The 115,343-nt window shown below is 73.4% G+C and carries 96 protein-coding genes, 2 tRNA genes and 1 other RNA gene (2 of these 99 only partly in view); 40 read left to right on the forward strand and 59 right to left on the reverse strand.

Features of this window, described 5'->3' with window-relative positions; translation table 11 throughout:
- The 9 genes from V5O49_RS06005 to V5O49_RS06045 all read right to left on the reverse strand — a co-directional run.
- Positions 1-31, reverse strand: partial view of a glutamine amidotransferase gene (locus V5O49_RS06005; RefSeq protein WP_332901437.1) — the start only. It extends 704 nt beyond the left edge of the window; 31 of the gene's 735 nt are visible here — the first part of the coding sequence; its start codon is at positions 29-31; its stop codon lies off the left edge, out of view.
- A 62-nt stretch (positions 32-93) separates the two neighbouring features.
- Positions 94-903 carry an ABC transporter permease gene (locus V5O49_RS06010; protein WP_332901438.1) on the reverse strand — a complete coding sequence of 270 codons (810 nt, stop codon included), beginning with the start codon at positions 901-903 and terminating at the stop codon, positions 94-96.
- The gene (locus V5O49_RS06015) at positions 900-1,886 is read right to left on the reverse strand and encodes an ABC transporter ATP-binding protein (protein WP_332901439.1); all 987 of its coding nucleotides are present in this window, start codon (positions 1,884-1,886) and stop codon (positions 900-902) included. Before V5O49_RS06015 ends, V5O49_RS06010 begins: the two co-directional genes overlap by 4 nt.
- A gap of 28 nt (positions 1,887-1,914) precedes the next feature.
- Positions 1,915-2,697 carry a hypothetical protein gene (locus tag V5O49_RS06020; RefSeq protein WP_332901440.1) on the reverse strand — a complete coding sequence of 261 codons (783 nt, stop codon included), beginning with the start codon at positions 2,695-2,697 and terminating at the stop codon, positions 1,915-1,917.
- A gap of 5 nt (positions 2,698-2,702) precedes the next feature.
- The gene (locus tag V5O49_RS06025) at positions 2,703-3,473 is read right to left on the reverse strand and encodes a hypothetical protein (protein ID WP_332901441.1); all 771 of its coding nucleotides are present in this window, start codon (positions 3,471-3,473) and stop codon (positions 2,703-2,705) included.
- On the reverse strand, positions 3,470-4,474 hold the full coding sequence (locus V5O49_RS06030; protein WP_332901442.1) for an ABC transporter ATP-binding protein: 1,005 nt from the start codon (positions 4,472-4,474) through the stop codon (positions 3,470-3,472). The genes V5O49_RS06025 and V5O49_RS06030 overlap by 4 nt, the downstream gene beginning before the upstream one ends.
- On the reverse strand, positions 4,471-4,842 hold the full coding sequence (locus tag V5O49_RS06035; RefSeq protein WP_332901443.1) for a GntR family transcriptional regulator: 372 nt from the start codon (positions 4,840-4,842) through the stop codon (positions 4,471-4,473). Before V5O49_RS06035 ends, V5O49_RS06030 begins: the two co-directional genes overlap by 4 nt.
- 188 nt (positions 4,843-5,030) lie before the next feature.
- A complete protein-coding gene (locus V5O49_RS06040) occupies positions 5,031-5,651 on the reverse strand; it encodes a CueP family metal-binding protein (RefSeq protein ID WP_332901444.1) in 621 nt (206 codons plus the stop codon).
- Positions 5,652-5,748: 97 nt separating this feature from the next.
- Positions 5,749-6,210: a hypothetical protein gene (locus tag V5O49_RS06045; protein ID WP_332901445.1), complete on the reverse strand. Its 462-nt coding sequence runs from the start codon at positions 6,208-6,210 to the stop codon at positions 5,749-5,751.
- Between the two features lie 31 nt (positions 6,211-6,241).
- Here V5O49_RS06045 and V5O49_RS06050 point away from each other — a divergent pair, with 31 nt between their 5' ends.
- Entirely contained in the window at positions 6,242-6,844 is a 603-nt protein-coding gene (locus V5O49_RS06050) for a hypothetical protein (protein ID WP_332901446.1), read from the forward strand.
- Between the two features lie 22 nt (positions 6,845-6,866).
- On the opposite strand, the gene V5O49_RS06055 is transcribed toward V5O49_RS06050, so the two are convergent.
- The 6 genes from V5O49_RS06055 to V5O49_RS06080 form a co-directional block, all read right to left on the reverse strand.
- Positions 6,867-8,090, reverse strand: a complete 1,224-nt coding sequence (locus tag V5O49_RS06055) for a Fic family protein (RefSeq protein WP_332901447.1) — start codon at positions 8,088-8,090, stop codon at positions 6,867-6,869.
- Positions 8,091-8,176: 86 nt separating this feature from the next.
- Positions 8,177-9,289: an aspartate-semialdehyde dehydrogenase gene (locus V5O49_RS06060; RefSeq protein WP_332901448.1), complete on the reverse strand. Its 1,113-nt coding sequence runs from the start codon at positions 9,287-9,289 to the stop codon at positions 8,177-8,179.
- 5 nt (positions 9,290-9,294) lie between these two features.
- Complete coding sequence (locus tag V5O49_RS06065; protein ID WP_278235494.1) at positions 9,295-10,599, reverse strand: aspartate kinase; 1,305 nt, start codon at positions 10,597-10,599, stop codon at positions 9,295-9,297.
- A gap of 145 nt (positions 10,600-10,744) precedes the next feature.
- Positions 10,745-11,533 (reverse strand): TSUP family transporter, encoded by a 789-nt coding sequence (locus V5O49_RS06070; RefSeq protein ID WP_332901449.1) that lies wholly within the window; start codon positions 11,531-11,533, stop codon positions 10,745-10,747.
- Between the two features lie 48 nt (positions 11,534-11,581).
- Positions 11,582-13,906 (reverse strand): choice-of-anchor I family protein, encoded by a 2,325-nt coding sequence (locus tag V5O49_RS06075; protein WP_332901450.1) that lies wholly within the window; start codon positions 13,904-13,906, stop codon positions 11,582-11,584.
- 125 nt (positions 13,907-14,031) lie between these two features.
- The gene (locus V5O49_RS06080; RefSeq protein WP_332901451.1) at positions 14,032-14,610 is read right to left on the reverse strand and encodes a DUF5063 domain-containing protein; all 579 of its coding nucleotides are present in this window, start codon (positions 14,608-14,610) and stop codon (positions 14,032-14,034) included.
- A 237-nt stretch (positions 14,611-14,847) separates the two neighbouring features.
- Between V5O49_RS06080 and V5O49_RS06085 the strand changes: the two genes are divergently transcribed.
- Positions 14,848-15,945, forward strand: coding sequence for a 3-keto-alpha-glucoside-1,2-lyase-like domain-containing protein (locus tag V5O49_RS06085; RefSeq protein WP_332901452.1), 1,098 nt, complete (start codon positions 14,848-14,850; stop codon positions 15,943-15,945).
- A gap of 17 nt (positions 15,946-15,962) precedes the next feature.
- On the opposite strand, the gene recR is transcribed toward V5O49_RS06085, so the two are convergent.
- The gene (gene recR / locus V5O49_RS06090) at positions 15,963-16,562 is read right to left on the reverse strand and encodes a recombination mediator RecR (protein WP_278235499.1); all 600 of its coding nucleotides are present in this window, start codon (positions 16,560-16,562) and stop codon (positions 15,963-15,965) included.
- A gap of 48 nt (positions 16,563-16,610) precedes the next feature.
- Between recR and V5O49_RS06095 the strand changes: the two genes are divergently transcribed.
- The gene (locus tag V5O49_RS06095; protein WP_332901453.1) at positions 16,611-17,144 is read left to right on the forward strand and encodes an NUDIX hydrolase; all 534 of its coding nucleotides are present in this window, start codon (positions 16,611-16,613) and stop codon (positions 17,142-17,144) included.
- 16 nt (positions 17,145-17,160) lie between these two features.
- Here the strand turns inward: V5O49_RS06095 and V5O49_RS06100 are convergent, their stop codons facing one another.
- Both V5O49_RS06100 and V5O49_RS06105 read right to left on the reverse strand, forming a co-directional pair.
- The gene (locus V5O49_RS06100) at positions 17,161-17,991 is read right to left on the reverse strand and encodes a CPBP family intramembrane glutamic endopeptidase (RefSeq protein ID WP_332901454.1); all 831 of its coding nucleotides are present in this window, start codon (positions 17,989-17,991) and stop codon (positions 17,161-17,163) included.
- Positions 17,992-18,171: 180 nt separating this feature from the next.
- On the reverse strand, positions 18,172-19,692 hold the full coding sequence (locus V5O49_RS06105; RefSeq protein ID WP_332901455.1) for a serine hydrolase domain-containing protein: 1,521 nt from the start codon (positions 19,690-19,692) through the stop codon (positions 18,172-18,174).
- 90 nt (positions 19,693-19,782) lie between these two features.
- On the opposite strand from V5O49_RS06105, the gene V5O49_RS06110 reads away from it, so the two are divergent.
- On the forward strand, positions 19,783-20,385 hold the full coding sequence (locus tag V5O49_RS06110; RefSeq protein WP_332901456.1) for a sugar O-acetyltransferase: 603 nt from the start codon (positions 19,783-19,785) through the stop codon (positions 20,383-20,385).
- Here the strand turns inward: V5O49_RS06110 and V5O49_RS06115 are convergent.
- Both V5O49_RS06115 and V5O49_RS06120 read right to left on the reverse strand, forming a co-directional pair.
- Positions 20,361-20,795, reverse strand: a complete 435-nt coding sequence (locus V5O49_RS06115; protein WP_332901457.1) for an NUDIX hydrolase — start codon at positions 20,793-20,795, stop codon at positions 20,361-20,363. The two genes, V5O49_RS06110 and V5O49_RS06115, sit on opposite strands and share 25 nt — an antisense overlap.
- Complete coding sequence (locus V5O49_RS06120; RefSeq protein ID WP_332901458.1) at positions 20,792-23,608, reverse strand: DNA polymerase III subunit gamma and tau; 2,817 nt, start codon at positions 23,606-23,608, stop codon at positions 20,792-20,794. The genes V5O49_RS06115 and V5O49_RS06120 overlap by 4 nt, the downstream gene beginning before the upstream one ends.
- Before the next feature lie 111 nt (positions 23,609-23,719).
- Between V5O49_RS06120 and V5O49_RS06125 the strand changes: the two genes are divergently transcribed.
- On the forward strand, positions 23,720-24,427 hold the full coding sequence (locus V5O49_RS06125) for a rhamnogalacturonan acetylesterase (RefSeq protein ID WP_332901459.1): 708 nt from the start codon (positions 23,720-23,722) through the stop codon (positions 24,425-24,427).
- A gap of 13 nt (positions 24,428-24,440) precedes the next feature.
- Here the strand turns inward: V5O49_RS06125 and V5O49_RS06130 are convergent, their stop codons facing one another.
- Positions 24,441-25,304, reverse strand: coding sequence for a LysR family transcriptional regulator (locus tag V5O49_RS06130; protein ID WP_332901460.1), 864 nt, complete (start codon positions 25,302-25,304; stop codon positions 24,441-24,443).
- Positions 25,305-25,383: 79 nt separating this feature from the next.
- On the opposite strand from V5O49_RS06130, the gene V5O49_RS06135 reads away from it, so the two are divergent.
- Positions 25,384-26,313 (forward strand): EamA family transporter, encoded by a 930-nt coding sequence (locus V5O49_RS06135; protein WP_332901461.1) that lies wholly within the window; start codon positions 25,384-25,386, stop codon positions 26,311-26,313.
- Here V5O49_RS06135 and V5O49_RS06140 read toward each other — a convergent pair.
- The 5 genes from V5O49_RS06140 to ffs all read right to left on the reverse strand — a co-directional run bounded on the left by V5O49_RS06140 (position 26,300) and on the right by ffs (position 30,514).
- Positions 26,300-27,112, reverse strand: a complete 813-nt coding sequence (locus V5O49_RS06140; RefSeq protein WP_332901462.1) for a hypothetical protein — start codon at positions 27,110-27,112, stop codon at positions 26,300-26,302. The two genes, V5O49_RS06135 and V5O49_RS06140, sit on opposite strands and share 14 nt — an antisense overlap.
- 40 nt (positions 27,113-27,152) lie before the next feature.
- Positions 27,153-27,806 carry a methionine ABC transporter permease gene (locus V5O49_RS06145; RefSeq protein ID WP_278235509.1) on the reverse strand — a complete coding sequence of 218 codons (654 nt, stop codon included), beginning with the start codon at positions 27,804-27,806 and terminating at the stop codon, positions 27,153-27,155.
- A complete protein-coding gene (locus V5O49_RS06150) occupies positions 27,803-28,897 on the reverse strand; it encodes a methionine ABC transporter ATP-binding protein (RefSeq protein ID WP_332901463.1) in 1,095 nt (364 codons plus the stop codon). The genes V5O49_RS06145 and V5O49_RS06150 overlap by 4 nt, the downstream gene beginning before the upstream one ends.
- Before the next feature lie 233 nt (positions 28,898-29,130).
- Positions 29,131-30,018, reverse strand: coding sequence for a MetQ/NlpA family ABC transporter substrate-binding protein (locus V5O49_RS06155; RefSeq protein ID WP_332901464.1), 888 nt, complete (start codon positions 30,016-30,018; stop codon positions 29,131-29,133).
- A gap of 399 nt (positions 30,019-30,417) precedes the next feature.
- Positions 30,418-30,514, reverse strand: an RNA gene (ffs, locus tag V5O49_RS06160) — signal recognition particle sRNA small type.
- A 167-nt stretch (positions 30,515-30,681) separates the two neighbouring features.
- Here ffs and V5O49_RS06165 point away from each other — a divergent pair.
- A tRNA-Ser gene (locus tag V5O49_RS06165) sits at positions 30,682-30,766 on the forward strand.
- Positions 30,767-30,841: 75 nt separating this feature from the next.
- A complete protein-coding gene (locus V5O49_RS06170; RefSeq protein ID WP_332901465.1) occupies positions 30,842-32,641 on the forward strand; it encodes a glycoside hydrolase family 35 protein in 1,800 nt (599 codons plus the stop codon).
- 13 nt (positions 32,642-32,654) lie between these two features.
- Here the strand turns inward: V5O49_RS06170 and V5O49_RS06175 are convergent, their stop codons facing one another.
- Positions 32,655-33,950: a glycoside hydrolase family 6 protein gene (locus tag V5O49_RS06175; RefSeq protein ID WP_332901466.1), complete on the reverse strand. Its 1,296-nt coding sequence runs from the start codon at positions 33,948-33,950 to the stop codon at positions 32,655-32,657.
- Positions 33,951-34,185: 235 nt separating this feature from the next.
- Between V5O49_RS06175 and V5O49_RS06180 the strand changes: the two genes are divergently transcribed.
- A complete protein-coding gene (locus V5O49_RS06180) occupies positions 34,186-34,482 on the forward strand; it encodes a type II toxin-antitoxin system VapB family antitoxin (RefSeq protein ID WP_332901467.1) in 297 nt (98 codons plus the stop codon).
- Positions 34,483-34,519: 37 nt separating this feature from the next.
- A complete protein-coding gene (locus V5O49_RS06185) occupies positions 34,520-35,194 on the forward strand; it encodes a LytR C-terminal domain-containing protein (protein ID WP_332901468.1) in 675 nt (224 codons plus the stop codon).
- 60 nt (positions 35,195-35,254) lie between these two features.
- Here the strand turns inward: V5O49_RS06185 and V5O49_RS06190 are convergent, their stop codons facing one another.
- The 6 genes from V5O49_RS06190 to V5O49_RS06215 all read right to left on the reverse strand — a co-directional run bounded on the left by V5O49_RS06190 (position 35,255) and on the right by V5O49_RS06215 (position 43,133).
- The gene (locus V5O49_RS06190; RefSeq protein ID WP_332901469.1) at positions 35,255-36,580 is read right to left on the reverse strand and encodes a uracil-xanthine permease family protein; all 1,326 of its coding nucleotides are present in this window, start codon (positions 36,578-36,580) and stop codon (positions 35,255-35,257) included.
- 75 nt (positions 36,581-36,655) lie between these two features.
- On the reverse strand, positions 36,656-38,791 hold the full coding sequence (locus V5O49_RS06195) for a glycosyl hydrolase (protein ID WP_332901470.1): 2,136 nt from the start codon (positions 38,789-38,791) through the stop codon (positions 36,656-36,658).
- Positions 38,788-39,519 (reverse strand): HlyD family secretion protein, encoded by a 732-nt coding sequence (locus V5O49_RS06200; RefSeq protein ID WP_332901471.1) that lies wholly within the window; start codon positions 39,517-39,519, stop codon positions 38,788-38,790. The genes V5O49_RS06195 and V5O49_RS06200 overlap by 4 nt, the downstream gene beginning before the upstream one ends.
- Positions 39,516-41,267: a glycosyltransferase family 2 protein gene (locus tag V5O49_RS06205; protein WP_332901472.1), complete on the reverse strand. Its 1,752-nt coding sequence runs from the start codon at positions 41,265-41,267 to the stop codon at positions 39,516-39,518. Before V5O49_RS06205 ends, V5O49_RS06200 begins: the two co-directional genes overlap by 4 nt.
- Positions 41,268-41,583: 316 nt before the next feature.
- Entirely contained in the window at positions 41,584-42,507 is a 924-nt protein-coding gene (locus tag V5O49_RS06210; RefSeq protein ID WP_332901473.1) for an LLM class F420-dependent oxidoreductase, read from the reverse strand.
- Positions 42,508-42,515: 8 nt separating this feature from the next.
- A complete protein-coding gene (locus V5O49_RS06215) occupies positions 42,516-43,133 on the reverse strand; it encodes a mycothiol-dependent nitroreductase Rv2466c family protein (RefSeq protein ID WP_332901474.1) in 618 nt (205 codons plus the stop codon).
- Positions 43,134-43,371: 238 nt separating this feature from the next.
- On the opposite strand from V5O49_RS06215, the gene V5O49_RS06220 reads away from it, so the two are divergent.
- Entirely contained in the window at positions 43,372-43,602 is a 231-nt protein-coding gene (locus V5O49_RS06220; RefSeq protein WP_278235522.1) for a hypothetical protein, read from the forward strand.
- Between the two features lie 214 nt (positions 43,603-43,816).
- Here the strand turns inward: V5O49_RS06220 and V5O49_RS06225 are convergent, their stop codons facing one another.
- The 3 genes from V5O49_RS06225 to V5O49_RS06235 are packed head-to-tail and all read right to left on the reverse strand — an operon-like array spanning position 43,817 to position 46,951.
- On the reverse strand, positions 43,817-44,389 hold the full coding sequence (locus tag V5O49_RS06225; protein WP_332901475.1) for an ECF transporter S component: 573 nt from the start codon (positions 44,387-44,389) through the stop codon (positions 43,817-43,819).
- Positions 44,390-44,411: 22 nt separating this feature from the next.
- On the reverse strand, positions 44,412-45,176 hold the full coding sequence (locus V5O49_RS06230; RefSeq protein WP_332901476.1) for an energy-coupling factor transporter transmembrane component T: 765 nt from the start codon (positions 45,174-45,176) through the stop codon (positions 44,412-44,414).
- The gene (locus V5O49_RS06235) at positions 45,173-46,951 is read right to left on the reverse strand and encodes an ABC transporter ATP-binding protein (RefSeq protein WP_332901477.1); all 1,779 of its coding nucleotides are present in this window, start codon (positions 46,949-46,951) and stop codon (positions 45,173-45,175) included. The genes V5O49_RS06230 and V5O49_RS06235 overlap by 4 nt, the downstream gene beginning before the upstream one ends.
- A 126-nt stretch (positions 46,952-47,077) precedes the next feature.
- Between V5O49_RS06235 and V5O49_RS06240 the strand changes: the two genes are divergently transcribed.
- The 4 genes from V5O49_RS06240 to V5O49_RS06255 all read left to right on the forward strand — a co-directional run bounded on the left by V5O49_RS06240 (position 47,078) and on the right by V5O49_RS06255 (position 51,361).
- Complete coding sequence (locus tag V5O49_RS06240) at positions 47,078-49,078, forward strand: ABC1 kinase family protein (protein ID WP_332901478.1); 2,001 nt, start codon at positions 47,078-47,080, stop codon at positions 49,076-49,078.
- 40 nt (positions 49,079-49,118) lie between these two features.
- Positions 49,119-49,901, forward strand: coding sequence for a TetR/AcrR family transcriptional regulator (locus V5O49_RS06245; protein ID WP_332901479.1), 783 nt, complete (start codon positions 49,119-49,121; stop codon positions 49,899-49,901).
- Positions 49,902-49,911: 10 nt separating this feature from the next.
- The gene (pnuC, locus tag V5O49_RS06250) at positions 49,912-50,610 is read left to right on the forward strand and encodes a nicotinamide riboside transporter PnuC (RefSeq protein WP_332901480.1); all 699 of its coding nucleotides are present in this window, start codon (positions 49,912-49,914) and stop codon (positions 50,608-50,610) included.
- Positions 50,611-50,671: 61 nt separating this feature from the next.
- Positions 50,672-51,361: a GOLPH3/VPS74 family protein gene (locus V5O49_RS06255; RefSeq protein WP_332901481.1), complete on the forward strand. Its 690-nt coding sequence runs from the start codon at positions 50,672-50,674 to the stop codon at positions 51,359-51,361.
- 130 nt (positions 51,362-51,491) lie between these two features.
- Here the strand turns inward: V5O49_RS06255 and V5O49_RS06260 are convergent, their stop codons facing one another.
- The gene (locus tag V5O49_RS06260; RefSeq protein WP_332901482.1) at positions 51,492-52,751 is read right to left on the reverse strand and encodes an acyl-CoA dehydrogenase family protein; all 1,260 of its coding nucleotides are present in this window, start codon (positions 52,749-52,751) and stop codon (positions 51,492-51,494) included.
- A gap of 198 nt (positions 52,752-52,949) precedes the next feature.
- Between V5O49_RS06260 and V5O49_RS06265 the strand changes: the two genes are divergently transcribed.
- The 8 genes from V5O49_RS06265 to V5O49_RS06300 all read left to right on the forward strand — a co-directional run bounded on the left by V5O49_RS06265 (position 52,950) and on the right by V5O49_RS06300 (position 59,982).
- Positions 52,950-54,296 carry a glycosyltransferase 87 family protein gene (locus tag V5O49_RS06265; protein ID WP_332901483.1) on the forward strand — a complete coding sequence of 449 codons (1,347 nt, stop codon included), beginning with the start codon at positions 52,950-52,952 and terminating at the stop codon, positions 54,294-54,296.
- 96 nt (positions 54,297-54,392) lie between these two features.
- Entirely contained in the window at positions 54,393-55,517 is a 1,125-nt protein-coding gene (locus V5O49_RS06270; protein WP_332901484.1) for a glycosyltransferase family 4 protein, read from the forward strand.
- Between the two features lies 1 nt (position 55,518).
- A complete protein-coding gene (locus tag V5O49_RS06275; protein ID WP_332901485.1) occupies positions 55,519-56,796 on the forward strand; it encodes a glycosyltransferase in 1,278 nt (425 codons plus the stop codon).
- On the forward strand, positions 56,793-57,722 hold the full coding sequence (locus tag V5O49_RS06280) for an SGNH/GDSL hydrolase family protein (RefSeq protein ID WP_332901486.1): 930 nt from the start codon (positions 56,793-56,795) through the stop codon (positions 57,720-57,722). Before V5O49_RS06275 ends, V5O49_RS06280 begins: the two co-directional genes overlap by 4 nt.
- Before the next feature lie 83 nt (positions 57,723-57,805).
- Positions 57,806-58,285, forward strand: coding sequence for a hypothetical protein (locus V5O49_RS06285; protein WP_332901487.1), 480 nt, complete (start codon positions 57,806-57,808; stop codon positions 58,283-58,285).
- Positions 58,286-58,523: 238 nt separating this feature from the next.
- Positions 58,524-58,961 (forward strand): DUF7255 family protein, encoded by a 438-nt coding sequence (locus V5O49_RS06290; protein ID WP_332901488.1) that lies wholly within the window; start codon positions 58,524-58,526, stop codon positions 58,959-58,961.
- Positions 58,962-59,104: 143 nt separating this feature from the next.
- Positions 59,105-59,617, forward strand: coding sequence for a GNAT family N-acetyltransferase (locus V5O49_RS06295; protein WP_332901489.1), 513 nt, complete (start codon positions 59,105-59,107; stop codon positions 59,615-59,617).
- Between the two features lie 56 nt (positions 59,618-59,673).
- Positions 59,674-59,982, forward strand: a complete 309-nt coding sequence (locus V5O49_RS06300; RefSeq protein WP_278235537.1) for a type II toxin-antitoxin system TacA family antitoxin — start codon at positions 59,674-59,676, stop codon at positions 59,980-59,982.
- A gap of 216 nt (positions 59,983-60,198) precedes the next feature.
- On the opposite strand, the gene V5O49_RS06305 is transcribed toward V5O49_RS06300, so the two are convergent.
- A tRNA-Ser gene (locus V5O49_RS06305) sits at positions 60,199-60,284 on the reverse strand.
- 113 nt (positions 60,285-60,397) lie between these two features.
- A complete protein-coding gene (locus V5O49_RS06310; protein WP_332901490.1) occupies positions 60,398-61,255 on the reverse strand; it encodes an SDR family oxidoreductase in 858 nt (285 codons plus the stop codon).
- Positions 61,256-61,493: 238 nt separating this feature from the next.
- On the opposite strand from V5O49_RS06310, the gene V5O49_RS06315 reads away from it, so the two are divergent.
- The 3 genes from V5O49_RS06315 to V5O49_RS06325 are packed head-to-tail and all read left to right on the forward strand — an operon-like array spanning position 61,494 to position 64,540.
- Positions 61,494-62,111 carry a DUF4956 domain-containing protein gene (locus V5O49_RS06315; RefSeq protein ID WP_332901491.1) on the forward strand — a complete coding sequence of 206 codons (618 nt, stop codon included), beginning with the start codon at positions 61,494-61,496 and terminating at the stop codon, positions 62,109-62,111.
- Positions 62,108-62,878 (forward strand): polyphosphate polymerase domain-containing protein, encoded by a 771-nt coding sequence (locus V5O49_RS06320; protein WP_332901492.1) that lies wholly within the window; start codon positions 62,108-62,110, stop codon positions 62,876-62,878. Before V5O49_RS06315 ends, V5O49_RS06320 begins: the two co-directional genes overlap by 4 nt.
- A 24-nt stretch (positions 62,879-62,902) precedes the next feature.
- Positions 62,903-64,540, forward strand: a complete 1,638-nt coding sequence (locus V5O49_RS06325; protein WP_332901493.1) for a carbohydrate-binding domain-containing protein — start codon at positions 62,903-62,905, stop codon at positions 64,538-64,540.
- 73 nt (positions 64,541-64,613) lie between these two features.
- Here the strand turns inward: V5O49_RS06325 and V5O49_RS06330 are convergent, their stop codons facing one another.
- Positions 64,614-74,363: a calcium-binding protein gene (locus V5O49_RS06330; protein WP_332901494.1), complete on the reverse strand. Its 9,750-nt coding sequence runs from the start codon at positions 74,361-74,363 to the stop codon at positions 64,614-64,616.
- 209 nt (positions 74,364-74,572) lie between these two features.
- On the reverse strand, positions 74,573-78,289 hold the full coding sequence (locus V5O49_RS06335; RefSeq protein WP_332901495.1) for a fibronectin type III domain-containing protein: 3,717 nt from the start codon (positions 78,287-78,289) through the stop codon (positions 74,573-74,575).
- Positions 78,290-78,636: 347 nt separating this feature from the next.
- Between V5O49_RS06335 and V5O49_RS06340 the strand changes: the two genes are divergently transcribed.
- The 3 genes from V5O49_RS06340 to V5O49_RS06350 are packed head-to-tail and all read left to right on the forward strand — an operon-like array spanning position 78,637 to position 83,132.
- Positions 78,637-79,476, forward strand: coding sequence for a Sir2 family NAD-dependent protein deacetylase (locus V5O49_RS06340; protein ID WP_405001153.1), 840 nt, complete (start codon positions 78,637-78,639; stop codon positions 79,474-79,476).
- Positions 79,477-79,520: 44 nt separating this feature from the next.
- The gene (locus V5O49_RS06345; RefSeq protein ID WP_332901497.1) at positions 79,521-81,605 is read left to right on the forward strand and encodes an acyltransferase family protein; all 2,085 of its coding nucleotides are present in this window, start codon (positions 79,521-79,523) and stop codon (positions 81,603-81,605) included.
- A gap of 9 nt (positions 81,606-81,614) precedes the next feature.
- Positions 81,615-83,132: a phytoene desaturase family protein gene (locus V5O49_RS06350; protein ID WP_332901498.1), complete on the forward strand. Its 1,518-nt coding sequence runs from the start codon at positions 81,615-81,617 to the stop codon at positions 83,130-83,132.
- Positions 83,133-83,142: 10 nt separating this feature from the next.
- Here V5O49_RS06350 and V5O49_RS06355 read toward each other — a convergent pair whose 3' ends face one another.
- From V5O49_RS06355 to tadA, 4 genes are all read right to left on the reverse strand, one after another.
- On the reverse strand, positions 83,143-84,036 hold the full coding sequence (locus V5O49_RS06355) for a DUF4097 family beta strand repeat-containing protein (protein WP_332901499.1): 894 nt from the start codon (positions 84,034-84,036) through the stop codon (positions 83,143-83,145).
- On the reverse strand, positions 84,033-84,692 hold the full coding sequence (locus tag V5O49_RS06360) for a response regulator transcription factor (protein WP_332901500.1): 660 nt from the start codon (positions 84,690-84,692) through the stop codon (positions 84,033-84,035). Before V5O49_RS06360 ends, V5O49_RS06355 begins: the two co-directional genes overlap by 4 nt.
- A complete protein-coding gene (locus V5O49_RS06365; protein WP_332901501.1) occupies positions 84,680-86,035 on the reverse strand; it encodes a histidine kinase in 1,356 nt (451 codons plus the stop codon). The genes V5O49_RS06360 and V5O49_RS06365 overlap by 13 nt, the downstream gene beginning before the upstream one ends.
- 183 nt (positions 86,036-86,218) lie before the next feature.
- Positions 86,219-86,650, reverse strand: a complete 432-nt coding sequence (tadA, locus tag V5O49_RS06370; RefSeq protein ID WP_332901768.1) for a tRNA adenosine(34) deaminase TadA — start codon at positions 86,648-86,650, stop codon at positions 86,219-86,221.
- A 256-nt stretch (positions 86,651-86,906) separates the two neighbouring features.
- On the opposite strand from tadA, the gene V5O49_RS06375 reads away from it, so the two are divergent.
- On the forward strand, positions 86,907-88,622 hold the full coding sequence (locus tag V5O49_RS06375) for a hypothetical protein (protein WP_332901502.1): 1,716 nt from the start codon (positions 86,907-86,909) through the stop codon (positions 88,620-88,622).
- Between the two features lie 93 nt (positions 88,623-88,715).
- Positions 88,716-89,351 (forward strand): uracil phosphoribosyltransferase, encoded by a 636-nt coding sequence (upp, locus tag V5O49_RS06380; protein WP_332901503.1) that lies wholly within the window; start codon positions 88,716-88,718, stop codon positions 89,349-89,351.
- A gap of 36 nt (positions 89,352-89,387) precedes the next feature.
- Here upp and V5O49_RS06385 read toward each other — a convergent pair whose 3' ends face one another.
- Positions 89,388-93,473 carry a sigma-70 family RNA polymerase sigma factor gene (locus tag V5O49_RS06385; RefSeq protein ID WP_332901504.1) on the reverse strand — a complete coding sequence of 1,362 codons (4,086 nt, stop codon included), beginning with the start codon at positions 93,471-93,473 and terminating at the stop codon, positions 89,388-89,390.
- A 183-nt stretch (positions 93,474-93,656) separates the two neighbouring features.
- Here V5O49_RS06385 and V5O49_RS06390 point away from each other — a divergent pair, with 183 nt between their 5' ends.
- Positions 93,657-94,418 (forward strand): hypothetical protein, encoded by a 762-nt coding sequence (locus V5O49_RS06390; protein ID WP_332901505.1) that lies wholly within the window; start codon positions 93,657-93,659, stop codon positions 94,416-94,418.
- A gap of 99 nt (positions 94,419-94,517) precedes the next feature.
- On the opposite strand, the gene V5O49_RS06395 is transcribed toward V5O49_RS06390, so the two are convergent.
- The 7 genes from V5O49_RS06395 to V5O49_RS06425 form a co-directional block, all read right to left on the reverse strand.
- Positions 94,518-94,826 (reverse strand): DUF1540 domain-containing protein, encoded by a 309-nt coding sequence (locus V5O49_RS06395; protein WP_332901506.1) that lies wholly within the window; start codon positions 94,824-94,826, stop codon positions 94,518-94,520.
- A 163-nt stretch (positions 94,827-94,989) separates the two neighbouring features.
- Positions 94,990-95,457 carry a heat shock protein transcriptional repressor HspR gene (locus V5O49_RS06400; RefSeq protein ID WP_332901507.1) on the reverse strand — a complete coding sequence of 156 codons (468 nt, stop codon included), beginning with the start codon at positions 95,455-95,457 and terminating at the stop codon, positions 94,990-94,992.
- Between the two features lie 34 nt (positions 95,458-95,491).
- Positions 95,492-96,496, reverse strand: a complete 1,005-nt coding sequence (locus tag V5O49_RS06405) for a DnaJ C-terminal domain-containing protein (RefSeq protein ID WP_332901508.1) — start codon at positions 96,494-96,496, stop codon at positions 95,492-95,494.
- A 119-nt stretch (positions 96,497-96,615) separates the two neighbouring features.
- Positions 96,616-97,275, reverse strand: coding sequence for a nucleotide exchange factor GrpE (gene grpE / locus V5O49_RS06410; protein ID WP_332901509.1), 660 nt, complete (start codon positions 97,273-97,275; stop codon positions 96,616-96,618).
- Complete coding sequence (gene dnaK / locus V5O49_RS06415; RefSeq protein WP_332901510.1) at positions 97,272-99,161, reverse strand: molecular chaperone DnaK; 1,890 nt, start codon at positions 99,159-99,161, stop codon at positions 97,272-97,274. The genes grpE and dnaK overlap by 4 nt, the downstream gene beginning before the upstream one ends.
- Before the next feature lie 178 nt (positions 99,162-99,339).
- Positions 99,340-100,482: an MFS transporter gene (locus V5O49_RS06420; protein WP_332901511.1), complete on the reverse strand. Its 1,143-nt coding sequence runs from the start codon at positions 100,480-100,482 to the stop codon at positions 99,340-99,342.
- A 73-nt stretch (positions 100,483-100,555) separates the two neighbouring features.
- Positions 100,556-101,485, reverse strand: a complete 930-nt coding sequence (locus tag V5O49_RS06425; RefSeq protein ID WP_479686916.1) for a cold shock domain-containing protein — start codon at positions 101,483-101,485, stop codon at positions 100,556-100,558.
- 266 nt (positions 101,486-101,751) lie between these two features.
- Between V5O49_RS06425 and V5O49_RS06435 the strand changes: the two genes are divergently transcribed.
- The gene (locus V5O49_RS06435; RefSeq protein WP_332901512.1) at positions 101,752-102,822 is read left to right on the forward strand and encodes a fatty acid desaturase family protein; all 1,071 of its coding nucleotides are present in this window, start codon (positions 101,752-101,754) and stop codon (positions 102,820-102,822) included.
- A 53-nt stretch (positions 102,823-102,875) separates the two neighbouring features.
- Positions 102,876-103,976: an AI-2E family transporter gene (locus V5O49_RS06440; RefSeq protein WP_332901513.1), complete on the forward strand. Its 1,101-nt coding sequence runs from the start codon at positions 102,876-102,878 to the stop codon at positions 103,974-103,976.
- A 9-nt stretch (positions 103,977-103,985) separates the two neighbouring features.
- Here V5O49_RS06440 and V5O49_RS06445 read toward each other — a convergent pair whose 3' ends face one another.
- Positions 103,986-104,657: an O-methyltransferase gene (locus V5O49_RS06445; protein ID WP_332901514.1), complete on the reverse strand. Its 672-nt coding sequence runs from the start codon at positions 104,655-104,657 to the stop codon at positions 103,986-103,988.
- A 68-nt stretch (positions 104,658-104,725) separates the two neighbouring features.
- On the opposite strand from V5O49_RS06445, the gene V5O49_RS06450 reads away from it, so the two are divergent.
- Genes V5O49_RS06450 through V5O49_RS06465 form a run of 4 tightly spaced genes read left to right on the forward strand, consistent with a single transcriptional unit; the run spans position 104,726 to position 107,834 of the window.
- Entirely contained in the window at positions 104,726-105,301 is a 576-nt protein-coding gene (locus V5O49_RS06450; protein WP_332901515.1) for a 1-acyl-sn-glycerol-3-phosphate acyltransferase, read from the forward strand.
- Positions 105,302-105,306: 5 nt separating this feature from the next.
- Positions 105,307-105,858, forward strand: coding sequence for a GNAT family N-acetyltransferase (locus V5O49_RS06455; RefSeq protein WP_332901516.1), 552 nt, complete (start codon positions 105,307-105,309; stop codon positions 105,856-105,858).
- A 36-nt stretch (positions 105,859-105,894) separates the two neighbouring features.
- Positions 105,895-106,488, forward strand: coding sequence for an RNA polymerase sigma factor (locus V5O49_RS06460; RefSeq protein ID WP_332901517.1), 594 nt, complete (start codon positions 105,895-105,897; stop codon positions 106,486-106,488).
- Positions 106,485-107,834 carry a hypothetical protein gene (locus tag V5O49_RS06465; RefSeq protein WP_332901518.1) on the forward strand — a complete coding sequence of 450 codons (1,350 nt, stop codon included), beginning with the start codon at positions 106,485-106,487 and terminating at the stop codon, positions 107,832-107,834. The genes V5O49_RS06460 and V5O49_RS06465 overlap by 4 nt, the downstream gene beginning before the upstream one ends.
- A gap of 58 nt (positions 107,835-107,892) precedes the next feature.
- On the opposite strand, the gene V5O49_RS06470 is transcribed toward V5O49_RS06465, so the two are convergent.
- The gene (locus tag V5O49_RS06470; protein ID WP_332901519.1) at positions 107,893-108,810 is read right to left on the reverse strand and encodes a universal stress protein; all 918 of its coding nucleotides are present in this window, start codon (positions 108,808-108,810) and stop codon (positions 107,893-107,895) included.
- A gap of 125 nt (positions 108,811-108,935) precedes the next feature.
- Here V5O49_RS06470 and V5O49_RS06475 point away from each other — a divergent pair, with 125 nt between their 5' ends.
- Positions 108,936-110,561, forward strand: coding sequence for a sensor histidine kinase (locus tag V5O49_RS06475; protein ID WP_332901520.1), 1,626 nt, complete (start codon positions 108,936-108,938; stop codon positions 110,559-110,561).
- 26 nt (positions 110,562-110,587) lie between these two features.
- Here V5O49_RS06475 and V5O49_RS06480 read toward each other — a convergent pair whose 3' ends face one another.
- The 3 genes from V5O49_RS06480 to V5O49_RS06490 all read right to left on the reverse strand — a co-directional run bounded on the left by V5O49_RS06480 (position 110,588) and on the right by V5O49_RS06490 (position 114,038).
- Positions 110,588-111,232 carry a response regulator transcription factor gene (locus V5O49_RS06480; RefSeq protein WP_332901521.1) on the reverse strand — a complete coding sequence of 215 codons (645 nt, stop codon included), beginning with the start codon at positions 111,230-111,232 and terminating at the stop codon, positions 110,588-110,590.
- A 17-nt stretch (positions 111,233-111,249) separates the two neighbouring features.
- Positions 111,250-111,789: a hypothetical protein gene (locus tag V5O49_RS06485; RefSeq protein ID WP_332901522.1), complete on the reverse strand. Its 540-nt coding sequence runs from the start codon at positions 111,787-111,789 to the stop codon at positions 111,250-111,252.
- Between the two features lie 155 nt (positions 111,790-111,944).
- Positions 111,945-114,038 carry a hypothetical protein gene (locus V5O49_RS06490; RefSeq protein ID WP_332901523.1) on the reverse strand — a complete coding sequence of 698 codons (2,094 nt, stop codon included), beginning with the start codon at positions 114,036-114,038 and terminating at the stop codon, positions 111,945-111,947.
- A gap of 142 nt (positions 114,039-114,180) precedes the next feature.
- On the opposite strand from V5O49_RS06490, the gene V5O49_RS06495 reads away from it, so the two are divergent.
- A complete protein-coding gene (locus V5O49_RS06495; RefSeq protein WP_278235570.1) occupies positions 114,181-114,441 on the forward strand; it encodes a hypothetical protein in 261 nt (86 codons plus the stop codon).
- Positions 114,442-114,474: 33 nt separating this feature from the next.
- Here the strand turns inward: V5O49_RS06495 and V5O49_RS06500 are convergent, their stop codons facing one another.
- Positions 114,475-115,343 carry the 3' portion of a dipeptidase gene (locus V5O49_RS06500; protein ID WP_332901524.1) on the reverse strand. The gene runs 250 nt beyond the window's last position, so 869 of the gene's 1,119 nt are visible here — the last part of the coding sequence; its start codon lies off the right edge, out of view; it ends in the stop codon at positions 114,475-114,477.

Below are 115,343 nucleotides of genomic sequence, written 5' to 3' on the forward strand. Positions count from 1 at the left end.
GCCGCGTCGCCAGCAGCAGGAACGGCTTCATGACCCGAGGCTATGCCGCCGTGCGGCGGGCCGCGCGGGCGGGTCCGAGACCGCCCGCGCGGCTCACGTCCAGCGGAACAGGCGGATCGCCAGCGGCAGCAGCACCGCCGTCCACACGGCCATGACGACGAGCTGCAGCAGCGGGAACCCGCTCTCGAACCAGCCGATCGACAACGCCTGCGCGGCGGCACCCAGCGGGCTGAACTGGCCGATCTGCTGCAGCAGGTCCGGCATGACCGGTCCGGGCGTCCACACCCCCGCGAGCAGCAGCATCGGGAAGTAGATCGACATCGAGATGCCGTTCGCGGCCGACGCCCGGGGCGCCACCGCCGCGACGAGCATGCCGAGCGCGAGCATCACCGCCATCCCCAGCAGGAAGCCGAGCCCGACGACACCGAGCTGCTGCGGCGCGGGGACCCCGAAGGCCAGGGCCGCGACGAGCAGCGCCAGCCCGACACCGATGAGCGTGGTGATCGCGTTGATGACCAGGTGCGCCGCGACGATGCCCTGCGGTCGCATCGGCGTGGTGGACATCCGCCGCAGCACCCCCTTCTCGCGGTAGGTCGCGAGGGTGACCGGCATGACGGTGAGCGACGCGGTCCCGACGGCCATCGCGAGGATGGTGGGCACGTAGGTCGCGATCGGGGTGACGCCGTACCAGACCGAGTCCGGCGGGGCGTCCAGGATCGGCTCGCGCATGCCGGGGATGAGGAACCCCACCCCGAGCAGGATGAGCGTGGGGAAGACGACCCCGAAGAAGGGGGCGGCGAAGTCCCGGAACCACACCAGGAACTCGGTGGTCAGCAGACGCCGGAACCCGCGCCATCCGGCGCGGCTGCCGGTTCGGCGCGCCGAAGCGGCCGTCGTGGTCATGACCGGTCTCCTTCCGTGACGAGCGCGGGTTCCTCGTCCTGCTCGACGTAGGTCCGCCCGGTGACGGCGAGGAAGACGTCCTCGAGGGTCCGGGTGACGGTGCGCACGTCGTCGGGCACGAGGTCGGCCTCGGCCAGGGCGGGGACGACGGCGAAGAGGACCCGGGGCGTGCCGGTGACGGCGATCTCGCCGGGCACCCCGTCCATCTCCTCGACGCGGGTGACGTCGGGATGCGTCGCGGCGAGCCGGTCGAGCACCTCGCGGGCCGCGCCGACGACCTCGTCGGCGAAGCGCAGGACGACGGTCCGGTCACCCTCGAGGCCGTCGATCAGTCCGCGGGGCGTCCCCTCGGCCACGATGCGCCCGCCGTCGATGACCACGAGCCGGTCGCACAGCCGCTCGGCCTCGTCCATGAAGTGCGTGACCAGCAGGATGGTGACGCCGGTGTCGCGCACCCGGTCGATGAGGTCCCAGGTGTTGCGGCGGGCCTGCGGGTCGAGCCCGGTGGTGAGCTCGTCGAGGATGGCGACCTGCGGGTTGCCGACCAGGGCGAGCGCGATCGACAGCCGCTGCTTCTGTCCCCCGGAGAGGTTGCGGAACTGCTTGTCCGCGTGGTCGGTCAGGTCCAGCAGCGCGAGCAGCTCGTCGGGGTCGGCCGGGGCGGGGTAGAAACCGGCGAAGAGCCGGATGGCCTCACCCGCGGTGATCTTGTCGTGCAGCGTCGCCTCCTGGAGCTGCACGCCGAGCACGTCGCGGACGGCCGTGGGGTGCTTCTGGGTGTCGTGACCCAGCACGTGGGTGGTGCCGCCGTCGGCCCGGCGCATGCCGGCCAGGGTCTCGACGGCCGTGGTCTTGCCGGCCCCGTTGGGCCCCAGGATCCCGAAGATCTCCCCGGGGCTGACGGCGAAGGACACGTCGTCGACGGCGACCTTGTCGCCGTAGGTCTTGCGGAGGTGCCTGACCTCCACGACAGGTTCGGTCATCGGGCGCTCCTTCGGTCGGGCGAGCGGATCAGGGACGCAGCGGCGCGGAGCGCAGCACGAGGTGGGCGACGGCGTAGGCGAGCGCGGCGACGACCAGGGCGCCGCCGACGCCGAACAGCGCGCCGAGGGCGACGTCGTCGTACCCGCCGCGCCACGGGATGCCGGCGATGCCGGTCCGGGTGGCGATGTCGACGAGCGCGCAGGGAAGGAGGAGCGGTGCGACGAGGAGGGTCCCGCGCCAGGGCCCGAACCGTCGGAAGCCGGAGGCGATCGCGACGGCGACCAGGAGGTAGGTGACCATGACCAGGGACTCGGCGGCCACGGCGACGGCGATCCCGCCGGCCGTGTCGAGGGCGACCGTCCCGGTGTCGACCTGCCACGGGCGGTCGCCCTCGGCGTAGATCTGCTGCTCGACGAGCACGAGCACCACGGTCAGCACGCCGAACGCCAGGCCGACGACGACGGCGGCCCGGGTGGCGCCGTCGACCCATGCGCGGCGGGTTCCCCCGGCTCCGACGTGCACGGGCAGGGCGCCCGCGGTGACGACGATGCCGACGACGAAGGGAATCCACCGGGCCGGGCTGCCGGAGACGTCGTAGGTGAACCCGACGGCCTCGCCACCCCACTGCTCGACGACGAGCAGGACGCCGACGACGAGCAGGACCCAGAAGGCCCAGAACCAGAGCCCGACGATCGTGAGCACGCGGAGGAAGCGCCGCCGAGCGGCACGGACCCCGGGGTCGACGCGGCTGGGACGACGCCGGATGGGACGGCGCTGTGCGGTGTCAGGGGCCACGGTCGGTGCGGTCATGACGGTCACCTCGACGGCCGGATCGGGAGGCGGAACAGCATCGCGCGCAGCCAGCCGGCGGCCAGGGCGACGGCGACGGCGAGGGCCAGCAGGGTCACCACGACGGCGGACGCGCGCCCGAGACCGAGACCGACGTCGTCCGTCCAGGATGCGACGCGGCCGGCCACCTCCGCCACCGCAAGCAGCGCCGCGTTCGGCACGAGCAGCAGCGTGCCCCGCCAGGCGCCGTGGTGCAGGTAGCCGACGGCCACCGCGACGCCGACGAGGATGTACACCGCGATCGTCAGGGTGGCACCGACGAGCGTCAGGAGCAGGTCGCCGGCCTGCCCGCCGAAGATCAGGAAGTCCGGGGCTTGCCAGGGCCACCCGAGCTCGTCGAAGAGCCGGCGTTCCCCGAGCTGGGCGAGGGTGTAGGCCAGTCCGTAGAAGACGCCGCCTCCCGCCGTGGCGAGCAGCGCCCCGCGGAACAGCGCCCGGCGTGTGCCACCGGCGGCGACGTGGGTGGCGGTGATCGTGGCGCACATGATCAGCCCGAGGGCGAAGGCGAACCAGCGGGCGCTGTACCCGCCGGTCGCCAGGATCCCGACGTCCATCTGGTGGCCGGCCCGGTCGACGATCAGGGGCACGGTTACCGCGACGACGGCCAGCACGACCCAGAACCCGGAGCCGACGACGACGTTCGGGACGCCGAGCGACCTCGCGGCACGCCGGGTAGCGGCCGACTCGACGCGGCGGACCAGTGCGCCGCGGTCGACGAGGGCTGCCGTGCCGTTCATCGCCTTGCTCCCCTCGACGCGTCGGCGTCACGGCCGGCGACCGTCGCTCGGTGGGCGGCGGGGTCGGTGAGACGCACGAACAGGTCCTGCAGCGGCAGGTGACCCAGCTCGACGCCGGCCTCCCGGGCGGCGGCGCGGGTGCCGTCGTCGGGCGCCCCCTCGAGAGTGACCTGGACGGTGCCGCCGAGCTGCTGGCGGTGCAGGACCTTCCGGTCCCCGGCGAGGCGCTCGACCGCCGTCGTCGGCCCCGTGAGGCTGAAGCCGCGCCGGGCCATCTCCTCCGCGGTCTCGGCGAGGAGGACGCGGCCGCCGTCGAGCACGACGACGTCCTCGAACAGCCGCTCGACCTCCTCGACGAGGTGGCTGGACAGCAGGATGGTGCGCGGGTGGGCGGCGTAGTCCGCGAGGATCTCGTCGTAGAACGCGTACCGCGTCGGGGCGTCCATGCCGAGGTAGACCTCGTCGAAGATGGTCAGCGGTGCCCGGGACGCGAGGCCGAGGACAGCACCGACGGCGGACCGCTTGCCCCGCGACAGGGCGTTCGGCTTCTTGCGGGTGCTGATCTCGAATAGGTCCAGGAGCCGCTCGGCCGCCTCGGCGTCCCAGTGCGGGCGCAGGTCGGCGTAGTACTTCAGGGTCTCGCGCAGCTTCTCGTCGTCCTGGACGCCGCCGCCCTCGCTGACGAGCTGGACGTTGGAGGTGGCCCACGGGTTCTCCCAGGGGTCCTCCCACGCGGCGGGGTCGTCCCCGGCGCCGACGGCGACGCGGCCGCTGGTCGGGCGCCGGTAGGCGGCGAGCAGGGAGAGCATCGTGGTCTTGCCGGCGCCGTTGCGGCCGAGCACGCCGGTGATGGTGCCGGGCCGGATCGTCAGGCTCGCACCGTCGAGGGCCGTCGAGGCGTCCTCGCGGAAGGTGCCGCCGTCGCGGGTCACGCGGCGCTGCCGGCCGAACCGGACGACGACGTCGTCCAGCCGGGCGCCGAAGGGGGCGGGGGCCGTCATGACTCCTCCGTGGTGGTCGAGCGGCTGCGGATGTGGTCGACGATCTCGTCGTCGGAGATGCCGAGGACGGCGGCCTGCGCGAGCGCCGGGGCGAGCACGTCGTCGAAGTAGGCCGTGCGGTCGTGCTCGAGCAGTCGCTGCCGGGCACCCGGTGCGACGAACATGCCCAGGCCCCGTCGCTTGTAGAGCACGCCCTCGTCGACCAGGCCGGTGAAGGCCTTGGCTGCGGTGGCGGGGTTGATGCGGAACGTCGTGGCGAACTGGGTGGTGGACATGACCTGCTCGTCCTCCGCGAGCTCTCCCGCGAGGACCTGCGACCGGATCATCTGGGCGATCTGGACGTAGAGAGGTTCAGGCCCGTCGAACACGCGCCCTCCCCTCGTTCGTCGTGGTTCTGCGGTTCATTACTCAACTAATGAACCACAGAGGCAGATGTCCGTCAACACCTCTGCCGAGGTAGGCAAGCTCCTGGCGAGGTAGGCAACCTTGCCTACCCCGGCGGAAGGTTGCCTACCTCGCCGCAGAGTTGCCTACCTCGGCCGAACGGAGGCCGACGCTACGTCAGCTGCATCGTGGTGACGCAGGTCGCGTCGTCGGCACCGGCCGTGGACAGCGGGGAGCTGGCGCTCATCCCGTCGTGCTCGATCGTCACGGTGGCGTCGAGGTCGCGCGGGAGCCAGAGCCCGACGAAGCCGTTGTCGAACGTCGTCCGGGTCTCGTCGAGCACGACCTCACCGGTCGCGTCGTCGGTGACGAGCACGTCCACCTCGGCGTTCTGCAGCTCGCCGGTGCAGGTGGTCAGGCTGTGGAAGTAGCACTCGTGCGTCTGGTCGACGTAGGGCGCGATCGACACGTAGAAGTCCTCGCCCTCCAGGGAGACCGTGGTCTCCCCCTCGTCGGCCGTGGTCACGAGCAGCTCGTCGGGGCGGACCGAGACCATGAGGTCGGTCGGGCGCTCGGCGAGGGGCAGGGCGTCGAGCGTGTCGACGATCTCGCGGCCGTCGAGACCGTCGAGACCGGCGTCGGTGAGCGACGCGGACGAAGCGGTGTCGGCAGCGGCGGTCTCGTCGTCCGTCGACGGCGTGGGCTCGCCCGCGGAGCAGGCGGCCAGCGTCAGCGCGGCGAGGGAGGCGGTCAGGGTGAGCAGGGCCCGCTGGCGGGCACGGTGGAGCAGCATGGTCGGTTCTCTTTCGGGATCGGTGCGGGATCGAGGTGTCCGGAGGGGACGGCTCAGGGGCCGGCGTCGCTCGCGCGACGGGCCGGCCCGGCCGTTCTCACGTCCGGCTGATCCCGAGAGCCCGGAGATCCGGTGCGGGGAGGAGCCGCGGCACCGCACGACGGCTGGTGACGCGCGGCAGGTCGGACGGCAGGTCCCAGACGATGCGACGCGGCCCCGCCAGGACCAGGAGCACGACGACGAGCAGCATGAACGCGCAGATCATGGCGGCGTCGTGGTGCGGGGCGCCGCAGTCGACGCACGGGGCGACCGGTGCCACCTCCGAGCCGGCCGAGACCTCCGCCGCCGCGACGGCCGGTGCGACGGAGTCGGTCGGCGGGACCGGTGCCTGGACATGATGTCCGGCCGCTGCGACGGTGCCGTCGCCGGCCGGCGGTGCCGCCACGGCGAACCCGTGGCCCGTCACGAGCGCGAGGAAGCCGAGGACGACGGCGAGTGCGGCACGGTGGTGCCAGCGTCCGTCGCGGCTCCCGGGCCGCGCACCGTGCGCTCGCCTCACGGGTCCATGCTACGCGGGAGATGCTGGGGCGATGGACGTCGCGGACACCTGGTCGAGCCTGACCTTCGTCGTCGCGGGCATCTGGATCGTCGCCCGACGGCGGCGCCCCGGCGACGGCGACGGGCACGGCTCCGCGGCGCGCACCCGGGCCGCGCTCGGCGTCCTGGCGATCGGCATCGGCGTCGGGTCCGTGATCCAGCACGGTCCTGCGCCGTCGTGGAACCCGGTCGTCCACGACCCGCCCCTCCTGGGCGCGTACGCGCTGGTCGCCGCGGACGCGATCGCGGACCTCACGGGGCGCCGGATGCGCACCTGGTGGTGGCTGGCCCCGACGCTCTCCGACGCGGTCCTGGCCGCCGTCGACCCGTGGGCCTCCATCGTCGCGCAGGGGATCGCCTCGGGGGTCGCCGTGGTGCTGATCCTGCTGCGCGCGCTGGCCCGGCCGAAGCTGCGCGCTCGGCTCGTGAGCGCCGTCGTCGTCCTGGGGGCCGGAGCTCTGATCGGGTTCGTCGAGCCGTGGGGGCACACCGGGTGGCACCTGCTCGCGGCGGCGGCGATCGTCGTCGCGGCACCCGCCGTCGGGCGGCGGACCCCTGAACCCGGACAGCGGCGCGGGACCCCACGACCGGTCTGACGGCGGCTCCCTGCGCGGCACGTCAGCCACGCAGGACGTCCATCATGGCCACGTTGATGTAGAGCACCTCACGTCCCACCTTGAGATCGGCCAAGGCACCGGCATCGACCAGTCCGTGCAGCCATTTCGAGGCCGTGGGCCGCGAGACACCGCACCGCGCCATGACGTCCCGGACGCGGGCGTACGGCTGTTCCATGAGGACGGCCAGCAGGTCGCCGTTCGCCGATCCGACGGTCGTGCGGATGAGATCGAGCAGGGCCTCCTGCACCGACTGGATCCCGTCGACGACACGGGTGGTCCGCTCGGCGGTCTCGCGCACACCGTCGACGATGTACCGCACCCAGGGTTCCCACGCGCCGTCGGACGTGACGTCGCGCAGCAAGCGGTAGTACTCGTCCTTCGACTCGATGATGTACCGGGACAGGTACAGCACGGGGAGGTGCAACAGCCCCGCGTCGCAGAGCATGAGGACGTTCATGATGCGACCGGTTCGCCCATTGCCGTCGGTGAAGGGGTGTATCGCCTCGAACTGGTAGTGAGCGACCGCCATACGCACCAACGGGTCGAGGTCCGTGGGCGCGTTGAGGAACTCCGACCAGTCGTCGAGCAACCGTCCCAGCGCCGGACCGGACGGCGGGGTGTAGACACGCTTCCGGGTGGCCGGGTCGCCGATGAACACCTCTCCGCGCCGGAACCCTTCATCGTACCCCCGGATGTCCGCGCAGACCTCCGCCGCCGTGTTCGCGGTCAGCTGCCGCCGGCCAACCTGCTGGAATCCGGTGTGCAGGGCGCTGCGGTAGCGAAGCGCCTCACGTGTCGTCGGCGTCGCTCCGACGTCCGTGACGGCCGCTGTGAACAGCTCGTCCGTCGTCGTGACGATGTTCTCGATCTCCGAGCTGGCCTGCGCCTCGAGCAAGAGGATCGCGTTGATCAGCACTGTCGGATTCGGGAGGGCCAACGCCCTCGCGTCGAACCGCGCCAGGGCGTCGCGCGCCTCGATCGTCGCCTTGAGCACGGCGCGCGTCTCCAGGTCCACCTGTGGAGGCAACGTCGGGAGGTCGTCGTGCGGACGCTCGGCACTCCAGGTCATGGACCTACCGTAGACCGACGTGGCAAGAATCGCGCTGATTTTTGTCACGTCCGCGCGACGTGTCAACGAACTTGCCACGTAAGGTCCCGCGCGGCCCGGCCCCACGGCAGCACCGCCGTCGGACACGACAGAGCCCGGGGTGAGCGCAATGCTCACCCCGGGCTCCGCGTGCTACCTGACCGAGAAGTTGCCTACCTCGGCGGAAGGTTGCCTACCTCGGCGGAAGGTTGCCTACCTCGGCGTCAGGCCGTCACCGACTCGGCGTCCGTGGCGTCGTAGGTCGCCAGCTCGGCGATGTCGGCCGCCACGAGCTCGCCGATCTGGATCGCGTTGAGCGCGGCACCCTTGCGCAGGTTGTCGTTCGCGACGAACAGCACCAGCCCGCGACCGTCCGGGACGGACTGGTCGGTGCGGATGCGGCCCACGAACGACGGGTCGGCACCGGCCGCGCCCAGCGGGGTCGGGACGTCCGCCAGCTCGACGCCCGGGGCGTCCGCGAGCAGCTCGCGGGCGCGGTCCGGTGTGATCGCATCGCCGAACTCGGCGTGGATCGCCAGCGAGTGGCCGGTGAACACCGGCACGCGCACGCAGGTACCCGCGACGGCGAGGTCCGGCAGACCGAGGATCTTGCGGGACTCGTTGCGGAGCTTCTGCTCCTCGTCCGTCTCCTCGGACCCGTCGTCGACGATCGCGCCGGCCAGCGCCACGACGTCGAACGCGATCGGCGCCACGTACTTCTCCGGCGCCGGGAACTCCACCGCCGACCCGTCGTGGGTGAGCCCCTCGAGATCGCCGGACGTCGCGGCGCGCGCCTGGTCGGCGAGCTCCTTGACGCCGCCGAGCCCGGAGCCGGACACGGCCTGGTACGTGGCGACCCGCAGGCGCTCCAGCCCGGCCTCGGCGGCCAGGGGCTTGAGCACCGGCATCGCGGCCATCGTGGTGCAGTTCGGATTGGCGATGATGCCCTTGCCCGCCTCACTGATCGCCTCCGGGTTCACCTCGGAGACCACCAGGGGCACCTCGGGGTCGAGACGCCAGGCGGAGGAGTTGTCGATGACGACGGCGCCCGCCTCCGCGAACCGCGGCGCGTGCTCGCGCGACGTCCCGCCGCCTGCGGAGAACAGGGCGATGTCGATGTCCGCGAGGTCCTCGGTCGCCGTGGCGGCCGTGTCCTCGACGGTGACCTCGACGCCCTCGTAGGTGATCGTCGAGCCGGCCGACCGCGCCGAGGCGAACAGCCGCAGCTCCTTGATCGGGAAGGCGCGCTCGGCGAGCAGCTTGCGCATCACGGCGCCGACCTGACCGGTGGCGCCGACGACGGCGACGTTCACGCCCGTTGTGTTGATCTGGGCCATGCGGCTCACCGCCCCGTCCCGGCGTAGACCACGGCCTCGCCCTCGGCGGAGTCGAGCTCGAACGCGGTGTGGATGGCGCGCACGGCGTCGTCCAGGTTGTCGGCACGGGTGACCACCGAGATGCGGATCTCCGAGGTGGAGATCATCTCGATGTTGATGCCCGCGTCCCGCAGCGCGCCGAACAGGCGGGCGGAGATGCCCGGGTGCGACTTCATGCCGGCGCCCACGAGCGAGACCTTGCCGATCTCGTCGTCGACCTGCAGGTCGTCGAACTTCAGCTCGGACTTCACGGCGTTCAGCGCGGCCGTCGTCGACCGGATGTCGGCGTGCGGCAGCGTGAAGGAGATGTCGGTCAGACCGGTGTCCGCGGCGGACACGTTCTGGACGATCATGTCGATGTTCGTGCCGGCGGCAGCCACGACCTCGAAGATGCGGGCCGCCTGGCCCAGGGTGTCCGGCACGCCGACGATGGTGATCTTGGCCTCGCTGCGGTCGTGCGCGACGCCGGAGATGATCGGGTCTTCCATGGCTGCTTCCTCCTGCTCCTCGGAGCTGGCGTTCGGGTCGATGAGGTCTCCGTGGGTGCCCTTGACGAGCGTCCCGTTCTTGCCCGAGAACGAGCTGCGCACGTGCACCGGGACCTGGTAGCGGCGCGCGTACTCGACGGCGCGCAGCGCCAGCACCTTGGCGCCGGACGCGGCCAGCTCGAGCATCTCTTCGTAGGTGACCTTGTCGATCTTGCGAGCGCCCGGTGCGATGCGGGGGTCCGCGGTGAAGATGCCGTCGACGTCGGTGTAGATCTCGCAGACGTCGGCGTCGAGACCGGCGGCCAGCGCGACCGCCGTCGTGTCGGAGCCGCCGCGGCCGAGCGTGGTCACGTCGTTGCCGCTGCTGACGCCCTGGAAGCCCGCGACGATCGCGACCTGGCCCTTCTCGAGGGTCTGGCGGATGCGGTGCGGGACGACGTCGACGATCCGGGCCTTGCCGTGGACGGCGTCGGTGAGGAGACCGGCCTGCTGGCCGGTGAAGGACTTCGCCTTGACCCCGAGCTTGTCGATCGCCATGGCGAGGAGGGACATCGAGATCCGCTCACCGGCGGTGAGCAGGATGTCCATCTCGCGCTGCGGCGGACGGGGGCTGATGTCGGCGGCAAGATCGAGGAGCTCGTCGGTGGTGTCGCCCATGGCGCTCACCACGACCACCACGTCGTTGCCGGCGCGCTTGGCCTCGGCGATGCGCTTGGCCACGCGCTTGATGGAGCGGGCGTCCGACACGGACGACCCGCCGTACTTCTGCACGACCAGTGCCATGCATGCAACCTTTCTGTCGCCGGCCTCCGTCTCTTCCAACGGCCCGCCGGTTTCTTGTGTGTGCGCGCTCCATCGTAGCGACCCGGACCGGGGACCGGTGTGCCGGGCGTCACATCGGTGCCGATCGGCGCCCACGGGAGGGGCGCTACGCGGCGCCCGTAACGACGTCGTACCCGAGCGTGCAGATGAGGGCCCCGACCACGACGACGAAGACCGCGCGCACGAAGCGGCTGCCCTTCGACACTGCCATCCGTGCACCGATGTACCCGCCGACGAGGTTGGCCACACCCATCGCCAGCCCCAGGCCCCACACGACCGCGCCGGCCGGCACGAAGAAGATCAGCGCGCCCAGGTTCGTGGCGAAGTTCACGATCTTCGCCAGGGCCGACGCCGGCAGGAACGCGTACCCGAGGACGCTCACCAACGAGATCACCAGGAAGGTGCCGGTGCCCGGCCCGAGCAGGCCGTCGTAGGCGCCGATGACGAGGCCGATCCCGGCCGCCGTCCACCGGTGCCGGTTGCCCTCCCAGCGCAGGTCGTCGTACTGGCCGAGCTGCGGCTTGGCGATCGTGAAGACCGCGACGCCGATCAGGACCACCAGGATGATCGGCGTGAACAGCTCGGCCGGGATCTGCGTCGCCAGTGCCGCTCCCCCGACGGCGCCCGCCAGCGCCGCGGCCGCCATCGGCCCGGCCGTGGTCAGGTCCGGGCCGACGCGCCGGTAGTAGGTGATCGAGCTGACCGACGTTCCCATGATCGACCCGAGCTTGTTGGTCGCCAGCGCCTGCACGGGTGACATGCCCGGCACGAGCAGCAGCGCCGGGAGCTGGATGAGCCCGCCTCCGCCGACCACGGCGTCGACCCAGCCGGCGGCCAGTCCGGCCAGCACGAGCAGGGCGATGGTGGTGGGGTCGAGGTCGAGCACGATCGGCATCCTCGCACGCGCGGAGGCACCGGGGACGCCGAGCGGGTGAGGCCCGGCCTACTTCACGCGGACCGTGAGCTCCTTCGAGCTCGTGGCGCCGAGGTCGTTGGTGAAGACGACGCGGTAGGTGTAGCGGCCGGGCTCGCGGCCCTCGAGCGGCACCTGGACGTGCTGGGCCGAGGGCGTGGCGGCCTCGAGCTCGCCCGCGGCGATCTCGACGTCGTCCTCGTACAGCGTCCACGCCGTGGCGTTGGTGCCCCACCACAGGTCGGCGCTCACCGTGTAGGAGCCGTCCCGGTCGTGGTTGTCGTGGTTGAGCTTCGGCGTCGCCGGAGCGGCGTCGGTGACCCTGACCCGGTGGTCGCGGCAGTCGGTGACACCGGCAGCGTTCACCAGCTCGCAGGAGTAGGTGTAGGTGCCGTCCGCGCGACCCGTCAGGGCGAACTCCACGTGCTGGGCCGACGGCGAGGCGTCGACGAGGTTCCGGGTCGCGACGACCTCGCCGTCCTCCAGCAGGCGCACCTGCGTGGCGTTCTGGCCCCACCACAGGTCGACGCTCACCGTGTATGCACCGCCGCGGACGCCGTCGTGAGCGTTGTCGTCGGAGATGACGCCGCGGGCCGGGACCTCGGTGGGCGCCGGACCGTCGATCGCGTACAGCGTCGTGGAGCCGGACACCTCGTTGCCGACGGCGAGCATCGGCTCACCGGTCGGGGAGTCCTCGGCGGCGACGAACGCCAGACCCTCGGGACCGAGGTCGCCGGCGGCGGCCACGGCGTCGGCCGTGCTCGCGCCGGCGTCGACCAGGTCCTCCACCGAGACCGAGAAGTCGCGGTTGTTGACGTACTGCACGAGCTCCGCGCCGGCCGGGTCGGTCACGTCGTAGACCATGATCCCGCCGACACGCTCCAGGCCGACGAAGGCGTAGGTGCGCCCGTCGACGGCGCCGATGACGACGCTCTCCGGCTCGGGCCCCTTGTTGTCCGAGCGCGACTCGAACGAGGACTCGTCGTTGTTCGAGTTGAAGTACTCGGGCGCGACCTGCGCGGTGATCTGCTCGAAGTCGTCGCCGGAGTCGAAGACCTGCTCGCCGTCGGTGGTCCAGATGGAGAAGGACCGTGCGCCGAACGAGTACAGCTCGTCGTAGCACGCGCCGTCGGCCCGGAGCCCGGAGGCCAGCGACACGTCGAGGCGACCCAGGTCGGCGTCGTCGGTGCGGTCCGCGGCGGGGTGGTCGGCGCAGATCGGCGCGATGCCGTCCTCGCCGAGGTCCTTGAGGCGGGCCGGCTCCTCGTAGTCGCCGAACTCGCGGGCGTCGCCCTCGTTGGCGGTGACCAGGTAGGTCTCGCCGTCGACGGTGTAGGCGTCCATGCCGTCCGGCATGTACAGCCCCTTGACCGGGACGGTCCGGATGTCGATCACGCCCTCGCCGTCGGGGCCGTCCTCGTCGGACGGGTCGATGCCCTGGCCCTCCAGCGAGTGGTCCTTGGCGCCCAGCGGCCAGATCTCGGTGACCTCGGCGGCGTCCAGGTCGACGACGGCCACGGCGTTGTTCTCCTGCAGCGCGACATAGGCGGTGGCCGAGTCGCCGGGGACGGACACGTACTCGGGCTCGAGGTTGCGCGAGACCGGGTGGTCGATGCCGTCGATCCCCGCGAAGACGCGCACGCCCTCCGGGAGGGCGTCCTCGGCCTCGAACGCGTGGAAGTCGGCGAGGCGCACGGCGTCCTGCGCCGGCGCGGCGACCTCGGCGGGCAGGTCGACGACGGCGACGTCACCCTCGGGGTCCACGGTGTAGTCGTCGTTCGGCTCGCCCTCGTCGGCGACGACAGCGCGGGCACCGTCGGGCGTGACCGTGACCATGTCGGGCAGCGACCCGACGCGCACGGCGCCGAGAGCGGTCCCGTCACCGGCGGCGTCGAAGAAGACCAGCCAGCCGGCGTCGGTGGACGTCGGGGACTCCACCGCGACGACGCCGAGCCCGTCGCCGCGCACCGCGACGGAGTTGGCCACGGCCCCGGCCGGGACGGTGGAGCCGTCGGCGGACTCGACGCCGGTGGTCTGCACCGCGAAGAGCTTCGTCGGCACGGCCGGGTCGGCGACGTCGAGGACCGTCACCTCGCCGACGTGGGCGTTGACCGAGAACAGACGCTGCGAACCGGCGTGGAAGGCGACGATCTCGGCGGCCGACTCGTCGAACACGCCGGTCTCGTACGAGCCCAGCGGGCGCAGGTCGATCGCGGCGTCGTCGGCGGCGGTGCCGATCAGGTCGTCGACGACCGACGCCTGGGCGGGCAGCGCGAGCAGACCGCCGCACAGGGTGAGGCCGAGCGCTGCCGCGCCGGCACGGGTGAGCGAGGGACGGATGCCACGACGGGGCACGGGGATCCTCCGGGGTGAGGTGACGGGTCCCGCCGCACGCTAGGACGCCCCGGTAGCGCGTCCGCGCCGTCGCGGTGAACTCCCCGTGACCGGCAGACGACGCGGTGCTGCTGACGCGGTGCTGCTCAGGAGTGCAGGGCGTCGTACTCCGCCTCGGCGGCGACGTCGGCCTCGACGTCCAGGCGCAGGTGCGCGAGCACCGACTGCAGCAGCCGCAGCGCCGAGGAGGCGCGCTCGCCCCAGCTCGACAGGTAGGAGAACTGCCACCACCACAGCCCCTCGAGCTCGTGGCCGTCGTCGAAGTGCTGCAGCCCCTTGGCGATCTCCTCGGTGACGCAGGCCAGGTCGCCGGAGAGCGAGGCCTGCCCCAGCTCGGTGCCGAGCACCGGGTCGACGACCTCGACGTAGTCGTCGAAGCCGTCGAACATCTGCGCCAGCGCGACGCGCAGCGGGTCGACGTCGGTCTCCCGCCCGGCGTCCGGCTCGAACCGCTGCACGGGCACGACGTCGACGATGGCCGCCAACCGTGCGCCGGCGGCCAGCAGGTCCGAGGTGGCCAGGATCAGCAGGGACAGCTCGGCGCCGGGGAACCCTCCCCCGGCGACCTGCGACGTGGTGGACAGGAAGGTGCGCGCCTGGGTCGACATCTGGTCGGCGACCTCGCGGAGCTCGGAGTCTGCGGAGATCTCTGACACGGTGCTCATCCGTCCTGTGGTCCCTGCCGCCGGTCGGTCTGCGCCCGGCGGACCGTCGTCCTGCGCCCCAGTCTCCACCGTCGAGGCGGCGGGGCGCCAGGCGAGCGGCGGCGACGGGCCGGCCGAGCGGGCTCGGCCGCCCGTCGTTGCCCACGGGCCGGGGGCCGCCTAGTGTCGAGGGCGCCGTCGTCGAGGAGGATGCCTGTGCGAGTGCCCCGACCCCGACTCCTCTGCGCGGCGGGCCTGGTGTGTCTCGTGCTCCCGGGCTGCGGACCGCCCGGCACCGGTGCACCGGCGGACGGCCCGCCCGGCGACTCGCCCGCGTCAGCGACCTCGGCCGACACCGGGTACTCCGAGGCCGAGCGATCCGACCTGACGGGCGCGGCCAGGTCGTCCGCCGAGCGCAACGGGTACTCCGGGTCAGGTTTCGTCGACGGCATCCGGGCCGTCGGGGACGGCGTCTCGTTCACCGTCACCACCGACGAGGCGGGTCCGCAGCCGGTGAACCTGCGCTACGCCAACGGTCCCACCCCGTTCGACGGGACCAAGACCGTCTCGGTCTCCGTGAACGGCAGCGCGGCGGAGCAGTGGGAGCTGCCCAGCACCGGCGACCAGGAGAGCTGGGACGTCGCCACGCGCGACCTCGTGCTGGAGGCCGGGTCCAACACCATCACGGTGCAGCGCGGTGCGGGCGACGACGGCCATGTCGCCCTCGACGTGCTCTCCCTCGGCGAGGACCCGGACCTGTGCTCCCCGGCGGAGCCCGACCCGGGCTACACCGCGCTGTTCGACGGCACGCTCGCGAGCTTCGACGACTGGCGCCTCGCCGGCGCGGGCTCGTTCGGCCGCCGGGACGACTGCACCCTGGAGACCACGGGCGGTCTGGGACTGCTCTGGCACACCGACGAGCTGGAGGGTCCCTACAGCCTCCGGCTCGAGTGGAAGCTGGTCGACGACGACAACGGCGGGGTCTTCGTCGGGTTCCCCGACCCGGGCGACGACCCCTGGATCGCCGTCGACCAGGGCTACGAGATCCAGATCGACGCCAGCGACGAGGCCGACCGCACCACCGGTGCGGTCTACACGTTCCAGGGAGCCGACCCGGGGGCCGTGGCCGACGCGCTGAACCCTGTGCCCGCGTGGAACGAGTACGACATCCGCGTCGCGGACGGCACCGTCCGGGTGTTCCTCAACGGGACGCTGGTCAACGACTTCACGGGCACCGACCCGGCACGGGACCTGTCCTCCGGGTTCGTGGGCGTGCAGAACCACGGTCCGGGCGACCGGGTCTCCTACCGGAACATCCAGGTCGGGCCGCTCGAGGACCCGCCGGACTCCCCATGACGCCGGGTCCTGCTCGGTCAGCTGCCGACGACGCGACGCCCCTCGAACGCGCGACCAAGGGTGACCTCGTCCGCGTACTCCAGGTCTCCCCCGACCGGCAGCCCGGACGCGAGGCGCGACACCGTCACACCCATCGGCCCGATGAGCCGTGAGAGGTACGTCGCCGTCGCCTCGCCCTCCACGTTCGGGTCGGTGGCGATGATCACCTCGGTGACCGCGCCGTCGGCCAGCCGGGACATGAGCTCGCTGATCCGCAGGTCGTCGGGCCCGACGTTCTCCAGCGGATTGATGGCCCCGCCGAGCACGTGGTACTTGCCGCGGAACTCCCGCGTGCGCTCGATGGCGACGACGTCCTTGGGTTCCTCGACGACGCAGATCACCTCGTCGCTGCGACGCGGGTCGGCGCACACCCGGCACGTCGCCGACTCGGCGACGTTCCCGCAGGTCTCGCAGAACTGCACGCGGGCCTTGACCTCGGTCAGGGCGTCCACGAGCCGCCGCACGTCGGCGGCGTCCGTGGCGAGCAGATGGAACGCGATGCGCTGCGCGCTCTTGGGCCCGACACCGGGCAGCCGGCCGAGCTCGTCGATCAGGTCCTGGACCGCACCTTCGTACACGCGCTCAGCCTACGGCGCGGCGGGGACATCTCCGGCATGATGCGAGTCATGGACTCCGACCCGGCCGACGAGACCGTCGCGCTGTTCGACGACGCCGGCGCTCCGTGCGGCACCGCCCCGCGCCACCGCGTGCGGTCCGAGAACCTGCGCCACGCGGCCACCGCCGTCGTCGTCCGCAACAGCGTGGGCGAGGTCTACGTGCACCGCCGCACGGACACCAAGGACGTCTACCCCGGGCGCTACGACTTCTGCGCCGGCGGGGTGCTGCACGCCGGCGAGTCCCCGCTGCAGTCCGCGCGCCGCGAGGTCGCCGAGGAGCTCGGCGTCGAGGGCGTGCCGCTGCTGCGGCTCGGCGAGCGCGACTACGCCGACGCTCACACCCGGTACCGAGCGTTCCTGTTCACCTGCACCTGGGACGGACCCGTGCGCTGGCAGCCCGAGGAGATCGCCTGGGGCCGGTGGGTGTCTCCACGCCGGCTCGTCGAGATGGTCGACGAGCTCGCGTTCGTGCCCGACTCGGTCGCGGTGCTGGACCGCTGGCTCGACGCCCTGCGTGCCGCCGGCTCGCGCGGCGCGGTCTGACGGTCCCGGCGACCGCTCAGGCCGTGCGGTAGGCGCCGTTCCTCGCGGCGTCGAAGCCGAGGCGCCCCTTGGTGACGACGACGAGCACGACCGCACCGGCCACGAGCGTGGCGCCGATGGCGACGTCGACCGCGAGGTTGTCCGCACGCAGCACGAGGTGGTCCAGAGCGGGCGTGAAGCTCCCGTGCAGCAGGATGCACAGCAGCACGCTGCCGGTGCGGTTGTAGAGCCACGTGTAGTAGAAGGCGAAGACCATCGGACCGACGAACCCGAGCCCGTAGAGGGGCAGGTGCCACACTCCCCAGACCAGGGCGAGGAGGCAGGTCGCGGCCAGCGGGGCGAAGCGCTCCTGCAGCCGGGGCAACGCGAACCCGCGCCAGCCGGGCTCCTCGAACCCGCCGCCGATCGTGGCCACGGCCAGGAACGTCATGAGGTAGGCGGGCAGCCGGTCCCCGAGCAGGGCGAGGTCGATCTCCTGGCCGACGATCGCCAGCTCGACGTTGACGATCGCGAACAGCAGGGCGGGCAGGCCGAGCGCGTAGAGGTAGTAGCGCAGCGGCACGCGCCACCGGACGATCTGCCGGGCCCACGGGCCCAGCGGCGCCCCGATGCGGCGGGTGACGAGCAGGGCCGAGACCGCCGGGCCCAGCCCGCCCACCACGAACAGCACCTGGGCGACGGCCCCGCCGGCACCGACCACGACGGGCACCCACAGCGTCCAGGAGATCGCGTAGGCGAGCACCACGAAGGCGGCCACCGGGTGCGCCGCGGCCCAGCCGGTCAGCCCGCGCGGCCGGTCGTCGACGGTCCCGGCGGGCGGCCGGTGCTCGGCGTCCTGCGTCGACATGGTGCTCCCCCTCGGACGGGTGGGTCGTCACCGGGACTCGCCGTCCCCAGTGCTGGTCCTCCCAGCCAATCCCCGTGCTCACCCACGCCGGTAGGGGCCAACGGCCCCCGTCGTCGGGACTCCTGACACCCCAGCCGTCCGGACCGGGGCCCGCGGGGCGGGGACACCGTCCCCGTCAGGTCACACCCCGGCGCCCGCACCGAGCCCGGTGGCGCGCAGCAGATCGGTCCGGCCGAACGACACCGGCTGGTCGGCCGCCACCTCCACCCAGCGGCCCTCGCCGTCGCCGCCGAAGGCCAGCCGGACCTCGAGGACGAACGGCGTGCCGCGGCGGACCAGGCGCAGCGTCAGCTCGTGCGCCCCGGTCCAGGCGGCAGCCCCGGCCACGGCGACCTCCTCGCCGGGCTCGAGCCCGGCCCGCCCGGTCACCCAGCGCCCGGTGCCGCACCGCACGGTGCGCGCCGCACCACCGGCGTCGGCCTCCCAGGTCAGGGCGAGCTCGTCGTCGACACGGTCCACCGAGATCGCGTGCCAGTGCAGGAGCGGCCCGCCGGGGCTCGCGGCGTCGTGCCCGGACTCGGGCGTCAGCACGAACCGGGAACCCCGCACGAAGTCCTCGAGCACGACGTGCGCGCGCCCTTCCGGCACGGCGACCGCGAGGTCGTCCGGGGCGAACGACGTCGGACCGTCCCCGGCGTCGGACGCCCCGACGCCCGTCCCGGCGCCCGGCACCGGGCCGAACGCACCACCGAGCGTGTCCCAGATCGCGTCGAGCTCGGCGGCGGTGTCCGTCGTCCCGCTGGTCAGCACGACCACGGCGTCGTGCTCGGGCCAGACGACGGCGAACTGCCCGAAGGCGCCGTCGGCCCGGGAGGCGCCGTGCCGGCACCGCCAGAACTGGTAGCCGTACCCCTGCTCCCAGTCGGGCTTCTCGTCCGGGCCGTTGTCCACCTGGGCGGAGGTCATCTCGTCGACCCACGCGGCCGGGACGAGCTGCTGGTCGCCCCACCGGCCGCGCTGCAGCCAGAGCTGGCCGAGCGACGCGAGGTCCTCGGTGGTCAGGGACAGCCCGTACCCACCGACGTCGATGCCCTGCTCGCACTGCTCCCAGGTGGCGCCCGAGATGCCCAACGGGTCGAGCAGCCGCGGGGTCAACCAGTCCAGCAGCCGCTCCCCGGTGAGCCGGTGCAGGATCGCCGAGAGCAGGTAGGTCGCCCCGGTGTTGTAGACGAACCGGGTGCCCGGGGCGTGGACCACCGGGGACGCGAGGATGTCCCGCGCCCAGCTGTCGCCCGGGCGGTGGAGGTTGCGCAGCGTGAAGTTCATCGTGTCGGTGCCGTGCCCGCTGGTCATCGTCAGCAGGTGCCGCACCGTCATCGCCGCCAGGTGCTCGTCCGGGTCCGACGGCGCGTCGTCGGGCAGCAGGTCGACGACCCGGTCGTCGATGCTCAGCAGACCCTCGTCCACGGCCATCCCGACCGCGGTGGCGGTGACCGCCTTGGACACGGAGAACATCTGGTGCGGCTCGTCCGGGGCGAACGGGTCCCACCACGCCTCGGCGACCACGTGGCCGTGCCGCAGCACCATGAGGCTGTGCACGTCGCGAACCTGGTCGAGCGCGGCGACCAGCCGCCGCAGGGACTCCGGGTCGACGCCCTGGGACGCCGGGGTGGCACGGGGCAGGCGGTACGTCGTCGTCACGGACCCCACTCTGCCAGGCCGCGGGCGGGTCACGCTCCGGTCCCGGCACGCACCGCGCGTCGGTAGTCTCAGGACGTCGAAGGGAGCCCGATGGACCTCAGCGCGCAGCGCCGGCACCTCCGCACCGGGGCGATGTACGACGACACGACCGACGAGCTCGTGCAGGCCCGGGAACGCGCCGTGCTGGCCACGGACGCCTACAACGCCGCCTTCGGCCGACCGGTCGCCGAACGGCTCGCCCTGCTGCGCGAGCTCGTCGACCGGGCCGGCGAGAACGCCCACTTCGAGCCGACGTTCCGCTGCGAGTTCGGTGACGGCATCCGCCTCGGCGACAACTTCTACGCGAACTTCGACTGCGTGATGCTCGACGGCGGCGGCATCACGATCGGCGACGACGTGCTCCTCGGGCCGCGCGTCGGCATCTACACCTCGAACCACGCCCTGGACCCGCGCGAGCGGGCGGCCGGGGCGTGCTACGCCCGGCCGGTGCGGATCGGCGACGGCGTCTGGATCGGGGGCGGGGTCACGGTCAACCCCGGGGTGACGATCGGCGACGGTGCCGTGATCGGCTCGGGCAGCGTCGTCACGCGCGACGTGCCCGCCCGCACCGTCGCGGTCGGGAACCCCGCCCGTGTCGTGCGCGAGATCACCGCGGCCGACCGCACCGGCTACCTCGACGGCGTCCCGGGCTGATCCGCGCCGAAGCGGGCGATCAGCGCCCGCGACAACGGCGCCAGCGGGTACGGGGTCACCGGGTGCTCCGGGTCGATCCACCTCACCTCGGCCAGCTCCGCCAGCGGTTCCGGCTCGAAGCCCGGCGGCAGCTCGACCTCGAACGCGTGGGCGTCGACCACGTGGTCCGGCTCGTTCGCGGCGACCGCGTGGTGGTGGCCGAGCGCCCGCACCCGCGACGGGTCGACCTCCAGGCCGATCTCCTCGTGGCACTCGCGCACCAAGGCGTCCCGAGGGCTCTCCCCGGGCTCGATCTTGCCACCCACCTGGATGAACGTCTCCGTGTGCCGCTTGCGCACCACGAGCCACCGGCCGTCGCGCTGGACGACGACGGAGACGATGTACAGGGTGGTGGTCGCCGAGGCCGTCACGCGCCGTCCGTCGTCTCGTCGATGACCGTGCCGTCGAGCATCTTGACCACGAGCGGGACGCCGACCAGGCCCGACGACACCAGCTCCGGGTCGCTGTCCGAGGCGTCGTCGTAGCCGTCGGTGGCAGGTGGTGCCGTGTCAGGTGCCGACGCCGTCTCCTGCGGCGCCGAGCGCATCCGGTGCGGCCACGGGTCCGGTTCCGCCGCGGGAGCCGGGGCGTCCGCCGACGCCGTGGAGGGCGACGACGGCGCCGGAGAGGGGGGCGTCGACGGTGCGGGCGCGGCCGGGGACCCCGTGGCCTCCGACGGCGGCTGCGGCGGGGCGACCGTCGCGGTGACCGCGCGGACGGGCTCCGGGCGGGCCGGTGCGCGGCCGGGCGCGGCGGAGGCGGCGGACGCCGCGCTCTGCGAGGTCGCGGCCGAGGCCCCGGCGAGCCAGGCAGCGTCGGCCGCGTCGGCGGCCGCGGTGTCGGGCGCCGCGTCGGCCAGCGCGGTGTCGGGCGCTGCGTCGGGCGACGGCCCGGGCGCGGGCTCGAGCGCCGCGTCAGCCGGCGCGGTGTCGACGCGCTCGGCGACGGCCAGGCCGCCCTGTCCCGCCGAGGCGGCGGAGACCTGCGACGCCGCAGCGTGCCCGCCACCGTGCGGCCCGTGCGAGGCACCCCGCGACGGCTCCGGAGCGGACGGCCGGTCGGGCGGAGGCTCGCGACGCGGACCGGACGCGGACGTCGGCCCCGACGTCGGCGGGTCGGCCGGCCCGGGCGCCCCGACGGTCACCTCGATCTGGGCCCGCAGACCCAGCGTCTGGTAGACAGCCTCGGCGAACGCCTCGGTGTGCCGCGGCTGGGAGAAGTTCCGCGCCAGCCCCTCGGTCTGGAAGCTGAGCTGGAGCCGGTCCCCGGACAGCGCACCGATCTGGGCGTTCTGCTCGACCAGGGCCCGCGTCACGGGGCTGCCGAGGTTGGCGACGATCTCCTCCCACCGGCGGCGCAGGTCCTCCGCCGTCGGACCGCTCGCACTCGCCGGCTCCGGGGTGTGCCCGGTCGGCGACGCGGACGCCGGCGGTGCTGCGGGGCGCGGGTCCTGAGGTTCCGACGCCGGGGCCGCGGGCTCCACGGGTTCCGGCGCCGAGTCCTCGGGCGCTTCGACCGGAGGCTCCGCGGCCGGAGGCTCCTCGGCCGTGGGCTCCTGAACCGGAGGCTCCTCGGCCGTGGGCTCCGCGGCCGCGTGCTCTGCGGCGTCGGGCTCGGCGTCCGGGCCGACGGCGGGCGCTGCCGGCACCACGGCGTCCTCGACCGGCGCGTACGGCTCGGGTGCCGACGTCGGCTCGGCCTCGGTGTCCGCCTCGGCCCCGGCCTCCGGGGCGGGCTGGGACACGGCCACCGACGGCGGTGCGGGGTCGGACGCCGACGGTGCCGGCTCCGTCGTCGCCTGCGGTGCCGGCTCGGGCGGCGCGGCGGGGGTCTGCGCCGGCGGGGAGACCTCTGCCACCGGCCGACGACTCCGTGCCAGGGCGGCCCGGGCCGCGGCAGCGCCGGACAGCCCCGACGTCCCGGACGCGGCGGCTGCCGGCTCGGCGGCAGCCTGCTCCTCGGCACCGTCGGCGGGTGCCGCCGTCGTGCCCGGCGCCGCACCGACGGGGCCGGCCGCGACCGCCCCGCGCTCGAGCCGGTCGAGGCGGGCGGCGAGACCCTCCGTGCCGTCGTCGGCGCCCGGCAGCAGCAGGCGGGCGCACAGCAGCTCGAGGTGCAGCCGGGGCGAGGTGGCGCCGGTCATCTCGGTCAGGGCGGTGTTGACCAGGTCCGCGGCGCGGGAGAGCTCCGAGAAGCCGAGGTGGGCGGCCTGGTGGCGCATCCGCTCGAGCTGGTCCGCGGGCAGGTCGCGCAGCACGGCGTCGGCGGCCTCGCCGGAGACCGCGATGACGATGAGGTCGCGCAGCCGTTCCAGGACGTCCTCGACGAACCGGCGCGGCTCGTGACCCGTGGCGATGACGTGGTCGATCACGCGGAAGATCGAGGCGCCGTCACGGGCGGCGATCCCGTCCACGACGTCGTCCAGCAGCGTCGCGTGGGTGAAGCCGAGCAGGCTCACCGCGAGGTCGTACTCGACCGTGCCGGACGACCCGGCGATGAGCTGGTCCAGCACCGAGAGGGTGTCGCGCACCGATCCCCCGCCGGCCCGCGTGACCAGCGGCACCACCCCGGCGCCGAGCTCGATGCCCTCGGCCGCGCAGAGCTGCTCGAGGTACGGCCCGAGCACGTCCGGCGGGACCAGGCGGAACGGGTAGTGGTGGGTGCGCGAGCGGATCGTGCCGATGACCTTGTCCGGCTCCGTCGTCGCGAACACGAACTTGATGTGCTCCGGCGGCTCCTCGACGATCTTGAGCAGCGCGTTGAAGCCGTGCGAGGTCACCATGTGGGCCTCGTCGAGCACGAAGATCTTGTACCGGTCCCGGGCGGGGGCGAAGGTGGCGCGCTCGCGCAGGTCACGGGCGTCGTCGACGCCGTTGTGGCTGGCGGCGTCGATCTCGACGACGTCGAGGGAGCCGGGACCGCCGCGGGCCAGCTCCACGCACGAGGGGCACTCGCCGCACGGGGTGTCGAGCGGCTTCTCGGGGGTGTTGCGGTGGCAGTTGAGCGTGCGCGCCAGGATCCGCGCGGACGTCGTCTTGCCGCAACCGCGCGGCCCGGAGAAGAGGTAGGCGTGGTTGGCGCGACCGGTGCGCAGCGCCTGCCGCAGGGGCGCGGTGACGTGGTCCTGGCCGATCACCTCGGCGAACGTCTCGGGCCGGTAGCGGCGGTACAGAGCGGTGGTCACCCCTGCAACTCTAGACGTCGGGGCCGACAGGAACATCCCGCCCGGCGGGCGTTGACCGGGGGCGCGGGCGAGGCTACGGTTTAATCGATTCAACGCTGATCCGGAGGACCGATGACGATCCATCTCGCCGGCGACTCGACCGTCGCCCCCACCGACCACGGCGCCACCTCGGGCCACCCGGAGATCCCGCTGCTGGGCTGGGGGGACGAGCTCGTCCCGCTCGTCGCGGACGACGTGCACAACGCCGCGATCGGCGGGGCCACGACGAAGTCGTTCCGCGACGAGGGCCACTGGGCGCGCGTGATCGGCGCCGTGCGCCCCGGGGACACCGTGATCATCCAGTTCGGGCACAACGACCAGAAGGAGCCCGACGAGCTCGCCGCGGACGGCGGGTACCGGCGTCGGCTCGACGAGTTCGTCACCGAGGTGCGGGCGCTCGGGGCCCGACCGGTCCTCGCCACGAGCGTCGAGCGCCGGTGGTTCGCCGACGACGGTTCGCTGCGCTGGTCCCACGGCGCCTACCCGGCGACCGTGCGGGCCCTGGCCGCCGAGCGGGACGTCCCGCTCATCGAGCTGACGGTGTTCACGCGCTGGCTGTACACGTGGCTCGGGGTCGAGGCGTCGGCCGCGCTGTTCCCGCACGGCGCAGCCGCCGCGGCCGGTCTCGAGGTGCCGGACGCCATGCGACAGGACAACACCCACTTCACGACGGCCGGCGCGCGGTACGTGGCGCAGTACGTCGCCGAGGCGCTGGTCTCCCTCGACGGCGTGCACGACGCCGAGACGCCCGTGGGGCTGGAGATCGCCGCGCGGGGGTGACCCCCGGGCGACGTCAGGGCACGAGGTCCAGGAACGCCAGCGCCGCCGGGCTCGGGTTGAGGTCGTCGCACACGACGTACTGGACCCGCTGCGGGCCGCGCGTCACGCGGACGGCCGTCACGCCGTCGGCGCCCGCCACCAGCGGCTCGGACAGCATCGCCACGGCGAGGCCCTCGCGGACCAGTCCGAGGAGCAGGTCGGTGGTCGGCACCTCGAAGGCCACCTCGCGCCGCAGGCCGGCCGCGGAGAACGCCCGGTCGCTCTGCGCCCGGCCCGGCGACCCGGTCGGGAAGTCCGCGAAGGTCTCGTCAGCGAGCCGCGCGAGGCCGGTCCGCTGACGCCCCGCGAGCGGGTGGTCCGACGCGACGGCCGCCACCAGCCGCTCACGGACGAGCTCGCGGTGCCGGACGCCCGACGGCGGTTCCCCCTGAGCCAGCCCCAGCACCGCGACGTCGGTCTCGCCCGCCCGCACCGCGGCCACGAGCTCGACGCTGGAATCCACCCGCAGGGACACCCCGACCTGCGGGTGCGCCTCCCGGAAGCGCCGCAGGACCGTCGGGAGGTCGAACGCGGTCACCGACGGGATGATGCCGAGCCGCAGCGTGCCGCGGACCTGGCCGACAGCAGCGGCGGCGTCGGCGCCCGCCCGGTCCGCCGCCTCCAGCGCGCGTCGCGCCGACGGCAGGAACGCCTCCCCCGCCGCGGTGATCTCGACCCGGCGGCTCGTGCGGGCGAACAGCCGCACCCCGAGCTCGCGCTCCAGCGCGGCCACCTGGTGGCTCAGCGCGGACTGCACCACGAAGCACCGCTCGGCGGCCCGGGTGAAGCTGCCCGTCTCCGCGACGGCCAGGACGTAGCGCATCTGCTGGAGCTCCATCGATCAATCGTCATCCACGATCGATGGCATGACAAGCATGTGTTGGACTCATGAGTACGTGGCACCGCACCGTGGATCCATGACCACCACCGCTCCGGCGTCACCCGCGACGGCGCCTCCTCACCCTCCGGCCGCGGCGCACGTCAGCACGGTCGCCCTGACCGCGATCACACCGGTCGTGTGGGGCACCACCTACCTGGTGACCACCGAGCTGCTCCCTCCGGGGCACCCGCTGTTCGCCGCCGTCGCGCGCGCCCTGCCCGCCGGGCTGCTCGCCCTCGCGATCGCGCGGACGCTGCCGCGCGGATCCTGGTGGTGGCGGGCAGCGGTCCTCGGCGTGCTGAACATCGGGGCGTTCTTCCCGCTGCTCTTCGTCGCCGCCGAACGCCTGCCCGGCGGGGGCGCCGCGACGCTCGGCGCCGCCCAACCGCTGGTCGCGACCGTCCTGGCCGTCGTCGTCCTCGGCGACCGGTGGTCCGTGTGGCGCCTCGCCTGGGGCGTCGTCGGGGTGCTCGGGGTCGGGCTGGTGGTGCTCGGACCGGACGCCGCCCTCGACCCGGTCGGTCTCGCCGCGGGCGTCGGCGGCGCCGGCGTCATGGCGCTCGGCGTCACGCTGACCAAGAGGTGGGGCCCCCCGCCGGGCGTCGGGGCGACGGGGTTCGCCGGGTGGCTGCTCACCGCGGGCGGGCTGGCCCTGGTGCCGTTCGCGCTGCTCGAGGGCGGGGTGCCGGCGGGCATCGACGCCCCGGCGCTCGGCGGCTACCTCTGGCTCGGGATCGTCGGCGGACTCGTGGCGTACACGCTGTGGTTCTCCGGCATCCGCCGGCTCTCCGTCGTGGCGGTGGCGTTCCTCGGGCTCCTGTCCCCGCTGACCGCCGCCGTCCTCGGTGCCGGGGTGCTCGGGGAGTCGATGGGCCCGGCCCAGCTCGCCGGGTTCGGCCTGGCGATGCTGGCGCTGGTCGCGGGGCAGCTCGTCCCGCGTCGGCAGCGGGTCGTCAGTGCGTCGTGACGGGCCGCAGGTAGAGGTAGGGCCCGCAGCCGCCCTCACCCGGCTCGAGCAGGATGCGGTCGAAGCCGGAGTACCGCCACGCCGGCTCGTCGTCGGGCGCGATCCCGACGACGCAGTCCCGGGACTGTCGTACCCCGACCGCGGCGACGAGCTCCTCGGAGCCCTCCTCCACCGCGACGTCGACGAACTCCGGGAACGCGCCGCGCAGGGCCGCCTCCGCGGCCCGCGGGCCGGCTCCGTCCGGGAGCCCGTCCAGGACCTGGAGGACCGTCGCCTCGGCGTCCGGACCGAGGGAGGGCAGCGGTGTCGGGTCGGGGGGCACCCGTCCGTGCAGCTCGCTCGGGCAGCCGAACTCGTCCCGCGAGGCACGGCCGTCGTGGTCGTGCGCGTGCACGACGAAGCGCCAGCACGTCACCGCCATCCCCTCCGTGCGCCCGGCGTCGAACCACCCGCCCTCCATGCCCCCGACCCGGACCGGGATCGCCATCTCCACGACCGCACCGTCCGCGGTTCCGGAGTCCCCGCTCCAGCCCAGCAGGACCACCGTCCCCCGGGTCTCCTCCCGCGCCCGTGCCGCCAGGTTCTCGGCGTCGACCGGTGAGGATCCGCGTGGTTCGAGGATCTCCGCGATCTCGTCGGCGCGGTCGCGCCCCAGGTCCTGGGCGAGCCGATCACCGTTCTCCGGCACGTTGACGTGGTGGAGGATCAGGAACAACAGCACCGCGGCCAGCGCCACGACGATCGCGGCGCCGACGCCCACGACCTTGAGGAGACCGGCAAGGACGGAGCGGCTCGACATCGACACGCCACCAGATCCTGCCAGCCCGCACGTCTCGGCGTCAGCGCCGCAACGCCCGCCTCGCCAGGGAGTTCCCCAGCCACTGCACCAGCTGGACGATGACGATGATGATCACCACGACCAGCGCCGTCAGCGCCCAGTCGTACTGCCGGTAGCCGTACACGATGGCGAAGTCGCCCAGGCCACCGGCACCCAGGTACCCGGCGATCGCGGACATGTCGAGCACCCCGACGAACAGGAAGGTGTAGCCGAGGATCAGCGGGGACAGCGCCTCGGGGACGACGACGGTGCGCACGATCCGCAACGGCGAGGCGCCCATCGCCCGGGCCGCCTCGATGACGCCGGGGTCGATCGAGACGAGGTTCTGCTCCACCAGCCGCGCGAACACGAACGACGCCATGACGCACATCGCGAACGTGAACGCCCCGGTCCCGATCGTCGTCCCGACCACGGCGCGGGTCACGGGGCCCAGCGCCACGAGGAAGATGATGAACGGGATCGGTCGCACGACGTTGACGGCCACGTTCAGCACCGCGAACACGCCGCGGTGCTCCAGCAGGTTGCCGGGCCGCGTCAGGTAGAGCCCGAGGCCGAGCGCGAGCCCGCAGACACCGCCCACGGCCAGGGTGATGAGCACCATGAAGACGGTCTCGCCGAACGCCTGCCACAGCACGGGCACGAGGTCGGGGTTCATCGGTCGCTCCTGTCGGCGGCGGGTCGGGTGGCGGTGCCGTGATCGACGACGGTCGTGGCCGCCCGCAGGCCGTCCAACGAGGCCCGCACCGCGGCGTCGTCCCCGACGAGCTCGAGCGTGAGCGAGCCGTAGGGGCGCTCGGCGACCTCGGTGATGCCGCCGTAGACGATCGTGCCGTCCACACCGTGCTCGGCCAGGACCCGCGTGACCTGCGCGGACGACCCGGCCACCTCGTCGATCCGGACCGTGACGACCCGGCCGGGATGGCGCTCGCGCAGCCGGTCCAGCACGGCCGGCGACGGCACGTCCCGCAGCGCCGAGGCGACGAACCGGCGCGTGACCGGGTGCTGCGGTGCGCTGAACACCCGGTAGGCGTCGCCCAGCTCGACCACGCGACCGGCCTCCATGACGGCGACCCGGTGGCAGATCGAGCGCACGACCTCCATCTCGTGGGTGATCACCACGACCGTGATGCCGAGCTCGCGGTTGACGCGCTGCAGCAGGGCGAGCACGTCCGCCGTCGTCTCCGGGTCGAGCGCGCTGGTGGCCTCGTCCGCCAGCAGGACCCGGGGGCTGGTCGCCAGCGCCCGGGCGATGCCGACGCGCTGCTTCTGGCCGCCGGACAGCTGCGCGGGGTGGACGTGGGCCTTGTCGCCGATGCCGACGAAGTCGAGCAGCTCGCGCACCCGGGCGTCCCGGTCGGCGCGCGACCAGCCGGCGACCTCCAGCGGGTAGGCGACGTTCCCGGCGACGGTCCGGGAGGCCAGCAGGTTGAACTGCTGGAAGATCATGCCGATCCCGGCGCGGACAGGACGCAGCCGTGCCTCGCTCAGCCCCGTCAGATCGGTGCCGTCGACGACGACGGAACCCGCCGTCGTCGTCTCCAGGGCGTTGACCAGCCGCACGAGGGTGGACTTGCCGGCTCCGGAGTAGCCGATGACGCCGAAGATCTCGCCGGCGGCGACGTCGAGCGTGACGCCGTCGACGGCGCGGACGGGGGCGCCGCGTCGTCCGCGTCGCCGGCGACGGGGCCCGCGGGCGGCGGGGAACTCCTTGACCGCGTCGCGGAAGCTGATGATCGGCTCGCTCACGGCACTCCTTTCATGGACGAGGTAGGCACCTTCTCGCCGAGGTAGGCGAGGCTCCGGCGAGGTAGGCACCCCCGGGCCGAGGTAGGCGAGGCTCCGGCGAGGTAGGCAAGTTCCCGCGCAGGTAGGCAACCTCGCCGGGCAAGAAGTTGCCTACCTCGGCAGATCGTTGCCTACCTGGGCAGATCGTTGCCTACCTGGGCAGAAGGTTGCCTACCTCGGCGGGGGTGACGGGATCACTCGGCGGCGAGGTTGGTCTCGATGTCGTCGAGGATCGCCTGCAGGTCGGCCGGGTCGTTGTCCTTGATCACACCCGTGCCGCCGGAGGCCTCCAGGACCTGGGCCTCGATCTCGGGCGAGTGGTAGATGTCCACGAGCCGGGCCAGCGTCTCGTCCTCGGCGTCGGCGGACCGGGCCACCCAGACGTTGATGTACGGCTCGGCCGCCGCGGAGTCCGGGTCGTCGGTGAAGATCGCGTCGTCCTCGGCCAGGCCGGCGTCGCCCACGAAGTCGTTGTTGATGATCGAGGCGTCGACGTCCGCCAGGGCGATCGCGGTCTGCGCCGCGTCGACCGGGGTCACCGACACGCGGGACTCCTCGGCGACCACGTCGGCCGGCGTGGAGAACGAGTTCCCGCCCTCGCGCAGGGTGAGCAGCCCGGCGTCCTGCAGCACGAGCAGCGCCCGGGCCTGGTTCGTCTCGTCGTTGGGGATCGCGACCTGGCCGCCGTCCGGGATCTCCTCGAGGCTCGCGTGGGCGGTCGAGTACAGACCCAGCGGGTAGACGGCGGTGGCGCCGATCGGGGTGAGGTCGTCGCCGCGCGCCACGTTGTAGCCGGCGAGGAACTGCAGGTGCTGGAACTGGTTGAGGTCGAGGTCGCCGTCGGACAGCCCCTGGTTGGGGAGCTGGTAGTCGGAGAAGTTCACGATCTCGACCTCGATGCCCTCGGCCGCGGCGGCCTCGGCGAACGTGTCCCAGTAGGCCTCGCCGGCGGAGACGACGCCGATGCGGACGGGGTCCTCGGCGGTACCGCTCGCGGTCGCGGCGGCGTCGCCGGAGCAGGCGGCCAGGGCCAGGACGGAGACGGCGGCGCCGGTGGCGAGCAGGGTGGAGCGCAGGGTCATGGCAGGGGTCCTTCCGGGCGGGTGCGCACGGCGGCAGGTCTCGCCGTGGCGCAGGGAGCTGAGAGGTGGGGTGGCAGGTCGCGGCCATCAGCGCACGACGGGCCCGGGTGTCGTCAGCGGGGGACGACGGCGGGGTGCTGGTCGGTCAGCGACCGCACATTCGCGTGGCGGGCATCGCGGCGGCGCACATGACGCCGCGCAGGGTGGTCTGCGCGGTGCGGGGTGCGGCGGGAGCGATGCGGTGCATGCGAGGAGAAGACCATCCGGCGGGGCTCGGCACCAACTCCGCGGCCATGAAATCTTGCGATCCGGACGCAATATGTCTTACCTGGCGAGAAACGCCTGGTCAGCGGGGATGGAGTCGCCGCTCACATCGGGCCGACGCACCGGCCCGGGGCAGCAAAGGACCCCTCGCGCACCCGCCAGAGCTCACCTACCCTTGCTGCCTTCCGGCCCTGGGGGAGTTCAGCGAGATGACGCCGCACGAGGGGTCTGCACCCAGCCTAACCGAGACATGCCCTCACCTCGAAACCGTGCCGCCGGACCGCCGGAGGGGTCGCGCACCTCACACCGGCCCGATTCGGAGACTGGGCACTCCGTCCGCTATTCTGCTGGGGTTGCCCGGCGCCGATGTGCACATCGGACCGCCAGGCAGCGCCACGAGGAGGATTCGCCTAGCGGCCTATGGCGCACGCTTGGAAAGCGTGTTGGGTTCACGCCCTCGGGGGTTCGAATCCCCCATCCTCCGCCGGTCCGAGGGGTCCGCACCAACTGGGTGCGGGCCCCTCGCCGTTTCCCGGTCCGCGCATGGTTGAATCGGTTCATGCCACGCTTCGACATCGGCGACGAAGACTTCCTGCTCGACGGAGAGCGCCTGCAGATCGTCAGCGGCGCGCTGCACTACTTCCGGGTGCATCCCGACCAGTGGGCCGACCGGATCCGCTCCGCCCGGCTCATGGGGCTCGACACCATCGAGACGTACGTGGCGTGGAACCACCACTCCCCCGTACCCGGCGAGTTCCGCACCGACGGCCGCCGGGACCTCGCCCGCTTCCTCGACCTCGTCGCCGCCGAGGGGATGCACGCGATCGTGCGTCCCGGCCCGTACATCTGCGCCGAGTGGACCGGTGGCGGCCTGCCCGCCTGGCTGCTGGCGGACCCCGCCGTCGGCGTCCGGCGTGCCGAGCCGCGCTTCCTCGCGGCGATCGGCGACTACTACCGCGCCGTGGCCGAGATCGTCGCGCCGCGGCAGGTCACCCGGGGCGGCTCGGTGCTGATGATGCAGGTCGAGAACGAGTACGGCGCCTACGGCGACGACCCCGTCCCGGTGCGCCAGGAGTACCTGCGCACGCTGGCCGGGATGCTGCGCGACGCCGGGATCGAGGTCCCGCTGTTCACCTCCGACCAGGCCGACGACGAGCACCTGTCCCGCGGCAGCCTGCCCGAGCTGCACACGACGGCGAACTTCGGGTCCCGCAGCCCCGAGCGGCTCGCCCTGCTGCGCCGCCACCAACCCACCGGGCCCCTGATGTGCATGGAGTACTGGAACGGCTGGTTCGACTCGTGGGGTCTGCACCACCACACGACCGCGCCCGACGCGACGGCGCAAGACCTCGACGCCCTGCTCTCGGCCGGCGCGTCGGTGAACCTGTACATGGTCCACGGCGGCACGAACTTCGGTCTCACCTCCGGTGCCAACGACAAGGGCGTCTACCGCCCCATCACCACGTCCTACGACTACGACGCCCCGCTGGCCGAGCACGGTGCACCGACCGCGAAGTACCGGCTCCTGAAGGAGGTCGTCGCCCGGCACCGGGACGTGCCGCCCGAGTCGCCCGCCGCGGTTCCGCGCACCCCGCAGCTCGACGTGACGCTGGACCGGGCCGTCCCGCTCGACGACGTCGTCGGGCTGCTCGGTGACGCGCACCGGAGCGAGCACCCGCCGACCCACGACGACCTCGGGGCGTGGGACGGGTTCGTGCGCTACGCGACGCAGGTCCGCGCCGACGACGCCGTCGTCACCGTCCAGGAGGTCCGCGACCGCGCGCTCGTCGCGCTCGACGGCGAACCGGTCGGGCTGCTCGACCGGACGGCGGGCATCCACGCGGCCGCCCTGCCCGCCCGTGCCGGTGAGCTCACGCTCCTCGTCGAGGACCAGGGCCGTGTGAACTACGGCTCCCGGATCGGGGAGCCCAAGGGCATCCTCGGCCCGGTCCGCACGGCGACGCGTGAGCTCACCGGCTGGGACACCACGCCGCTGCGGTTCGACGACGACGGCGGCGTGCTCCGCACCGCGGTCACCGACGCCCTGCGCGCCGCGCCGCCCTCCGAGGTGACGCCGCCGGGCCGCCCGCTGGCCGGCCCCGCCCTCGCTCGCGGCACCTTCGCGAGCGAGGCCGGGGTCGACCACTTCCTGCGCCTCGACGGCTGGACCAAGGGCGTGGTGTGGGTCAACGGCTTCTGCCTGGGCCGGTACTGGCACGCCGGGCCGACGCGCACGCTCTACCTGCCCGGGCCGGTGGTCCGGGTCGAGAACGAGATCGTCGTGCTCGAGCTGCACGGGGCGACGACGCGCACCGTGCGGTGCGTGCCGGGCCCCGACCTCGGGCACACCGAGGAGTAGGACCCACCGGCCCTCAGAGGGCCGGGACCGCCAGGTCGATCAGCTCGTCGGCCTGCTCGACGAACCACTCGCCGGCCGGCGGGTCGACGATGCCCCGCTCCGGGTCGAGCGGGCCGCCGGTGCCCCGGAAGCACTGCCCGTCGGACTCGCCCGGCACCTTGATCCACAGATAGCCGGCCACGAGCGGGTCGCCGACGTCGAGCGTCGGACGTTCGCCGAGGCCGCGCTCCGGCGGGTTGCACCAGTCCTCCGGGTCGCTGTAGCTGTTCGGGGACGTCGACGGGTCCCAGGGACCCTGGCCGTTGCGCGAGGTGTCGACGACGAACGGCACGCTGGGCTCGACGTCGCCGAGGGCGGCGGCATAGCGGGAGTCGATGCCCTGGGTGTTCCGGTCCAGCGGCACCTCGTCGACGGGGCCGCTCGACCACTCGGCGTAGGGCGTCATGGCCGCTCCTTGCCAGTCCGTCGCGGGGCCCCCGTTCCAGTACTGGTTGCCGCAGTCGCCCAGCGCACCGCCGACTTTCGTGACCAGCGCGAGGCACGAGCTGATCCACCGGCCGTACGCCTCGGAGTTGACGGTGTACTGGTAGTTGGAGGCGTTGAGGAAGAAGCCGTCGGCCCGCTCGATCCCGGCCTTCAGCAGCCGGTCGGTGTTGTCGCCGACGTTGAGCCACCCGCTGTGGCCGGCGTCCAGGTAGACACGCGTGCCGGGCAGCTCGCCGAGGGTGTCGACGGCGTCGCCGAGCATCGCGAACCGCTCGTCCGCGGCGGTCTCGGGGTCGGCCTCCTCGGGCTGGCACCACTCCTGCGTGCCCTCGAACGTCGTGTACCAGGGGATGATGCCGAGCCCGTCGGGCTCGAGGATCACGACGGCCTGCTTGTTCCCGATCCCCTGCGCGAACCCGTCGATCCACGCCTCGTACTCGGCCGGGCTCGTCGCACCCCCGGCGGAGTACTGGGCGCAGTCCCGGAACGGCAGGTTGTACGCGACGAGCACGGGGATCTCGTCGGCGGCGTGGGCGTGCACGACGACGTCCTTGACGTCCTGCTTGATCTCGACCGGCGTGCCGCCGGTGAACCAGGTCGCCGTGGGGACCGCGGCGAGGGCGACGGCGTCGGCCCGCGCGTCCCCCACGAGTCCGAGCTCGGCGACGTGCTCGAGCGTCGAGCTCTCGGGGTTCACCCAGAGCCGCGGGTCGTCGGGGGGTGGCGGGTCGGCGAGGGCGGGTCCGACGGAGAGCGCCGCGACGGTCGTGGCGGCGAGAGCGGCCGCGGCCAGGGCCGCGCGGGTGCGGAGGTGGCGGGACATGGAGATCTCCTTTGATCCGGTTGCTGTCCGCGGACCGTTGTGAGAGCGCTCCCACAACGATCACGTCTCCCAGGTTCGACCGACGACACTCCTCCCGTCAACGGCAGAGCGCCCCTGGCGGCCGACAATCACCCGCGCGCGGACAAAACGGGCCGGTCGTATCGTGACGCCATCGTGACCATCCATTGACGTGTGCACCCGGACGGTGTCGTCGGCTGCGCCTACGATGACATCCATGATCTTCAAGGCCGTGGGCGACGGGCGCCCCTACCCCGACCACGGGCGCGAGGAATCCATGGACTGGTCGGACGTCCCTCCTCGGCAGGTGCGCCTGGACGAGCTGGTCACCACCAAGCGCACTCTGGACCTCGACGCCCTGCTCGCCGAGGACTCGACGTTCTTCGGCGACCTCTTCGCGCACGTCGTCGAGTACCGCGGCACCCTGTACCTGGAGGACGGCCTGCACCGGGCCGTCCGCGCCGCGCTGCAGCAGCGGCCCATCCTGCACGCCCGTGTCCTGACGGTGGGCTGACCCGCCCGATCCGGTGAATCTCAGGTAGTTTCTTCGCGTGACCACACCAGCCCAGGACCCGGCGCGCGTCACTCGTCGCCGCCGCAAGCACGAACGGCAGGCCGTCGTCTTCGGTCTCCTCATCGCCCTGCTGGTGGTCCTGGGCCTCGGAGCGCTCGCCGTCTACACCGACACGATCGAGGCGCCCTTCAGCGAGCCCATCCACACGCCGAGCGCCGCCGCGGCGACCATCGAGCCCGCGTGCCTGCCGGTGAACGAGAGGTGGCCGGACGGCGCCCCGCCGATGCAGTACAACAACGTCAACGTCCGCGTGTACAACGCGGCCGACATCAACTTCAACCTGGCCGGCGCCAACGCGGACGTGCTCACCGAGCGCGGCTTCAACGTCCGCGACACGGGTGACTTCACCTACGAGATCGAGGGCCGGTCCGAGATCCGCTACGGCGTCAAGGGGATCCGCGAGGCGTACACGCTCGCCGCGCAGTACGCGGACGTGCGCCTGGTGCTGGACGACCGTCCCGGGGAGTTCGTCGACCTGCTCGTCGGCCAGGAGTGGCGCGAGCCGCTGCCGGTCGAGGAGGTCCCGCTGGAGAACGGTGAGCCGATGGCCAACCTGCCCGGCTGCCTCCCGGCCGAGGAGATCGACCCCATCCCGCGCGAGTACGGGTACCAGCGGGGTCCGAACGCGGACGACAGCTCCGAGGAGGCCTGAGGGGCCCGAGCCTCGGGCCGACAGCGCTTCCGGCCGAGCCCGCCTCGGGCCGGTCGCGCCTCAGGACGACCGGTCTGCGGTCTCGTCCGTCTCCGCGGGCGGCGCGGCCGAGGCCGGCGACACCACGTCCGGCGTCGTCCCCCGCCACCGGCCGATCCACCGCATCCCGTGGTACAGGACGAGCGCCGCCGCTGTACCGAGGGCGATGCCCTCGAAGGCGAGGTCGCCGACCGCCCACGTGTAGTTCGCGATGGCGATGACCAGCGGGACCGCCGCCGTCGTCAGGTTCACCGGGTCGCCGAAGTCGACGCGGTTCTGCACCCAGATGCGGAAGCCCAGCACGCCGATCATCCCGTACAGGATGGTCGTCACCCCACCGAGCACCCCCGGCGGCACCGTGTTGATCACCTCGCCGAACTTCGGCGAGAACGACAGCAGCAGGGCGCCGATCCCGGCGACCCAGTAGGCGGCCGTCGAGTAGACGCGCGTGGCCGCCATGACCCCGATGTTCTCCGCGTACGTCGTCGTGCCGGACCCGCCACCGGTGCCGGCCAGGGTCGTGGCGACACCGTCCGCCAGCAGCGCCCGGCCCATCCGGTCGTCGAGGTTCTGGCCCGTCATCGCCGCGACCGACTTCACGTGGCCGACGTTCTCGGCGATCAGGACGAACACCACGGGGAGGAACAGGCCGAGCACGCCCGGCTCGAAGCTCGGGGCGGTGAACGTGGGGGCCCCGAACCAGCTCGCGTCCTGCACCGCGGTGAAGTCCACCTCGCCCCGCACCGCGGCGAAGGCGTACCCGACGAGGACGCCCACGAGGATCGCCAGCCGTCCGAGGATGCCGCGGAACAGCACCGAGACCAGCACGACCGCGACCAGGGTCACCACGGCCGTGGCCGGCGCGATCTGGAAGTTGCCCCAGGCGGCCGGTGCCAGGTTGAGCCCGATGAGGGCGACGATCACGCCGGTGACGATCGGTGGCATGACCAGGTCGATCCACCGCGACCCCGCCAGGTGGACGACCACACCGACGACCGCGAGCAGGACGCCCGTGACGAAGATGCCGCCGATAGCGGCCGCCTGCCCGTCCGAGGCCGTGGCGGCGCTGATCGGCGCGATGAACGCGAAGCTCGACCCCAGGTAGCTCGGCAGCCGGTTCCCGGTGATCAGCAGGAAGCCGATCGTCCCGATCGCGGAGAAGAACAGCGTCGTCGACGGCGGGAACCCGGTCAGCAGCGGCACGAGGAAGGTCGCCCCGAACATCGCGACGATGTGCTGCAGCCCCACCCCGATCGTCCGGGGCCAGGTGAGCCGTTCGCCCGGCGCGACGACCGCTCCCGGGGAGATGCTCGCGCCGTCGCCGTGCTTCGTCCAGCCCAGCTGCATGATGCTCCGTTCGTGAACCCTGGTGAAGACGCGCTCACCCTATCGGCGCAGCGCGGCCTCGGACCGCCGGCGGCCTCAGGCGGCCTGCTGATGCAGCCAGGCCAGCATCCAGGACCGGGTCGAGCCGTCGTCGACCCGCTCGGCCGGCAGCTCGCGTGCCACCTCGAGGGCCGACGCCGCATCGTCGGGCCCGAGCAGCCCGGCGTACATGAGCAGCTGGTCGCCGAACATCACGTCCCACGCCGACTCCTGCGCCCACAGGTCGTCGGTCCCCAGCGCCTCGGCCAGGTTGTCCCGCACGCGCTCCGGGTCGTCCCCGAGATAGGCCGACGCCCCGGTGACCGGCAGCACGACGATCCCGAGCGCGGCGCTCTGCTCGGCGGAGAACCAGGTCGCCCGCTCGCGCTTGCCGTCCCACACCAGCGAGGTCACGTCGGCCTCCAGACCCTCGGCGGCCGGGTCGGACCGGTCGAAGTCCGTCCAGTAGGCCCGGGCCGACGCCGCCTCCAGCGACAGCATCCACCGGGCCTGCGCCGTCAGGCCCCGGTCCTCCAGCCCGGCGGCCGCGCGAGCGTCCGCCCACAGCGCCAGCCCGTGCCACGCCGACACCGCTTCGGAGGCGGACTCCTGGTTGTTGCCGTCCCCGAACGGCGACGGGCCGGACGCCCAGGAGTGCCCCATGACGACGTCCAGGGTCCGCAGCGCCGGGATCGGCGGCCCGTCGTCGGCCGGCACGTCGGCCGCGGCGGCGACGTCGGCGGCGAGCAGGTCGACGACCGGGGCGACCTCCTCCGCGAGCGCCGCGTCGTCGGCGGCCAGCACGCCCGCCGCGTAGAGGAAGTAGCCGTAGTGGAAGTGGTGGTCGTTGCCCTCCTCCGAACCGAACGACGTGGCCTGCCCGACGACGGTCCGCAGCGTCGGCTCCCAGGTGAAGCAGCGTTCGGGACGCTCGGTGCAGCCGTCGGGGTCGGTCCACAGCCGCAGGTCCGTCAGCAGGCTCTGGCGCAGGTCGGCGGCGACGTCGTCCAGACCGAGGTCCCGGGCGAGGGTCCACAGGTTGGCGTCGCGCGCCAGCGCCTTGCCGCCGAAGTACGTGTCGGCCGGGCGGGTCTCGTCGAGCACGCGCTCGGCGTCGGCGGCGACCTGGTCGACGAGCTCCTCGCGGGCGGACCCGTCGATCCCGGACAGGTCCAGGCCGACCACCGGGTCGCGGGCCGTCGAGCGCCACGACAGCTCCGAGCCGAGGCAGACGTCGACCGTACCGAGCACGGTGGCGTACGTCCCGAGCCCGCAGGTGGCGTCGTCGGCCACGTCGCGCTGGTGCGGGAAGCGCACGACGACGGCCGGGCCGCCCGACGCCGTCGCGTACCCGACGGAGGTGGTCACGGCGTCCGGGTCCGTCGCGTAGCCGACGGTGGACGCCTCGACGGGATCCGAGGCCGCCTCCACCAGGTCCCCCAGCGTCTCGGCACCCTCGGCGGCGTCCGGGGCGACCAGCCAGGCGACCGACTCGCCCGCGTCGAGCTCCAGGGTCGTGCCGGCCTCGTCGAGCGCGGCGCCGACGTCGGTCCCCGCCACGCCCGTCAGCACGTGGTCACGTCCGTCGACGTCGGTCGTGGCGGTTCCCTCGGGCAGGCCTGCGCCCGCGTCGACGCCGAACGCCCGGCTCAGCCCCACGGGGTGCGCGGCCCGCGCGGTGTACCGCACGACCGGGGACCCGCGGGTCAGGTGCAGCGTGCCCCGGACGGACTCGTCGCCGGCCACCAGGTCGACCGACACCGTCGCGGCGTCGTACCCGGTCACGACGCCGGTCACGCCCTCCCCGAGGTCGATCTCGACCTGCGGGGCGTACGCCCCGGCGACCAGCGTGCCGTCGGCCCGGACCTCGGGCAGCCCGTAGGCGAACCCGGAGGCGGTGAGCCCGACGGCGAGCGGGAGCGGGAACACCGGCTGCGCCTCGTCGCCGAACACGAGGCCGGAGAACCACCGGTTCGTCGGCGGCGGCAGCCCCTCGGCCAGCCGCAGCGTGCCGGGCTCCCGCTCGACCGTCGGGAGCACCCCGGGGTCGACCGCCGGCGCCTCGGCACCCGCCACCGAGCCGGTGCGCGGGGCGGAACCGGACGAGGCGTCCGTCCCGGCAGGCTCCGCCGTCGTGCACCCGGCAGCGGCCATGCCCACGGCGAGCAGCAGGGCGATCGCGCGACGTGTCACAGACCGATCCTCTGCAGGAACCGCTGGAACGCCAGGTCGACGTCGGCCATCGCTCCCTCGTCGTGCAGCTCCACGCTCGCGACCACGGGCGTCCCGGGCAGGACCAGGCCGTCACCGGCCTGCTGCTCGAGCGTGGCGCTGTCGATGACGACGGTCGCCTCGGCGCGGTTGCGCGTGTTGGCGACCGAGATCGACTCCACCTCTCCCGGGACCTCGCGCTGGTCCGGCATCGTGATGCTCACCGGGGCGCCCGGGGCGATCCGGGCGAAGTCCGCCGGGTCGAGCAGGAGCTTGGCGTCCACCGTGGTGGACCCCTCGCGGTGCAGCCGGGCGATGACGTCACCCGCCTGGACGAACCCGCCGGGGGTCGAGCTGATCTCGGCGACCGTGCCGTCCGAGGGGGCGACGACGGTCATCTCGCCGGCGTCGGTGACCTCGTACGTCGTCGCCTTGCGCGAGACGACCCCGATCGACAGGTCGTGCGCGAGCAGCAGGCTGCGCATCGTGAAGACCGGGTCGCCCTCGTCGACGGCGTCGCCAGGTTCCACGTAGGACTCGACGATGGTGCCGGCGTAGTCGGTCCCGACGGCGACCTCCTCGGCCACGATCGTGGCCTGGGCCGAGGTGGCCTGGCTCTCGCGCCGGTTGAGCACCAGGGTGAGCGTCGCGCAGAGCGCGAGCACGAGCACGACGCCGACGGCCAGCTTGATCCGCGTGGTCCAGGTCATGCGGCACCTCCGACGGTGACGGTCCGGGTGGGAGAGTCGGCGGCCCGACGGGCGCGTCGACGGTGCGCGCGGCGGGCGCTGCGTCGGGCGCCCATCGCCTCGCGGTGCTCCTTGGCGGCCGTGACGAGGAAGCCGCCGAGGATGATCGTGTTGGTGAGGTTCCAGGCGAGGGACAGGTTCGGCACCGGGTCGCCCCAGTGCTTCCAGAACCCGACCGCGGAGGTCACCGCCAGGAACACGAAGCAGAGCGTCTGGGGGATGATCACCTCGAACGGGGAGGTGGCCCCGCCTGCGCGTCCGGTGACCGACCAGGCCTGCTGCTTGCCGGTCAGGGCGTTCCAGAACGCCTTGACGTAGATCGGCCACGACACGGCCGCCAGCAGCAGCACCTCCCACCGGAACGACCCGAGGGTGAAGAAGGCCAGGGCGATCTGCAGGCCGTAGAAGCCCAGGTAGTACAGCGCCCACGTGCCCACCGACACGTCGAGCTGCATCGGGGTCAGGTCCAGGTAGATCGTCAGCGGCGGCACGAGCAGGAGCAGCAGCGGCGCGATCCCGGACAGATAGTGGGTCGAGGTCACGAAGTACTGCAGCCGCTGGTCGACGGTGAGGTTGCGTCGCGGGGACAGCGGGTTGTGCTGCAGGAGGATCTCGAACCCGCCGGTGGCCCAGCGCAGCTGCTGCTTGGCGTAGGACACGATCGTCTCCGGGGTGTCCCCGACCGCGAGCGTCTGCGGGATGTAGATCGACCGCCACTCGCGCTCGTGCAGGTGGATCGACGTCCAGACGTCCTCGGACTTGGAGTCCGTGCACATGCCGCCGATGTCGTCGATGGCCTCGCGGCGGAAGACCACGTTCGTGCCGACGCAGAAGGCCGCGTTGAAGCGGTTCCGGCCCGGCTGGACGAAGCGGTAGAAGACCGCCTGCATGTAGCCGGCGCCGCGGGAGATGAGCGAGTTCATGTTCCCGTAGGTCTGCGGCGACTGGACGAACGCGACCTCGTCGCGGACGAAGAACGGCACCGTCTCGGTCAGCAGGTCCGTGCGGGGCACGAAGTCCGCATCGAGGATCACGAAGTAGTCGCCCTTGGCGATGCTCAGCGCGTGGTTGACGTTGCCGGCCTTCTGGCCGCCGCTGGACAGGCGCCGGATGTACCGGGCCCCGAGCGTGGCCGCGAGGTCGCGGACCTCGTCGTCCCGTCCGTCGTCGAGCACCCAGGTGCGGTGCTCGCCGTGCACCGCGACCGCGGCGCGGACGGTGCGGGCGATGGTGTCGACGTCCTCACCGCACGTGGTGATGAAGATGTCGACGGTCACCGGGCGGTCGTGCAGGAACATCCGCCACCGTGTCGGCTCGTCGGTGGCGCCGTCGCGCAGGATCTCCGGGGCGTCGAACAGCCGCTCCCGGGCCTGGTGGTAGGGGAAGTCGCGCGGGTCGTAGCCGGAGGAGAGCACCGTCCACATCGCCAGCAGGGCGAGCATGAGCAGCACGGACTCGGCGACGAGGACCAGCGAGTAGGGCAGCCAGTCGCCGCGGTGGTCGGGGTTGAGCAGGAAGACCGCGTACGCCACGGCGCCGAGGGTCGCCAGCAGCATGATGAGCATGAGCGACGGCGAGTGGGCGGCGGCGTTCGCGTCACGGCGGCGGGCCGCGGCGCGGGGGTCTCCCTGGATGGTCGTCGTCGGGGTGGCGGTGGGGCTGCCGGCCGGAGGCGGGAGCTCCGGGGCTCGAGGGTCCAGCGTGGTCATCCGGGTGTCCCTTCGGGAGGGGCGGTCATGACGTTGCTCGAAACGCCACGAGGTGGGCCCCCTCGTCGGGGACCCACCTCGTCGTCTGCTCATCACGCTAGAGCGGGTACGCGGACCTCGTCTCGGGGGAAAGCCGTTCCCCCGAACATCTCCACCAACCGGCAACACCCGAGCACACGCGGTGCAACGGCCCGTTCACACGGGCCGCCGTCGGACGCCCGCCGCCCGCACATCCGCTGTGGGCATGAAATCTGCAGCCTCGAACGGGGTCCGGGGTGCAGATTTCATGCCCACAGCGGGTGGGAGTGGCCTCGGGTCAGAGCTGCGGGGCGATCTCCCGCGCCACGAGCTCCAGGTGGTCGAGGTCCTGCTGGTCCAGGACCTGCAGGTACACCCGCTCGACACCCTGCTCGCGCAGGGACGCCAGCCGGTCGACGGCCTCGGGGACGCTGCCCGCGATGCCGTGCTCGCGCAGCTCGGCCGGCTCGCGCCCGATCGCGTCGGCACGGCGGGTGAACTCGGCCTCGTCCTTGCCGACGGCGAGCACCAGCGCCACCGACTGGGTCAGCGAGTCGGAGGCGCGCCCGGCGTCGGCCAGCGCCTTCTCGATGACCTGGATGCGGGGGCCGATGGCGTCGATCTCGGGGAAGGACTGGTTGTACTCGGTCGCGAACCGGGCCGCGATCCGCGGCGTGCGCTTCGGCCCGCCGCCGCCGACGATCAGCGGGATCTGCGCCTGGGCGGGCTTGGGCAGCGCCGGGGAGTCGGTGAGCGTGTAGTGCTCACCGGCGAAGTCGAAGGTCTCCCCGACCGGCGTGCCCCACAGGCCCGTGAGGATCTCGAGCTGCTCCTCGAGCAGGCCGAACCGCTTGTCCGGGAACGGGATCCCGTAGGCCGCGTGCTCGGCGGCGAACCACCCGGTGCCCAGGCCGAGCTCGACCCGCCCGCCGGACATCTGGTCCACCTGGGCGACCTGGATCGCGAGGATCCCGGGCAGGCGGAACGTCGCGGACGACACGAGGGTGCCGAGGCGCACCGTGGACGTCTCCCGGGCGATGCCGGCGAGCGTGGTCCAGGAGTCGGTGGGGCCGGGCAGGCCGTCCCCACCCATGGCGAGGTAGTGGTCGGACCGGAAGAAGGCGCTGAACCCGAGCTGCTCGGTCGCCTGCGCGACGGCGAGCTGGGTGTCGTACGAGGCGCCCTGCTGGGGTTCGGTGAAGATGCGCAGGTCGAGCGTCATGGTGCTCCTCAGGCGTGGACCGGGTGCTCGTCGCGGGACCGCTTGAGCTCGTAGAAGTGGGGGTTGCCGGCCATGGTGACGGCGGCGTCGAACAGGCGGGTCGCCTCCTCGCCGCGCGGCACGCGGGTCAGGACCGGGCCGAAGAACGCGACACCGTCGACGTGCAGCGTGGGGGTGCCGACCTCCTGGCCGACGGGGTCCATGCCGGCGTGGTGGGAGGCCGCCAGCGCCTCGTCGTACGCGTCGCTGGTGGCGGCGTCGGCCAGCTCGGCGGGCAGGCCGGCCTCGGCGAGGGACTCACGGATCACGACGTCGACGTCCTTGACGTCCTGGTCGTGCCAGCGGGTGCCGAAGGCCGTGTAGTACGCCGACAGGGCGTCGTGGCCGTGGTCGGTCTGCACCGCGGCGGCGACGCGGCCCTGCGCGCGGCCTGCCTCGACCAGCGCGCGGTACTCGGCGGGGATGTCCTTGTCCTTGTTGAGCAGGTACAGGCTCATCAGCTTGAACGTGAGGTCGACGTCGCGGTGCTGCGCCACCTCCAGCGCCCAGCGCGAGGTCACCCAGGCGAAGGGGCAGGTGGGGTCGATGTAGACGTCGACGACGGGCGTGGTGTCGGTGGAAGTCATCACCGGCACGATACCCGGGCACCCGAATCGGTTCGAGGGCATCGTGCGGCATCTCACGCCGCCGCTGCCGCCTCGGCGTCGTCCCGTCGCCACGTCGCAACCCCGTCGCGCGTCGCCCGTCGCCATGCCACCCCGTTGCGCGAGATCGACCCTCCCGGACCGAGATCGACGCACGGTGCGTCGATCTCGTCCGTACGGGTCGATCTCGCGGGTGCGGCGGGTGGGTAGGCTCGGCGTCGTGCTGTCGATCGTGCGCAACGTCCGCTGGGCGAGCGTCCTGACCGTCGTCGTGGCGGGGGCGTTCACCCTGGTCGCCCTCTTCGCCGCCCTGCGCGGACGACCGTGGGCCTGGGTCATCTTCGGGCTCTCCGCGGCCGTGCTGATCCGCGAGGTCCGGTACCTGCAGCGGGACCGACGGCGGCACGCCGGCTTCGACGCCCCCGACCGCCGCGACAACCCGCCGACGTAGGCAACTCTCCCGCGAGGTAGGCAACCTTCCGGCGAGGTAGGCCAAGCCGGGACGAGGAAGCACAGCGCGGTGAACCTCCCGGCCAGGCTGTTGCCTACCTCGGAAGGAACTTGCCTACCTGGGCAGAGAGTTGCCTATCTCGGCAGAAACTCGCCTACCTCGGCAGAGGATTGCCTACCTCGGCAGAGGATTGCCTACCTGGGCAGAGAGTTGCCTACCTCGGCAGGGCCTCGGACACCTCGCGGTCGGACGCCGGGGGGAGCCCACGGGCGACACCCGCCCGGGCGAGCCGCTTCGCGAGCAGCAGCCCGACCCCGGTGCACAGCACGAAGCTGCCCATCATCAGCACCACGAACGCCACCAGCACGGTCGTGCTCATGGTCTCCATGCCGAACGCCGCCCAGCCCGAGGCCACGTAGGCGGCGCCGAACACCAGGGCGTCGACGTAGAACAGCCACGGCCGCCACACCCGGTACCGGGTCACGAGGAACGCCAGCTCGACCGCGACGCCGGCCATGAGGCAGGTGACGATCGACCAGGCACCCACCGGGGAGGCGGAGCTGATGACCCCCGCCACGAACGTGGTCAGCACCGCGGCGCCCGGCCGGCGGACCAGCGCCAGGGCCAGCACCGGACCGATCACCCACAGCCCGACCAGCGGCGCGTAGGCGAGCGGGGCGGCGGCCGCCAGCGGGGCGCTGACGAAGTTCGCGGGGACGAGCAGCACGCCCACGGCCGCGCCGATGGCGGCGCAGGTCATGAGGTAGCGGGTGGTCAACGACGACATGGGGACTCCGGGGTCGGGACGGTCAGACGGAGGCGGCGAGCAGGACGCAGGCGGCGGCACCGGCCCACAGGACGGCGAGCAGGACGAGGTCGCGCGCACCGAAGGGCACGACGACGCGCTCGGTCCGGGTCGGGTGCGCGCCGAAACCGCGGGACTCCATCGCCAGGGAGACCCGTTCGGCGTGCCGGATGCCGCCGGCCAGCAGGGGGACGACGTACCCGGCCTGGCGCTGCACGGCGCCGACCGGCCCTCGTCCCGCGGTGACCCCGCGCACCCGGTGGGCGCCGCGGACGACCTCCAGCTCGTGGGAGAACCGCGGCACGAACCGCAGGGCCGCGAGCGCCGCGTACCCGACGCGGTATGGCAGCCGCAGCTGCTGGGTCATGGCCCGCACGAGGTCCGCGCCCGACGTCGTCAGCCCGCCGAGCAGCACGAGCAGCAGCAGCGCGGCGGTCCGCACGGCGGTGGCCAGACCCGTGGCCAGCGCGCCGGACCACACCTCGAGCGGCCCCACCCGGGCCAGCAGGGTGGTGTCGTCCACGGTCGCGGGGTCGGTCAGCAGACCGAACGAGACGGTCATGACCGCCACGAGCGCGACCGTGCCCAGCGCGACGGCGGCGAGCACGCGCGGACGCTGGTGACCCAGCAGCGCCAGGAGGGCGAAGGCGAGCAGTCCGACGAGCGCCGGGGTGAGCACGTCGCGGGTCGTGACGACGTAGATCATCACGGGGATCGGGCCGAGCACCTTGACCAGCGGGTTGACGGTGCGCAGGTCGAGCACGCTCATCGGCCCACCTCCGCCAGGGCGGGGGTGAGCGGCAGGTCCGCGAGCCGGGTCACGGCCCGCCAGGCGGGGTCGCGCAGGCCGCGGGTGGCGCGGGCCAGCGGCGGGGGTCGCAGCCCGGCTGCGGCGAGCAGGTCGGGCCGGCCGAGCACGACGTCGGGACGTCCGTCGGCCACGACGCGACCGTCCGCGAGCGCCACGACGCGGGTGGCGTGCTCGGCCACGAGCTGCATGTCGTGGGAGACCACGACGACGGTGGTGCCGTCGTCGTGCAGCGCGGTGAGCAGGTCGAGGAGCTCGACGGCGCGCTCGCGGTCCTGGCCGTAGGTGGGTTCGTCGAGGACGAGCACCTCGGGGCGGCAGACCAGCGCGGTGCCGACGGACAACCGGCGCTTCTGACCGCCGGAGAGCCAGAACGGGTGCCGGTCACGCAGAGCGGTCAGGCCGAGGCGGTCGAGGACCTGGTCGACCCGGTCGGCGACCTCGTCCGCGGGCAGGCCGCGGGCGCGGAGCCCGACGGCGAGCTCGTCGTCGACGCGGCCGGTGACGAACTGGTGCTCGGGGTTCTGGAACACGAAGCCGACGGCGGCGGTGAGGTCGCGCACGTCGGCGCGCCGGGGGTCGAGCCCGGCGACGCGGACGGTGCCGGCCACGTCGCGGCGCCGGGGACGCAGCACACCGGTGGCGAGCTGGGCCAGGGTGCTCTTGCCGGCGCCGTTGGCGCCGACGACGGCGAGGAGCTCGCCGCGGCCGACGGCGAGGGACACGTCGTCCAGGACGGTGCGTCCGCCGCGGCGCACGGTGAGGTGGTCGACGGTGAGCACGGTGTCGCGGACCGGCTCCGGTGCCGCGGCGGCGGTCGGGGGCACGACGGTCGCCGGGGCGGGCAGCCGCCCGGCGGTGTCGAGGCGCTCGAGCCCGGTGGCGAGCTCGTCGGGGGTCAGGGGCAGCGGGTCGAGCCGCACCCCGGCGGCGCGCAGCCGCAGGCCGGCGAGCGTCGCGGTGGGCAGCCACACGCCGAGGGCGGCCAGTCGCTCGGCCTGCCCGGTGAGCACCTCGCGCGCGGGGCCGTCGGCGGCCGGGCGGCCGGCGCCGTCGAGCACCACGACCCGGTCGGCGAACGCGGCGGCGACGTCGAGGTCGTGCTCGACGAGCAGCACGCCCCGGTCCCCCGCGGCGACGACGGAGCGCAGGACGGCGTACACCTCCTCGACGCCGGCGGGGTCGAGGTTGGCGGTGGGTTCGTCGAGGACGAGCATCCGGGCCCCGGCGGCGAGCGCGCAGGCGATCGCGAGCCGCTGTCGTCCGCCGCCGGACAGCACGGCGGGGTCGTCGCCGCGCCGCTCCCACAGCCCGACCTGCCGCAGCGCGGTCTCGGCCCGGGCGAGCACCTCGTCGGCGGGCCGGCACAGGTTCTCCGGGGCGAAGCAGACCTCGTCGAGCACGGAGCCGGTGACGACCTGGGCGTCGGGGTCCTGGAAGACCATCGCGACGTCCCCGGCGAGCTCGGGCGTCCGGGTCGTGGCGACGTCGCGGCCCGCGGTGGTCACGGTCCCGGTGACCTCGGCGGGCACGACGTGCGGCACGAGCCCGTTGGTGGCCAGCGCGAGGGTGGACTTCCCGCAGCCGGACGGCCCGAGGAGCAGCACGACCTCCCCGGGCGCGACGGCGAGGTCCACGGCGTCGGGCGCGGGCGCGCCGAGCGTGTGGCCGCCGTCGTCGTGCGGCACGTGGTGCCGCACGCGCAGGCCGCGCACGTCGAGCAGGGGGTGGGTCACCGGGTCAGGATAGGCAAGCCTCACCTGGTCTGGCGAGTCCCTGTCTCGCCCGCCGGACGACGCGACGCGGGTGGGCGGCGCCCGTTGAACGCGCCGAGCGGGCCCCGTTGCGCCACAGTGGTCGTCATGTCCTGGCTCTCGGGTCTGTTCGCCCTGGTCGTCACGCTCGCCTCCGGGCTGCTCCTGGCGGCCGCCGCACGCCGCACGCTCGACGCCCCCGTGGGCTGGATGCGCTCGATCGCCACGACGCTCGTCGTGTTCGGCCTCGGCTCCGCGCTGCTGGAGACGGGCACCGACGCGCTGGCGGTGGACATCACCAGCACCGGGTCGGCGCTCGGCCTGGGACTGCTGCTCCTGGTCGCCTGGGCCTGGATGTTCGCCGTCGCGCTCGGCGTGCTGCTCGTCCTCGAGGTCCTCGTGCCCACCGGGCGGCTGCCCACCCCGCTGCAGGCGCTGCGCGGCCTGCGCGAGGGGCGGCAGGAGTCCCGCCGGTACGCCCAGGTCGTGGCGATCCTCGTCCGGCGCGGCCTGGGCGGGTTCCTGCGCCGCGGGGCCGACGGCGAGACCGAGCGCTCGGCCGGCGCGCTCGCCGCGCACGCCCGGTCGTTGCGCCTGGCGCTGTCCGACGCCGGCGTGACCTACGTGAAGTTCGGCCAGATGCTCTCCAGCCGCCGCGACCTCGTGCCCGACGTCGTCGCCGACGAGCTCACCCAGCTGCAGGCCCGGGTGCCGCCCGAGTCCTGGGAGACGGTGCGTGCCGCCGTCGACGACGCCCTCGGCCGTCCCCTGGAGGAGGCGTTCGCGCGGTTCGACCGGACCCCGCTCGCCAGCGCCTCGGTGGGCCAGGTGCACACCGCACGGCTGCTCGACGGGCGGGAGGTCGTGGTCAAGGTGCTGCGACCCGGCGCCCGCGCCCAGGTCGAGGTGGACCTGCGCATCCTCGGCCGGCTCGCCCGGCGGCTGGAGCGGGACACCCAGTGGGCCCGCTCGCTGGGCGTCGTGGGACTGGTCGCCGGGTTCGCGGCGTCGCTGAGCGAGGAGCTCGACTACACCGTCGAGCTCGGCAACACGCTCAACCTCGACCGGGCGCTGGCCGCGACGTCCGGGGGTGTCGACCCCCGCGTCCAGCTGCCCGTCATGCACCCGGAGCTCTCCGGCCCGACGCTGCTCGTCATGGACCGCATGGAGGGGGTCCCGCTCGGCGAGGCCGCCGACGTGCTCGCCGAGCTCGACGCCGAGGAGCGTCGGCACATGGCGGACTCCCTGCTCGGCAGCGCGATGCGCCAGCTCGTGGTCACCGGCGTCTTCCACGCCGACCTGCACCCCGGCAACATCCTCGTGCGCCCGGACGGCACGCTCGGCCTGCTGGACCTGGGCGCCGTGGGCCGCATGGACGAGTCCGAGCGCATGGCGCTGGGCGCGTTCCTGCTCGCTGTCCAGGGCGACGACTCGATCGCGGCCCTCGACGCCCTGCGCGAGCTGCTCGACCAGCCCGGCCACCTGGACGCCCGCGACGTCGAGCGGCGGCTCGGCGCCATCATCGTCCGGTTCCGGCACGGCACGGGTCCGTCCGGCTCCGGCGACCTGTTCGGGACGATGATCTCCCTGTTCGCCGACGCCGGCATGACCGTCCCGCCCGGCCCCGCCTCGGCGCTGCGCACGATGGCCTCGCTGGAGGGGGCGCTCGCCCTGGTCGCGCCGGGCTACGACCTCGTCGCGGCGGCGCAGGAGATCGGCGCGCCGCTGCTGAAGTCCACGATGGGCCCCCGCGCCGTCCGGGACCGGGTGACCCGCCAGCTCGCGGGGATGGCGCCGTCGCTGCAGCGCCTGCCGCGACGCCTGACGCAGGTCGTCGAGGACCTCCAGGACGGGAACCTGACCGTCACCGTGCGCTCCTTCGCCCACCCCGAGGACCGCACGTTCCTCACCTCGCTGGTCCAGCAGCTCGTCACCGCGGTCATCGCCGCCGCCTCGCTGGTGGGCGCCGTCCTGATGATCGTCTCCCCCACGGGACCGATGCTCATGCCCGGCATCGACCTGTACTGGGTGCTCGGCGCGGGCCTGGCCTTCGTCGGCACGCTGCTCAGCGTCCGGGTCCTGGTCTTCGCGCTGCGCGCGCGGCGGTGAGAATCCCGCTCCCGGCGCCCGGCGGAGTAGCCTCCTGCCCATGACCGCCGCACGGACGCAAGCTCACGCCCAGGCCGTCGACGCCGCCATCGACCTGTTCTCCCGCCAGGGTTACGAGCGGACCACCGTCGAGGAGATCGCCGACGCCGCGCAGGTCAGCCGGGCCACGTTCTTCCGGCGGTTCCGGTCCAAGGAGGACGTGGTCTTCGCCGACCACGAGCTGCTGCTGGAGGAGGTCGTGGTGATGCTCGCCGCGACGCGTCCCGAGGCCCGGGCCAGCGAGGAGGCGAACAACCGCGACGCCGCGTGGGACCCCGCCGTGGACCCGTACCTGGAGGTGTGCCGGGCCGCGCGCCTGGTCTTCGACCACCACGTCGGTCAGCGCGAGACCTCCCTGGCCCGGCACCGGCTGCTGCAGCAGGTCCCGGCCCTGCGCGACCGAGAGCTCGTCACCACCCACCGCTACGAGCGGGCGTTCACCGCCTACCTGCGCGACACCCTGCCGGCCGAACGGTCGTCGTCGACGATGTCGATCGCCTTCGCCGCCTCGGTGGTCGCCGTCCACAACGCGGTGCTGCGCCGCTGGTTGCGCAACCCGTACCTGGACCTGCGACCCGACCTGGAGGAGGCGTTCGCGGACCTGCGCCGCGTCGCCGCCGCGCCGACGGAGGCGACCGCCGACCCGGCCGCGCTCGCCCCGTCGGAGGCTCCCCCGGAGCCGGACGGCCGCGGACCGGGCAGCAAGCGCGTGGTCGTGGCCGTCCTGGAGGAGGGCGCCGGGCCGGACGACGTCGCCCGCGCCGTCCGCGACGTGCTCGCCTGAGGGGGCTCCGATGATCGAGTGGTTGTTCGACGCCACCTTCACGATCGGCGACGAGCAGATCCTGTGGCGCGAGGTGATCGGCAACGCCTTCGGGCTCGCGTCGGCCCTCGGCGGGATGCGCCGCAAGGTGTGGGCGTGGCCGGTGGGCATCGTCGGCAACGTGCTGCTGCTGACCGTGTTCCTCGGGTCGGTGTTCGGCGACGCGAGCCGGGCCGACATGCTCGGCCAGGCCGGCCGGCAGGTGATGTTCATCGCCGTGTCCGTCTACGGCTGGATGCGGTGGCGCGAGACCCGGCGCCAGGACCTCGAGGTGCGCGCGGACGGCAAGGTGCCGTCGTCGGGCGCCGAGGGCGTGCACCCGCACTGGGCGACGTGGCCGCAGCGGGCGTTCCTCGTCGGGGCGATGGTCGTCGGCACGCTGGCGCTGACGCCGCTGTTCCGGGCGCTCGGCTCCTACGAGCCGGTGTGGGCCGACGCGTGGATCTTCATGGGCTCGTTGCTGGCCACCTACGGCATGGCTCGCGGCTGGGTGGAGTTCTGGCTGGTCTGGGTCGCCGTCGACCTGGTCGGGGTGCCGCTGCTGTGGTCGGCCGGCTACTTCGCGACGTCGCTGATGTACGTGTTCTACGGCGCGTTCACCCTGGTCGGCTTCTTCGTGTGGTGGCGGGTGCACCGCCGCGAGCAGTCGGCCGTGCCCGAACCCGGCTGACCGCCGGATCTCCGTCGCGCGAGGGAGGCGCCGCGTCCGGCCGGCGCGCGAGGATGGACGCATGCTCATCGCCGAGGACCTGCTGCTGCTCACCTACGACGACGACACCGGCACCCCCGACGCCTGGGTGACCAACCTGGACTACCGCCTCGGCGGTGCGCTGCTGCTCGAGCTCGCCCTGGCCGGTCGCGTGGACGTGGCCGGACCGGGCACGACGACGGCCGCGGGCTCGGCCGCGCGGGCCGGCACCGTCGTCGTGGTGGACCCCTCCCCCACGGGCCACCCGGTCCTGGACGGGGCGCTCGCCGTCGTCGGACGCCGGCCCCGCAAGCCCAAGGACCTCGTCGCGCCGCTGTCGAAGGGCGTGCGACGGTCCCTCCTGGACGGGCTGGCCGAGCAGCGGGTGCTGCGCCGCGAGGAGGGTCGCGTGCTGGGGATCTTCCCGCGCACGACGTGGCCGGCCGCGGACTCCTCGCACGAGCTGGCGCTGCGCGCCGAGTGCGAGGCGGTGCTGCTCGGGTCCCGGCAGCCCCGCCCGGAGACGGCCGGGCTGCTCGCGGTGGCGCAGGGGACGTCGCTGGTCAAGCGGCTCGTGCCGCGTGAGCATCGGCGCGACGCCGAGGCGCGCGCGAAGCAGCTCGTGAGGTCGTCCTGGGCGCACGAGGCCGTGAAGAAGGCCGTGGACGAGATCAACGCGGCGGTGATGACCGCGGTGATCATCCCGGCCGCGGTCGGGTCGAGCGGGACCTGAGCGCGGGACGACGGAGCGCCGTCCCACGTCGTGGTGGGACGGCGCTCGCCGGGTGTGCACCGCCTCGCCGGCTGGTGATCGGACCAGCAGGTGCACGGGCCGGCGTCGATCCACGCCGGGGTCCGGGGGGTCAGGCGAAGGAGGAGATCCCCGTGAGATCGCGGCCGATGATCAGTGCGTTCATCGACTCGGTGCCCTCGTAGGTGTGCAGCGCCTCGATGTCGGCGAAGTGCCGCGCCACGCGGTTGCCCAGCAGGATGCCGTTGCCGCCGAGCATGTCGCGGGCGATCGAGGCGACCTCGCGGGCGCCACGGGTGCAGGTGTACTTGGCCAGCGACGCCTGTTCGCCGGTCAGCTCGCCGGCCTCGGCGAGCTCGGTCAGCCGACCCACGAGCAGCTGCATCTGCGTCACGGTGGACAGCATCCGGGTCAGCCGCTCCTGGACCATCTGCCGGGCGGCCAGGGGCTTGCCGAACTGGACGCGCTGCGTGGAGTAGGCCAGCGCGGCCTCGTAGCAGGCGACGGCGTGCCCGACGGCGGACCACGCGACGGTCAGCCGCGTCGCGAACAGCACGGCGGAGGTCGCCTTGAACGAGGTGGCACCGGGCAGGGCGGCGTCGGCGGGCACGAACACGTCGTCGAGCTCGATGTGCGCCTGCCAGATGGCACGCAGCGACATCTTCCCCTCGATGGTGGTGCCGGTGTAGCCGGGGGCGTCCTGCGGGACGATGAAGCCGTGCACCTGGCCGTCGCCGTCCCCGGCGCCCTCGGCCGAGTCGACGAGGCGGGCCCACACCACGGTGATGTCGCCGCAGGAGCCGAACCCGATCCACTTCTTCTCGCCGTCGAGCACGTAGCCCTCGACGCCGTCGCGCACGGTGCGCCGCGCCGTCGTCTCCAGGGAGACCGAGTCGGAGCCGTGCGTGGGCTCGGTCAGGGCGAAGGCGCCGAGGATCTCGCCGCGCGCCATCGGCTCGGCGTACTGCTCGACCTGCTCGGGCGAGCCGTGCATGACGATGGAGCGCAGCGCCAGCCCGCCCTGCACGCCGCAGATCGTCGCGACGGAGCCGTCGCCGCGGGAGATCTCCATGCTGGCCAGCCCCTCGGCCATGAGGGAGACCGTCGGGCGGCCGGCGACGTCGACGCCGTCGCGGAGCAGGTCGTGCTCGGCGAGCTTCTTCACCAGGTCGAACGGCACCTCGGCGCGCTCCCAGTACCCGTCGATGACCGGCAGCACCTCGTCCTGGACGAACCGGCGGGCGCGGAGCTGGTGCTCGCGCACCTCCGGGGCGACGTCGGCGAAGGCGCGGGCGTAGTCGACGTCCGAGGGTGCCGAGAGGTCGTAGTCGGGCGCGGTGACGCCGATCTGGGTGGGTGCCGGGCGGCTCATGAGGATCTCGCTTTCCACGGGGGCGGCCGCGCCGCCGCAGAGGCTGGTGACGACGGCGTCGGCCTGCCTCCATCATGCGATGCGACCGAGTATCTCGTCAAGCGATACGCGGTATCACCCGAGAGCGAGTGAGCGGCGTGCGGCAGCACGGCGCGGCAGTTCGTCGTCGGAATCGCGAGGACCCCGTGATCTGACACGATGTGGCGCGTGCCTGCCGACCCGCCCGCCGACGTGACCGCCGACGCGGCGACTCCCCCGCCCCGCACCACCGACCGCGGCGGGCGACTTCTCGCCTCGCCCTGGCTGCTCGCGCTCGCCTTCGTCGTCGTGCACGCCCGGCTCGTCCACGAGGCGATCACCTGGCAGAACACGATCTTCGGCGACGTCACCCTCTACGAGTGGTGGGCCCGCCACGGCCTGGCGAACGGCGACTGGCCCGTCCTGGACTACGCGTGGGTCTACCCGGCCGGCGCGCTCGTCCCGGTCGGGCTGCCCGGGGTGTTCACGGACGACCTGCTCGGCTACGAGATCGCCTGGACGGCGATGATCGTGCTGCTCGACGCCGTCGCTACCGTGGTGCTCGTGCGCATGACGCCGCGCGGCGTCCTCGGCGCATGGTGGTGGCTGCTTTTCCTGCTCGCCCTCGGCCCGATCTTCCTCGGCCGGCTCGACGGCGTCGTCGCCCCGATGATCCTCGTGGCGCTGGTCGTGGCACGCCGCCACCCGCGCGTCGCCGTCGCCGTCGCCACGGCGGGCGCGTGGGTGAAGATCGCCCCGGGCGCCGTCGTCGTCGCGATCGCCGCCACCCGCCGCAGCCTGCGCGACTTGCTGCGCACCGTCGTCGTCCCCGGGGCCGCCGTGAGCGCCGTCGTCGTCGGGCTGGCCCTGGCCGGCGGTGCGGGCGTGCGCGCGCTGAGCGTCTTCGGCGAGCAGGGCAGCCGCACCCTGCAGGCCGAGTCCGTGGCCGCCACGTGGTTCTCCGTCGCCCGCTGGTGGGACCCCGGCGTGCGGATCGAGTACAACGACGAGATCTTCACCTTCGAGATCCTCGGCGACGCCGCCCGCGCCGTGGCGAACACCCTCGACTGGCTGCTGATCCTCGCCGTCCTGGCCGTCGCCGCGCTGACCTGGTGGGCCGCGCGGCGCCACCCGGAACGGGTGTACGAGATCGTGCTGCTCTCGTCCGCGGCGCAGCTCGTCGCCCTCATCGTGTTCAACAAGGTCGGCTCGCCGCAGTTCGTCGCCTGGCTCGGACCGGCCGTCGCGGTCGCCCTGGCGTCCCTGCCCGAGGGTCGGTCCCAGCAGGCGTGGTGGCCGCCGGCCCTCGGCATGATCCTCGTCGCCTACGCCACCTACCTCGTCTACCCGGTGGCCTACGGGCCGTTCCTCGGGGGCGAGACCTGGATCGTCGTCGTCGAGGCGCTGCGCAACCTCGCGCTCGTCGTGCTCCTGGCCGGCGCCGTCTGGCAGCTCGTGCGTCTCGGCCGACGGGACCCCGGGGCCCGGGTCGCGGCCCCGTCGCCCGGCGGCGCCCGGTCCGCGTAGTTCGCACCGAAGGTTTCCCGCCCGTTCCTCGGAGCGACCCCGACACGTCGCCGACCGCTCCCCCGCTGGTCACCCACGGCCGACAGAGTGCGGAGCGTGAGGGTAGCGATCGTCGCAGAGTCCTTCCTTCCGCAGGTCAACGGGGTGACGAACTCCGTCCTGCGGGTCCTCGAGCACCTCCGGCGCACCGGGCACGACGCGCTGGTCCTGGCTCCCGACACCGACGACGGCGAGATCCCGCCGTTCGTGCACGGCGCCCCCGTGGTCGAGGTGCCCTCCGTCGGCCTGCCAGGTTATCCCGACGTCCGTGTCGTCCTCGGCCAGCGCGCGCGGATCGAGCGCACGCTCGCCGCGTTCGAGCCCGACGTCGTGCACCTGGCCTCCCCGTTCACCCTCGGGTGGCGCGGCATGCAGGCGGCCGAGTCCCTGGGCGTGCCGACGGTGGCGATCTACCAGACCGAGGTCCCGAGCTACGCGGCCCGGTACGGGATGCGCCACCTCGAACCGCTGCTGTGGCGACGGGTGCGCAACCTCCACGAGCGCGCCACCGTCACGCTCGCGCCGTCGACCCCCACCATCGACCACCTGCGGGCGCGCGGCATCCCGCGTCTGCACCGCTGGGGCCGCGGCGTGGACACCGAGCTGTTCCGGCCCGGTGCCCGGGACGCCGTCTGGCGGCGCGAGGTCGGCGCCGGCCGGCCGCTGCTCGTCGGGTACGTCGGGCGGCTCGCCGCGGAGAAGCAGGTCGAGGCGCTGCGGGTGCTGCACGACCGTGAGGACGTCCGGCTCGTCGTCGTCGGCGAGGGACCCGAGCGGCCGCTGCTGGAGAGCATCCTGCCGGACGCCCACTTCACCGGGCTGCTGCGCGGCGAGGAGCTGGCGCGGGCGATGGCGAGCCTGGACGTGTTCGTCCACCCCGGCGAGCTGGAGACGTTCGGCCAGACGCTGCAGGAGGCGCACGCCTCCGGGGTGCCCGTCGTCGCGCCGGCCGCGGGCGGACCGATCGACGTCGTCTCCCACTCGCACACGGGCTGGCTCTACCCGCCGGGCGACCACGCCGCGCTGCGCGCGCACGTCGACGATCTGCTCGGCGACCACCGCAAGCGCCGCGCCTTCGGGGCGGCCGCTCGCGAACGGGCGTTGGGACGCACCTGGGCGAAGGTCTGCCACGAGCTCACCGAGCACTACGAGGCGGCGGTCCGGGTCCGTTCGGGGGTGTGAGATGCGGATCGTGCACGTGGCCAACGCCTACGCGCCGCGGTCCGGCGGGATCCGCACGGCGATGCACGCGCTGGCCGGCGAGTACCTCGCGCACGGTCACGAGCCGGTGCTCGTCGTCCCGGGGCCGACGGCGCAGGTCCGGTGGGCCGCGGGCGTGCGGGTCGTGCAGGTCCCGGCCCCGCGGGTGCCGGGTGTGCCGGGCTACCGGATGGTCACCCGCCCCGGGCTGGTGCGGACGGTCCTGGACGACCTGGCACCCGACCGGGTGGAGGTCTCCGACCGCGCCTCGCTGACCGGCGTCGGGCTGTGGGCGCGTGAGGCCGGGGTCCCGTCGCTGCTCATGCTGCACGAGCGTCTCGACGGCGTGCTGTCCTCCTTCTGGCCGGGCGCCGGGCGCGGCGCGCGTCCCGGGGCGGCGCGGGGTGCGGCCACGGCGCTCGCCGACGGGTGGAACCTGCGCACGCTGTCCCGGTTCGACCGGCTGGTGGCCACGACCGGGTTCGCGGCCGGCGAGGTGACGCGGCTCGTCGAGCAGCGCCCGACGACGGCGCTGCCGCCGCTGCACCGGGTGCCGCTGGGCGTCGACCTGGAGCGGTTCACCCCCGACCGGTACGACGGCGCGGTGTCACGCCGGCTGGCGCCGTCCGGCGAGGCGACGGTGCTGGTGATGAGCCGGCTGTCCACGGAGAAACGGGTCGACCTGGCCGTCGACGCCGTCGCACGGCTGGCCGCCGAGGGTGTCCGGGTGCGGCTCGTCGTCGCCGGCAGCGGACCGCGGCTGACCGCGCTGCGCGACCGGGCCGAGCGGCTCGGGATCGCACACCGGTTCTGCGGCTTCGTGCCGGACCGGGACGCGGTGGCAGCGATGCTGGCCAGCGCCGACGTCGTCCTCGCCCCCGGCCCGATCGAGACCTTCGGGCTCGCCGCACTCGAGGCCCTGGCGTGCGGCACCCCGGTGGTGTGCAGCGACACCAGCGCGCTGCCCGAGGTGGTCGGCGCGGCCGGGGCGTCGGCCGCACCCGAGCCGGACGCGCTGGCGCTGGCCCTGGCCGACGTGCTCTCCCGGCCGGTGGCCGAGCGCCGGGAGGCGGCGCGCGAGCGGGCCGAGCTGTTCCCCTGGGCGGCGACGGGGCGCGCGATGCTCGCCCTGCACGGCGCGGCACCCCCACTCGCTGCGCCCCCACCGGCTGCTCCCCCACCTGTTGTGGGCGTGAAATCTGCAGTGTCGACCCCGGTTCGGCCTGCAGATTTCATGCCCACAACCGGAGGTGTGCGATGAGCGCGGGACCCGTCGTCGTCGGCCTCGGCGACTCCATCACGGCCGGGGTCGGCGACGCCGTCACCGCCGACGCCCCCTACGGTCCCGGCTGGGCGGCGCACCTGGCCACGCTCGCCGGGGCGGCCCGTTTCACCAACGTGGCCCGGAACGGGGCGCGAGCCCATCTCGTCGTGGCCGAACAGCTCGACGCGGCGCTGGCCGTGCAGGCCGACGTCGCCACCCTCGTCGTGGGCGGCAACGACGCACTGCGGACCGAGTTCTCACCGGTCGACGTCGGCCGCCACCTGTCCACCTGCGTGCGGGCGCTGCGCGCCCGGGGCACCGCCGTCGTGCTCGCGACACTGCCGCCGATCGGCCTGTTCGAGCTGTTCCCCGGCCGGGCTCGGAAGGTCATGCGCGCGCGCATGGACGCCGTCAACGCCATGGTGCGCGCCACCGCGGCGCGCGACCAGGGCACCCGCGGGCCGTCCGTGGTGCTGTTCGACATCGCCGAGGCCGTCCGGCGCGCTGGGCTCGGGGCCTGGTACGTCGACCGGGTCCACCCCTCGCCGCTCGGGCACCGGCACATCGCCGCGGCGGGCTGCGCTGCCCTGCGGACGGCGCTGCCGGAGCTCACCGGACCCGCTAGCGTCGGTGGCGCTCAGGGTGCGCCGGTTACCGAGCGGGAGACATGCCGCGTGCTGCTCGACCGGCTCCCCGCACCTCCACCACCGCCGTCGGCCTGGCAACGGGCCGCCTGGCTGACGATCGCCGGCGTCCCCTGGGCGGTGCGGCGCGGGCACGACTTCCTGCCCGGGCTGATCCGCGCCGTGCTCGACGACCTGCGCGGTGGTGCCGTCGGTCCGGTGGACCTCGACCTCCCGGCGTTGTCCGACGTCGGGGCTCCCGGGACGGCGACGGCGGACGTGCTGCTGCCCGGCCATTGAGCTCGCCCTCGCTACGGTGTCGTCATGGTGACGCAGCGACAGGCGCGACGGACGACGGGCTGCCGGGCGAGGAGCACCCCGACGTGAGACCTCTGCTCGGTTGGACGCTCGCCGGTGCCGTCGGCCCCGCCGTCGGCTATGCGCTGCTCATCGTCATCACGACGGTCACCCAGGACCTGACCGATCTGCCGACGAGGCTCGACGCGCTGCCGATGGCACTCGGAGCTTTGTTCTACCTCGCTGCGCTCAGCGCCATGCCCGGTGCCGTCGCCGGCATCCTGACGGGCGTCGTGGACGCCGTGCTGCGAGCTCGTGTCGCCCGAGTCGAACGGTCAGAGCGGCGACGTCCCGCCCTCTCGTCCGCGACCGTGATCTGGCTCCTGGGGACCGGCTATGTCCTGCTGCTCATGGCGATCACGCCATCGACGTGGTCCCCCTGGCCCGCCGTGCTGACGAACATCGCGGTCGCGGCCGCCATCGGACTCGCACCGGCGGCCGTCGCGTTCGCTCTGTACCTGCGACTTCCGCACCAGGCGCCTGAAGCAACATCGGCAGAACGCTGAGCACGACCAGGACGTCGCCACATCGTTGCGCTGCGCTGGTGACGTCTCTACGTTCGTCGTGATGACGACGAACACGACGTCGTGAGGGGACGAACCCATGCCAGTAGGAGACTGTGAGAAAGCCTTCGCTGCGGCGGCCGCCGACGACGGAGTAATGCTCAGCCGGGCACGAGTGCCTTGGCTCAATCAACGGGGCCATCTCGGACTCCCGGCGAGAGCAGACGCGGCGAGCCGCGTCATGACTGAGATCTTCGAGGCGCTCTCAGGAGACCCCATCGCCCAAGCGGAGAAGCGACTCACGGCACTGCCCGGCGACTTCGTGCACGCGCCGACGGGCACGTTCGTCGAGATCGACGAGTCACAGCACTTCACCTCGCATCGCTTGACGACGCTCGACCTGTACCCCGCCGGTGCACCACTGGGGTTCGATCTCGAGCAGTACCGCGACCTCTGCGTCCGATGGGCGCCACGGTCGGACAGGTACTTCGCGTCGAAGGCAGCCGTCGCCTTCGGACCAGGCGGGCGCCAGCGACAGCGCGCGTATCACGACGCGCTCCGCGACCTCGCGACCCCACCGATGGGTCACCCGCCGGTCGTGCGCGTTCCCGCTCCCGACCGGGACGGTGTCGCGGCCTATGCACGGGTCCGTCAGCAGCTGCGTTCGCTGATCCGCTGAGGCGGCACCTCGGGCTGCGCCGCAGATCGCGCTTGCACGCGATCAGGCGCATCTCCACCTCTCGCCTGCACGCTTTCCTGTCACCGCCTCGCCGTAGGGTGGCGGCCGCTCGAGTCCTGGCGATCGGAAAGGCACCAACGACGATGCTCATCGCGCGGCCGTTCACCTCGGCAGCCATCAAGCTCCATCCGTTCGACTGCGGAGAACCGGAGCTCAACGAATGGCTCGCTCGCTACGCCGGCCAGAGCGAGAAGAAGGACAACGTCCGCACCACTCTGCTGCTCGACGAGGAAGCCCAGCGCGTCGCCGGCTACTTCTCCATGCGCACCTTCGAGCTGTCAGCGGCCGATGGCGAGTCAGCGATGGGACTCAGGCGTCGCTACCCGGTGCCGGCGATGCTCCTTGCGCGGCTCGCTGTCGACAACGACTACAAGGGTCAGGGCGTCGGCAAGCTGCTGCTCGTCGACGCCCTCCAACGGCTGCTAGCAGCGGCGGACAACGTCGGCTTCGAGGTCGTCGTCGTGCACGCGCTCCACGAGGACGCTGCCTGCTTCTACCTCAAGCACGGCTTTCGCCGGTTTCTGGACCACGAGCTCAGTCTGTTCCTCACGACGAAGGACCTGCGAGCGACGTTCGCTGCAGCGCAATCCAGTTGAACCGTACGCACCACGTGCGTACCGTGTAGGTACACCCCCAGCCACGAGGAGGCACCATGCCTACCGCCAACGCGCGGTCAGAGCGTCTGCACATGCGCCTGTCGCCCGATGCTCTCGCGACCATCCGTGAGGCCGCCGCGGCGCAGCAACAGGACGTGTCGGCATTTGTGCTCGGGGCGGCTATGGAGCACGCCCGTGAGGTCCTGCTACGTGACCGCGTCCTGCAGCTCACCCCTCGCGAGCTCGACCAGGTCGACAGCGCACTCGACGCCGAGCCTCACGTGGTCCCGGAACTTGCCGCGCTGATCGCTGCGGTCCGACGGGACACGCCGCAGCACGGCAAGCAGGAGCTGACGTCGCACTGAGCGATCAGGCCAAGCGCGCACAGAGGGCTGCCCCGGAACTGACCCCGGGCGCCCTTCGTCGCCTTGGGACGATGTCGGGCGGGGTGCGCGCAGCGAGCGAAGCGCGGGGCCCGCTCGACGTACCAGCCAGCTCGGCGGAGCCGCGCCTTGAGTCAACCAGGGAACGACGAAGGGCCCCGGACCGGTGTCTCACCTGGTCAGAGGCCCTTCGGAGGGCGGTAGCGGTGGGATTTGAACCCACGGTGGCTATGAACCACACAGCATTTCGAGTGCTGCACCTTCGGCCGCTCGGACACGCTACCTTCGCCGGTCGAACCGGCCATACGAGGATACCGAACGGGGCCGCATCCACGAAATCCGGCCGGGTGCGACGTCCGTCACCGTGGACGCCCACGCCGACACCGGCCGGCGCCGGTCAGAAGACCGGCTTGCCGCCCGTGACGCCCAGCACCGTGGCCGAGACGTAGCTCGCGTCGGTCGAGGAGGCCAGGAAAACGAACGCGGGGGCGACCTCGGCCGGCTGCCCGGCGCGACCCAGCGGGGTGTCCTGCCCGAACGACTCCAGCTTGCCCTCCGGCTGCGTCGAGGGCTGCAGCGGCGTCCAGATCGGACCCGGTGCCACGGCGTTGACCCGCACCCCGCGCGGCCCCAGCTCGGCGGCCAGGTTCACGGTGAGGTTGTTGATCGCCGCCTTGGTCGAGGCGTAGTCCACCAGCGACGTCGAGGGCTGGTACGCCTGGATCGAGGAGTTGTTGATGATGCTGGCGCCCTCGTTCAGGTGCTCCAGGGCTGCCTGCGTCACCCACATCAGCGCGTACAGGTTGGTCTTGAGGATCCGGTCGATCTCGTCGGTCGTGACGTCCTCGAAGGACTCGCGCCGCGCCATCTGGAAGCCGGCGTTGTTGACGAGCACGTCGAGACCGCCCAGCTCCGACGCGGCCTTGCCGGGCAGCGCCCGCGCCGTGGCCTCGTCGGTCAGGTCACCAGGCAGCAGCACCGCCGTCCGACCCGTCCCGCGCACCCAGCGCGCCGTCTCCTCGGCGTCCTCCTGTTCCTCGGGCAGGTAACCGATCGCGACGTCGGCGCCCTCGCGGGCGAACGCGATCGCCACGGCTCGGCCGATCCCCGAGTCGCCCCCGGTGATGAGCGCCGACTTGCCCGCGAGCTTGCCGCTGCCCCGGTAGGAGTCCTCGCCGTGGTCCGGGACCGGGTCCATCTGCGCGGTCCAGCCCGGCGGCTCCTGCTGCTGCGGCGGAAAGGCGTTCTCGGCCATGGGGTCCTCCCTGGTCGGTCGGGGCGGCCGGGCCCCGGGTCGGGGCGCGGCCTCTCGCCACGCTAGGTGCGACGTCGGAGTCCGGCGACCGCGGGCAACGCACGCGACACCGCCGCCCAGGGGATCCCCAGCACTCCCAGGAAGTCGGCAGGCAGGTCACAGGGCTACATCGGCTCGGAAGTGTCCACTAGGTCACCTACCCACCCACGGACCCTGCGGTCCCCGTCCCGGGAGCACCATGACACCCGCCCTGCTCTACGCGATCGACGCCCTCGCCGTCACGATCCTCGTCTTCGCCCTCTACTTCCCCCGGCACCGCCGTCGCGACCTCGTCGTGGCCTACCTGGGGGTGAACGTCGGTGTGCTGGCCGTGGCGACGGTCCTCGCGCAGAGCAGCGTCGGCGCCGGCCTCGGGCTGGGCCTCTTCGGCGTGCTGTCGATCATCCGGCTGCGGTCCCGCGAGCTGTCCCAGCACGAGGTCGCCTACTACTTCGCCGCCCTCGCCCTCGGACTGCTCGGCGGACTGGGATCCTCGGTCGGGTGGCTGGCGGTGGCCGGCATGGGCCTGGTCGTCCTGGTCATGGCCGTCGCGGACCACCCTCGGCTCTTCGCCCGGCACCGCACCGCCCAGATCGTCGTCGACCGGGCCCTGCCGGACCACGACACCCTCGTGGAGCACCTCGAACAGCTCCTTGGCGCCCGGATCCACGGAGCATCGGTCCTCAAGCTCGACCTGGCCAACGACACGACCGTCGTCGACGTCCGCTACCGGGTCGGCCCGGGCACGACGGCGGTACGCCCGACGGCGGCACCGGCCGCGGCCGAGCCGCCCCGCGCCCTGGAGACGACCCGATGAGCGCCGTGGAGCACCTGGCGCCGATCACCCTCGACGAGCTGAACGCCGAGGCCGCGCTGCAGACCCGGGTGGACCGCAAGTACGTGCTCACCGCCGACGAGACCCGCGGCCTCCTGGCTGCGCTCGACCCGGCCACCCGGGTGCTGGAGATCGGCGGCGCCCGCACCTTCACCTACTCCTCGACCTACTTCGACACCCCCGACCTCGTGACGTTCCACCAGGCCGCGCGCCGTCGGCGGCGGCGGTTCAAGGTCCGCACCCGCACCTACGTCGACACCGGCGGGACGTTCCTCGAGGTCAAGACCCGCGCCGCGCGCGGCGTCACCGTCAAGGAGCGGTGCCCCGCCGACCCCGCGGCGTGCACCCTCGACGACGACGCCGTCGAATTCGTCGACGACCGGTTGGCGGCCGCCCGGCTGGCCGCCCCGCCGTCGTCCGGGCTGGCACCGGTCCTGCGCTCGCGCTACCGGCGCACCACCCTGCTGACACCGGACGCCCGCGTCACGCTCGACACCGCCCTGACGTGGTGGCACCTCGCGCCCGACGCCGGCGGGCACGACGGCGCCCGGGACCGCGCCGACGTCGGCGACCTGGTCGTCGTCGAGACCAAGGCCGGCACCGCGCCGTCGTCCGTCGACCGCCTCCTGTGGCGATCGGGCCACCGCCCCGACCGCCTCTCCAAGTACGCGACGGGACTCGCCGTCCTGCGCCCCGACCTGCCCGACCATCCCTGGCGACGCCTGCGCCGCGAGCGCCTGGCCGCCTGAGACCCACCACCCGAGAGGACTCTCATGAACCCGACAACCCTGCCCCGCCGGACCCGTTCGACCTGGTCGAAGGCCCTGGGAGGAGCTGCCGCCGCGGCGCTGGCCGTCGGCGCGCTCGGCGCCTGCGGCACCACCTCCGAGGAGTCCGCCGCAGCGACGACCTCCGAGAGCTCGACCACCACCGAGGACTCGACCTCCTCCGACGACGCCACGGTCCTCACCGCCTCCTCCGCCGGCCTGACGGCCGCGGAGGTGCTCGCCGAGAACCTCGACGCCTCGGAGACCGTGGCCCTGGCCGACGGCTCCTGGGTCTCCACCGACGAGGTCGCGATCGATCTGTCCTCGCCGAGCGCCGCCGACGGGGTCGAGGTGGACGGTGACACGGTCACCATCACCCGGCCGGGGACCTATCGGCTCTCCGGTGTGCTCGCCGGCCAGGTCGTCGTCGAGTCCGAGGACGACGGCGTGGTGCGGCTCGTGCTCGACGGCGCGGACGTCTTGTCCTCCACGGGTGCGGCGATCGACGTCCAGGACACCGACCAGGTGTCGGTGGTGCTGGCCGACGGCTCGACGAACCGACTCGAGGACTCGGCGGACTACGAGGAGACGGAGGCCGACAACGCGGCCAACGCCGCCCTGTACTCGACCGCCGACCTGGCGATCTCCGGTGCCGGCTCCCTCGAGGTCGTCGGAAACAGCAACGACGGCATCACCGGCAAGGACGGGCTGGCGATCACCGCGGGCGACATCACGGTCGACGCGGTCGACGACGCGATCCGCGGCAAGGACTACCTGGTCGTCACCGGGGGCACGATCGACGTCACCGCCGGCGGCGACGGCCTGAAGTCCGACGAGGACTCGGACGCCACCGCCGGGTACGTCGCCCTGCTGGACGGCGAGGTGACCGTCGCGGCCGGCTCCGACGGCGTGCAGGGCTTCACCGACGTCGCGGTCGCCGGCGGGACGCTGAGCGTCACCGAGTCCGAAGAGGGCGTCGAGGCCGCCGTCATCACGATCTCGGGCGGCACCGTCGACGTCGCCTCGTCCGACGACGGGCTCAACGCGACGGTCAAGGAGGCCGACGAGGACACCGAGGACGCCGCGTCGACCGAGGAGTCGACCGAGATGGCCGGCCCCGGCGGGGGCGGGGGCGGCGAGGCCGTCCAGGAAGGCGCCTCCCTGACGGTCACCGGCGGGTCCGTGACGGTGGCAGCCGACGGTGACGGCCTCGACTCGAACGGGGTCATCGACGTGACCGGTGGCGAGATCGTCATCGCCGCGGCGGCGAACGGCGGCGAGGGCCCCGTCGACGCCAACGGCACGGTGACGAGCGCGAACGGCTGGCTCACGCTGGACGGCTCGGCCGACGCCGGGTCGACGATCACCGTGCTCGACGCCGACGGCCAGGAGGTCGCCTCGGTCGTGGCCGGGCAGTCGCTGTCCTCCCTCCACCTCACCGCCGACGGGATCGTCGCCGGACAGAGCTACACCGTGCAGGTCGACGGCACCGACGTCGGCACGGCGACCGCCGTGGAGTCGATCGCCACGACGATGGGCCCGGGCGGGGGCGGCGCGCCCGGTGACCGCGAGATGCCCGGGGACGGGGGCCGACCCGGTGGGGGCCAGCCCCCGGCCGAGGGCTCCATGCCCGGCGGCGCCTGACCGCCCGCCGACGTCACGCGAGTCGGCGCGGACCGGACCGACCGGCCCGCGCCGACTCCCGCGACGGCACGACTCACGGCTCGGCGCAGGCGGCCGGCGAGTCGAAGTGCCCGGGCGTCGTCGGGAACGCGCTGCCCGACCCGTGCTCCTTCTCGCCCGGCTCGACGATCGCCACCTCCAGGTAGGCCGAGGTGCCCTCGACGTCGACGTCGTCCGGCCCGCGACCGGCGCCGGCCCCGTAGGCGACCCCCCGCAGGAAGTCCTTCATCGACGGGCTGTGCTGGCGGATGTCGTTCCACCCGCCGTACGCCGCGTTGCAGTGCGAGTACAGGTTGAACGCGCCATTCCAGTCGATGAGGCGGTCGTCCTGGTCGCTCGGACCGTTGGCCGACTCGTTGCCCTGCATCACGTCACGGTCCCGCCCGCCGTAGATCCAGTCGGTGCCGTGGTGGTGCTGGTCGTTCGACGGGTCGGCGTCGTCGGTGTCCGTCGTCGCGAACCAGGCGCACGGGTCCACGACCTCGCCGAGCGTGCCCTGCGGGGTGTCCGCGAGCGTGCAGGTCACCCCTGGGGTGTCGGTCGATCCGCGCGGGTTCCAGTCGAGGACGTCCGCGCCCACGACCGAGTCCGTCCCGGACCCGGGCACCGACTCGCCGCCGAAGACGAGGTCGACGTGCTGGTCCTCGTCACCGCGGTCGGGCGAGCCGTCGGCCAGGCCGCGGCCACCCCACAGGACGTCGGACCCGGCCCCGCCGAATACGGAGTCGCCGCCGTTGTCACCGTTGGCGAGGTCGTCGCCGGCGCCTCCGAACACGACGTCGCGGTCGTCACCACCACGCATCCGGTCGTCACCGCCGACCGTCTCGCCCGGGTGCGGCATCGGTTCCTCGGCGGTGTCCACCCAGGTGCGGTCCTCGACGTCGGAGAACAGGTCGACGCGACGGTCGAACGTCCCCGGCCGCAGCCCGGTGTACGACTCGTCCGGCACACCCTTGACCGAGACGGTGAACGTGCCCTCGTCCTCGGCGTCGATCCACTGGCCGACGATGCCGCCCCGGTCACCGAGGACGGTGTCCTGGCCGGCGTCGCCGAACAGCTCGTCGCCGCCGAGCCCGCCGACCACGTCGTCGTGCCCCGCGTCGCCGTGCACGGTGTCGTCACCGTCCTGGCTCCACAGCCGGTCGTCCCCGGCGTCGCCGTCGATGGTGTCGTCACCGAACGCCCCGACCGGTTCGCAGGTGTCCTGGTCCTCGGTGCAGAAGCGCGTGACGCCGTCGTGCCCGGCCGGCAGCGCGTCCGGGTCGTGCAGACGCACCGCGAACAGACGGTCGGGGTAGGCGGGGTCGGACGGGTCGGCCGGGTAGCGGTCCGGCTCGACCCGGTCCGCCCAGACCCCGGCCGGACCGGCCTCCACCGGGTCGCGCAGGAGCGTGCCGTTGTCGCCGAGGACGACGTCGTGCTCCCCGTTGCCGGAGACCACGTCGCCCGCGTCGCGGTGACCCGCGATCGCCGAACCGCCGATCAGGTCGTCCTGACCGTCCGGCCCCGTCTCGGCCTCCACCGTCGACCAGCCCCGCCAGAGCCCGGACGGCACCGGCACGCCGTGGCCGAGCGCCGCGGCCTCGTCGGCGACGATCTCCACCACGGGTGCGTCCCCGCGGACGACGTCCGCGGCGCCGTTGCCCTCGACGTAGTCGTCGTCCGGCCCGCCGCTGAGGGCGTCCCCGCCGTCCTGGCCCCAGGCCATGTCGACGCCGTCCCCGCCGGAGACGAGGTCCGCCCCGCCCTGCGGCGACGCCAGGTCGTACAGGATCACCGCACGCTGCCGGACCAGGGACCCGTCGGTCGACGACCGCTCGAGCACCGACGTCGTCGCACCGGCCCCGCGCAGGATCGTCCCGTCGTCGCCGATGATCGCGTCGTCGCCGGACTCGCCGAACAGCAGGTCGCCGACGTCGCCCTGCCCGGTGGACGCCTCCGTCCCGGTGCCGGGCTCGTCGGAGGCCGGATCGGCCGCCGGGGTGGTCGAGCCACCGACGAGGTCGTCGTCGCCGGGACCGCCCTCGACCCAGTCGACACCCGGGCCGCCCTCGACGGCGTCGTCCGCTCCCCCGCCGTCGAGGCGGTCGGGGTCGGCCTGGCCGAGGAGCACGTCCTCGCCGCCGTCGCCGCGCAGCCAGTCATCGCCCGCGTCGTCGCCGTCCGCGGCGACGCCCAGGTCGAGCAGCCGGATCGTGCGCGGGTCGATCGTCCCCCGCTCGCGACCGAGCAGCAGCGGGGTCGTCGCCCCGGCGCCGGCCACGGTGATCACCCCGTTGTCGCCGAGCGCCACGTCGCCGTCGGACCCACCGCGGATCGTGTCGCCGTCGTCGGGCTGGCCGTCGGTACCGACACCGCCGGGCACCCCGGAGCCGAGCGGGGTCACGCTGCCGCCCACGAGGTCGTCGCGCCCGGACTGGCCGAGGACCGTGTCCTCGCCGCGTCCGCCGACCGCGAGGTCGTCGTCCGCGCCCGCCCAGAGCTCGTCGGCGTCGCCCTGGCCGAACAGCGCGTCGTCGTCGGCCCCGCCGTAGAGCCGGTCGGGTCCGGACGTGCCGGCCGGCGGCGAGGCGCCGGTCTCGTGCTCGACCAGGACGCGGTCGGCCGTGTCGCGGCCCGCCAGCGCCGGGGCGCCGTCCGCGCCCGGCGCCGTGGGTGCGATCGTCATGTTGTCCCCGGCCAGGACGTCGGCCCCGGCGTCGCCGAACACGCGGTCGTCGGTGTCGGCGCGTCCCGCGGCCCGCGTACCGCCGATCAGCATGTCGTCCGCGACGCCGCCGGTCACGACGTCGGACCCGGCGTTGCCCTCGGCGACGTCGGCGTCGCCCTGCCCGTAGAGCACGTCCGGTCCCGCGTTGCCGTACAGCAGGTCCGGGCCGCCCTCACCGTGGATGACGTCGCGGGCGCTGCCGCCCCAGACCTGGTCCGCTCCCGCACCGGCGAACACCGTGTCGGTCCCGGACTGACCGCAGCCGCGGTCGTCCGCGTCCCGCAGCTCGAGCCGGTCGGCCCCGCCGCCGGCGCGCACCACGTCGACACCGATGCCACCGATGATCAGGTCGTCGTCGTCCGCCGCGTTCGGCGCACCGGGCTCGTCGGCTCCGGGCATGTCGGAGTCGCTGGCCACCGGGTCACCGGCGACGCACAGCTCCTGCGGCCGGTAGGCGTCGCCCCAGGCCTGGGCACCGCCGTCGCCGCCGACGACGTGGTCGCGGTCGGCGCCGCCGACCAGCACGTCCTCCTGCGGCACGGCGTCCTCCGGCAGCGGGAGGCGGGTGACGTCGTGGTCCGGGCCGAACCCGTCATCGCCGGTGCCGAACGCGATCTCGTGCGGCTCGGCGAGCACGTAGTCGTCGTCCGGCCCGCCGAACACGTAGTCCCCGCCGAACCCGCCGGACAGGATGTCCTCGTCCGCGCCGCCGAACAGGTACGCACGCTGCACCGGCGGGCTGCCCAGCGACCCGGCCTGCACGACGTCGCGCACCGTCGATCCGATGACCAGGTCGTTGCCCGAGCCGGTGTCGACGTTGTTCGCCTGCGCCGGGTCGTCCACGCTGTCGGGACGCCCGTCGCCGTCCGCGAGCGCCCCGAGCTGGGCGGCACTCAGCGCGCTGCCCGGCGTGTACGCCTCGCCCTGGATCGTGATGTCGGCGTCCGGGCCGGTCGGCAGGTCGGCGCGCTTGCCGGTGAAGACGACGTCGTCGCCGGGCCCGGCGGTGATGCGGTCGGCACCGTGACCGCCGGCGACGAAGTTCGTGGCCCCGCCCCGGTCGTTCCCCTGCTCGCCGACGACGCCGATGACGTCGTCGCCGCCGTTGCCCCACACCACGTTGCGCTGCAGGCCGACGTTGATCGTGTCGTCGCCGCCCCCGTTCTGCTCGCCGGGGTCGCCGAGCGCGACCGCGATGTCGAGACCGTCGACGGTCTCGACCGTCGGGTCCAGCGTCGTGTCGCCGGCGACGAAGGCGCGGCCCTGCGCGGTACCGACGGTGTCGTCGTCGGCCCCGCCGGAGATCCGCACGGTGACCCCGTCCGGGTTGGCGGTCGTGACCTTGTCGTCGCCGCCGCGGGCGTCGACCCAGGCCGGGCCGACGTCGGTGCGGATCACGTCGGCGGCCTCGGAACCGCGCACGACGACGCCGGTGCGGAACCCGGCGGCGAGCTCGCCCCCGGTGTCGCCCGGTGCGCCGTCGGCCGGCGGCGCCTCGCTGTCGCCGACGAACGACACCTCCAGGGGTGTGCTCGTGCCCTGGCCGTCGACCAGCACCCGGTCGACGGGGCCGTCGAAGCTGTCGGTGAACCCGAGCCACTGGACGGTGTAGCCGACCACCGGCCAGCCGCCCTCGGGCTCGGTGCCCGCGGAGTAGTCGTGGCGCTCGATGACGGTGAACACCTCGGCGTCGTCCTCGGGGTCGCCGTGGGCATCCCACACGGCGTCGCCGCGCTTGCCGCCCACGCCGGCCTTGCCCGCGTAGACCACCAGATAGTCCGTGCCGTCGACCTCGTCGACGGCCCCGAGCGTGGGCGGTGGCGGCTCGCAGTCGGGCTCGGCGGAGAAGTCGAGCAGGGTGATGTCCGCGATCGTCTGGGTGAAGGTCACCGAGAAGATGCTGACCCCGAGCGTGACGCCGAGCCGCAGGAACAGGTACACGCGCCCGCTCATGGTGAACAGGCAGATCGGACTGCGCTTGACCTGCTCACCGATCTCGGACAGGCGGAACTTGCCGTCGTCGTTCGGGTCGTTCCAGAAGAACGACACCGTGAGTCCGACGCCGCCGGTGAGACTGACCTCGATCACCACCAGGGAGACCGCGACGCCGGCCGCGAGTTCGCCGTAGAACGTCAGCACCGGTACGGGCTTGCCGTCCAGGTCGGTGGTGGCGAAGTACAGCGAGTCGAGGGCGTCGAGGGCACCGACCGAGGTGCCGTCGCGCCACGCCTCGACGGCCTTGCGCAGGCCGTAGGTGTCCAGGCCGGCGATGACGCGCGCCTCGACGCCCGCGGACCCGGAGAGCGTGATGAGCACCGGCGGCGGGGCGTACACCGGGCCGAAGGACTGCTTCATGGAGAAGCCGAGCTTCAGCGGCCCGGAGTCGAACCGCACGATCTCCACGTCGCCGCCGACGAGCAGGTTGGCGACCTGCTCGGGCTGCTCGAGGAACGTGAAGGTGAACCCGTAGCGCTTCGAGTCGAAGCCCTGGGTGGTGATGTTGGCCGGGCCGAGCTGGCTCACGACGGTCGCGGCCGTCCCGGTCGGGGCCGCTCCCGCGGTGTACGTCTCCTTGATCGAGGCGATCGTGTCCGGGGTCGCGGCGGTCGTCTTGGCCACGGCACCGTCCAGCGTCAGGTCACCGATCGGCAGGATCACCTCGCCGGGGTCCGCCGCGATCGTGTCGACGAGGTCGTCGACCGTCTTGGCGGTCTCGACGATCTGCAGGATCGTCTTCACGGCCGTGACGTCGGTGCCGCCCGCGAGGGTGCTGTACAGCTCGGCGAGCGTCACCAGGGAGATCTCCGGTCCGCCGGCCGCCTGCGACAGGTCGGTCAGCACCGGGATCGGCGCGTAGAGGGTGTCGATGATCGGCCGCAGCGGGTCGATGGCCTGGTTGATGGTGTCGATGGCGGGCGCGATCTGCTCGGACAGGAAGTCGCCGAGGTCGAGCCCGATGTCGGTGAAGGCGATCGACGGCGTGCCGACCACCCCGTTGGAGGCGTTGCCGAACGTCGGGGCGTAGGTGCCGGCGTCGTCCGGCGCCTCGCACTCGGAGCCCGAGTCCCCGCCCTCACCGCTGGACCAGCCCACCGACCAGCGCAGGCAGAAGTCCGTGGCGACGCCCGGCAGGGTCTGCCCGTCCATCTCGGGGGCTGCCGTCAGCCCCCAGAAGACGTCGATGTCGAAGGACGCTCCGAGCACGACGTGGTCGCGCGGCGACCCGATCAGGTCACCCACCGAGACGGCCTCGAACGGCTCGTCCGCGATGGTGACGGCGTCGGGCGTCCCCGTGAGGTCGATGCTCAGCTCGGCCTGCAGCTCGTCGGACCCGGCGTCCTTCTTCTTCGCCTCGACCTGGAGCACGGCCAGCTCGGCCTGCAGGTCGGGGTTGCCCTCCCCGGCGTCGGTCAACCGGGCGCCGGCGACCGCGTACCCCTCGGGCACGTCGTCGTCCCCGTTGTCCGTGAGCAACATGACGCCGGCTTCCTTGTCCAGCGCCAGCCGGACCCGGAACCCGTAGTCGAGGCTCACGCCGACGCCGCCGGCGCCGTCGGCCGCGCTCGCGCGCAGCGCCAGGCCGGGGATGCCGAGGTCGAGCGGGACGGTCTCGGAGAACTCCGGGGCGCTCGGGTCGCCGTCCGCTCCCGGGTCGTAGGCCCACTCCATGACGATCGTGTCGATGGCGCGCACGTTGGCGCTGCAGTCGGCCTGCGGGTAGTCGGCCTCGGCCGGGTCGTCGGGGGCGGCCGAGGCGGTCCCGGAACCGTCGTCGACGTAGCTCGTCCCGGCCTCGTCGGCGATCTGCTCCCAGGTCGTGCCGTCGTCGGTGCTGCGCACCACGTAGTAGCCGCTCGCGCGCGGGTTCTCGGTCCACGTCAGCTCGTTGCGCGGCCCGTCGGTGGCGAGGGTGGCGTCGTTGTCGACGGCGTCCGTCCCGGACCAGCCGGTCGGGGCGCCCGTGTCGTTGTGGGCCACGATCGCGTACGTGTAGGTCGTGTCGGCCGGGTCGGGGGCGTCGACGGCGGTGACCGACAGCCCCGTGGCGGGCTCCAGCAGGCCGCAGTACTCGGTCAGCGTCACCCCGGGAGCGGACTCCAGGGTCGACGTGGCGTCGGCGTACCCGGTCTCGAGCGCGGTGTCGGTGTCCTCGACGAGCTGCTCGATCTCGGACCGCGCCGACTCGAGGGTGTCCGCGGCCTCGGCCAGCTGCTGCCCGACGAGGGGGAAGTTCCCGCCGCCGGAAAGGGTCTGCAGCGCCTCGGTGACGATCCCGAGGTAGGTCAGCAGGGACTCGGGCAGCGCCAGCAGGTCGAGCTCGGTGTCGTAGAGCAGCGCCTGCAGGTCGGACAGGTCCGGCAGCGTGACGTCGGGCGCCGGCAGGCTCTCCCCGCTGCTGAGCGTGCCGTCGCCGGGCAGCTCCTGCGCGACCGACAGCGTGCCCAGCGAGGTGCCGACGACGGAGACCGGCGCCTCGACGCAGAGCAGCCGCGGCCCGCCGGAGCACTCGTCGGTCCCGGTCAGGGCCAGGTCCCCGCCGAGCAGGTCGCCCAGCCCGACGGCGCCCGAGGCGCTGTAGGACCCGGTGAGCCCGACGGCTCCGAGGGTGCCGCCGTCGCCGAGCTGGGCGGACAGACCCGCCACCGAGACGGCGAACTGCCCGTCCACGCTGCCGGTGGCCGAGGCCTCGACGGACGGGTCGACGACCCGCAGCGTCGCCGCGTCCCCCGCGTCCTCGAAGGGCGACCCGAGCGACACGGCGAGCCCCGCGCCGGCCTCGACCGAGGCGGCCAGGGCGACCTCGGCGTCGGCGTTCGCGCTGACGAGCGGAACGTCGCCGAGGTCGAAGGCGAGCGGCGCGGACGTGTCGTAGGACCGCGCGACCGCGACGTCGAGCACGAGCGTCGGGGTGCCGTCGACCTCGGTGAGCTCCACCGGCAGGTCGGCGCCGATGGCGTCCTCCAGCAGGGCCAGCAGGTCCTGGAAGTTCTCCGGCGGGGTCGTGGCGACCTCCTCGAGCACGGTGGAGAGCTCCGTGGCGGTGGCCAGCCCGTCGGCGGCGCCGGTGAGCACGTCCCCGATGCTGGCGTCGACCAGCGGCAGCGAGACGTCGGCGGTGTCGCCGAGCAGGTCGGTGGAGCGCAGCCCGGCGTCGAACAGTGTCAGCACGCTCAGCAGGCGGCCGAGCATCGCCAGCGGGTCGTCGGTGTCGACGTCGAGGGCGAGGAGGTCGGTCAGCCCGGACTCGATGGTCGGGTCGCAGGAGTCCGGGATGTCCGTCACGTCGCAGTCGACGGAGAACGTCGCGGCGCCCCCGTCGGAGCTGAAGGCGCGGCCCTCGAGCGGGACGTCGACCGTGCCGGTGCCGGTGACGTGCAGGTCGACGTCGGCGGTCACACCGGAGGGCTCGGCGGTGATCTCCTCCATCGCCGCGCCCAGCGTGCGGTACTCGCTGCCGCCCAGGGCCAGGGTCAGCATCGGGTCGCCGGCCGTCTCGGGGCCGACGGCGAGGCTGCCGTCCACCTCCACACCGACGAAGCCGATCTTCCCGGCGGTGGTGAAGTCGGCGGTGATCGGGAAGCTCGCCGACCCGCTGGCCGAGCGGAACAGCATCCGGTCGATGCCGATGGGCGCCTCGTCGTAGTAGGCCACGACCTCGCCGTCGGGTCCCGTCTGGGGCTGCGGCTCGTCGAAGACCACCGGGTCCTGCAGGTCGAGGGCGAGCTCGATCTCGAGGGAGTAGTCGCGCGTGGTCTGCGCCGTCGGGGTCTCCCCGTCACCGGGCTCCGGCTCGTTCGCGCCGGTGACCTGCTGTCCACCGGGCGCGGTGAGCAGGTCGCCGAGCTCGACCAGACCGGTCTGGACGCCGGCGTCCTCCGCCCCCGGGGTGGGGACGAACAGGTCGCCGGGGCTCTCGTCGCTCCGGCCGACCGTCAGGGTGAAGGGCAGCCGGTGGTTCGTGGCGTCGTACTCGGCCACGACGACGCCGAGGCCGGTGCCGGAGGCGTTGATCGCCGCGAACAGGTCCTCGAGGCTGGTCCAGGACGGGATGCCCGCGTCCTCGCCCTCCTGCGGGATCTGGTCGACGAGGAACGTGGTGAGGTTCTCCGCCAGGTGCACGGCGTCCGCGACGGTGCCGCGCATGAACGGCAGGTCGAGGTTGGCGGGCGTGCGCTGCATGGCCACGACGGTGGACTTCAGCAGCACGAGACCCTCGGCCACGTCGCGCTGGGACATGTTGAGGAAGTCGCCGAGGGCGTCGAAGTCGGCGTCCGGCGTCACCGACAGCGTCGCGGCGTCGCTCAGGTCGGTCCAGGAGAACGCGATGCCGCCCGTGACCGCGGGGACGTAACCGTCCTCCGTGGTGACGCTGAGGTTGCCGCTCGCCGAGGAGGAGGTCAGCTCCACGGTGCTCAGGCCCACGGCCGAGCCGTCCACGGACAGCTCGCCGTCGCCGGGCGTGCCGTCGGTCCCGGCGAACGCGAGGCGCCCGTCGCCGTCGGGGTCGTCCAGGGTGCCGGTGTAGGTGGCGTGCAGCTCGACGTCGTCGCTGGTGATCTCCCCGCCGACCAGGCCGACGGAGGTGCTGATCGCGCCGTCGAACCCGTCGAGGTCGACCGAGGCGAAGAGCTCGGGGGCGTCGGCGCCGTCGGCGACGACGAAGAACTCGTCCGACCCGCCGATCTCCTCGGAGCCCAGCGTGAACTCGAGGCCGACGCTCACCGCCGCCGTGACCTCGCCCGGACCCGAGGACAGCGGGAAGCCGGGTTCGAGGGAGAACGCTGCGCTGACGTCCTGGGTCGCCTCGAGCCGGTAGCGCCCGTCGCCCAGCGCGGTCAGGTCGTTGCCGAGAGCGGTGTCCGCGGCCGCCAGCACGTCGGCGGGTGTCACGTCCACCACGGGCAGCGGCGTCGTCCACGCCTCCTGCTCGGCGAACCCGAGCGCCCAGGCGGCGACGTCCTCGGCGTAGTCGTCCACCGGATCCGCGTACGCCGGCGGTGCGACGAACACGGTCGCGGTGACCGCGGTCGCCGTGAGGATGCCGATGCCGGCCGACCCGCGCAGTCTGCGCATGTCCCGCTCCCTGGTCCTGTTCCGCCCCTGGTGGTGGGCGGACTCGACGGTGGCGTACGGGGCCTCACGCTTCCTGTGATCCAGGTCACTCGCAGGGGTTCGGGGCGATTTCACCCGAACGGTGCACAGCACGACGGCCGCCGGGTCGGTACGCGCGCACCTCGCGCGCACCGCCCCGGCGGCCGTCGACCGGTCAGGTCAGTGCCGGATCACCACGGGACACCCCCGGGGCCGTACCCGACACCGCGGTCCTTGGGCTCAACCGTCACGGGCGCCGAGACGGCCGCGACCGGCTCCTGCCCCTCGACGACGGCCGTGACCTCGACGGACAGCTCGTGCCCGACGTCGGCCCGCTTGACCTTGTAGGCCGCGGCGTCGCCCTTCTTCCCGAGGGGCTCGCCGTCCCGCAGCCAGCGGTACGAGAACGCGGCGTCCTCGTGCGACCACTGCCCCGGGTCGGCCTCCAGCACCGCGCTCTGCACGGCGTCACCGGTGACCGCCGGTGACACGAGGTTCTCCAGCGGCACCGTGACCTCGGGCAACAGCTCGAGGGTCGTCGGGTCCGGGTTCGGCGTGAACCGCGCCCCGGTGTCCGACGGCGCCACGTCGGTGAGCTCGTACAGCCCGTGCATCTCGATCGAGCCGTCGGCCGCGATCTCCGGCGTCACGGCTGCGGCATCGGTGGAGACGAACCAGTCCGCGGTGACGGAGGCCGGCCGCCCGTCGGAGGCGTCCGCCGTCGTGCCGTCGAAGTAGTTCGACGGGTCCGTCAGCAGCGACGTGTCGTCCTGCTTCAGGCCCAGGGCGTCGGAGTCGGGGTTCTGCCACGAGATGACGCCGCTCGCCTCGTAGGCGGTCGTGCCGGCGTTGGTCTCCAGGCGCACGCCCCGCTCGTTGTCGACGGAGGTGACACCGTCGAGCCGGACGTCCGGGCCCGAGTTCGACGTCGCGCCGGTGGCGAGGTTGCCGTAGCTGAGCGCGTTGCGCAGCAGGTGGTCGCCCGGCATGGACTCGCCGCCGAGCTTGAACCCGTTGCCCTCGCCGGTCCACGTCGGGTCGTCCTCGAGGAACCCGTTGGCATAGGCCACGGAGTCCTCGACGACGACGGTGCCGATCGGGCCGGTGGTGGACTTGGCGTACAGGTCCCAGCCGTCGTCGATGTTGTGGTGGGCGATGTTGTACCGCAGCACGTTGCCCTCGCCGACGGTGAGCTTGACCCCGAACCCGTCGGCGTCGTTCCCGCCGGTGTCCGCGTTGTTGTGCGACACCGAGGACAGGATCGTGTTGTGCGACGGCCACATCGACGGCGGCTCGGCGGAGAGCCCCGAGATCTGGATACCCGTGTCCTTGTTGTGGTGCGACTCCACGCGCTCGACAACGTTGTGGTGGCCCTGGACGAGCATCGGCTTGGCCTTGTCGGCCGACCCGGTGATCTCCAGGTCGTAGACGTGCCACCAGTCACCGCGGATCACCAGGCCGCCGTCGGGCGACTCGCCGAGGTCCAGCACCGCGCGCGAGCCCGGCTCGGACATCAGGGTGATCGGGGCGTCGGCGGTGCCGTCACGACCCCGCTCGGCCACGATGTTGTGCTGCGGCGTGTACGTGCCGCCCGTCAGCACGATCTGCTGACCGGCCTGCGCGAAGTCGACCGCGGTGTGGAGGTCCAGCGGGTCGTCCTGGGTGCCCGCACCGTCGGCGGTGCCGTCGGGCGCGACCCAGATCGACTCGCCCGGCTCGCCGTAGGAGTCCACGGTGATCGAGAGCGGGACGTCGACCGGGTCGAACGACTCCAGCTCCTCGTGCTCGCCGAGCTGGGGCTGGTCGCCCTCCGGCGTGGCCCGCGCGGTGAGCTCGTTGACGCCCGGCTCGAGGTCGACCGTGCCGAGGGCCTGCTCGCCGGGGACGAGCTCCAGCCCGTCGACGACGACGTCTCCGGCCGCGTCGAGGATCTGCCCGGTGCCGTGGAAGTCGGCCACGAGCGGGACGTCGAGCTGCTGCTCCGGTGTCGTCCGGGTGACGTCGACCGACAGGTTCGTCGGCACGTACTCCGTCGGCGGCTCCTGGGCGGGCTCGTCGTCGTCCGGGTGGATCGTGGTGAAGTCCCACGAGGTGACGTCCACGACGATCTTGCGGGCCGTGGCCATGCCGACGTAGAACGTGTCGGGGTTCTGCTGCAGCAGCATGTCGGGGTCGTACTGGATGACCTCGATGTCCTCGCCGCCGTCGCCGGCGCCGCGCCAGATCGCGTGGAAGCCGGTGTTGGACCGGCGCAGCGTGAACTCGTAGACGTCGCCCTCGGCGAACTTCGGTCCCGAGGTGATCTCAGGGCGGTAGTCGGGGTCGAACTCCTCCGAGTCGCTGTCGTCGCGCGAGCCGGCGGTGTTGTCGTCGGTGGCTCCCGTGTACCCCTGGACGAACCGAGCGCCCGGGGTGCCGTTGACGACGTCGTCGGTGCCGCCGTTGTAGCGGGTGACCACCGCGCCCGCGGAGTTGAAGTAGCGGTGCGGGGAGGACTCGGCGACCAGGTCGTCGATGGCGATGATGCCGAACCCGGACTGGTTGTCCTTCGTCGAGCCGTCGACCACCTCGAAGGTGGCGTGCAGCGTGAAGTTCTCCTCTTCCGGGTCGATCTCGGTGAAGTAGTACTGGAAGCCGTCCTCGGAGCTCGCGAACTTCGTGGAGCTGTCCTTGGCGTCGAAGGTGATCGTGCCGTCGCCGTGGTCGACGACCTGACCCCCGGAGCCGGCGTTGGAGCCGACGTCGGCGATCTGCCAGCGTTCCACGGAGGTGGCGACCTCGACGTCCGTCGCCGGACCGGCCGCCGCGTCCGCACCGCGGTGCGCCACGACGCGGACCTGGTACGTGGCGCCGGCCGTGAGGCCCGGCACGTCCACGGCCGTGCTGGTCACGCCGTCGACGGCCGTGGCGAAGTCCGCCCCGCCCTGGCTCGTCTCGACGGAGTAGGTCTCGGCCTCGTCGGTGGCGGTCCACTCGAGGCTCACCGTGGCGTCGGTGCCGTCGACGGCGGAGGTCAGGGCCCCGGTGATCTCCGGTCCGACCAGCGGCAGGGAGAAGCCGTCGAACCCGACGCGCGCGGAGGTCTTCGGCTCGCCCTCGCCGGCGCGGGTGAGCCGCACCTCGACCTCGTAGTCGCCGGAGGCCGGCGGGGTGAGCGTCAGGGTGCCGCCGGGTCCGTCCTCGCCCGTGATCGCCTGGTCGACCTTCGCGCCGGAGGCGTCGTAGAGGGTCGCGTAGGCGACGTCGCCGCCGTCGTCGCCGAGGAGGCCGGTGTAGTCGACCTCCAGGTCGGCGGGGTCCTCGGGGTCGAGGGCGACGCCGTCGATCACCGGTGCCGCGACGTCGGCCCAGGGCGCCCGCTCGACCGGGTCGCTCGCGCCGAGCTGGGCGGAGAAGACGTTGACCCCGGAGCTCGGGGAGGTCAGGAAGTAGTCGCCGGCGGCCGGGATGTCGACGGTCTCGGTGACGATCGGCTCGCTGCTGTCGTCGGCGAGCGCCGGGATCTGGGCGATCTCGCCGGTGGCGTCGTGCAGCGCGAGGACCCGGTCGCTGCTGCCGGAGCTGCTGCGGGTCTGGACGACGAGCTCGGTCGGCTCGGTAGCGGTGAAGTGGATCGACCGGTACTCCGCGCTGCCCGAGCCGTTGAGCTTGAGCCGCTGGGTGTAGACCTCTCCGCGGTCGGAGAGGCGGTCGGTGTCCCCGACGGTCACCTTCTTGGCCTCGGTGGCCCGGACGGTGAAGTCCTCGGTGGCCACGAAGTCGGCCGTGAAGTCGCCGGGCGTCAGGTCGTTGGCGTTCAGGGCGGTGGCGGGTCCGACCGCGGCAGCGGTCACCGCCCCCGTCGCGGTCAGGGCCGCGGCCGTCAGCACGGCCAGCGACGAGCGGATGCGCTTGCCTGTCGGTGTCATGGATCTCCTCGTCGAGATGCGCGTCGGACCTCGTCGACCGACGCCAGAAACCGGTTTCTAATTACGGTAACCGCTCTCCAATGGCGTCGTCAAGACACGTCACGCCGCCGAGCGTCTCTGTTTCTCAGGAATCCCGGGCTGATTCCTGAGAAACAGAGACGCTCGATGCGACCGAGTGACCGAGCAGCCGGGTGACCGGACAGCCGGGTGACCGGGGCAACAGCGCCGCCGTGACGTGACCCACCGCGCCGCGGGACCCGCCGTCGTACTCTCGAGGGGTGGAACCCGCCGTCCGACTGCTCGCCCCGACGTACCAGGACCGTCGCTGGGAGCTCCCGCCGGACGCGGTGATCCACCACGGGACCGTCGGCGACGCCGCCCGCCTCCTCGACGGCCGCACGGTCACGGCGCTGACCGGCGCCGGCATCTCCACCGACTCCGGCATCCCCGACTACCGCAGCCCCGACTCGCCGCCGCGCAACCCGATGACGTACCAGCAGTTCGTCGGCGACCCGGACTTCCGGCGCCACTACTGGGCCCGCAACCACGTCGGCTGGCAGCACGTGCACCGCACCCACCCCAACGCCGGGCACCGCGTCCTCGCCGACCTCGAGGACCGCGGAATCGTGCGCGGCGTCATCACCCAGAACGTCGACCTGCTGCACGAGGACGCCGGCCAGCGCACCGTCATCGACCTGCACGGACGCTACGACTCCGTGATCTGCCTGCAGTGCGGCCGCACGATCAGCCGGTCCCACCTCGCCGAACGCCTCGACATGCTCAACCCGGGGTTCGTCGAGTCCGTGCTCGACGGCGGCACCACCGTCGCCGACATCGAGGTCGCCCCCGACGCCGACGCCGTCATCGCCAAGACCTCCCACTTCAAACCGGCCGACTGCGAGTTCTGCGGCGGGGTCCTCAAGCCCGAGATCGTCTACTTCGGCGAGAACGTGCCCCGCGAACGGGTCGACCGGGCGTTCGCGCTCGTGGAGTCCGCCGACGCCCTGCTCGTGGCGGGCACGTCCCTGACCGTGATGAGCGGGCTGCGGTTCGTGCGCCGGGCGGCCAAGAACGGCCAGCCCGTCGTCATCGTCAACCGCGGCGAGACCCGCGGTGACCCGCTCGCCACGGTCAAGGTCGACGCCGGGGCGACCGAGACGCTGACAGCCCTCGCCGATCTGCTCTGAGGAGCACCGAGCCGCTCCCAGCAGCGGATGAGATGCTCTGACGCGTGTCCACACCGTCCTCCCCGCGGACCGACATCCAGGGTCTGCGGGCCGTCGCCGTCGCCGCGGTGCTCGGCTTCCACCTGTGGCCCGCCGCGGTCACCGGCGGGTACGTCGGCGTGGACGTGTTCTTCGTGGTCTCCGGCTTCCTCATCACCAGCCACCTGCTGCGCCGCCCCATCCGCAGCGGCCGCGACCTGCTCGACTTCTGGGGACGCCGGGTGCGCCGCCTCATCCCGGCGGCCAGCCTCGTGCTGCTGGCCACGCTGCTCGCCGCCGCCGTCTGGCTGCCGGTCACCACGCTGCCGTCCGTCGGCCGCGAGGTGCTCGCCTCGGCGCTGTACGTCGAGAACTGGGTGCTGGCCGCGACCGAGACGGACTACCTCGCGGCCGAGGAGCTCCACTCCCCCGTGCAGCACTACTGGTCGCTGTCCATCGAGGAGCAGTTCTACCTGCTGTGGCCGGTCCTGTTCGCCGCGGTCGCCTGGCTCGGTCTGCGTCGCAGCCGACGCGCCGGCCGCGACGGCGGACGCCCGACGGCGGCGCTCGCCGTCGGGCTGACCGCGACGGTGGTCGCGGCCTCTCTCGGCTGGTCCGTGTGGGCCACGAGCACCGAGCCGGCCGCGGCCTACTTCGTCTCCACGACCCGGTTCTGGGAGCTCGGGCTCGGTGGCCTGCTCGCGGCGGTGCTCGCGCTCCGCGCCGGGGCGTCCAGCGCGCTGCTGCGACACGACGGGCTCCGGGCGGCGACGGCGTGGCTCGGTCTGGCGATGATCGTCACGGCCGTCCTCACCTACGACGCCGCGACCGCGTTCCCGGGGTACACGGCGCTGCTGCCGACCGTCGGCGCCCTGCTCGTCATCGCCGCCGACGCCGACGAGACCCGCGCGGGACCGGGCGCCCTGCTGCGGTGGCGGCCCGCGCAGTGGCTCGGCGACAGCTCCTACTCGGCCTACCTGTGGCACTGGCCGCTGGTGGTCATCGCGCCGTTCGCGATCGGACGCGACCTGACCGCGCTCGACATGGTGGCCGTCCTGGCCGCCACGCTGGTGCTGGCGGGCCTGTCCCGGCGGCACGTCGAGGAGCGCCTGCGCTGGCAGCCGCTGCTCACCCGCCGCCTGGCCGCGACCTTCGTGCTGCTGGCCGGGTGCGTCGTCGTGGTCGGCGGGGGTGCCGTCGTCGTGCAGCAGCAGGCGGTCGCGGCGGAACGCCAGGCCGTGACCGAGGCCCGCGCCGCCGTCGCCGCGGCCGCGCCCTGCGTGGGTGCCGCCGTCGTGCGCGACGACACCTGCGACGACCCGGGCCTGGTGTGGCCGCCCGAGGCCGCGGCCGAGGACAAGCCGGCCGTGTACGCCGACGGCTGCTGGAACAACGCCCCCTTCACCACGCGGAACACCTGCACCTACGGCGGCGGGGACGGGGAGCCGACGGCGCGGATCGCGCTGGTCGGCAACTCCCACGCCGGGCACTGGCTGCCGGCGCTCCAGGACGCGATCGACACCGAGGGCTGGCAGCTCGACACCTACCTGCAGTCGGTCTGCTACACCGTGGACCGGCCGCTCGCCTTCCCCGACGAGGCGGAGTCGGCGGCCTGCCGGGACATCAACCGGTGGGCCGTGGAGAGCGTCGTGGCCGGCGACTACGACCTCGTGGTCATGTCCGACCGCACGAACCAGCCGCTGGCCGGCGTGGCGCCGTCGGACCAGGAGGCGGTGGCCCAGGAGGCCTACGCCGAGACGCTGGCGCGGTTCACCGACGCCGGGATCGGCGTCGTCGTCCTGCGGGACACGCCCGCGATGCCGGAGAACGTCCCCGAGTGCCTGCAGCTCCACCGGGACACGGAGGCCTGCGGCGCGCCGCCGGCGACGGCGCTGGAGCCGGACCCGCTGGCCGCGGCCGCGAGCGCCGACACCACCGGCGCGGTGAGCGTCACGAGCGTCGAGGACCTGATGTGCGACGACGTCTGCCACCCGGTCGTCGGCGGGGTGACGGCGTACTTCGACCACGGGCACCTCACGGCGACGTTCGCCCGCACCCTCGCCCCGGAGGTGACCGGGGCCGTGCGCGCGGGGCTCGACCGCTCGCCCTAGGCTGCCTGCATGGAGGACGTGGTCGTCGTCGGATCAGGACCCAACGGGCTGGCAGCCGCCGTGACGCTGGCCCGGGTCGGGCTGTCCGTGACGGTGCTCGAGGCGCGGTCGACCGCCGGCGGCGGTGCGCGCACGCACGACCTGGGCCTGTCGCCCGGGCTGCGGCACGACGTCTGCTCGGCCGTGCACCCGATGGCCTGGGCGTCCCCGTTCTTCCGCGCGTTCGACCTGCCCGCCCACGGCGTCGAGCTGCTCACGCCCGACGTCTCCTACGCCCAGCCCCTGCCGGACGCGCGGGCGGGGATCGCCTACCGCGACCTGGAGCGCACGGCCGAGCGGCTCGGGGTCGACGGCGGCGCGTGGCGGTCGCTGCTCGGTCCGCTGGCCGCACGGTGGGAGGCCGTGGTCGCCGTGGGGATGAGCGACAAGCGGTCGATGCCGCGGGGCCTGTCCGACGTCGGGGGCCTGCTGGGGGCGGCCCGGTTCGGCGCCGCCATGCTCGAGCAGGGCACCGGGGCGTGGGGCGCGCGGTTCCGCACCGAGGAGGCGGCCGCCCTGCTCACCGGCGTCGCGGCGCACACGATCGCGCCGATGCCGTCCCTGGGCGCCGCAGGGACCGCGCTGCTGCTCGGGGCGCTCGCGCACGCCACGCCCGACGGCACCCGCTCCGACGGCACCCGCTCGGAGGTCACGGCCCCCGGCGGGTTCGACGGCGGCTGGCCGATCCCGCGCGGCGGCTCGGGGGCGATCGCGGCGGCGCTGCTGGCCGACCTCGAGGCGCACGGCGGCACGGTGGTCACCGACCATCCCGTGCGCGTCTGCACCGACCTGCCCTCGGCGCACGTCTACCTGTTCGACACCCCCGCCAGCACTCTGGTCGACGTCATCGGTGACGCCCTGTTCCCCACCTGCCACCGCGCGCTGTCCCGGTTCCCCACCGGCAACGCCGCCGCCAAGGTCGACCTGGTCACGGACGGGCCGATCCCCTGGGCAGCCCCCGAGGTCGCCCGGGCCGGCACCGTGCACGTGGGCGGCACCCGGGCCGAGATGGCGCGCGCCGAGTCCGCCGTCGCCGCCGGGGAGCACGCGGAGGCGCCCGTCTGCCTGGTCAGCGACCCGGTCGTCGTCGACCCCGACCGCGAGGCCGGGGGCCGGCGACCGGTGTGGGCGTACACGCACGTGCCGTCCGGGTCGACGGTGGACGTCACCGAGACGGTCCTGGCCCAGCTCGAGCGGTTCGCGCCCGGGGTGCGGGACGCCGTCGTCGCGACGCGGTGCACCCCCGCGGCCGAGCTGGCGGGCCACAACCTGAACCTCGTCGACGGCGACATCGCGGGCGGGCGCACGAGCCTGTGGCGGATGATCGCCCGCCCGACCGCCGCGGCGAACCCGTACCGGCAGGCCGGGCACGTCTACCTGTGCTCGGCGTCGACGCCCCCGGGTCCCGGCGTGCACGGGATGTCCGGCTGGCACGCGGCCCGCCGGGCGGCGTACGAGGTCTTCGGGATCCGTATCCCGGCGATCTGAGGCGGCCGCGTCACGGCGCCCGGTAGGCCACGTCCCCGTTCGAGCTGTGGATCTCCACGCTCCGCGAGGCCGCCGGGTCGGTGGGCCCCTCGATGATCTGCTGCCCGTTCGACGTCTCGATGGTCAGCGCCACCGGCTCGCCGTCGCCGACCACGGTGACGTTGCCGTTGCTCGTCCGGGCGAAGACGTCACCCCCGGCACCCGCGACGTCGATCTCGCCGTTGGAGGTCCTCGCCTCGGCGTCCCCGCCGACGTCGCGCAGCTCGACGTCGCCGTTGGAGGACCGGGCGACCGCCCCGCCGCCGACGTCGGCGACGTCGATCCGGCCGTTCGAGGTCTGCGCGTCGACGTCCCCGCCGACCCGGGTCGCCTCGATCTCGCCGTTGGAGGTGCGCGCCTCCAACGACCCGCCGAGGTCCGTCGCGACCACGTCGCCGTTCGACGTCCGCAGGTCGACGGCGCCGGCCGGCCCCTCGGCCCGCACCTCGCCGTTCGCCGTGTCGACCCTCACCACCGTGTCGGCGGGGACGACGGCGTGCAGCTCGCCGGCGCACGTCCACGACCACCACACCCGGTCCGGGCAGGTGTTCTCCAGCACCAGCGACCCGTCGCCGGTCGAGACGGTGTACTCCGGTGTGGCCAGCCCTCCGCGGGAGACGACCTCGACGCTCACGTCGGTCGCGCCGTCGTCGGCCCGCACGGTCACGTCGCCGTCGGCGACCAGCTCCACCTGCCCGACGGGGTCGTAGGACTCCTGGCTGGTGCGTGTCTCGGACAGCGCCCAGTCGATCACGTGCAGGGCGCCCCAGACGACCATCAGCACGCCGACGGCGAGGCCGAGGGCGAGGAGCACCCGGGCGGCGCCGCTGCGTCGCGGCTGCGTGGTCGAGAGGTCGTGGCTCATCGTGCGTCTCCGTTCCGGTCCAGCCAGCGCAGCACCGCCAGGACGCGGCGGTGGGTGTCCGCGTCCACGGGCAGCCCCAGCTTGGTGAGGATGTTGGTCACGTGCTTCTCCACGGCCGCGGACCCGACCACGAGCCGGTCCGCGATCGCGGTGTTGGACAGCCCCTCGGCCATGAGCCCGAGCACCTCGCGCTCCCGTGCGGTCAGCTCGTCCAGGTCGTGGCGGGACCGGGCGAGCACCTGCGAGACGACCTCGGGGTCGAGGACGATGCCGCCGGCGGCGACCCGCTCGACGGCGTCGAGGAACTCGTCGACGTCGGCCACGCGGTCTTTGAGGACGTACCCCACCGACCGGGTGCCGTGGGTGAACAGTTCGGCGGCGTACCGCTGCTCGACGTACTGCGAGAGCACCAGCACCGGCAGCTCGGGGTGCAGGCTGCGCAGGTGCACCGCGGCGCGCAGCCCCTCGTCGGTGTGCGACGGCGGCATCCGCACGTCGGTGACGACCAGGTCCGGCAGCGAGGAGCCCGGCGCGGCCAGGGCGGTGACCATCTCCTCGGCGGTGCGGTGACCGACGACGTCGTGCCCCTCGGTCTGCAGCAGCCGGGTCAGCCCGTCCAGCAGCAGGACGGAGTCCTCGGCGATCACGATGCGCACGGCAGCTCCACTCGCAGGCGTGTCCCCGCACCGGGCGGGCTGGTCAGGTCGAACGTGCCGTCGAGGGCGGCGACACGGCCCCGCAGGCCGGCGAGCCCGGAACCGGATTGTGCCTCGGCACCGCCGCGGCCGTCGTCGGACACCTCGATCAGCAGGCGGTCCGGCCCCGTGGTGCCGGGCCCGGGGACGACGGCGGCACGCACGTGGGCGCGGGTCGCCCCGGCGTGCCGGGCGACGTTGGTCAGCGCCTCGGCGACGACGAAGTAGGCGGCGGCCTGCACCCCTGCCCCCGCGCTGTCGAGGTCGGGGCCGGCCTCCACCCGGACCGGCACGGGGCTGCGGGCCGCCAGCGCCGACAGGGCGTCGTCGAGGCCGCGGTCGGCCAGCACCGCGGGATGGATGCCGCGCACGAGGTCGCGCAGCTCGGCCAGCGTCTCCTTGACCTCCGTGTGCGCGTGCTCGACGGCGGTGACCGCGGCGGCGGGGTCGCGGTCGGCGGCACGGCGGGCCGCACCGAGCGCGACGCCGAGGGCGACGAGGCGCTGCTGGGCGCCGTCGTGAAGGTCCCGCTCGATGCGGCGTCGTTCGGCGTCCGCGGCCTCCAGGGCGGCGGCCCGGGTGGCGGTGAGTTCGACGGCGCGCTGCCGGGCCGTGGCGGCGTCCGTCTCGGCGGCACGCGCCCCCGCCTCGGCGGCACGCTGGGCGGCGCGGGCCTCGGCCGCCGGGGAGACGCCGAGCATCGCCTGGGCCAGCGCGGTCGTGGCGAGCGTGCCGACCTGGGCCAGGACGGCGGCGAGCCAGGCGAGCACGACGGCGATCGGGAGCGCCCACAGCGCGGAGACGTCGGTGTCGGCCACGCGGCGCACCCCGAGGACGACGGCGGCGACGGCGCTGCTCGCCGCGGCCACGGCGAGCGTGAGGAACACGGTCGCCACGACCAGTCCGGCCAGGGTGTACGCGGTGGCGAGCCAGCCGCGCCGGTCGGTGAGCTCGGCCGTCGTCCACCCCCACCAGCCGGGCCGGGGCGTGCGTCGTCGTCCCGGGTCGCGCAGCGCGACGCCGGTCTGCGCGGCGAGGCGAGAGCGCTCGGCGGTGGCGAACCACCGGGCCACCCACAGGGTCGGCGGCAGCAGGAGAAGCCCGAGGCCGAGCGCGGGCACCAGGGAGGCCGCTACGAGCACGAGGTCGAAGACCACCAGCCCGACGGAGACGAGCCAGAGGTAACCCAGCGCGAGCTGGGCGAGGCCCCGCCACGTGGCCGCCGCCCAGGGTGCACGCAGCAGTCCCGGCAGGCTCGTGACGGCCGGCGCGGTGTCGCGCGGTGCCACAGGTGTGCTGGTCATGTCCTCGACACTAGGCAGGCGCGCGGCGGCAGGGAATGCGGAGGACCCACGTCCCCACGGTAGGGCTGTCCCGACCTCCGCACCCCGCCGTCCCCGCCGTCCCCCACCCGCTGTGGGCGTGAAATCTGCAGCCCCGAGCGCTCCAGAGCTGCAGATTTCACGCCCACAACGGAACGGGGGGCCTCAACGACGGGCCGCGAAGAACTCCTGCAGCACCGCGGCGCACTCGTCGGCCCGCACGCCCGCGATCACCTCGACCTCGTGCAGGGCGCGCTGGTCGCGCACCATGTCCCACACGGACCCGGTCGCCCCCGCCTTCGGGTCCCAGGCGCCGAGCACCAGCCGCCCGACACGGGCCGCGACGAGCGCGCCCGCGCACATCACGCACGGCTCGAGGGTGACCACGAGCGTGCAGTCCGTCAGCCGCCACTCCCCCCAGCTCGCGGCGGCCTGCCGCAGCGCCAGCACCTCGGCGTGGGCGGTGGGGTCCCCGGTCTCCTCGCGACGGTTGTGCCCCAGCCCGAGCAGCCGCCCGTCCGGGGAGACGACGACGGCGCCGACCGGGACGTCGTCGGTCGCCAGGGCGTGGGTCGCCTCGTGCAGCGCGATGCCCATGAGGTGGCCCCACACGGCGCGGCGCTCGCTCAGGGTGCGCGGGGGGAAGGCGTCCTCCGCCCACGGCAGGGCCAGGCCACGTTCGTCCACGGCTGCTCCTCGTCGTCGTCCCCGGCCAGCGTAGGGCCGACCGGCCCCGCACGGCAGCGGGTGAAATGTCCGCGCCCGGTTCATGATTCCTGGTCGTTTTGTTCCGTTTCCTCCGTACTGATGGTGTGATGTCCCTCGTCCCCCTCTTCCTTCCCGCGCACCGTGCGTGCGCGCCGTCCTGCCGAAGGGATCGATCACCATCGTGAAGAAGCTGCTCGCGAGCGTCGCGACCTCGACGCTCGCGCTCGGAGGGTTCCTCGTCGCCACCGCGACTCCCGCCTCCGCCCACACCCCCGACATCGACGCCACCTGCGACTCGCTCGCGGTCGACCTGCGCTCATACTCCGGCGCGCAGGTCACGGTCACCGTCGACGACGAGACCCGCGACGACTCGGCGTTCACCTCGAGCTACGCCGCGACGTTCACGTTCGACGACAGCGTCGCGCACACCTGGCACGTCGCCGTGGACGCCCACGACGACGACCAGTGGGACCGGGAGTGGTCCGGGCTGACGGAGCCCTGCACCACCGACGTCGCACCCGCCGACGAGCTCGTCACCGGCCTGTACCTGTACGAGAAGGTGCATCCGGACCAGCCGGCCGCGTGGCACAACTCCGGTCCGCAGGAGCTGATCGTCCAGCGGGGCGGGCACAGCTTCTGGGACGCCGACGACTTTCCCGTCGAGGAGCTCCCGCAGGAGGTCTGCGGCACGGGCTGGGGCGTCCAGCAGGACGTCGCCGACGTCACGGACGGGTTCGAGATCCCCCTCGAGATCGTCTGGCCGGAGGGCGGCTTCGACGGCCACCTCGTGGACTGGCGCCACGACGACCTGACCGACCTCGTCGAGGTCCCCGCGTGCGACGCGCCGGAACCGGTGACGCTGCCCGCGCCCACCCCCGTCGAGGAGTGCGACGCCGAGGCCCGCGTGGAGCTCCCCTCCTCCGAGCTCGCGGACTACTCCACCACCTGGAGCGACGACCGTTCCGAGGCCGTCGTCACGGCGACCCCGGCGGAGGGCGTGGTGCTCGCCGACGGCGCGCAGACCTCGTGGACCTTCGCGTTCACCGGGGCCGAGTGCGACGTCGAACCGGTCCTCGTCGTGCCCGAGCCGCCCACCGTCGTCGACGTCTGCGGCACCGAGAACGACGAGCTCGTCGTCCCGCAGGACAGCGAGCAGGTCACCTACTCCTCCACGTACGAGGGTGTCGTGGCCACGGCCGCCGAGGGCGCCGTCTTCGGCGACCTGCCGGACGGGTACACCGCGGTCGACGACACGACGGCCCGCTACCCCGTGGCCGGGACGACCTTCACCGACGCGTCGTGCGAGCTCGTGCCGGGCGACGTCGCCGCCGTCTGCGAGGGGGAGGTCCCGTTCCTCGCCTACGAGATGAACCTGCCCGAGGGCGTCGAGACCGACGGCGAGACGCCGCTGACCGTGTCGTTCCTCCACCCGGGCGACGGTGACGACGTCGTGCTCACCGACCAGCCGCTCGCCGGACGCGTGGTGTGGCCCGGAGCGTCGACCACCGAGCCGCTGCAGTGGCCGGGCTGGGAGCTCGAGGAGGACGGCACCTACGTCGAGACCGAGGGCAACTACGCCTGGACCCGCGACGGCGTCCGGGTGCTGTTCGAGGTCAACCCGGACCACTCGACCGTCGTCGAGTACCCGGCGGCGTCGGACACCTGCGCGAACCCGCCGTCGGACGACGGCGCCGACGTCCCCGCGGAGACCGTCCCCGCGGAGACCGTCGCCGAGAGCACTCCCGAGGCCGAGCTGCCGCGCACCGGCGCCACGGTGGGCGTGGCCGCCGGCGTCGCCGCGCTGCTCGTGGCGGCGGGCGTGAGCCTGTTCGTCGCGCGCCGCCGCCTGCACCGGGGCTGACCCGCACGACCGCCCGACGGGCCCGGCCGGCACGACCGGCCGGGCCCGTCGCACGTGCCGCGCCGGGACCGGCGCGCCCGGTACCGTGTGACCATGCGCCTGCACATCGCCGACCACCCGCTCGTCGCCCACAAGCTGTCCGTGCTGCGCGACGAGTCGACGCCGTCCCCGATCTTCCGGCTGCTGGTCGACGAGCTCGTGACACTGCTCGCCTACGAGGCGACCCGGCACGTGCGGACCGAGCCGAAGGAGATCACCACCCCGGTCACCACGACCACCGGGGTCCGGATGAGCCACCCGAGCCCGATCGTCATCCCGATCCTGCGCGCCGGACTCGGCATGCTCGACGGCCTGACGCGGCTGCTGCCCACGGCCGAGGTCGGGTTCCTCGGGCTCCAGCGCGACGAGTCGACGTTCGAGGCCGTCACGTACGCCAACCGGCTGCCGGACGACCTCACCGACCGGCAGGTCTTCCTCCTGGACCCGATGCTCGCGACCGGCGGCACGCTGGTGGCGGCGATCGACTACGCCCTGGAGCGCGGCGCACGCGACGTGACCGCGGTGTGCCTGCTGGCCGCTCCCGAGGGGTTGCAGGTCGTCCGGGAGGCGATCGGCGAGCGCGCCGACGTCCAGGTCGTGGTGGCCGCCGTCGACGAGCGGCTCAACGAGCACAAGTTCATCGTGCCGGGACTCGGCGACGCGGGCGACCGTCTCTACGGCGTGGTCTGAGCCGGCTCCCGACCCGGGGCGGCCGGGCGGACCGGCTCAGCGGTACTCGCAGAGCCCGACTCGCTCCCACTGGCGCCACTGGCCCATCCAGACGCCCTCCCACTCGGCGGCGTCGTACCACGACTCGTCGGCGCTGCCCTGGCCGTGCCCCTTCTTCTCCGCTGCCCGGCTCCGGTCCGCCGCGGGCAGCCCCTCGTCGTCCCAGCCCTCGTAGCGGTAGTCGAAGCCGTTCCAGGAGCGCACGTCACCGGTCTCGTAGCGCTCGCCCCAGGCGATGCGCGGGCTGCACCAGCCGGCCTCGGCGGCGGTGAACGTGTCGGCCTCGAGAGCGGTCGACCAGCTCCCGGCGGACACGGTCCACCGTCCGCCCTGGCGGCCGTCGATCCGTCGCGGCTCGACGGTGCGGGTCGTCCCGGCCGCCACCGTCACGTCGGTGTCCAGCCCTCGGGGACCGTGGACGTGGAAGACGACGTCCACGGTCGACGCGGTGTTGTCGAGGACGACGCCGACCTTCCGCCAGGACTTCGCGTAGTCGCCGTAGCGGTCCATCTGGACGGCGCTCTCGTCGAGCGACGCCCCGGGGGCGACGACGGTGCACGAGGTGCCCTCGTGCTCGACCGTCCGCTGCACGGTGTACGCGGTGCCCTCGATGGTCCGGGTCAGGCGCACGGTGACCGCTCCGGCATCGAGCCGCGCCCCGCCGGCGGCGTCGACGAACCGGACCGCGCCGTCGGCCGGCAGCTTCCGGGTCGTGACCGCGTCGCCGTCGCGCAGCAGCGTCGCACGCCACGTGCGCCCGCCGTCGGCGACCACGTCGACCACGAGCCGCGCGTCACCACCCTCGCACTGCGGCGCCGCCTCGACCTCGGCGTCCGGCCAGTCCGGGGCGGTCGAGCAGCCCGCGAACTCCAGGTCGACCGTGGCCAGCGGCCGGCCGTCGGCCAGGACCTCCGCCTCGCCCGTGCCCCACGGCACGTCCACGTCCACCCGGGCGGACTCTCCGCCGGCGAGCCGGACCTCCTCGACGTGGTCGCCGAGATCGATCGTGAACACCACCGGCAGCGTCGAGTCCCGGTTGTCGAGCGGCACGGTGAAGGTGCGCGTGGACGTCTCGGCGACCGGGTCGTAGCGGCAGGCACCGGCGGGCACGACCTTGCCCGCCGCCGGGGAGATCGTCGCCGCCGGGAACGTCGCGGTCGGCGTGGTGGCCGGCACGACGCCCGCAGCGGGCTGGTCCCCGTCGGCGTCGAGGACCCACCGGTACAGGTCGAAGGACACTTCGCCCGCGTCCGTGCTGGTGCTGCCGGTGGCGACGGAGAACGTGCTGCGCTCGCCGGCGTCGAGCCGGATGCGGTCGGCCTCGGACCCGAGCGCCGACATCCCGGCCTGCATCGGCTCCTCGCCATGGTTCACGATCGTGCCCTGGACCGTCACACGGCCGCCGTCGTTGACCACCCGGGCGGAGGTCTCCACGTCCCAGCGCGGGTCGTAGCACTCGGCCGCACCGTGCGTCCCGGAGCCCACCGTGCGGCTGTAGGTCTCCCCGGCCACGGTCGTCGAGACCGTCCACGTGCCGCTGCCCGCCGGCACGCGCAGACCGTCGGGGACCGTGAGCGTGGCCCGCTCCCCCGGTGCCAGCTCCGGGTTCTCCGTCGCCGTGGACCCGGCGGCACGCAGCACCGCGGTGACCGTCCGCCCCGTCGTGTTCGTGTAGCTGCCGATCACCACCGCGTCGGCCTCGCCGACGCCACCCGTGGCACGGCACTCGGCCCGGATCCCGCCGACCCCGGCGAGGACCCCGGCCCAGCCCCTCGGCACCTCGACCGAGGACGCCGAGGAGATGGTCGGGCCGTCCGTCGCCGTCGGCTCGACCGCGACGGCGTAGGTGCCCGCCGCGGTGCGGCCGTCGGCGACCACCGTCGCGGTCGCCTCGACGACCTCGCCGGGCTGCAGCGCACCGCCGGTGCAGAGCCACGCGCCGACGTCGGCCACCTCGCACCCCAGTGCCCCGGACACCGAGTGCGGGACGAGACCGGCCGGGACGCGGACGCGGACGGCCCAGTCCTCGGCGGTCACCTGGTCCCCGGTGTTGCGGACCGAGAACGGCACAGCCGCCAGCCCAGGGTTGGCCGCCACCTCGACGTCGGCGGCCCGCGTCGTCAGCTCCGGGCCGAACATGTCGACGCGGGTGGGCGGCAGCGCCAGCCGGCGCGCCTCCAGACCCTCCGCCCAGACCTCGGCCACGACGTCGTAGGAGCCGCCGTCCCGCACGAACACGGGCACCCGCACCGTGGCGAGCTCGTCGGCGTCGATGGTGCCGAGCCGGCAGAGCACCTCCTGCGGCTGCGCGGTCGCGGTGCAGGGCAGCGTCTCGAGCGTCAGGGGGCGCGGCACCGGCGCGGCACCGCGGACGGTCGTGGCCCGGGCGTGCTGCATGCCGGCCGGCAGGGTGAGCCGGACGTGGGCATCGACGGCAGGACGCCCACCCGGGTTGGTCACCTGGAAGGTGAGGTACTCGGTCGCCCGCGGCCGGAGCTCCTCGGCGGCCTGCGGCACGAGCACGCTGACGACCGCCGGGTCCACCACACCGAGCTCGTCCTGCGCCGACGGGTCCACGAGCAGGTTCGCCGGGTCGGTGGGGTCCTCGCTGGGCTCCGGGCTCGGGGCGGGCGACGCCGCGGCCCCGTCACCGTCGGTGGTGGGCCAGGGCGTCGACTCGACGGCCAGGAGCGGGCCGTCCGGGATCTCCTGCGAGACGTCCGCGTCGCCGATCGCTCCCAGGACGGAGACGACGCCGACCGTAGCGGCGGCGACGGCCCCCGTGGACGCGGCGACCGTCGCCCCGGAGACGCCGGCGGCGGTGGCTCCGGCAGCCGTGGCTCCGGCAGCCGTCGCCGCGGTGCCCGTGGCGGCCGTCGCCGTCCCGGCCGAGGTGAGCGTCACCGTGGTGGCCCCGGCCGCGGTCGTGCCCGCCGCCCCCGCGGCGCCGGCACCGGCAGCTCCCGCACCGGCCCCGGCGGCTCCTGCCCCCGCGCTCGCCCCCGCGGCACCGGCACCGGCAGCTCCCGCACCGGCCCCGGCACCGGCACCGGTGGCCCCTGCGCCCGCAGCGCCGGTGGCGGCCGAGGTCCCGACCGCCGTCCCCGTGCCGGCGCCCGCAGCACCCGCACCGGCACCCGCGGCACCGGTCCCGGCACCCGCGGCGGCACCCGTGCCGGCCGCTCCGGAGGCCCCCGCCCCGGCCACCCCGGCACCGGCACCCGCGCCGGCACCAGCACCAGCACCAGCACCAGCACCGAACGTCGCCGCACCCAGCGGGAGCGCCCCGAGGATCGCCGTGCCGGCCAGGCCCACCACGAGCGGGGCCACGACGGCCCGCATGCCGTGGGCGACGTCACCGAGCTCGAGCACCAGCGTGCGGCACTCGGCGCACACCTCGAGGTGGCGGTCGACCTTGGTGACCTCGCGGCGGGCCAGGCTGCCGCGCACATACCCGCCGAGCAGCGGGTTGACGACGCGGCACGAGTCGGCGGGCTCGCTGCTCAGGTGCTGCTGCAGGTAGCCGACCCGCAGACCCTCGCGAGCCCGGTAGGCCAGCGCCGAGACCCCGTTCGGCGTCAGCCCGAGGATGGGCGCGACCTCGGCCGGGGAGAGCCCTTCGACCTCGGTGTACCAGAGCACGGCCTGCCACCGTTCGGGCAGCGACTCGTAGGCGCGGGCGACCACCGAGTTCTCGAACCCGGCCAGGGCCGGGTCCTCCGGCGACGCCGACGGCCCGAGGGCGTGCTCGAAGGTGCCGTCGTCGGCCGTCGGGCGGGTCCGGCGTGCACCGTGCGCGAGGTCGGCGGCCAGGCGTCGCACGACGGTGAAGAGGTAGGCGCGGAAGTGCGTGTCGGGGCCGTTGCCCTGCTGGAGCATGCCGAGGACGCGCTGGAAGGCGTCGGAGACGACGTCGTCCGCGTCGCCGTCGCACCGGACGTACTGCCGGGCCAGGACCCGGGCGGCACCGCTGTGCCGCTCGTAGAGGGCGCCGTACGCGTCGAGGCTGCCTCCGCGCACCTCGAGGATCAGCTCCCCGTCGCTGGGGGCTGTTCCTCCTGATCCCACGTAGACGTCGGTCACGATCGTCCGCTTCTCGCCCTGTTGTCGGCCACTGCACCCGCATCGACACGGGACAGACACACTCTAGCCGCACGACCCGCACGTCGCCGAGCCCCCACCGGGTGAATCATGGAGTAGCACGTTTCACCCACCCGCAGGTCGGGTTTCTGCGTCATAGTGGGAGCCCATGGGAGTCACATCAGCATGAGCCTGCCCACCGGCGACACCTTTGCCGTCGACACGCGCGAACGCTGGCGCACCATGAGCCTGACCGAGGTCTGGCTGCGCCCGGGCGACTGGTACCACCCCGCCGTGGACGCCGTGGTCGAGGCGATCATCGACGGCAGGTCGCCCGAGGCTCCCGCGCACCGCCTCGGCGGGGCACGCAGCGCCGCCGGCATCGGCCTCGACGAGACCCTCGAGGACGTCGCCTGCCTGTACCGCACGGTGGGCGCCCCCGTGGACGTCGACGTGGTCCGCGGCGCGGCGCTGGGCTGGGTGCAGGGCCGCGACGGCCGCCCCACCCTGAGCGGGGTGCGCGACCCGGCGACCGGCCTGCCGACCGCCGACTACCTCGGTGAACGGCTCCGCGAGACCTACGGCCGGGCGACGCGGGACACCGTCGCGGTGTCCGACTCGCACTGCCTCGTCGTCGTCGACGTCGCGGTCGAGGCTCTCGACCCGTGGCAGCGCATGGCGCGGGCCGCCTCGGTCGGCCGGACGCTGGACCAGGTCTTCGGCGACGGGCACCCCATGGCCTCGTTGAGCGACGGCGTCTTCGCCGTGCTGTGCGAACGCACGCCCGACATCCCCCGCCTGTCCCAGAGCGTGCGCCGCATCATCGAGCGCAACGCCCAGATCCTCGGGGTCGCCGAGACGATGCGTCGACCGGTCCGGGTGTGGATGGAGCGGCTGCCGCAGGACCACGCGGCGGCGCTGAACCTGCTCGAGCACCTGCGGCGCTGACGACGACCGCGGCAGGCTCCACCGCACGGACGACCTCCTGCCCGACGACGAGAGCCCGGACGGCTGGTGCCGTCCGGGCTCTCGTGGTGCGGGCCGCCGTCAGCCCTGGCTGAACGTCAGGCAGTCGGCGTGGCGGTCGTCCTGCGGACCGGCGCCGACGCGGATCGACGAGGCCGAGCACTCGAGGTCCTTGTTGTGCACGCAGTCGAGGCGCTGGCACGCGCCGACGTGGGCGACGACCTTGTCGAGGCCACCCTTGGTGCCCAGCGGGATGAACGTCGCGCAGGCGGCGTCGCCGGGGACCCCGGCGATGGTGACGGCGCCCGCGTGGCAGTCGTGGTCGTGGTTGTAGCTGCAGCCGTCCACCGAACACTCGGTGACCTCGGGCATCTCCATCAGCGTGGTCATGGCCGCTCCTCATGTCGCTGGATCTTCGCCGAACCATTTCGATGATAGAAGCATTTTCCCTTTCTTGCCTAGGAAGGGAATGCTCACTTCAGAAAGGTGAGGAGAGCCTTACCGCACTATTGATGAATTTCGAAAGGCCGGTGTTTCGTCATTCGTCGGGACGTCAGGAGGACCGACCTCGCCCGCCGGAGGGCCGCCACAGCACGAGAGCGCCGCCGCGCTCACGGCGGGTGTCGACGTCGAGCCGCAGCTCGGAGCGCCGCACCCGGCGACCCAGCGGGACGGCCACGACGTCGCCGCCGGACCCGGCGGCGAAGACGCGCCCCTCCGCCTCCTCGCGGGCGGCGATCAGCCCCGCGAGCTCGGAGAGCCGCCGCTCGAGCTGGAGGACCTGGTGCTCCAGGTCGAGGATCCGCTTGATCCCGGCGAGGTTGATGCCCTCCTCCTGGGCGAGGCGCTGCACCTCGAGCAGCCGCGCGACGTCGCGCCGCGAGTAGCGCCGACCCCTCCCGCGGGCACGCCGAGGGACCACCAGTCCGAGCCGGTCGTACTGCCGCAGGGTCTGGGGGTGCATGCCGGAGAGCTGCGCGGCCTGCGAGACCGTGAGCACGGGTGCGTCGTCGGTGACCATCTCGACCTCCTTCGCGCCCTGAGGCTACCGGTGGCTACTGCGCGGCCTTGGCGGCGAGCTCGGCGCGCACGTCGCCCGTGTCGACCTCCGCGGCGAAGTCCTCCAGCGCCTTCTTCGCCGAGCGGCTGAGCTTCTGCGGCACCACGACCTGGATCGTGGCGAGCAGGTCGCCCGTGCGCTTCTTGGTCGCGACGCCCCGGCCCTTGACCCGCAGCACCCGGCCCGACGGCGTCCCGGCCGCGACCTTGAGCCGCACCGTCTCGCCCGAGAGCGTCGGGACCTCGACGGTCGTGCCCAGCGCCGCCTCGGCGAACGTGACCGGCAGGGTCATGCGCAGGTTGACGCCGTCCATCGTGTACACGGGATGGGTCTCGACGTGCACGGCGATCAGCAGGTCGCCGTCGGGCCCGCCGTTCATGCCCGGACGGCCCTTGCCGCGCAGACGGATCTTCTGCCCGTCGTGGACCCCCGCCGGGATGCGCGCGGTCATCTTCCGGCCGTCGACGGTCAGCTCGACCGTCGTGCCCTCGACCGCGGCGCGGAAGGGCAGCGTCGCGCGGGTCTCGACGTCGGCGCCCTTCTGGCGCTGCGGGCCGCCGAAACCGGCCGCGCGTCCGCCCATGCCGCCGCCGAACATCGAGCCGAGGATGTCCTCGAACCCGCCGGTCTGCTGGTACTGCACCCGCGGCCCGCCGGGACCGCCGGCCCGACCGGCGCCGCCGCCGAACATCGAGCTGAAGACGTCCTCGAACCCGGCCTGACCGGCGCCGCCTCCGGGGGCGCCGGCGAACCGGGCGCCGCCGCCGGCCATGGAGCGCAGCGCGTCGTACTGCTGACGCTGCTCGGGGTCGGAGAGCACGGCGTAGGCCTCGCCGATCTCCTTGAACTTCGCCTCGGCGGCGGCGTCACCCGGGTTCTGGTCCGGGTGGTACTGGCGCGCCAGCTTGCGGTACGCCTTCTTCAGGGCCGCCTCGTCGGCGTCCTTGGGAACGCCGAGCGCGGCGTAGAAGTCCTTCTCGATCCAGTCCTGGCCGGTCACGACGTTCCTTTCTCTGCGGTGCCCGCGAGATCGACGTACCCGTCCCCGGATCGACCCACGGCGGGTCGATCTCGGTCCGGGGACGTCGATCTCGCGAGCGGCTGCTCAGGGGCGGGCGGTCACTCGGGGCCGACGACGCCCACGCGGGCGGCGCGGACCACCTTGTCACCGATGCGGTAGCCGGGCTCGACCACCAGGTTGACCGTGGTGGACTTCGCGTCGGCGTCCGTGTTGTGCATGAGTGCCTCGTGCACGGTCGGGTCGAACTCCTCGCCCACGGCACCGAACCGCTCGATACCGAACTTGCCGAGCGTCCCGTCGAGCTTCTCCGCGATCGCCGCCATCGGGCCCGACAGCTCGGCGTGCGCCTTGGCACGCTCGATGTCGTCGAGCACCGGCAGCAGGGCCGCCAGGACGTCCTGGGTGCCCTGGGTGCGCGCGGCCTCCTGGTCGCGCAGCGCCCGGTTGCGGTAGTTCGTGAAGCTCGCCCGCTCGCGCTGGAGCGCGTCGAGGTTCTCCGCCGCCTGGGCCTTGGCCTGCAGCAGCTCGGAGTCCTCGGCGGCCTCGCCGGCGGGCTCGAAGTCGAGCGCATCCAGCGGGTCTCCTTCGCCGGACGACGCCGCGGCGTCGTCGGGCTCGGAGGTCCCGCCGTCGGGGGTCTCGCGCTTCTGGCCCGTGGTGGGGTCGACCTTGCGCTTGTCGCTGAAGTGGAAGGGGGTGCCCCCCGAGCCGGCGTTCTCCTCCGGCTCGGGGGTGCCCTGCGTCTCGTCGGACGTCACTTGGAGTCCTTCTTGTCGTCCTCGTCGTCCACGATCTCGGCGTCGACGACGTCCTCGTCGGAGCTCTCGGGCTCCGACGTCGGCGCGTCGCCGGCCGTGGCGCCCTCGGCGCCCGCGTCCGCACCCGCGGCCTGCTCGGCCGAGTACAGCGCCTCGCCGATCTTCTGCGAGGAGGCCCCGAGCTTCTCGTAGGCGGACTTGATGGCCTCGGCGTCCTCGCCCTCCAGGGCGGTCTTCACCGCGGCGATGTCACCCTCGACCTCGGAGACGACGTCGGCGGGGAGCTTGTCGCGGTTGTCCGCGATCTGCTTCTCCATCGAGTAGGCGAAGGACTCCGCCTGGTTGCGGGTCTCGGCCTCCTCGCGACGCTTCTTGTCCTCCTCGGCGTGCTCCTCGGCGTCCTTGACCATGCGGTCGATGTCCTCCTGCGGCAGCGCGGAGCCACCGGTGATCTTCATCGACTGCTCGGTACCGGTGCCGCGGTCCTTGGCGGACACGTGCACGATGCCGTTGGCGTCGATGTCGAAGGTGACCTCGATCTGCGGGACGCCGCGCGGGGCCGGGGCGATGCCGGTGAGCTCGAAGGTGCCCAGCGGCTTGTTGTCCCGGGTGAACTCGCGCTCGCCCTGGAAGACCTGGATCGCCACCGAGGGCTGGTTGTCCTCGGCCGTGGAGAAGATCTCGCTGCGCTTGGTCGGGATGGCCGTGTTGCGCTCGATGAGCTTGGTCATCACGCCGCCCTTGGTCTCGATGCCGAGGGAGAGCGGGGTGACGTCGATGAGCAGCACGTCCTTGCGCTCACCGCCGATGACACCGGCCTGCAGCGCGGCGCCGACGGCGACGACCTCGTCCGGGTTGACGCCCTTGTTCGGGTCCTTGCCACCGGTGAGCTCGCGCACGACGTCGGCCACGGCCGGCATGCGGGTCGAGCCGCCGACGAGCACGACGTGGTCGATCTCGGAGACCGAGATGCCGGCGTCGCGGATGACCGCGTGGAACGGCTCCTTGGTGCGGTCGACCAGATCCTGCGTCAGCTGCTGGAACTGCGCGCGGGTCAGCTTCTCGTCCAGGTGGACCGGGCCGTTCTCGCTCATCGACAGGTACTGCATCGAGATGTTGGTGCTCGTCGCGGAGGAGAGCTCCTTCTTGGCCTGCTCGGCCGCCTCGCGCAGACGCTGCAGGGCGATCTTGTCCTTGGACAGGTCGACGCCCTCGGTGTTCTTCACCTGCTTGATGAGGTGCTCGACGATCCGCTGGTCCCAGTCGTCGCCGCCGAGGCGGTTGTCGCCGGAGGTGGCGCGGACCTGGATGGTCGAGAAGTCGTCGTCGTCCTTGCCGACCTCGAGCAGGGAGACGTCGAAGGTGCCGCCACCGAGGTCGAAGACGAGGATGAGCTCGTCCTGCTTGGACTTGTCGAGGCCGTAGGCCAGGGCGGCCGCGGTGGGCTCGTTGACGATGCGCTGGACGTTCAGGCCCGCGATCTGGCCGGCGTCCTTGGTGGCCTGGCGCTCGGCGTCGTTGAAGTACGCCGGGACCGTGACGACCGCGTCGGTGACGGGCTCGCCCAGGTACTCCTCGGCGTCGCGCTTCAGCTTGCCCAGGATGCGGGCGCTGATCTCCTGCGCGGTGTACTTCTTGTCGTCGATCTCGGTGGACCAGTCGGTGCCCATGTGGCGCTTGACCGAGGAGATGGTCCGGTCGACGTTCGTGACGGCCTGGCGCTTGGCGACCTCGCCGACGAGGACCTCGCCGGTCTTGGAGAACGCGACGACCGACGGGGTCGTGCGGGCGCCCTCGGCGTTGGCGATGACGGTGGGCTCGCCACCCTCCAGGACGGCGACCACCGAGTTGGTGGTGCCGAGGTCGATACCGACAGCACGGGACATGTTGGCTCCTTCGTTCGTGCGGGGGTTGAGTCGTCTGCACTCAACGTAAGTCGCCGCCCGGCGCGTGTCCAGTCGAGAGGCACGAAGTTGAGTCTGACTGGCTCAACCTTGTCGAGGTCGTCGATATTCCCGCAGGTGGAAGACGTGTTCGCCAGTGGTGAAGCGGGTCACACACCGGCTATCGCGTGGCCGCCGGGACGGCGCAGGCCATACCGACCACCGCGACGCCGGCGGCCACCAGGAACTGCACGGCCAGGTCCGTCGACCCCGCGAGGAGTCCCAGCGCCGCCGGACCGACGATCGAACCGACCGCCAGCGCGAAGAGCGCCGCGCTGAAGCCGGCGGAGGGGCGCTCGGGAAAGACGTGCGCGCTCCACACCGCGAGCAACGCCGACATCATCATGAAGCCCGGCCCGTACAGCGCACCGGAGGCCACGACCCCGGGCCAGGTTCCCGGGAGCACCCCGAGCAGCCCGACGGCAGCGGCCAGCAGAGCGAGGGCGACCAGCAGGATCCGCCGCAGGCCGAACCGCCTCACCAGGTCACCCGTGACGAGACCGACCGCCCCGACCACACCGACGCAGGTCCACAGCACCGCCCGCGCGGACTCCGGCAGGCCACGGTCCAGTGCCAGATCGGCGGCGTACGTCCAGTAGAACGCGCTCGACACCCCGAAGAGGAACGCCACGGCGAGGAGCGGCCACGAGCCGCGGTGGACGAACCACCGCCAGCCCGGACCACGAGGTGGTGCCGTCTGCCGGCGATAGGGCCGGGCCGGCAGCAGCCGCGCGTTCCAGACCAGGCTTCCGACGGCGAGGACCGCGAAGACGAGCCAGGCCAGACGCCAGGACGCCCCGGCGACCAGCGCGACCGGTCCGGCCACGGCCAGCCCGACGGCGGTCCCGGTGCTCACGACCGACAGGACCCGGTCCTGGTGTCGCGGGCGCACCAGCTGGGACACGGCGTCCGACAGCGGCGCCCACGCCCATCCGGGGCTGGTGCTCGCGACCAGGGCACCGGCCGCCATCACGGCGGCGTGCGGGGCCAGAGCCACGAGCGTCATCCCCACGGCCGCGCATGCTCCGGCCAGCACCACGGGCAGCCGCGGGCCGAGGCGCGAGGCGAGAACCCCGCCCGCGACCAGTGCCAGCAGGTAGCTCGCGTAGCTGCCACCCGAGATGACGCCGAGCGTCTCGGTCGACAGACCGAACTCGTCCTCGAACACCGGGACGAACAACCCGTAGCCGTAGCGGGCGAAGCCGAAGGAGACCCCGATGATCGACATCCCGGCCAGTCCGACGTGCCACGGTCCGACAGCCATCGACGCCTCCTGGCCCGGTGCCGGTGCCTCGCCGGCCGCCACCGGGCACGTGCGACAGCCGGCTACCCCGGGTTCAGAGCAGCTCGACCTTGTCGGCCTGCGGCCCCCGGTCGCTCTGACGCACCGTGTACCGGACCCGGTCGCCCTCCTCCAGGTAGTCGTCGCCCCGCACGACCGACACGTGCACGAAGAGGTCGTCGCCCCCGGCGTCGGGCGTGATGAAGCCGAAGCCGCGGTCCGCGTCGTAGCGCGCGACGGTGCCCTCGCCGCCCCGCACCGGTCCGCCGGACGCCGGAGCGCGGCCCGACCGGCCACGGTCCCGACCGGCCGGCACTCGCGTGGAGCCACGCACGAGCCGCACGTCGCGGGCGTTCGGCCCCCGGTCGCCGTCGACGACGTCGTAGGTCACCCGCGCGCCCTCGGCCAGCGAGGTCATGCCCGGGCCGAGCGCCTTGGCGTGGACGAAGAGGTCCTCGCCGCCCGCGTCGGGGACGATGAACCCGAAGCCCTTGGACTCGTCGAAGAAGGACACCGTGCCGTCCGCACCGTCCGCGGCCGACCGTGCGGACTCCGCGGCGAGCGGGAGCAGGTGGTCCGCCTGCGGCCCCTTCTCGCCGTCGACGACGAGGAACGCCACGCGCTGCCCTTCCGCGATCACGCCGCCGGTGACGATGGCCGAGCTGTGCACGAAGATCTCGCCGCGACCGTCGTCGGGCGTGACGAACCCGTAGCCCTTGGTGGGCTCGTACCAGTTGACGCTGCCGAGCACGCCCAGAGCCGCGTCGGCAGGCTGGTCGCCCGTGACCCGGACGCGGCGGGCCTGCGGACCCCGGTCGCTGTCCTTCACCTCGAACTCGACGGCCTGCCCCTCACGAAGCTGCTTCGGACCGTCGTCGCCGACGATCTCGGACGCGTGCACGAACAGGTCCTCGGCGTCGTTCCCGCGGTCGATGAAACCGAACCCTCGGTCGGCGTCGAACCATCGGACAGTCCCCTGGGGCACCTGGTACTCCTCGTCTCGGCGGATGTTGCTGTCTCCCAGTGTCCCCCGGGGAGGTAGCCGGGACAGCACGGAGTGGTCGATCGCACTCCCGCCGCCCGCGGCCGGAGCGTCACGTCCAGGTCGAGGAACGGGGACACGTGCACACGACGTTCACGAGACGCATGCTCCTCCGGTGCCCCGACCCCGTACGGTGGGGCCATCTGTTACACGAGCATCACCCCACGACCGCGGCTGAGAAGTCGACACCCCCGACGACGAGGACGTCCATGACTTCCGCCGCGCTGCGCGCCGACAACCCTGTCACCAGCACCTACGCCGCCCTGTCCCGCACCGTCCGGGACGCCGGGCTGCTGCGCAAGACCCCCCGCTACTACCTGTGGACGCTCGGCGTGCTCACCGCGGCGCTCGGCGGGATCGTCACGGGCTTCGTCCTGCTGGGCGACTCCTGGCTCCAGCTCCTCATGGCCGGCGCCCTGGGTCTCGTCCTGACCCAGTTCTCGTTCGTGGCGCACGAAGCGGCGCACAAGCAGGTGTTCGCCTCCGGCCCGGTGAACGACCGCGTCGGGCGGATCCTCGCCAACGGCGTGGCCGGCATCAGCTACTCGTGGTGGATGACCAAGCACACGCGCCACCACGCCAACCCGAACAAGGTCGGCAAGGACCCGGACATCGCGATGGACACCATCGCGTTCACCGAGGACCAGGCCCGGGAGCAGAAGGGCTTCCTGTCGCTGATCCACCGCTACCAGGGCTGGCTGTTCTTCCCCCTCCTGACCCTGGAGGGCCTGAACCTGCACGTCACGTCGATCCGTTCGCTCTTCACCGGCAAGCCGGACACGCTGCGCGCCCGGATCAACGAGCTCGTCGTCATCGGCCTGCGCCTGAGCCTGTACCTCGCGGTGCTGTTCGTCTTCCTGCCGGTCGGGCTGGCCTTCGCCTTCCTCGGCGTCCAGATGGCCGTCTTCGGCGTGTACATGGGGGCCTCCTTCGCCCCGAACCACAAGGGCATGAGGCTCATCCCCGCGGACAGCAAGCTGGACTTCCTGTCCAAGCAGGTGCTGACCTCGCGCAACATCCGCGGTGGGTGGTGGATGAACATCCTCATGGGCGGCCTGAACTTCCAGATCGAGCACCACCTGTTCCCCTCGATGCCGCGCCCGCACCTGGCCCGCGCTCGGGAGATCGTGCGCGAGCACTGCGCCCACCTGGGGATCCCCTACACCGAGACCAGCCTGATCGCCTCGTACGGCATCGTCGTGCGCTACCTGAACCGGGTCGGCCTGCAGGCACGCGACCCGTTCGACTGCCCGATGTTCCACCAGCTGCGCAAGCTCTGACGCGCCGCTCCGCTGCGGACGCAGGCCGCCACCTGCTCGGATAGGTTCGGCGCATGAGCCACCCTGCGGACCACGTCACGACCGGACGCGGCTCGACGCTGCTGCGCTGGGGGCGCAAGGCGTGGGCGCTCGTCGGCATCGCCCTCGCCGCGGTCGCGGTCTACCTGCTGACGGGTGCGGTCTCGGGACTGTTCGTCCCGTTGCTCGTGGCGCTCGTGGTCGGCGCGCTCTTCGCCCCGCTGTGCGCGGTCCTCGCCCGTTGGGTGCCACGCTGGTTGGCCGCGCTGGTCGTGCTGGCCGGACTGCTCGCCGTCGCCGTCGGGACGATCGGCCTCGCGGTCCGCGGCATCGTCCAGCAGGCCAGCGAGATCGGCGCCCAGCTCACCGACGGGTTCGAGGCCCTCCAGGCGTGGGCCCAGGAGCTGGGTCTGACGCTGCCGAGCCTCACCGACACCACCGACGGGCTCCCCGAGTGGGGCACCGCGCTGCTGTCGGGCTTCACCGCCCAGCTCGGGACGGTGTTCTCGGGCACGGCCGCGCTGGTCATGGGCACCTTCGTCGGGGTGTTCCTGCTCTACTTCATCCTCGCCGACTGGGACCTGCTGATGCGCTGGACGTCCCGCAACATCGGCGTGGACCCGCAGGTGGGGGCGGGCATCATCGACGACGGCACCTGGGCGATGCGCCGGTACTTCCTCGCGCTGACGGCCTCCAGCATCGTCGTCTCGATCATCGTGGGGCTCGCCGCCTGGCTGCTCGGCCTGCCGCTCGCGTTCACCATCGCCGTGATCACGTTCATCACGTCCTACGTGCCGTTCCTGGGAGCGATCGTCTCGGGGGCGTTCGCGGTCCTCATCGCCCTGGGCTCCGGCGGGCTGTTCGACGCGGTGGTCATGCTGGCGGTCATCCTGATCGCCCAGAACGCGGTGCAGACGATCATCCAGACGTTCATGACGCAGGGGGCGCTGCGGCTGCACCCGATCGTCATCCTCGGCTCGACGATCGCCGGCGGCGCCCTGTTCGGCCTGCTCGGCGCGGCGCTGTCCACACCGGTCGTCGCGATCGTCATCAAGATCGTCGAGCGGTTCCGCTCCCTGGGCACCGACGCCGGCCCGCCGACGTCGGCCCCGAGCAGCGAGCCCGCGCCCGGCTGACCGCCGGGCTCAGCGCACGCGGGCGATCGCGAATCCGTCCCAGCCCTTCGACCCGACCGTCTGCAGCACGGTCGCCTCCAGGCGCGGGTCCGTCCCCAGGTCGTGCAGGAACGCCCGCACCCCGGCGACGTCCGGGCTCTGGTCCGAAGGGTCGACGACCGCGCCGCGACGGACCACGTTGTCTCCGACGATCACGCTGCCGGACCGCGTCAGGCGCAGCGCCAGCTCCAGGTAGGCGGGCATGTTGGCCTTGTCGGCGTCGATGAACACCAGGTCGTACGGCTCGGTCCCGGCGTCGGCGAGCCCGGCCACGACGTCGAGCGCCGCGCCGACCTCGATGCGCACCCGCTCCCCCACACCCGCGGCGTCGAGGTTCCCCCGCGCCACCTCGGCGTGCCGGGGATCGCGCTCGACCGTGGTCACGTGTCCCGACGCGCCGACGGCGCGGGCGAGCCAGATCGTGGAGTAGCCGGCGAGCGTGCCGAACTCGAGCACGCGCCGCGCGCCGGCGAGCTGCGCGACCAGCGCGAGGAACGCCCCCTGGTTCGGCGCGACGTCGATCGGCGGCAGGCCCCGCTCCCGTCCGCGCGCACGCGCCGCGGCGAGGGCGTCGTCCTCGCCCACGACCTCGTCGACCAGGTAGGCGTCGACCCCGGACCAAGCCTGCTCCGCGCTCGTCATGCTCTCGATCATGACACCGGACGGACGAGGACGGTCCGTCGTGGCGCCGCCGCACGTACGATCAGCAGATGCTCACCTCGCTCCGTCGCGGCATCGCGCGCCTGTACTGGCTGGTCAGCCGCTGGCGGCTGCGGACCACCCCGGCTCCCGACCGCGCCGGCATCCTCATCGGTGCTCCGCACACCTCGAACTGGGACTTCGTGCTGATGCTCGCCATCGCCTGGCGGCTGGGGATCGACGTGCGCTGGCTGGGCAAGCACACCCTGTTCACCGGCTGGAAGGGCCCGGTGATGCGGGCGCTGGGCGGCATCCCGGTGGACCGCCGCGACCCGTCGCGCGTCGTGGCCGACATCCTCGCCCGCGTGGCCGCCGGCGAGACCTTCCACCTGGTCATCACCCCTGAGGGCACGCGCTCCGGCGACGGCTGGAAGTCCGGCTTCTACCGGATCTCCCGGGAGGCGGACCTGCCGGTCACCCTCGGTTACGTCGACCGCACCACGATGACCACCGGGCTCGGACCGACCCTCGAGCTCACCGGCGACGTCGGGGCCGACATGGACCGCATCCGCGCGTTCTACGCCGACAAGGCCGGCGTCAACCCCGAGCTGCGCACGGAACCCCGGCTGCGTTCCGAGGAGGGCTGAGACCCGTGCCCGACGGCGTCACCCCGGTCACCCTGCCGGCGGACGTCACGCTGCGGCTCCTGCACCCCGAGGACGGCCCCGCGCTGGCCGCGGCGTACGCCGCGCACCGCCGGTACCTGGAGCCGTGGGACCCGGCCCGGCCGGAAACCTTCTTCACCGCTGCCTTCCACACCGAACGGATCCCCGTCGAGCTGCTCGAGCACCACGCCGGGCGCAGCGTCCCGTGCGTGCTGGACCGCGACGGTGCGATCGTCGGCCGGGTCACGCTGAGCGACGTCGTCCTCGGTCCGTTCTGCAACGCCCACCTCGGCTACTGGCTCGCGAGCGACCTGACGGGCCGCGGCGTCATGACGGCGGCGGTCGACGCCGTGGCCGCCCACGCCCGGGACGTCGTCGGTCTGCACCGGCTGCAGGCCGCGACCCTGGCGCACAACCGCGCCTCCCAGGGCGTGCTCGCCCGCACCGGGTTCGAACGCATCGGCTACGCCCCGCGCTACCTGCAGATCGCGGGCACCTGGCAGGACCATCTGTTGTTCCAGCGGATCCTGCACGACTGACGCGTAAGTCCCGGCCGGGCCAGGACACTACGTGGTGTGAACGCTTCCTCCGACGACGACGCCGCCCCGGTCCCGCCGGACGACGCCGCCGCTGCCCGGCTGGCCGCCCTGTGGGACGACCACGCCGTGCGCGTGCACGCCTACGCGCTGCGGCACACCGACCCGGACACCGCCCAGGACCTGCTGTCCGAGACCTTCCTGGTGGCGTGGCGCCGGCTGGAGGACGTCCCCGACGACGCCCTGCCCTGGCTGCTCGTGGTGGCCCGCAACCTGCGGCACAACACCCTGCGCGCCCAGGTCCGGCGGCGCGAGCTCGACACCGAGCTGACCCGCCTGGAGGCCGCGGCGCCGGCGGTCGAGAGCGCCCCGGAGGCGCTGGCCACCGAACGGGACGCGCTGCTGCGCGGCCTGGCCGCCCTGACCGAGCGGGAGCGCGAGGCCCTCCTGCTCGTGGCCTGGGACGGGCTCTCGCCCGCCCAGGCCGCCGACGTCGCCGACTGCACCACCGCGACGCTGCACGTCCGCCTGCACCGCGCGCGACGGCGGCTCGCGGCCGTGGTCGACGACCCCGGCACCGCATCCACCGCGCGTCCAACGAGCGACGCCCCGTCCTCGAGGAGGTCGGCATGAGCACCCACCCCGTCGACGAGCGCCTCGCCCGCCTCGCCCCGGCCGAGTCCCCCGACCCGGAGCGGTTCGCCGCCGCCTGGTCGCACGTGACCGAGGCCGTCGCGGACCCGCACGGCCCCACCTCGGCCCGGTCCGCACCCACGGCACCCGGCGGGAGCAGTGCGTCGCACCGGCTGGACCTCGACGCGCACCCGGACGACGCCGTCGTCCCGCTCGACGCCGCACGCCGGGCCCGTCGCCGTCGCGGCCGGCGCTGGACCCTGGCCGCCGCGGTGGCCGGCGTGGTCGGCGTGGCCGGGGCCGCCGTCGTGCTCTCCCCCATCGGCCCGGACGTCGCACCGGCGTGGCTGTCGTCCCCCGCGCAATCGTGCGCGGACCGGGTCCCGGAAATCGCCGACCTGGAAGCCGTGGTGGGGGACGTCGCGTGGCAGACGATCGGACGGTCCACCGCCGGCACCGACGTGGAGATCGTGGCGGATCCCGAGATGCGCCGTGCCGGTGCCTGTCTCGTCTCGCACGACGACGGCACGGTCACGACGGCCTCCTGGATGCTGCCGGGGGATGCCCCGGACGCCGACGAGGTCCGCCCGCAGGGACAGGTCACCGAGCAGGGGACCTTCGTCTGGGGGTTCGCCGGGCAGGACGTGACGTCGGTCGACGTCGAGGCCCGCTGGCGCGACCGCGACCGTGGCGCCTTCGTCGGGGCGTTCCTCGACGACGGCACCTGGTGGGCCCACATCGTCGGGGCGGAGGACCTTCCCCAGGACGCGGAGATCCGGGTGCACGCCACGCTCGGCGACGGCACCACGACCACGGTCTCGCTCGACGACGCCTGGCCCGGCGCGGACGCCTGGAACCCCCTGGCAGCGCAGCGCCGCGCGGAGTGCCGCTCGACCCGGGACTGGCAGACCGGCGAGCGGGTCGACCCCGTGCTGGAGGACCGGCGCGGCGATCTCGGCCTGACCCTGTACGCCAACGTCGACAGCCGTCGGATGAGCGCGTGCATCCAGGAGGCGGAGCCGCCGTACGAGAAACTCTCGGGCCTCGGCTCCTCTGGCCGCTCGCTGAATCCCGCTGACAACGAGGCCTGGGCCGTCTCGGCCGGTGGTTCCGGTCCGAACCAGATCGCCGTCGGCGTCGCCGGAGACGACGTCGAAACCCTCCAGGTCACCACAGGGACCGGCGAGGTGCTGGCGGCGCACGTCTCGAACGGCTACTGGGCGGTCTGGGGCCCGGACGGGTCGAGCGACCAAAGCGTCGACCCGGCGGACCTCTGGCAGGACGCCACGATCCAGTGGCTACTCACGGACGGGTCACGCAGCCTGACCGGACCGCTGTTCCCCTAGCAGCATCCCGCCCGGCCGTCTGGGGGAAGACGGCCGGGCGGGACGTGTCCCACGAGTCCTACGCCGGCTCGTGGGCGATGAGGACCGGGCAGGGTGCGTGGTGCACCAGCCGGTCCGGCATGGAACCGAGCACGCGACCCACCATCGGCGAGTGCTTGCGCCCGCCGACGACGGCGAGGTCGTGCCGGTTGAGGCGCTGCTGCAGGACGTCGATCGGCACCCCGGTGACGACCTCCGTGCTGACCTCGACGTCCGGGAACTTCTCGGTCCAGCGCGCCATGATGTCGTGCATGGACGCCCGTGCCTCGTCGCGGTACTCCTGCGACAGCGCGTTGGCCATGGCGTACGGGCCGGCGATGAAGTCCGGGTGGACCGCGTGCACCACGTGCAGCGGCGAGGCGGCGTAGTCGGCCTCGGCGAACGCCTGCTCCAGGACCCGGTCGGCCTGCTCGTCGGTGTCCACCGCCGCCACGACCCGCCAGATCGGTCCCACCCTGTCGTTGGCGCCGACGGAGTGCTGCGCGACGGGGTCGGTCGGGACCACGACGACGGACCCGTGGGCCATCGCCGCCACGGCCGAGGAGACCGAGCCCAGGACGACCCGGTCGATGCCGCCCAGGCCGCGCTGCCCCACGACCACGAGGCTGTCGGCCCCGGTGTGTCCCACGAGCACGCCGGCCGGCGTGCCGGACACGACCTCCCACGACACGTCGTCGACGGCGGGTGCCGCCGTCGGCCGCAGCTCACGCAGCTGCACGAGACGTTCGGCCGCGCTCGCCACGCCCTCCTCCGCCCGCTCGCGGACCGCCTGCTCGCCGAGCCCGAACCCGGCGTCGGCCGGCGTCGTCGCGACCGTGTAGGCGCTCACCACCGTCAGGGTTCCCTGTCGGCGCACGGCCTCGGCGGCCGCCCAGTCCAGGGCCTGCTCACCGGCGATCGAGCCGTCCACGCCGACGATCACTCGTGTGCTGTTCATGGCGACCTCCTTCGTCATGGCTCCAGTACGCCACGGGGACGGCACCGCCCGGCAGTGCCGCACGCCCTGATCAGGCAGGTCGAAGGTCCCGGGCCGGACAGCCCCCGGCCCGCTACGGTGGGAGGGTGCGCGACGACGACGTGGACCTGCTGCTCGCGGCGGTGGTCTCGGTCGGGCGCGGCCTCGACCTCGAGAGCACGCTGCAGCGCCTGGTGCAGGCCGCGACCGACGTCGTCGACGCGCGCTACGGGGCCCTGGGGGTGCTCGGCGACGACCGGCAGATCTCCCGGTTCCTCACGGTCGGACTGACTGCCGAGGAGATCGAGGCCATCGGCCCGTACCCCCGCGGGAAGGGGCTGCTCGGCGAGCTGATCCGCCACCCCGACCCCCTGCGCCTGGCGGACATGTCGAGCGACACGCGCTCGGTCGGCTTCCCGCCCCACCACCCCCCGATGCACTCCTTCCTCGGAGTGCCCCTGCGCGTCCGCGGCCGCCCGTTCGGCAACCTGTACCTGACCGAGAAGCGCGGCGGAGGGGAGTTCACCGCCCGTGACGAGCACCTCGCCGAGGCGCTGGCGTCCGCCGCGAGCGTGGCCGTCGAGAACGCCCGGCTGTACTCGGCGGCCCGGCTGCGCGAGCGCTGGGCGCGCGGGAACCACGTGATCTCCCGGGAGATCGCCGCGGGCTCGTCCCCCGAAGCGGTGATGGACGTGGTCGCCCAGGAGGCGATGAGCGTCGCCGACGCCGACACGGCCGTCCTGGCCACCCGGGCCGACGACGCCGACCAGCTCGTGATCCGCTCCGTCTCCGGCGCCGGCGTCGAGGGCCTCGTCGGGACCACGCTGCCGACCGAGGGGACGTTCGCCGCCGACGCCTACATCTCCGGCCAGCCGGTGATGACCGCGGACGCCGCCACGGACGACCGCACGACCCTCGCCTTCCGACCGGTCGACATCGTCGGGCCGCTGGCGGCGGTCCCTCTCGGCGGGCCGGGACAGACGATCGGGGTCCTGTCGGTCGGCCGCCGCCGCCACACGCCGCCCTTCTCCAGCGTGGTCATCGACTCGCTGCAGGCCTTCGCGGCCCAGACGGCGGTGGCCCTGGAGCTGGCCCAGCGCCGACTCGACGGCGAGCGCCTCGCGGTGGTCCGCGAGCGCGACCGCATCGCGCGGGACCTGCACGACCTCGCGATCCAGCGCCTCTACGCCACCGGGCTGAGCCTGCAGGGCGTCGGCCGGCGCCTGGACGAGAACGGCCCGCCCGCCGACGCCGATCGGGTCGGACGAGCCGTGGACGAGCTGGACGAGACCATCAGCCTCATCCGCACCACGATCCGCGGCCTGCGCGACACCGACGAGCCCGAGCGTCGCACCGGGGTGCGGGCCCGCCTCATCGCCGAGGCGGACGCCGCACGCCGGTCGTTGGGGTTCGCGCCGGCGCTGCAGATGGGCGGCCCGATCGACACCGTCGTGCCCGGGGCGACGGCCGACCAGCTCATGGCGGTGGTCCGCGAGGCGCTGTCGAACGTGGCCCGGCACGCGCGGGCCCGGCACGTGGCCCTCGACGTCACCGTGGAGGACGGCCGGCTCCGCCTCACGGTGCGTGACGACGGGCACGGGATCCCCGACGACGTGACGCCGAGCGGTCTGCGCAACATGCAGCAGCGGGCCACCGACCTCGGCGGGTCGTTCGACGTCGAGACCGGGGGCAGCGGGACGGCGCTGCGCTGGCAGGTCCCGCTCGGCGCGTGATCAGCCGCGTCACCGGCGCCGCGTGATCAGTGGCGGTCCTCGAGGCGGGTCGCGAGCACCGCGGCCTGCACCCGACGCTCCAGCCCGAGCTTGGCCAGCACGCTGGAGACGTAGTTCTTCACCGTCTTCTCGGCCAGGAACAGCTCGGCACCGATCTGCCGGTTGGTCATCCCCCGGCCGATGAGGGCGAGCACGCGCTGCTCCTGCTCGGTCAGCACGTCGAGCGGGTCGTCCTCGTGGCGCTGCTGGGCCCGCATCCGCTCCATCACGGCGGCGGTGGTGCGCGGGTCGAGAGTGGAGCCGCCGGCGGCGACGGTACGGATCGCCGCCACGATGTCGGTGCCGCGGACCTGCTTGAGGACGTATCCGGCAGCCCCGGCCATGATGGCGTCGAACAGGGCCTCGTCGTCGTCGAAGGACGTCAGCATCAGGCAGGCGACGTCCATGCGGGAGTGGAGCTCCCGGCACACGGTCACCCCGTCGCCGTCGGGCAGGCGCACGTCCAGCACGACGACGTCCGGGGTGAGAGCGGGGATGCGGGCGAGGGCCTGGGCCGCGGTGCCGGCCTCGCCGACCACCTCGAGGTCCGGTTCGGCCTCGATGAGGTCGGCGACGCCGCGACGGACGATCTCGTGATCGTCCACGAGGAACACGCGCACGGTATCGCCCATGGGCCCACGCTACGCAGTCAGCGCAGCCAGGGGAAGCGCTGCACCAGGTCGGTGGAGGCCCAGCGCTTGCCGAGACCCAGCGTGTCGCCGGCGAGGATCGCCGCCAGGCCGATCAGCAGCACAGCGTCGACCAGGTGGTAGTCCACGAACGGGTTGTTCGCCAGCGGCAGCGAGGCGAGCCACATGAGCAGCATGAGGACGGCGCCGGAGACCGCGGCGATGCGCATGCCGATACCGAGCAGCAGGGCCAGTCCGATGCCGAGCAGGCCGAGCATGAACAGCCAGTCGATGAACACGTTGTCGGCGAGCGAGCTGAAGAAGCCGCCGAACGTCCCCTCGGAGTTGGCCAGGTATCCGGTGGTGGGCGAGCCGCCCGAGATCCAGGCGCGCTCGGCCGGCGTCGCGATGCCCAGACCGAACGTCTTGTCGAAGAACGCCCAGAGGAACTCGACGGCCAGCAGAATCCGCACGATCGCGAACGTGAACGCCGCGACCGGGGACAACGAGGTCTCGCGCACGGTGGGGGCCGAGGCCTGGTGCGCGGAGGCGGTGGTCATGAGGATCTCCTCCTTCGACCGGGGAAGTCCGGTCCTCGACGCCGGGACGTTCCCGGCGTCGAGTCCAGACTTCCGGTCGGAGCCTCCCGCCAGGCAGGGTGCAACGTCCCTGACCTGCGGGTCCATAGTCCCTTCACACGGGACGAAGGTCCCGATCAGGACATCGCGTCCTCGGTGTCGGCGTCCCGCTCGCGGTCGGCGACGGTCTCCGGCGCCGCCACGACGGCGACGACCCGGGGCGCGGTGAGCACCGCCCGGCGACGCCGACGACGGCGCACCCCCCGGACGACCAGCCACGGCACGAGCACGAGCAGCCCGAGGACGAGGAGCGCACCGCCGACGACGGCGAGACCGACCTGCTGCGCGCGGTCGGCCTGCTCGGTGGTGGCGGCGACCAGGTCGCGGGCCTGCTCCAGCTCGCCGTCGGCGAGAGCGGCCCGGGCGTCGGCGGCGGAGGCGTCGACCTCCAGCAGGTGCCGGCCGAGCTCGGTGACGGGGTCCTGCTCGGCCGCGACCTGCGCCGATACCGAGGCGACCCGGTCCATGGTCGTCGCGGTCTCGGTCAGCATCGCCGCCAGCGCCGTGTACGCGTCCTCGTTCCTCGCCGTCTCGTAGGCCTCCCGGACGCCGTCGGGCACCGGCAGCCCGGTGTCCCCGGCGACCTGCTGGACCTCGGCGGCGTGGCGCGGCGCGTCCCCCAGCGCCTCGACTGCCTGCTCGGCGGCGCCGAAGCTCCACCACGTCATCGTCGACCGGAGTCCCTGGGGCGGCAGCCAGTCGCCGTCGGCCGCGTCGAGCGCCGTGTAGGTCTCCCGCGCCTCGGCGCGGTCCGCGAGGACCTCCTTGCCACGGCGGTCCAGCACCCAGCGCCGCAGCGTCTTCTCGGCTCCTTCGCCGACGTCGTGCGCCTCGAGGAGGTCGAGGAACCTCCTCCAGTCGGTGATGCCGCGGAACTGCCCCGGACGGTCCGGTGCGGCGTACCGGCTGGCACCGTCGTGGACGTCGGACATCAGCGCGCGGAACGCGTCGTCGTCGAGGTCGGCGGTGAGTCGCTGCACGACGGTGTAGGCCGCGTCGTAGCCGTACGCCTCGGCGTCGTCGTCGAGCGTGAAGGCGGGCTCCCAGGTGGCGAGCGGGAAGGCGACGTCGGACTTCCGGCGCGGGGCCTCGCGCGCCGGGGACTCCGCGCCGGTGCGCTCCACGGCCCGCTGCGAGACGACCTCGGTGACCCCCTCGACGAGCCAGCGGTCGTCGAGCGTCGCGTGGTTGAACCAGGCGTGGGTCAGCTCGTGCAGCAGGAGGCCGACGTCGAGGCTCTCGTCGACGACGATCTCGCGCTCGTACCGGCTGAACCAGCCGCCGTAGCCCAGCACGTTCGGCGACGAGTCCTGGCGCACCCGGTGGACGTTCGCCGGCCAGTCGGCGCCCACGAGGTCCTCCAGCACGGGGATGCCGACCTCGACCTGCTCGGCGGCGAACCGCGACCACTCCGTGTCCCCGCGGAACCCGTGCACCGTCATGACGTGGTCGCCGACGCGCACGTCGCGGGTGTCGGCCCGGTCCGGGTCGCGCAACGACACCGGCGCCCAGGCGACACCGTCCTCGTCCGCGGCCAGCGTGTACACCACCCGCTTGCCGTCCCGGTCGCGCCGGACGTCGGCCGGGGTGTCGAGCTGCATCGACCGCGGCGCGACGACCTCCAGGGTCGCCCGTCCCTCGTCGCCGGGCGCCACGGCGGCGAAGGTCGCGTAGCCGGGGCCGACCCGGGTCCAGGACTCGGAGCGGACCGGGTCCCCGGCGATGTCGTAGCGCCACTCGATGGTCCGCGTCCGGCCGTAGCGCAGCGGCGCGAAGGAGGCGACGGCGACGTGCGTCGTCGCGTCCGCGCCGTCCTCGAACCGGACGGTCAGCGGGTAGCCGCCGCTGGTCGCCGTGACGTCCCGGGCGCTGGTCGGCAGCACGATGCCGTAGGAGTCCCAGTAGTAGGAGCGGCCGCCCCGGTCGGGCAGGACGTTCGTGATCGTCGACGTGACCTCGGCCGTCACCGACCCCTTCGCGCGGACGGTGTAGCGGGCGTGCCCCTCCTCGGTGAGACCGGCCGTGTCGGCGGCGGCGGTCGGCAGGGCCGTCGGCACGGCGGCGGGGACGACCACCCCGGCGAGGGCCAGTGCGGTGGCGAGCAGGGCGGAGGCGAGGCGACGGACCGGCCGCCCCCGGTCGATCCGTGCGGTCCGGTCCTTCGGTGTCACTGGCGCTCCGTCGTCGTCCCGGCGGTCCCGGGTGGCCGCCGCGCGCCGATCGTAGCGGGTCGCCGCGCAGCGCCCCGGTCGCGTGCTGACACCGCGTGCTGTAGACCGGAGTCATCAGGGGGTTGACAACCGGGGGGACGTCATGCAAACCGATGCCGGAGCCACGACGATCGCACTGCTGACGGCCTGCGCGGAGCCCGACCTCGGGATCCGTTCGGCGATCGTCCAGGAGCTGCTCGACGAGGCGAGCCAGGACCCGCGCCTCGCCCGCCAGGTGATGACCACGATGCTCACGGCCTCGGTGATGTCCCTGCAGGCCTACTCCGAGGCCGCCCACCGGGACCCCCACGACGTGCTGCAGGCGCTCGGGGTCTCCTGGTCGCAGCGGTCCCTCGGCGTCTGAGCCCGGGCGGGTGCACCGCCGGGGAGCCGCCGGTCAGCGCTCGGCGTCGCGCAGCACCCGCAGAACGTTGCCGCTGGTGAGCCGACCGAGGTCGGCGTCGGACCAGCCGCGGTCCGCGAGCGCCGCCAGCAGCGCCGGGTACCCCGAGACGTCCGCGAGCTCGGGGGCGAACCCCGTGGCGCCGTCGTAGTCGCCGCCGAGGCCGACGTGCTCGATCCCGGCGACCTCGCGCACGTGCTCGACGTGCGCGACGACGTCGGACAGCCGCGTGGGCGGGGCCGGGTGCGTCTCGCGCCAGTCGGCGAGGAACCCGCTGAACGCCAGGTAGTCGGTGGCGCGGATCCCCTGCGCGGCGGCGGCCTCGGCGGCCTCCTCCTTCCACTCGGCCACGGCGGGCGTGACGAACTGCGGCACGAAGGTGACCATGCAGACGCCGCCGTTCGTGGCCAGGCGTCCCAGGACGTCGTCGGGCACGTTGCGCGGCACGTCGCAGACGGCGCGGGCGCTGGAGTGCGAGAACACCACCGGTGCGTCCGTCACGTCGAGCGCGGCGTGCATCGTGCCCGTGGCGACGTGGGACAGGTCGACGAGCATCCCCAGGCGGTTCATCTCGAGCACGACCTCGCGGCCGAACGCGTTCAGGCCGCCGTGCTCGCTCGGTGCGTCCGTGGCCGAGTCGGCCCACGGGGTGCTGTCGTTGTGCGTCAGCGTCATGTACCGCACGCCGAGGGCGTGGAACATGCGCAGCACGCCGAGGGACCCGTCGATGGAGTGCCCGCCCTCGGCGCCCATCAGGGAGGCGATACGCCCGGTGGCCCAGGCGTCCTCGACCTCGGCGGCCGTGGTGGCGAACCGGAGCTGGTCCGGGGACCGCTCGACCATGCGGTGCACGCCGTCGATCT

The organism is Isoptericola haloaureus (assembly GCF_036689775.1).
Taxonomy (GTDB): domain Bacteria; phylum Actinomycetota; class Actinomycetes; order Actinomycetales; family Cellulomonadaceae; genus Isoptericola; species Isoptericola haloaureus.

Coding starts and splice junctions, on each gene's coding strand:
- V5O49_RS06010 (WP_332901438.1), bottom strand. CDS start 903: ATGACCACGACGGCCGCTTCGGCGCGCCGAACCGGCAGCCGCGCCGGA.
- V5O49_RS06015 (WP_332901439.1), bottom strand. CDS start 1,886: ATGACCGAACCTGTCGTGGAGGTCAGGCACCTCCGCAAGACCTACGGC.
- V5O49_RS06020 (WP_332901440.1), bottom strand. CDS start 2,697: ATGACCGCACCGACCGTGGCCCCTGACACCGCACAGCGCCGTCCCATC.
- V5O49_RS06025 (WP_332901441.1), bottom strand. CDS start 3,473: ATGAACGGCACGGCAGCCCTCGTCGACCGCGGCGCACTGGTCCGCCGC.
- V5O49_RS06030 (WP_332901442.1), bottom strand. CDS start 4,474: ATGACGGCCCCCGCCCCCTTCGGCGCCCGGCTGGACGACGTCGTCGTC.
- V5O49_RS06040 (WP_332901444.1), bottom strand. CDS start 5,651: ATGCTGCTCCACCGTGCCCGCCAGCGGGCCCTGCTCACCCTGACCGCC.
- V5O49_RS06050 (WP_332901446.1), top strand. CDS start 6,242: ATGGACGTCGCGGACACCTGGTCGAGCCTGACCTTCGTCGTCGCGGGC.
- V5O49_RS06060 (WP_332901448.1), bottom strand. CDS start 9,289: ATGGCCCAGATCAACACAACGGGCGTGAACGTCGCCGTCGTCGGCGCC.
- V5O49_RS06065 (WP_278235494.1), bottom strand. CDS start 10,599: ATGGCACTGGTCGTGCAGAAGTACGGCGGGTCGTCCGTGTCGGACGCC.
- V5O49_RS06070 (WP_332901449.1), bottom strand. CDS start 11,533: ATGCCGATCGTGCTCGACCTCGACCCCACCACCATCGCCCTGCTCGTG.
- V5O49_RS06080 (WP_332901451.1), bottom strand. CDS start 14,610: ATGAGCACCGTGTCAGAGATCTCCGCAGACTCCGAGCTCCGCGAGGTC.
- V5O49_RS06095 (WP_332901453.1), top strand. CDS start 16,611: ATGGACTCCGACCCGGCCGACGAGACCGTCGCGCTGTTCGACGACGCC.
- V5O49_RS06100 (WP_332901454.1), bottom strand. CDS start 17,991: ATGTCGACGCAGGACGCCGAGCACCGGCCGCCCGCCGGGACCGTCGAC.
- V5O49_RS06110 (WP_332901456.1), top strand. CDS start 19,783: ATGGACCTCAGCGCGCAGCGCCGGCACCTCCGCACCGGGGCGATGTAC.
- V5O49_RS06125 (WP_332901459.1), top strand. CDS start 23,720: ATGACGATCCATCTCGCCGGCGACTCGACCGTCGCCCCCACCGACCAC.
- V5O49_RS06130 (WP_332901460.1), bottom strand. CDS start 25,304: ATGGAGCTCCAGCAGATGCGCTACGTCCTGGCCGTCGCGGAGACGGGC.
- V5O49_RS06135 (WP_332901461.1), top strand. CDS start 25,384: ATGACCACCACCGCTCCGGCGTCACCCGCGACGGCGCCTCCTCACCCT.
- V5O49_RS06140 (WP_332901462.1), bottom strand. CDS start 27,112: ATGTCGAGCCGCTCCGTCCTTGCCGGTCTCCTCAAGGTCGTGGGCGTC.
- V5O49_RS06145 (WP_278235509.1), bottom strand. CDS start 27,806: ATGAACCCCGACCTCGTGCCCGTGCTGTGGCAGGCGTTCGGCGAGACC.
- V5O49_RS06155 (WP_332901464.1), bottom strand. CDS start 30,018: ATGACCCTGCGCTCCACCCTGCTCGCCACCGGCGCCGCCGTCTCCGTC.
- V5O49_RS06170 (WP_332901465.1), top strand. CDS start 30,842: ATGCCACGCTTCGACATCGGCGACGAAGACTTCCTGCTCGACGGAGAG.
- V5O49_RS06175 (WP_332901466.1), bottom strand. CDS start 33,950: ATGTCCCGCCACCTCCGCACCCGCGCGGCCCTGGCCGCGGCCGCTCTC.
- V5O49_RS06180 (WP_332901467.1), top strand. CDS start 34,186: ATGATCTTCAAGGCCGTGGGCGACGGGCGCCCCTACCCCGACCACGGG.
- V5O49_RS06190 (WP_332901469.1), bottom strand. CDS start 36,580: ATGCAGCTGGGCTGGACGAAGCACGGCGACGGCGCGAGCATCTCCCCG.
- V5O49_RS06200 (WP_332901471.1), bottom strand. CDS start 39,519: ATGACCTGGACCACGCGGATCAAGCTGGCCGTCGGCGTCGTGCTCGTG.
- V5O49_RS06205 (WP_332901472.1), bottom strand. CDS start 41,267: ATGACCACGCTGGACCCTCGAGCCCCGGAGCTCCCGCCTCCGGCCGGC.
- V5O49_RS06210 (WP_332901473.1), bottom strand. CDS start 42,507: ATGACGCTCGACCTGCGCATCTTCACCGAACCCCAGCAGGGCGCCTCG.
- V5O49_RS06215 (WP_332901474.1), bottom strand. CDS start 43,133: ATGACTTCCACCGACACCACGCCCGTCGTCGACGTCTACATCGACCCC.
- V5O49_RS06225 (WP_332901475.1), bottom strand. CDS start 44,389: ATGTCGTCGTTGACCACCCGCTACCTCATGACCTGCGCCGCCATCGGC.
- V5O49_RS06230 (WP_332901476.1), bottom strand. CDS start 45,176: ATGAGCGTGCTCGACCTGCGCACCGTCAACCCGCTGGTCAAGGTGCTC.
- V5O49_RS06240 (WP_332901478.1), top strand. CDS start 47,078: ATGTCCTGGCTCTCGGGTCTGTTCGCCCTGGTCGTCACGCTCGCCTCC.
- V5O49_RS06245 (WP_332901479.1), top strand. CDS start 49,119: ATGACCGCCGCACGGACGCAAGCTCACGCCCAGGCCGTCGACGCCGCC.
- pnuC (WP_332901480.1), top strand. CDS start 49,912: ATGATCGAGTGGTTGTTCGACGCCACCTTCACGATCGGCGACGAGCAG.
- V5O49_RS06255 (WP_332901481.1), top strand. CDS start 50,672: ATGCTCATCGCCGAGGACCTGCTGCTGCTCACCTACGACGACGACACC.
- V5O49_RS06260 (WP_332901482.1), bottom strand. CDS start 52,751: ATGAGCCGCCCGGCACCCACCCAGATCGGCGTCACCGCGCCCGACTAC.
- V5O49_RS06265 (WP_332901483.1), top strand. CDS start 52,950: ATGTGGCGCGTGCCTGCCGACCCGCCCGCCGACGTGACCGCCGACGCG.
- V5O49_RS06275 (WP_332901485.1), top strand. CDS start 55,519: ATGCGGATCGTGCACGTGGCCAACGCCTACGCGCCGCGGTCCGGCGGG.
- V5O49_RS06280 (WP_332901486.1), top strand. CDS start 56,793: ATGAGCGCGGGACCCGTCGTCGTCGGCCTCGGCGACTCCATCACGGCC.
- V5O49_RS06290 (WP_332901488.1), top strand. CDS start 58,524: ATGACTGAGATCTTCGAGGCGCTCTCAGGAGACCCCATCGCCCAAGCG.
- V5O49_RS06295 (WP_332901489.1), top strand. CDS start 59,105: ATGCTCATCGCGCGGCCGTTCACCTCGGCAGCCATCAAGCTCCATCCG.
- V5O49_RS06300 (WP_278235537.1), top strand. CDS start 59,674: ATGCCTACCGCCAACGCGCGGTCAGAGCGTCTGCACATGCGCCTGTCG.
- V5O49_RS06310 (WP_332901490.1), bottom strand. CDS start 61,255: ATGGCCGAGAACGCCTTTCCGCCGCAGCAGCAGGAGCCGCCGGGCTGG.
- V5O49_RS06315 (WP_332901491.1), top strand. CDS start 61,494: ATGACACCCGCCCTGCTCTACGCGATCGACGCCCTCGCCGTCACGATC.
- V5O49_RS06320 (WP_332901492.1), top strand. CDS start 62,108: ATGAGCGCCGTGGAGCACCTGGCGCCGATCACCCTCGACGAGCTGAAC.
- V5O49_RS06325 (WP_332901493.1), top strand. CDS start 62,903: ATGAACCCGACAACCCTGCCCCGCCGGACCCGTTCGACCTGGTCGAAG.
- V5O49_RS06330 (WP_332901494.1), bottom strand. CDS start 74,363: ATGCGCAGACTGCGCGGGTCGGCCGGCATCGGCATCCTCACGGCGACC.
- V5O49_RS06335 (WP_332901495.1), bottom strand. CDS start 78,289: ATGACACCGACAGGCAAGCGCATCCGCTCGTCGCTGGCCGTGCTGACG.
- V5O49_RS06350 (WP_332901498.1), top strand. CDS start 81,615: ATGGAGGACGTGGTCGTCGTCGGATCAGGACCCAACGGGCTGGCAGCC.
- V5O49_RS06355 (WP_332901499.1), bottom strand. CDS start 84,036: ATGAGCCACGACCTCTCGACCACGCAGCCGCGACGCAGCGGCGCCGCC.
- V5O49_RS06365 (WP_332901501.1), bottom strand. CDS start 86,035: ATGACCAGCACACCTGTGGCACCGCGCGACACCGCGCCGGCCGTCACG.
- tadA (WP_332901768.1), bottom strand. CDS start 86,650: ATGGGCATCGCGCTGCACGAGGCGACCCACGCCCTGGCGACCGACGAC.
- upp (WP_332901503.1), top strand. CDS start 88,716: ATGCGCCTGCACATCGCCGACCACCCGCTCGTCGCCCACAAGCTGTCC.
- V5O49_RS06390 (WP_332901505.1), top strand. CDS start 93,657: ATGAGCCTGCCCACCGGCGACACCTTTGCCGTCGACACGCGCGAACGC.
- V5O49_RS06395 (WP_332901506.1), bottom strand. CDS start 94,826: ATGACCACGCTGATGGAGATGCCCGAGGTCACCGAGTGTTCGGTGGAC.
- V5O49_RS06400 (WP_332901507.1), bottom strand. CDS start 95,457: ATGGTCACCGACGACGCACCCGTGCTCACGGTCTCGCAGGCCGCGCAG.
- dnaK (WP_332901510.1), bottom strand. CDS start 99,161: ATGTCCCGTGCTGTCGGTATCGACCTCGGCACCACCAACTCGGTGGTC.
- V5O49_RS06420 (WP_332901511.1), bottom strand. CDS start 100,482: ATGGCTGTCGGACCGTGGCACGTCGGACTGGCCGGGATGTCGATCATC.
- V5O49_RS06435 (WP_332901512.1), top strand. CDS start 101,752: ATGACTTCCGCCGCGCTGCGCGCCGACAACCCTGTCACCAGCACCTAC.
- V5O49_RS06440 (WP_332901513.1), top strand. CDS start 102,876: ATGAGCCACCCTGCGGACCACGTCACGACCGGACGCGGCTCGACGCTG.
- V5O49_RS06445 (WP_332901514.1), bottom strand. CDS start 104,657: ATGACGAGCGCGGAGCAGGCTTGGTCCGGGGTCGACGCCTACCTGGTC.
- V5O49_RS06450 (WP_332901515.1), top strand. CDS start 104,726: ATGCTCACCTCGCTCCGTCGCGGCATCGCGCGCCTGTACTGGCTGGTC.
- V5O49_RS06465 (WP_332901518.1), top strand. CDS start 106,485: ATGAGCACCCACCCCGTCGACGAGCGCCTCGCCCGCCTCGCCCCGGCC.
- V5O49_RS06470 (WP_332901519.1), bottom strand. CDS start 108,810: ATGAACAGCACACGAGTGATCGTCGGCGTGGACGGCTCGATCGCCGGT.
- V5O49_RS06480 (WP_332901521.1), bottom strand. CDS start 111,232: ATGGGCGATACCGTGCGCGTGTTCCTCGTGGACGATCACGAGATCGTC.
- V5O49_RS06485 (WP_332901522.1), bottom strand. CDS start 111,789: ATGACCACCGCCTCCGCGCACCAGGCCTCGGCCCCCACCGTGCGCGAG.
- V5O49_RS06495 (WP_278235570.1), top strand. CDS start 114,181: ATGCAAACCGATGCCGGAGCCACGACGATCGCACTGCTGACGGCCTGC.